General features: G+C 67.1%; 105 protein-coding genes, 2 tRNA genes, 3 rRNA genes and 5 pseudogenes (1 of these 115 running past the window's edge). 62 read left to right on the forward strand and 53 right to left on the reverse strand.

The annotated features are described in order from the left end of the window. The first annotated feature begins 205 nt into the window (after positions 1–205). The 6 genes and pseudogenes from BN118_RS03745 to BN118_RS03770 all read left to right on the forward strand — a co-directional run bounded on the left by BN118_RS03745 (position 206) and on the right by BN118_RS03770 (position 6,522). Positions 206–1,156: an IS481-like element IS481 family transposase gene (locus tag BN118_RS03745; protein WP_005013747.1), complete on the forward strand. Its 951-nt coding sequence runs from the start codon at positions 206–208 to the stop codon at positions 1,154–1,156. 82 nt (positions 1,157–1,238) lie between these two features. Further along, positions 1,239–3,197, forward strand: a complete 1,959-nt coding sequence (locus BN118_RS03750) for a BCCT family transporter (RefSeq protein WP_003813960.1) — start codon at positions 1,239–1,241, stop codon at positions 3,195–3,197. A 27-nt stretch (positions 3,198–3,224) separates the two neighbouring features. Next, positions 3,225–3,875, forward strand: a pseudogene (locus BN118_RS03755) (LysR family transcriptional regulator); the annotation flags it as partial. A gap of 55 nt (positions 3,876–3,930) precedes the next feature. Beyond that, a complete protein-coding gene (locus BN118_RS03760) occupies positions 3,931–4,890 on the forward strand; it encodes a diacylglycerol/lipid kinase family protein (protein ID WP_014905538.1) in 960 nt (319 codons plus the stop codon). After that, the gene (locus tag BN118_RS03765) at positions 4,887–5,702 is read left to right on the forward strand and encodes a metallophosphoesterase family protein (RefSeq protein WP_003813954.1); all 816 of its coding nucleotides are present in this window, start codon (positions 4,887–4,889) and stop codon (positions 5,700–5,702) included. The genes BN118_RS03760 and BN118_RS03765 overlap by 4 nt, the downstream gene beginning before the upstream one ends. A gap of 16 nt (positions 5,703–5,718) precedes the next feature. After that, positions 5,719–6,522 (forward strand): phosphatase PAP2 family protein, encoded by an 804-nt coding sequence (locus BN118_RS03770; protein WP_003813952.1) that lies wholly within the window; start codon positions 5,719–5,721, stop codon positions 6,520–6,522. Here BN118_RS03770 and BN118_RS03775 read toward each other — a convergent pair. From BN118_RS03775 to BN118_RS03790, 4 genes are read right to left on the reverse strand one after another with little or no spacing between them, the layout of a single operon-like run. Then, positions 6,506–6,940: an NAD(P)-binding domain-containing protein gene (locus BN118_RS03775; protein WP_003813951.1), complete on the reverse strand. Its 435-nt coding sequence runs from the start codon at positions 6,938–6,940 to the stop codon at positions 6,506–6,508. The two genes, BN118_RS03770 and BN118_RS03775, sit on opposite strands and share 17 nt — an antisense overlap. After that, positions 6,937–7,371: a PaaI family thioesterase gene (locus BN118_RS03780; RefSeq protein WP_003813949.1), complete on the reverse strand. Its 435-nt coding sequence runs from the start codon at positions 7,369–7,371 to the stop codon at positions 6,937–6,939. Before BN118_RS03780 ends, BN118_RS03775 begins: the two co-directional genes overlap by 4 nt. 1 nt (position 7,372) lies before the next feature. After that, positions 7,373–7,927: a TetR/AcrR family transcriptional regulator gene (locus BN118_RS03785; protein ID WP_080453630.1), complete on the reverse strand. Its 555-nt coding sequence runs from the start codon at positions 7,925–7,927 to the stop codon at positions 7,373–7,375. Between the two features lie 17 nt (positions 7,928–7,944). Continuing rightward, the gene (locus tag BN118_RS03790) at positions 7,945–8,895 is read right to left on the reverse strand and encodes an IS481-like element IS481 family transposase (protein WP_010929577.1); all 951 of its coding nucleotides are present in this window, start codon (positions 8,893–8,895) and stop codon (positions 7,945–7,947) included. Positions 8,896–8,912: 17 nt separating this feature from the next. Here BN118_RS03790 and BN118_RS19820 point away from each other — a divergent pair, with 17 nt between their 5' ends. Genes BN118_RS19820 through BN118_RS03800 form a run of 3 tightly spaced genes read left to right on the forward strand, consistent with a single transcriptional unit; the run spans position 8,913 to position 11,134 of the window. Next, positions 8,913–9,239, forward strand: coding sequence for a hypothetical protein (locus tag BN118_RS19820; RefSeq protein ID WP_135186269.1), 327 nt, complete (start codon positions 8,913–8,915; stop codon positions 9,237–9,239). A 40-nt stretch (positions 9,240–9,279) separates the two neighbouring features. Further along, positions 9,280–10,005 carry a polysaccharide deacetylase family protein gene (locus BN118_RS03795; protein ID WP_003813221.1) on the forward strand — a complete coding sequence of 242 codons (726 nt, stop codon included), beginning with the start codon at positions 9,280–9,282 and terminating at the stop codon, positions 10,003–10,005. A 7-nt stretch (positions 10,006–10,012) separates the two neighbouring features. After that, positions 10,013–11,134, forward strand: coding sequence for a glycosyltransferase family 4 protein (locus BN118_RS03800; protein WP_010930872.1), 1,122 nt, complete (start codon positions 10,013–10,015; stop codon positions 11,132–11,134). Positions 11,135–11,258: 124 nt separating this feature from the next. Here BN118_RS03800 and BN118_RS03805 read toward each other — a convergent pair whose 3' ends face one another. Genes BN118_RS03805 through BN118_RS03815 form a run of 3 tightly spaced genes read right to left on the reverse strand, consistent with a single transcriptional unit; the run spans position 11,259 to position 13,278 of the window. After that, entirely contained in the window at positions 11,259–11,531 is a 273-nt protein-coding gene (locus tag BN118_RS03805; RefSeq protein ID WP_014905539.1) for a YkgJ family cysteine cluster protein, read from the reverse strand. 4 nt (positions 11,532–11,535) lie between these two features. Continuing rightward, positions 11,536–12,300, reverse strand: coding sequence for a YdcF family protein (locus tag BN118_RS03810; protein ID WP_010930871.1), 765 nt, complete (start codon positions 12,298–12,300; stop codon positions 11,536–11,538). 12 nt (positions 12,301–12,312) lie between these two features. Continuing rightward, the gene (locus BN118_RS03815; RefSeq protein ID WP_010926806.1) at positions 12,313–13,278 is read right to left on the reverse strand and encodes a glycosyltransferase family 9 protein; all 966 of its coding nucleotides are present in this window, start codon (positions 13,276–13,278) and stop codon (positions 12,313–12,315) included. A gap of 15 nt (positions 13,279–13,293) precedes the next feature. Between BN118_RS03815 and msbA the strand changes: the two genes are divergently transcribed. Further along, the gene (gene msbA / locus BN118_RS03820; protein WP_010928167.1) at positions 13,294–15,165 is read left to right on the forward strand and encodes a lipid A export permease/ATP-binding protein MsbA; all 1,872 of its coding nucleotides are present in this window, start codon (positions 13,294–13,296) and stop codon (positions 15,163–15,165) included. Here msbA and BN118_RS03825 read toward each other — a convergent pair. After that, positions 15,138–16,637 carry an MFS transporter gene (locus BN118_RS03825; RefSeq protein WP_010930869.1) on the reverse strand — a complete coding sequence of 500 codons (1,500 nt, stop codon included), beginning with the start codon at positions 16,635–16,637 and terminating at the stop codon, positions 15,138–15,140. The two genes, msbA and BN118_RS03825, sit on opposite strands and share 28 nt — an antisense overlap. A gap of 83 nt (positions 16,638–16,720) precedes the next feature. On the opposite strand from BN118_RS03825, the gene BN118_RS03830 reads away from it, so the two are divergent. Next, positions 16,721–17,266: a TetR/AcrR family transcriptional regulator gene (locus tag BN118_RS03830; protein WP_003813206.1), complete on the forward strand. Its 546-nt coding sequence runs from the start codon at positions 16,721–16,723 to the stop codon at positions 17,264–17,266. Next, the gene (locus tag BN118_RS03835; RefSeq protein WP_014905540.1) at positions 17,263–18,165 is read left to right on the forward strand and encodes a prephenate dehydratase; all 903 of its coding nucleotides are present in this window, start codon (positions 17,263–17,265) and stop codon (positions 18,163–18,165) included. Before BN118_RS03830 ends, BN118_RS03835 begins: the two co-directional genes overlap by 4 nt. Before the next feature lie 33 nt (positions 18,166–18,198). On the opposite strand, the gene rng is transcribed toward BN118_RS03835, so the two are convergent. Together rng and BN118_RS03845 are read right to left on the reverse strand one after the other, a co-directional pair. Continuing rightward, complete coding sequence (gene rng, locus BN118_RS03840; RefSeq protein WP_010930867.1) at positions 18,199–19,662, reverse strand: ribonuclease G; 1,464 nt, start codon at positions 19,660–19,662, stop codon at positions 18,199–18,201. A gap of 43 nt (positions 19,663–19,705) precedes the next feature. After that, entirely contained in the window at positions 19,706–20,656 is a 951-nt protein-coding gene (locus BN118_RS03845) for an IS481-like element IS481 family transposase (protein ID WP_005012808.1), read from the reverse strand. 803 nt (positions 20,657–21,459) lie between these two features. Between BN118_RS03845 and BN118_RS03850 the strand changes: the two genes are divergently transcribed. From BN118_RS03850 to vag8, 6 genes are all read left to right on the forward strand, one after another. After that, positions 21,460–22,990 (forward strand): 16S ribosomal RNA (locus BN118_RS03850). 97 nt (positions 22,991–23,087) lie between these two features. After that, positions 23,088–23,164 (forward strand) — tRNA-Ile (locus tag BN118_RS03855). A 20-nt stretch (positions 23,165–23,184) separates the two neighbouring features. Next, positions 23,185–23,260: transfer RNA gene (locus BN118_RS03860), tRNA-Ala, on the forward strand. A 314-nt stretch (positions 23,261–23,574) separates the two neighbouring features. Beyond that, positions 23,575–26,456: ribosomal RNA gene (locus BN118_RS03865) — 23S ribosomal RNA — on the forward strand. A gap of 175 nt (positions 26,457–26,631) precedes the next feature. Continuing rightward, positions 26,632–26,744: ribosomal RNA gene (gene rrf / locus BN118_RS03870) — 5S ribosomal RNA — on the forward strand. Together the 16S, 23S and 5S rRNA genes with 2 tRNA genes alongside form the textbook arrangement of a ribosomal RNA operon. A gap of 390 nt (positions 26,745–27,134) precedes the next feature. Then, the gene (gene vag8, locus BN118_RS03875; protein ID WP_014905541.1) at positions 27,135–29,882 is read left to right on the forward strand and encodes an autotransporter Vag8; all 2,748 of its coding nucleotides are present in this window, start codon (positions 27,135–27,137) and stop codon (positions 29,880–29,882) included. A 20-nt stretch (positions 29,883–29,902) separates the two neighbouring features. On the opposite strand, the gene BN118_RS03880 is transcribed toward vag8, so the two are convergent. From BN118_RS03880 to BN118_RS03910, 7 genes are all read right to left on the reverse strand, one after another. After that, a complete protein-coding gene (locus tag BN118_RS03880; RefSeq protein ID WP_010930865.1) occupies positions 29,903–30,526 on the reverse strand; it encodes a Maf family protein in 624 nt (207 codons plus the stop codon). An 11-nt stretch (positions 30,527–30,537) separates the two neighbouring features. Continuing rightward, complete coding sequence (gene rlmH, locus BN118_RS03885; RefSeq protein ID WP_003813199.1) at positions 30,538–31,008, reverse strand: 23S rRNA (pseudouridine(1915)-N(3))-methyltransferase RlmH; 471 nt, start codon at positions 31,006–31,008, stop codon at positions 30,538–30,540. Between the two features lie 11 nt (positions 31,009–31,019). After that, the gene (gene rsfS, locus BN118_RS03890; protein ID WP_003813196.1) at positions 31,020–31,406 is read right to left on the reverse strand and encodes a ribosome silencing factor; all 387 of its coding nucleotides are present in this window, start codon (positions 31,404–31,406) and stop codon (positions 31,020–31,022) included. 61 nt (positions 31,407–31,467) lie between these two features. Further along, entirely contained in the window at positions 31,468–32,061 is a 594-nt protein-coding gene (gene nadD / locus BN118_RS03895) for a nicotinate (nicotinamide) nucleotide adenylyltransferase (RefSeq protein WP_010930864.1), read from the reverse strand. Next, the gene (gene hemF / locus BN118_RS03900; RefSeq protein ID WP_010930863.1) at positions 32,052–32,963 is read right to left on the reverse strand and encodes an oxygen-dependent coproporphyrinogen oxidase; all 912 of its coding nucleotides are present in this window, start codon (positions 32,961–32,963) and stop codon (positions 32,052–32,054) included. Before hemF ends, nadD begins: the two co-directional genes overlap by 10 nt. 15 nt (positions 32,964–32,978) lie before the next feature. Further along, the gene (gene purD, locus BN118_RS03905; protein ID WP_010930862.1) at positions 32,979–34,319 is read right to left on the reverse strand and encodes a phosphoribosylamine--glycine ligase; all 1,341 of its coding nucleotides are present in this window, start codon (positions 34,317–34,319) and stop codon (positions 32,979–32,981) included. Between the two features lie 67 nt (positions 34,320–34,386). Further along, on the reverse strand, positions 34,387–35,118 hold the full coding sequence (locus tag BN118_RS03910; protein ID WP_010930861.1) for a YebC/PmpR family DNA-binding transcriptional regulator: 732 nt from the start codon (positions 35,116–35,118) through the stop codon (positions 34,387–34,389). 154 nt (positions 35,119–35,272) lie between these two features. Between BN118_RS03910 and BN118_RS03915 the strand changes: the two genes are divergently transcribed. Together BN118_RS03915 and BN118_RS03920 are read left to right on the forward strand one after the other, a co-directional pair. Next, entirely contained in the window at positions 35,273–36,793 is a 1,521-nt protein-coding gene (locus tag BN118_RS03915; RefSeq protein WP_023853666.1) for a helicase HerA-like C-terminal domain-containing protein, read from the forward strand. Between the two features lie 72 nt (positions 36,794–36,865). Then, entirely contained in the window at positions 36,866–38,209 is a 1,344-nt protein-coding gene (locus BN118_RS03920; RefSeq protein ID WP_023853659.1) for an alanine/glycine:cation symporter family protein, read from the forward strand. 34 nt (positions 38,210–38,243) lie between these two features. Here BN118_RS03920 and BN118_RS03925 read toward each other — a convergent pair whose 3' ends face one another. Continuing rightward, a complete protein-coding gene (locus BN118_RS03925; protein WP_076879554.1) occupies positions 38,244–39,569 on the reverse strand; it encodes an aspartate aminotransferase family protein in 1,326 nt (441 codons plus the stop codon). A gap of 181 nt (positions 39,570–39,750) precedes the next feature. On the opposite strand from BN118_RS03925, the gene BN118_RS03930 reads away from it, so the two are divergent. Then, complete coding sequence (locus BN118_RS03930; protein ID WP_010930857.1) at positions 39,751–40,683, forward strand: 2-hydroxyacid dehydrogenase; 933 nt, start codon at positions 39,751–39,753, stop codon at positions 40,681–40,683. Positions 40,684–40,693: 10 nt separating this feature from the next. On the opposite strand, the gene BN118_RS03935 is transcribed toward BN118_RS03930, so the two are convergent. The 7 genes from BN118_RS03935 to BN118_RS20380 all read right to left on the reverse strand — a co-directional run bounded on the left by BN118_RS03935 (position 40,694) and on the right by BN118_RS20380 (position 47,197). Continuing rightward, on the reverse strand, positions 40,694–42,187 hold the full coding sequence (locus BN118_RS03935) for an aldehyde dehydrogenase (RefSeq protein WP_010930856.1): 1,494 nt from the start codon (positions 42,185–42,187) through the stop codon (positions 40,694–40,696). Beyond that, positions 42,184–43,107 carry a DMT family transporter gene (locus tag BN118_RS03940; protein WP_010930855.1) on the reverse strand — a complete coding sequence of 308 codons (924 nt, stop codon included), beginning with the start codon at positions 43,105–43,107 and terminating at the stop codon, positions 42,184–42,186. The genes BN118_RS03935 and BN118_RS03940 overlap by 4 nt, the downstream gene beginning before the upstream one ends. A gap of 2 nt (positions 43,108–43,109) precedes the next feature. Further along, the gene (locus BN118_RS03945; protein ID WP_010930854.1) at positions 43,110–44,372 is read right to left on the reverse strand and encodes a Zn-dependent hydrolase; all 1,263 of its coding nucleotides are present in this window, start codon (positions 44,370–44,372) and stop codon (positions 43,110–43,112) included. A gap of 19 nt (positions 44,373–44,391) precedes the next feature. Continuing rightward, positions 44,392–45,405 (reverse strand): histone deacetylase family protein, encoded by a 1,014-nt coding sequence (locus BN118_RS03950; protein WP_047122810.1) that lies wholly within the window; start codon positions 45,403–45,405, stop codon positions 44,392–44,394. Between the two features lie 72 nt (positions 45,406–45,477). Further along, complete coding sequence (locus BN118_RS03955; RefSeq protein ID WP_010930852.1) at positions 45,478–45,768, reverse strand: cupin domain-containing protein; 291 nt, start codon at positions 45,766–45,768, stop codon at positions 45,478–45,480. Positions 45,769–45,797: 29 nt separating this feature from the next. After that, positions 45,798–47,072 carry a 4-aminobutyrate--2-oxoglutarate transaminase gene (gabT, locus tag BN118_RS03960; RefSeq protein WP_014905542.1) on the reverse strand — a complete coding sequence of 425 codons (1,275 nt, stop codon included), beginning with the start codon at positions 47,070–47,072 and terminating at the stop codon, positions 45,798–45,800. Further along, complete coding sequence (locus BN118_RS20380) at positions 47,054–47,197, reverse strand: hypothetical protein (protein ID WP_162268683.1); 144 nt, start codon at positions 47,195–47,197, stop codon at positions 47,054–47,056. The genes gabT and BN118_RS20380 overlap by 19 nt, the downstream gene beginning before the upstream one ends. Before the next feature lie 17 nt (positions 47,198–47,214). On the opposite strand from BN118_RS20380, the gene BN118_RS03965 reads away from it, so the two are divergent. Then, on the forward strand, positions 47,215–48,165 hold the full coding sequence (locus BN118_RS03965) for an IS481-like element IS481 family transposase (protein ID WP_014905543.1): 951 nt from the start codon (positions 47,215–47,217) through the stop codon (positions 48,163–48,165). On the opposite strand, the gene BN118_RS03970 is transcribed toward BN118_RS03965, so the two are convergent. The 4 genes from BN118_RS03970 to BN118_RS03985 all read right to left on the reverse strand — a co-directional run bounded on the left by BN118_RS03970 (position 48,162) and on the right by BN118_RS03985 (position 53,338). Continuing rightward, positions 48,162–49,799 carry an ABC transporter ATP-binding protein gene (locus tag BN118_RS03970; protein ID WP_014905544.1) on the reverse strand — a complete coding sequence of 546 codons (1,638 nt, stop codon included), beginning with the start codon at positions 49,797–49,799 and terminating at the stop codon, positions 48,162–48,164. The two genes, BN118_RS03965 and BN118_RS03970, sit on opposite strands and share 4 nt — an antisense overlap. 4 nt (positions 49,800–49,803) lie before the next feature. Next, positions 49,804–50,643 (reverse strand): ABC transporter permease, encoded by an 840-nt coding sequence (locus BN118_RS03975; RefSeq protein WP_003813165.1) that lies wholly within the window; start codon positions 50,641–50,643, stop codon positions 49,804–49,806. Beyond that, positions 50,640–51,656, reverse strand: coding sequence for an ABC transporter permease (locus BN118_RS03980; RefSeq protein WP_003813162.1), 1,017 nt, complete (start codon positions 51,654–51,656; stop codon positions 50,640–50,642). Before BN118_RS03980 ends, BN118_RS03975 begins: the two co-directional genes overlap by 4 nt. A 107-nt stretch (positions 51,657–51,763) precedes the next feature. Beyond that, positions 51,764–53,338, reverse strand: coding sequence for an ABC transporter substrate-binding protein (locus BN118_RS03985; RefSeq protein WP_010930848.1), 1,575 nt, complete (start codon positions 53,336–53,338; stop codon positions 51,764–51,766). Between the two features lie 419 nt (positions 53,339–53,757). Here BN118_RS03985 and pdxR point away from each other — a divergent pair, with 419 nt between their 5' ends. Beyond that, a complete protein-coding gene (gene pdxR, locus BN118_RS03990; protein ID WP_010930847.1) occupies positions 53,758–55,302 on the forward strand; it encodes a MocR-like pyridoxine biosynthesis transcription factor PdxR in 1,545 nt (514 codons plus the stop codon). Positions 55,303–55,406: 104 nt separating this feature from the next. Next, on the forward strand, positions 55,407–56,474 hold the full coding sequence (locus BN118_RS03995) for a tartrate dehydrogenase (RefSeq protein ID WP_010930846.1): 1,068 nt from the start codon (positions 55,407–55,409) through the stop codon (positions 56,472–56,474). Between the two features lie 18 nt (positions 56,475–56,492). On the opposite strand, the gene BN118_RS04000 is transcribed toward BN118_RS03995, so the two are convergent. The 6 genes and pseudogenes from BN118_RS04000 to BN118_RS04025 all read right to left on the reverse strand — a co-directional run bounded on the left by BN118_RS04000 (position 56,493) and on the right by BN118_RS04025 (position 63,293). Then, the gene (locus tag BN118_RS04000; RefSeq protein ID WP_003813155.1) at positions 56,493–58,079 is read right to left on the reverse strand and encodes a DHA2 family efflux MFS transporter permease subunit; all 1,587 of its coding nucleotides are present in this window, start codon (positions 58,077–58,079) and stop codon (positions 56,493–56,495) included. Beyond that, positions 58,076–59,266, reverse strand: a complete 1,191-nt coding sequence (locus tag BN118_RS04005) for an HlyD family secretion protein (RefSeq protein ID WP_010930844.1) — start codon at positions 59,264–59,266, stop codon at positions 58,076–58,078. The genes BN118_RS04000 and BN118_RS04005 overlap by 4 nt, the downstream gene beginning before the upstream one ends. A gap of 20 nt (positions 59,267–59,286) precedes the next feature. Beyond that, a pseudogene (locus tag BN118_RS04010) lies at positions 59,287–60,715 on the reverse strand (efflux transporter outer membrane subunit). 123 nt (positions 60,716–60,838) lie between these two features. Next, the gene (locus tag BN118_RS04015) at positions 60,839–61,789 is read right to left on the reverse strand and encodes an IS481-like element IS481 family transposase (RefSeq protein ID WP_005012067.1); all 951 of its coding nucleotides are present in this window, start codon (positions 61,787–61,789) and stop codon (positions 60,839–60,841) included. Positions 61,790–61,887: 98 nt separating this feature from the next. After that, positions 61,888–62,376 carry a MarR family winged helix-turn-helix transcriptional regulator gene (locus BN118_RS04020; RefSeq protein ID WP_003813149.1) on the reverse strand — a complete coding sequence of 163 codons (489 nt, stop codon included), beginning with the start codon at positions 62,374–62,376 and terminating at the stop codon, positions 61,888–61,890. A 59-nt stretch (positions 62,377–62,435) separates the two neighbouring features. Continuing rightward, a complete protein-coding gene (locus tag BN118_RS04025) occupies positions 62,436–63,293 on the reverse strand; it encodes a DMT family transporter (RefSeq protein WP_003813147.1) in 858 nt (285 codons plus the stop codon). A 62-nt stretch (positions 63,294–63,355) separates the two neighbouring features. Here BN118_RS04025 and BN118_RS04030 point away from each other — a divergent pair, with 62 nt between their 5' ends. Beyond that, positions 63,356–64,306: a DMT family transporter gene (locus BN118_RS04030; protein WP_010930843.1), complete on the forward strand. Its 951-nt coding sequence runs from the start codon at positions 63,356–63,358 to the stop codon at positions 64,304–64,306. Between the two features lie 62 nt (positions 64,307–64,368). Next, a complete protein-coding gene (locus BN118_RS04035; protein WP_003813144.1) occupies positions 64,369–65,358 on the forward strand; it encodes a quinone oxidoreductase family protein in 990 nt (329 codons plus the stop codon). Between the two features lie 74 nt (positions 65,359–65,432). On the opposite strand, the gene htpX is transcribed toward BN118_RS04035, so the two are convergent. Further along, positions 65,433–66,314 carry a protease HtpX gene (htpX, locus tag BN118_RS04040; RefSeq protein ID WP_003813142.1) on the reverse strand — a complete coding sequence of 294 codons (882 nt, stop codon included), beginning with the start codon at positions 66,312–66,314 and terminating at the stop codon, positions 65,433–65,435. A 153-nt stretch (positions 66,315–66,467) separates the two neighbouring features. Between htpX and BN118_RS04045 the strand changes: the two are divergent. After that, a pseudogene (locus BN118_RS04045) lies at positions 66,468–67,319 on the forward strand (DMT family transporter). A gap of 52 nt (positions 67,320–67,371) precedes the next feature. Further along, positions 67,372–68,223, forward strand: a complete 852-nt coding sequence (locus BN118_RS04050; RefSeq protein WP_010930841.1) for a sulfurtransferase — start codon at positions 67,372–67,374, stop codon at positions 68,221–68,223. 16 nt (positions 68,224–68,239) lie between these two features. On the opposite strand, the gene BN118_RS04055 is transcribed toward BN118_RS04050, so the two are convergent. Together BN118_RS04055 and BN118_RS04060 are read right to left on the reverse strand one after the other, a co-directional pair. Then, positions 68,240–68,809, reverse strand: a complete 570-nt coding sequence (locus BN118_RS04055; RefSeq protein WP_010930840.1) for a phosphonate degradation HD-domain oxygenase — start codon at positions 68,807–68,809, stop codon at positions 68,240–68,242. A gap of 30 nt (positions 68,810–68,839) precedes the next feature. Beyond that, a complete protein-coding gene (locus BN118_RS04060; protein ID WP_010930839.1) occupies positions 68,840–69,703 on the reverse strand; it encodes a LysR family transcriptional regulator in 864 nt (287 codons plus the stop codon). A 159-nt stretch (positions 69,704–69,862) separates the two neighbouring features. Here BN118_RS04060 and BN118_RS04065 point away from each other — a divergent pair, with 159 nt between their 5' ends. The 6 genes and pseudogenes from BN118_RS04065 (at position 69,863) to BN118_RS04090 (ending at position 76,076) form a co-directional block, all read left to right on the forward strand. Next, on the forward strand, positions 69,863–70,939 hold the full coding sequence (locus BN118_RS04065) for a putative 2-aminoethylphosphonate ABC transporter ATP-binding protein (protein WP_010930838.1): 1,077 nt from the start codon (positions 69,863–69,865) through the stop codon (positions 70,937–70,939). A gap of 64 nt (positions 70,940–71,003) precedes the next feature. Beyond that, the gene (locus tag BN118_RS04070) at positions 71,004–72,698 is read left to right on the forward strand and encodes a putative 2-aminoethylphosphonate ABC transporter permease subunit (RefSeq protein WP_014905545.1); all 1,695 of its coding nucleotides are present in this window, start codon (positions 71,004–71,006) and stop codon (positions 72,696–72,698) included. A gap of 16 nt (positions 72,699–72,714) precedes the next feature. Beyond that, a complete protein-coding gene (gene phnX / locus BN118_RS04075; RefSeq protein ID WP_003820286.1) occupies positions 72,715–73,545 on the forward strand; it encodes a phosphonoacetaldehyde hydrolase in 831 nt (276 codons plus the stop codon). A 28-nt stretch (positions 73,546–73,573) separates the two neighbouring features. Then, positions 73,574–74,596: a putative 2-aminoethylphosphonate ABC transporter substrate-binding protein gene (locus tag BN118_RS04080; protein WP_010930836.1), complete on the forward strand. Its 1,023-nt coding sequence runs from the start codon at positions 73,574–73,576 to the stop codon at positions 74,594–74,596. Positions 74,597–74,660: 64 nt separating this feature from the next. Next, positions 74,661–75,029: pseudogene (locus BN118_RS04085) on the forward strand (FAD-dependent oxidoreductase); the annotation flags it as partial. A gap of 96 nt (positions 75,030–75,125) precedes the next feature. Then, on the forward strand, positions 75,126–76,076 hold the full coding sequence (locus tag BN118_RS04090) for an IS481-like element IS481 family transposase (protein ID WP_010930742.1): 951 nt from the start codon (positions 75,126–75,128) through the stop codon (positions 76,074–76,076). A 301-nt stretch (positions 76,077–76,377) separates the two neighbouring features. Here the strand turns inward: BN118_RS04090 and greA are convergent, their stop codons facing one another. Next, complete coding sequence (gene greA, locus BN118_RS04095) at positions 76,378–76,854, reverse strand: transcription elongation factor GreA (protein ID WP_003809615.1); 477 nt, start codon at positions 76,852–76,854, stop codon at positions 76,378–76,380. Between the two features lie 623 nt (positions 76,855–77,477). Here greA and BN118_RS04100 point away from each other — a divergent pair. After that, complete coding sequence (locus BN118_RS04100) at positions 77,478–79,115, forward strand: methyl-accepting chemotaxis protein (protein ID WP_019247142.1); 1,638 nt, start codon at positions 77,478–77,480, stop codon at positions 79,113–79,115. A gap of 30 nt (positions 79,116–79,145) precedes the next feature. Here BN118_RS04100 and BN118_RS04105 read toward each other — a convergent pair whose 3' ends face one another. Beyond that, the gene (locus BN118_RS04105; protein WP_003809610.1) at positions 79,146–80,459 is read right to left on the reverse strand and encodes a solute carrier family 23 protein; all 1,314 of its coding nucleotides are present in this window, start codon (positions 80,457–80,459) and stop codon (positions 79,146–79,148) included. A 133-nt stretch (positions 80,460–80,592) separates the two neighbouring features. Here BN118_RS04105 and BN118_RS04110 point away from each other — a divergent pair, with 133 nt between their 5' ends. After that, positions 80,593–80,910 carry a hypothetical protein gene (locus BN118_RS04110; RefSeq protein ID WP_004568205.1) on the forward strand — a complete coding sequence of 106 codons (318 nt, stop codon included), beginning with the start codon at positions 80,593–80,595 and terminating at the stop codon, positions 80,908–80,910. A 100-nt stretch (positions 80,911–81,010) separates the two neighbouring features. Then, the gene (locus BN118_RS04115; RefSeq protein ID WP_010930835.1) at positions 81,011–82,333 is read left to right on the forward strand and encodes an ABC transporter substrate-binding protein; all 1,323 of its coding nucleotides are present in this window, start codon (positions 81,011–81,013) and stop codon (positions 82,331–82,333) included. Here BN118_RS04115 and BN118_RS04120 read toward each other — a convergent pair. Next, positions 82,330–83,280 carry an IS481-like element IS481 family transposase gene (locus tag BN118_RS04120; RefSeq protein WP_005013747.1) on the reverse strand — a complete coding sequence of 317 codons (951 nt, stop codon included), beginning with the start codon at positions 83,278–83,280 and terminating at the stop codon, positions 82,330–82,332. The two genes, BN118_RS04115 and BN118_RS04120, sit on opposite strands and share 4 nt — an antisense overlap. A 17-nt stretch (positions 83,281–83,297) precedes the next feature. Between BN118_RS04120 and BN118_RS20095 the strand changes: the two genes are divergently transcribed. Together BN118_RS20095 and BN118_RS04125 are read left to right on the forward strand one after the other, a co-directional pair. Further along, complete coding sequence (locus tag BN118_RS20095; protein ID WP_157988137.1) at positions 83,298–83,441, forward strand: hypothetical protein; 144 nt, start codon at positions 83,298–83,300, stop codon at positions 83,439–83,441. Between the two features lie 182 nt (positions 83,442–83,623). Next, positions 83,624–84,079, forward strand: a complete 456-nt coding sequence (locus tag BN118_RS04125) for a CesT family type III secretion system chaperone (RefSeq protein ID WP_010930833.1) — start codon at positions 83,624–83,626, stop codon at positions 84,077–84,079. 35 nt (positions 84,080–84,114) lie between these two features. On the opposite strand, the gene bscF is transcribed toward BN118_RS04125, so the two are convergent. From bscF to bopN, 8 genes are read right to left on the reverse strand one after another with little or no spacing between them, the layout of a single operon-like run. After that, on the reverse strand, positions 84,115–84,381 hold the full coding sequence (bscF, locus tag BN118_RS04130; RefSeq protein ID WP_003809869.1) for a type III secretion system protein BscF: 267 nt from the start codon (positions 84,379–84,381) through the stop codon (positions 84,115–84,117). After that, positions 84,371–84,670 carry a type III secretion system protein BscE gene (gene bscE, locus BN118_RS04135; protein WP_003820040.1) on the reverse strand — a complete coding sequence of 100 codons (300 nt, stop codon included), beginning with the start codon at positions 84,668–84,670 and terminating at the stop codon, positions 84,371–84,373. The genes bscF and bscE overlap by 11 nt, the downstream gene beginning before the upstream one ends. Before the next feature lie 40 nt (positions 84,671–84,710). Then, a complete protein-coding gene (bscD, locus tag BN118_RS04140; protein ID WP_010930832.1) occupies positions 84,711–85,991 on the reverse strand; it encodes a SctD family type III secretion system inner membrane ring subunit BscD in 1,281 nt (426 codons plus the stop codon). Next, positions 85,988–88,087 (reverse strand): SctV family type III secretion system export apparatus subunit BcrD, encoded by a 2,100-nt coding sequence (gene bcrD / locus BN118_RS04145; RefSeq protein ID WP_014905547.1) that lies wholly within the window; start codon positions 88,085–88,087, stop codon positions 85,988–85,990. Before bcrD ends, bscD begins: the two co-directional genes overlap by 4 nt. After that, positions 88,084–88,452: a tetratricopeptide repeat protein gene (locus BN118_RS04150; RefSeq protein WP_010930830.1), complete on the reverse strand. Its 369-nt coding sequence runs from the start codon at positions 88,450–88,452 to the stop codon at positions 88,084–88,086. The genes bcrD and BN118_RS04150 overlap by 4 nt, the downstream gene beginning before the upstream one ends. Then, entirely contained in the window at positions 88,449–88,859 is a 411-nt protein-coding gene (sctX, locus tag BN118_RS04155) for a type III secretion apparatus assembly protein SctX (protein ID WP_010930829.1), read from the reverse strand. The genes BN118_RS04150 and sctX overlap by 4 nt, the downstream gene beginning before the upstream one ends. 4 nt (positions 88,860–88,863) lie before the next feature. Further along, the gene (gene sycN / locus BN118_RS04160; RefSeq protein WP_010930828.1) at positions 88,864–89,241 is read right to left on the reverse strand and encodes a type III secretion chaperone SycN; all 378 of its coding nucleotides are present in this window, start codon (positions 89,239–89,241) and stop codon (positions 88,864–88,866) included. After that, the gene (bopN, locus tag BN118_RS04165; RefSeq protein WP_014905548.1) at positions 89,238–90,335 is read right to left on the reverse strand and encodes a SctW family type III secretion system gatekeeper subunit BopN; all 1,098 of its coding nucleotides are present in this window, start codon (positions 90,333–90,335) and stop codon (positions 89,238–89,240) included. Before bopN ends, sycN begins: the two co-directional genes overlap by 4 nt. 163 nt (positions 90,336–90,498) lie before the next feature. Here bopN and bsp22 point away from each other — a divergent pair, with 163 nt between their 5' ends. From bsp22 to bscC, 21 genes are read left to right on the forward strand one after another with little or no spacing between them, the layout of a single operon-like run. Next, a complete protein-coding gene (gene bsp22 / locus BN118_RS04170) occupies positions 90,499–91,116 on the forward strand; it encodes a type III secretion system needle tip complex Bsp22 (protein WP_003820049.1) in 618 nt (205 codons plus the stop codon). A 21-nt stretch (positions 91,117–91,137) separates the two neighbouring features. Then, the gene (gene btc22 / locus BN118_RS04175) at positions 91,138–91,413 is read left to right on the forward strand and encodes a type III secretion system chaperone Btc22 (protein ID WP_010930826.1); all 276 of its coding nucleotides are present in this window, start codon (positions 91,138–91,140) and stop codon (positions 91,411–91,413) included. 15 nt (positions 91,414–91,428) lie between these two features. Continuing rightward, positions 91,429–91,914 (forward strand): SycD/LcrH family type III secretion system chaperone BcrH1, encoded by a 486-nt coding sequence (bcrH1, locus tag BN118_RS04180; RefSeq protein WP_004568102.1) that lies wholly within the window; start codon positions 91,429–91,431, stop codon positions 91,912–91,914. A gap of 47 nt (positions 91,915–91,961) precedes the next feature. Then, complete coding sequence (gene sctB, locus BN118_RS04185; protein WP_010930825.1) at positions 91,962–92,903, forward strand: type III secretion system translocon subunit SctB; 942 nt, start codon at positions 91,962–91,964, stop codon at positions 92,901–92,903. A 23-nt stretch (positions 92,904–92,926) separates the two neighbouring features. Then, positions 92,927–94,135, forward strand: coding sequence for a type III secretion system translocon subunit BopB (gene bopB, locus BN118_RS04190; protein ID WP_014905549.1), 1,209 nt, complete (start codon positions 92,927–92,929; stop codon positions 94,133–94,135). 23 nt (positions 94,136–94,158) lie between these two features. Beyond that, positions 94,159–94,620 carry a SycD/LcrH family type III secretion system chaperone BcrH2 gene (gene bcrH2 / locus BN118_RS04195; RefSeq protein ID WP_003809889.1) on the forward strand — a complete coding sequence of 154 codons (462 nt, stop codon included), beginning with the start codon at positions 94,159–94,161 and terminating at the stop codon, positions 94,618–94,620. Between the two features lie 4 nt (positions 94,621–94,624). Continuing rightward, positions 94,625–95,146, forward strand: coding sequence for a type III secretion system protein Bcr4 (gene bcr4 / locus BN118_RS04200; RefSeq protein WP_010930823.1), 522 nt, complete (start codon positions 94,625–94,627; stop codon positions 95,144–95,146). After that, positions 95,143–95,550, forward strand: coding sequence for a SctI family type III secretion system inner rod subunit BscI (gene bscI, locus BN118_RS04205; protein WP_010930822.1), 408 nt, complete (start codon positions 95,143–95,145; stop codon positions 95,548–95,550). Before bcr4 ends, bscI begins: the two co-directional genes overlap by 4 nt. Beyond that, the gene (gene bscJ, locus BN118_RS04210; RefSeq protein ID WP_010930821.1) at positions 95,547–96,371 is read left to right on the forward strand and encodes a SctJ family type III secretion inner membrane ring lipoprotein Bsc; all 825 of its coding nucleotides are present in this window, start codon (positions 95,547–95,549) and stop codon (positions 96,369–96,371) included. The genes bscI and bscJ overlap by 4 nt, the downstream gene beginning before the upstream one ends. Then, positions 96,364–97,026: a SctK family type III secretion system sorting platform protein BscK gene (gene bscK, locus BN118_RS04215; protein WP_003820059.1), complete on the forward strand. Its 663-nt coding sequence runs from the start codon at positions 96,364–96,366 to the stop codon at positions 97,024–97,026. The genes bscJ and bscK overlap by 8 nt, the downstream gene beginning before the upstream one ends. Continuing rightward, positions 96,996–97,634 carry a SctL family type III secretion system stator protein BscL gene (bscL, locus tag BN118_RS04220; RefSeq protein ID WP_010930820.1) on the forward strand — a complete coding sequence of 213 codons (639 nt, stop codon included), beginning with the start codon at positions 96,996–96,998 and terminating at the stop codon, positions 97,632–97,634. Before bscK ends, bscL begins: the two co-directional genes overlap by 31 nt. 4 nt (positions 97,635–97,638) lie before the next feature. Beyond that, positions 97,639–98,973 (forward strand): SctN family type III secretion system ATPase BscN, encoded by a 1,335-nt coding sequence (bscN, locus tag BN118_RS04225; protein ID WP_003820061.1) that lies wholly within the window; start codon positions 97,639–97,641, stop codon positions 98,971–98,973. Continuing rightward, the gene (bscO, locus tag BN118_RS04230) at positions 98,973–99,482 is read left to right on the forward strand and encodes a type III secretion system central stalk protein BscO (RefSeq protein WP_003820063.1); all 510 of its coding nucleotides are present in this window, start codon (positions 98,973–98,975) and stop codon (positions 99,480–99,482) included. Before bscN ends, bscO begins: the two co-directional genes overlap by 1 nt. After that, positions 99,479–100,027: a type III secretion system protein BscP gene (gene bscP, locus BN118_RS04235; RefSeq protein WP_010930819.1), complete on the forward strand. Its 549-nt coding sequence runs from the start codon at positions 99,479–99,481 to the stop codon at positions 100,025–100,027. Before bscO ends, bscP begins: the two co-directional genes overlap by 4 nt. Further along, complete coding sequence (gene bscQ / locus BN118_RS04240; RefSeq protein ID WP_010930818.1) at positions 100,024–101,103, forward strand: SctQ family type III secretion system cytoplasmic ring protein BscQ; 1,080 nt, start codon at positions 100,024–100,026, stop codon at positions 101,101–101,103. Before bscP ends, bscQ begins: the two co-directional genes overlap by 4 nt. Next, positions 101,100–101,771 (forward strand): SctR family type III secretion system export apparatus subunit BscR, encoded by a 672-nt coding sequence (bscR, locus tag BN118_RS04245; RefSeq protein ID WP_004568087.1) that lies wholly within the window; start codon positions 101,100–101,102, stop codon positions 101,769–101,771. The genes bscQ and bscR overlap by 4 nt, the downstream gene beginning before the upstream one ends. Positions 101,772–101,776: 5 nt before the next feature. Then, the gene (gene bscS / locus BN118_RS04250; protein ID WP_010930817.1) at positions 101,777–102,043 is read left to right on the forward strand and encodes a SctS family type III secretion system export apparatus subunit BscS; all 267 of its coding nucleotides are present in this window, start codon (positions 101,777–101,779) and stop codon (positions 102,041–102,043) included. A gap of 11 nt (positions 102,044–102,054) precedes the next feature. After that, complete coding sequence (bscT, locus tag BN118_RS04255) at positions 102,055–102,855, forward strand: SctT family type III secretion system export apparatus subunit BscT (RefSeq protein WP_010930816.1); 801 nt, start codon at positions 102,055–102,057, stop codon at positions 102,853–102,855. After that, a complete protein-coding gene (bscU, locus tag BN118_RS04260; RefSeq protein ID WP_014905550.1) occupies positions 102,852–103,901 on the forward strand; it encodes a SctU family type III secretion system export apparatus subunit BscU in 1,050 nt (349 codons plus the stop codon). The genes bscT and bscU overlap by 4 nt, the downstream gene beginning before the upstream one ends. Beyond that, a complete protein-coding gene (gene bscW / locus BN118_RS04265) occupies positions 103,898–104,296 on the forward strand; it encodes a type III secretion system protein BscW (RefSeq protein WP_014905551.1) in 399 nt (132 codons plus the stop codon). Before bscU ends, bscW begins: the two co-directional genes overlap by 4 nt. Next, a complete protein-coding gene (gene bscC, locus BN118_RS04270; RefSeq protein WP_014905552.1) occupies positions 104,287–106,089 on the forward strand; it encodes a SctC family type III secretion system outer membrane ring subunit BscC in 1,803 nt (600 codons plus the stop codon). Before bscW ends, bscC begins: the two co-directional genes overlap by 10 nt. A 20-nt stretch (positions 106,090–106,109) precedes the next feature. On the opposite strand, the gene BN118_RS04275 is transcribed toward bscC, so the two are convergent. Together BN118_RS04275 and bspR are read right to left on the reverse strand one after the other, a co-directional pair. After that, a complete protein-coding gene (locus tag BN118_RS04275; protein WP_003809919.1) occupies positions 106,110–106,712 on the reverse strand; it encodes an RNA polymerase sigma factor in 603 nt (200 codons plus the stop codon). 174 nt (positions 106,713–106,886) lie between these two features. Further along, entirely contained in the window at positions 106,887–107,585 is a 699-nt protein-coding gene (gene bspR / locus BN118_RS04280) for a type III secretion system regulator BspR (RefSeq protein ID WP_010930812.1), read from the reverse strand. 36 nt (positions 107,586–107,621) lie between these two features. Between bspR and BN118_RS04290 the strand changes: the two are divergent. Next, a pseudogene (locus BN118_RS04290) lies at positions 107,622–109,108 on the forward strand (glutamate-cysteine ligase family protein). Between the two features lie 41 nt (positions 109,109–109,149). On the opposite strand, the gene BN118_RS04295 reads toward BN118_RS04290, so the two are convergent. Then, on the reverse strand, positions 109,150–110,337 hold the full coding sequence (locus tag BN118_RS04295; RefSeq protein ID WP_014905553.1) for an ABC transporter substrate-binding protein: 1,188 nt from the start codon (positions 110,335–110,337) through the stop codon (positions 109,150–109,152). Continuing rightward, on the reverse strand, positions 110,334–112,355 hold the full coding sequence (locus BN118_RS04300) for a SpoIIE family protein phosphatase (RefSeq protein WP_010930809.1): 2,022 nt from the start codon (positions 112,353–112,355) through the stop codon (positions 110,334–110,336). Before BN118_RS04300 ends, BN118_RS04295 begins: the two co-directional genes overlap by 4 nt. An 84-nt stretch (positions 112,356–112,439) precedes the next feature. On the opposite strand from BN118_RS04300, the gene BN118_RS04305 reads away from it, so the two are divergent. After that, positions 112,440–112,649 carry the 5' end (the start) of an MFS transporter gene (locus BN118_RS04305; protein ID WP_041166136.1) on the forward strand. It continues 2,232 nt past the right edge of the window, so only the first 210 of its 2,442 coding nucleotides appear in the window; its start codon is at positions 112,440–112,442; its stop codon lies off the right edge, out of view.

Below are 112,649 nucleotides of genomic sequence, written 5' to 3' on the forward strand. Positions count from 1 at the left end.
CTTGCCTGCCCGCCAGTATGCGGTTCCAAAATAGGACCATTGACTCCGCTATCAGGAGTATTGCGCCGATATTACCAGTCCGGCGCGCGAGGCGGCGCCACACCTAGGTGTGAAGATTCAATAGGTTGTATGCATGGTTCATCCGAACCGGATTTGAGAAACTGGAAATCGCCGATCCCCCAGTTCACTCAAGGAGCCCGGCCGGATGAACACCCATAAGCATGCCCGATTGACCTTCCTACGTCGACTCGAAATGGTCCAGCAATTGATCGCCCATCAAGTTTGTGTGCCTGAAGCGGCCCGCGCCTATGGGGTCACCGCGCCGACTGTGCGCAAATGGCTGGGCCGCTTCCTGGCTCAGGGCCAGGCGGGCTTGGCCGATGCGTCCTCGCGCCCGACGGTCTCGCCCCGAGCGATTGCGCCGGCCAAGGCGCTGGCTATCGTGGAGCTGCGCCGCAAGCGGCTGACCCAAGCGCGCATCGCCCAGGCGCTGGGCGTGTCAGCCAGCACCGTCAGCCGCGTCCTGGCCCGCGCCGGTCTGTCGCACCTGGCCGACCTGGAGCCGGCCGAGCCGGTGGTGCGCTACGAGCATCAGGCCCCCGGCGATCTGCTGCACATCGACATCAAGAAGCTGGGACGTATCCAGCGCCCTGGCCACCGGGTCACGGGCAACCGACGCGATACCGTTGAGGGGGCCGGCTGGGACTTCGTCTTCGTGGCCATCGATGACCACGCCCGCGTGGCCTTCACCGACATCCACCCCGACGAGCGCTTCCCCAGCGCCGTCCAGTTCCTCAAGGACGCAGTGGCCTACTACCAGCGCCTGGGCGTGACCATCCAGCGCTTGCTCACCGACAATGGCTCGGCCTTTCGCAGCCGCGCCTTCGCCGCGCTGTGCCATGAGCTGGGCATCAAGCACCGCTTTACCCGACCTTACCGCCCACAGACCAATGGCAAGGCCGAACGCTTCATCCAGTCGGCCTTGCGTGAGTGGGCTTACGCTCACACCTACCAGAACTCCCAACACCGAGCCGATGCCATGAAATCCTGGCTACACCACTACAACTGGCATCGACCCCACCAAGGCATCGGGCGCGCTGTACCCATCTCCAGACTCAACCTGGACGAATACAACCTATTGACAGTTCACACCTAGGCAGGTCCGGTGCCGTGTGTTAGTAATAGGGCCGGTACGGGGCTGCGAGGGCAGCCGATGACCATCGACCAGAGGCGCGCGCATGCAAAACGAACTCAAGCCGACCATCAACAAGCCGGTGTTCCTGACCTCGGCGCTGTTCATCCTGCTGCTGGTCGTCTTCACGATCGCCGCTCCGGCCACCGCCCAGGACTTCTTCAACGTGATCCAGGCCTGGATCCTGGGCAACGCCAGCTGGTTCTACATCCTGACCGTGGCCATCATCCTGCTGGCGGTCATCTTCGTGGCGGTCAGCCGCTACGGCAATATCAAGCTGGGGCCGGACCACAGCGAGCCCGACTACCGCGATATCACCTGGTTCGCCATGCTGTTCTCGACCGGCATGGGGATCGGCCTGATGTTCTTCGGCGTGGCCGAGCCGGTCATGCACTTCATCGATCCTCCGGTGGGCGAGGGCGGCACCGCGCTGGCGGCGCGCGAGGCCATGAAGATCACTTTCTTCCACTGGGGCCTGCACGCCTGGGCCATCTATGCCAGCGTGGCGCTGGTCCTGGCCTTCTTCTGTTTTCGCCATGGCCTGCCGCTGACCCTGCGCTCGGCCCTCTATCCCCTGATCGGCGAGCGCATCTACGGCCCGATCGGCCATGCCGTCGACATCTTCGCCATCATCGGCACGGTGTTCGGCGTGGCGACGTCGCTGGGCCTGGGGGTGGCGCAGATCAACAGCGGCCTGAACCACCTGTTCGGCGTGCCGGTCGGCATACCGACGCAGATCATTCTCATCGTCATCAGCTGCGGGCTGGCCACGATTTCGGTGGCCAGCGGGCTGGACCGGGGCATCCGCATCCTGTCGGAGACCAATCTGCTGCTGGCGGTGGTGCTGCTGCTGTTCGTGCTGGTGCTGGGGCCCACGGTGTTCCTGCTGCAGACCTTCGTGCAGAATACCGGCGCGTACCTCTCGGATATCGTCAACAAGACCTTCAACCTCTATGCCTATGAGCCGACCGACTGGATCGGCGGCTGGACCTTGTTCTACTGGGGCTGGTGGATTGCGTGGTCGCCCTTCGTGGGCCTGTTCATCGCGCGGATCTCGCGCGGGCGCACCATCCGCCAGTTCGTGGGCGGGGTATTGCTGGTTCCCGCCGGTTTCACCCTGTTCTGGATGACGGTGTTCGGCGATGCCGCCATCCACGCCATCCTGGTCGAAGGCATGGGCAGCCTCGCCGAGACCGTCAAGGCCGACAGTTCGCTGGCCTTGTTCGCCTTCCTGGAGCACCTGCCCTGGGGAAGCGTGACGTCCGTCGTGGCGATCGTGATGGTGGTGGTGTTCTTCGTGACCTCGGCCGATTCGGGCGCGCTGGTGGTGGACCAGCTGGCGTCAGGCGGCGCCGAGAGCACGCCGGTCTGGCAGCGCATCTTCTGGTCCACCCTGATGGGCGTGGTCGCCATCGCGCTGCTGCTGGCCGACGGCCTGCAGGCGCTGCAGACGGCCACCATCGCCAGCGCGCTGCCGTTTTCGATCATTCTGCTGCTGGCCTTGTGGGGGTTGTTCAAGGCGCTCAGGCTGGACGCCACCAAGCGCAGCCTGCTTCATCGCACCATCACGCGCACCCAGCCGGTGCGCGGCCAGAACTGGGAGCACCGCCTGCGCAACATCGTGATGATGCCGCGCCGCGCGCATGTGCTGCGCTTCATTTCGGACGTGGTGCGTCCCGCCATGGACGACGTGGCCGAAGCCTTGCGCAAGGAGGCCTACGAGGCCCAGGTGGTCGATGGCGAGGAGGGCGAGGTCAGGCTGGAGGTGTCGCATGGCGTCTACCTGGACTTCTCCTATGCCGTCTACCCGCGCTCCGAGGTGCGCCCCAGCCTGACGCCCCAGGAGGCCAACGACGAAGAGGAGCGCCGCTACTTCCGCGCCGAAGTGCACTTGCGCGAGGGGGGACAGGACTACGACATCATGGGTTGGACGCGTGACGAGGTGATCGGCGACATCCTCGACCAGTACGAGCGCCACCGCCACTATCTGCACGTGGTGCATTGACGCCCGCGCGGCTCCTACAATCGCCGCATGACGCTCAAGCAACTCGAAGCCTTCTACTGGGCCGCCACCTGCGCCAGTTTCGCGGTGGCGGCCGATCGCCTGCACCTGTCGCTGTCGTCGCTGTCCAAGCGGATCGCCGAACTCGAGTCGGCGCTGGGCCTGGACCTGTTCGACCGCAGCGGCCATCGCGCGGTCCTGACGGCCGCCGGCGAACGGCTGCTGCCGCAGGCGCGCGACTTGCTCGCCAGCGCCGATCGCATCCGCGCCAGCCTGCGCGCCGAGCCCGAGCTGGGCGTGCGCTGCCGTTTCGGCGTGGGCGAACTCAGCGCGCTCACCTGGCTGCCCAGGCTGATCGGACGCGTGCGCGGCCGCTATCCGGGGCTGGCGCTCGAACCCTATGTGGATGTCGGCCAGGTGCTCAAGCGCAAGGTTGCCGAAGGCGAGCTCGATTTCGCCGTCGTGGCCGGCGCCTCCTCGCACAGCGCCATCGCGTCCGCGCCGGTGGGGCAGGCGCATTTCGCGTGGGTGGCCGCGCCGTCGGTGGCCGGGGCGGCCCAAAGCCTGACGCCGCAACTGCTGGCCGGCACCGCGCTGGTTTCGCTGCCCGACGGGGCGGGCACCACGCGCCTGCTCGATCCCTGGCTGGCCGGCGGCGCGCCGGCCGGTCCGCGCCTTGCCGGCTGCCCTGAGCGCGCCTTGCGGGGCACGCCGCGCCTGCGCTATCTTTGATCGCATGACCCAACCCCTACGCGGCGGCCTGAGCGGGCGCGAGCCCCTTTTCATCGTCTTGAACACCGGCTCCGGACGCGATGACGCGCCCGCCGCGCAGGCCGCCATCGTGCATGTGCTGCAAGCCGCCTCGCGCGCGCACACGCTGATGCCGGTCAGCGACGCCACGGCGCTGCCGGGCGTGGCGCGCCAGGCTGTCGAACGCGCGTGCGCCGAAGGGGGCATCGTCGTGGCCGCCGGCGGCGACGGTACGCTCAATGCCGTGGCGCGCGCCGTACTGGGCTCGGGCGTGCCGTTCGGCATCCTGCCGCAAGGCACCTTCAATTTCTTCGGGCGCGCGCACGGCATCCCGCAGGATGCGCACGCCGCGACCCGCTGCCTGTTCGACGCCCGCATCGAGCCCGTGCAGGTCGGCTTGCTCAACGACCGCCTGTTCCTGGTGAACGCCAGCCTCGGCCTGTACCCGCAATTGCTGGAAGACCGCGAGGCGTACAAGCAGCGCTATGGGCGCAGCCGCATGGTGGCGCTGTGGTCGGGCCTGGTGACCCTGCTGCGGGCGCCGCCGCAACTGACGCTGCAACTGGAGCATGGCGGCCAGGCGCGCACGCTGCGCACGCCCACGCTGGTGGTGGGCAACAACGCGCTGCAGCTCGAGCGCCTGGGCATCGCCGAGGCGGCGGCGCTGCAGCAGGGGCAATTGGTCGCGATGTCGGTGCGCCCGGTGGGCACCCTGGCGCTTTACGGCCTGCTGCTCAGCGGCTTGTTCAGCCGCCTGGGCGAGGCCGACAAGGTCGTCAGCTTCGGCTTTGATCGCCTGACCGTCCGCGTGCGCGGGCGGCGGCGCGTCAAGGTGGCCATGGATGGCGAAATCTCCTGGTTGCCGACGCCACTGCAATTCCAGGTCTCGCCCGAGCCGCTGCGCCTGCTGGTGCCGTCGCCTGGCCAGCGGCTGGAGGCGGCATGATGCGCGTGCTGCATATTTCGGATACCCACTTCGGCACCGAGCGCGAGCCGGTGGTGCATGCCTTGCATGCGCTGGCCGATACGCTGCGCCCCGACCTGGTGGTATTGGGCGGCGACATCACACAGCGGGCCCGGCGCGGCCAGTTCGCCGCGGCGCGGCGCTTCATCCAGGCCCTGCAGCGGCCGGTGCTGGCGGTGCCGGGCAACCACGACATTCCGCTGTTCAACCTGGCCGCGCGCCTGTTCGATCCCTATGGCAATTACCGGCGCGCCCTGGGCGCGGTGCTCGAGCCCGTCTACGAGGACGACCGCCTGCTGGCCATCGGCGTCAACAGCACGCGCGCGGCGCGTCGCAAGAACGGCGAGGTGTCGCGTACGCAGGCGCAGCGGGTGGCGCAGCGCCTGCGTGACGCGCGTCCCGGCCAGCTGCGGGTGGTGGCGCTGCATCACCCGGTGCACGCCATGGTCGAGAGCGACCAGCGCAATCTGCTCATCGGGCGCGAGTTCGCCGTGCCTGCCTGGGTCGACGCGGGTGTCGACCTGATACTGGGCGGGCATATACATTTGCCGTACGTGGCGCCGCTGCATGGCAAGGCCGGCGAAGCCGGCCGGCGCGCCTGGACGGTGCAGGCGGGCACGGCGGTTTCGCGGCGCGTGCGGGGCAGGGTGCCCAACTCCGTCAACCTGATCGATTACGCGGCGCAAGCCGACAGCCCGGCCTGTACGGTGCAGCGCTGGGATTTCCAGACGGACAGCGGCGCGTTCGTCCTCTTCGGGCAGCAGGTGCTGGCCCTGAATCGCGCGCGCGGATGACGCGCGCCGCGGCGCGATGCCGCTGTTCGTGAACCTTTTGGCCGACGTTTCGTCTATTGACCCCATGGAATCCTACGCAGTCTGGATTGCTGCCCACCCCATCATCATCTTCGTCGCCGCGCCGGTCCTGGCCGCGGCAGGCGCGCTGTTGCTGTGGCAACTGGTCGCCGGCCTGCCCGCGGGCCGCCGCCGCACCATGGTCTTCGCCGTGCTGGCGCTGGTGGCGGTGGGGGTGTTCGGCGCGCTGGCCGCCTCGGTCGAGCACCAGGGCGGCATGGTCGCGTTCGACCAGGCGCTGGCGCGCGCGCTGGGGCTGTCCATGCCGGCCGCGTTGCTGTGGGTGCTGTCCTGGTTCACGCATCTGGGCGATCGAACCTTGCTGACCCTGGTGGCGGTGGGCATGACGCTGACGCTGCTGTGGCGGCGGCGCTGGGTGCTGGCCGGCGCCTGCGTGGCCGCGACGGGGGGCGCGGGCGCGCTGAACTGGCTGCTCAAGCGCGCGTTCCAGCGGGTGCGCCCGGACCATCTCCACGGCTACACGCTGGCCGACGGCTGGAGCTTCCCGAGCGGGCATGCCTCCGCCTCCATGGCCGTCTATGGCATTGCCTGCTACCTGATGTTGCGCACCTTGCCGGCGCGCTGGCGTTCGTCCGCGTTGGCCGGCGTGGCGGCCCTGATCGTCGCGATCGGGGTCAGCCGCGTGCTGCTGCAGGTGCACTTCCTGAGCGATGTGGTGGCGGGGTTCGCCATTACCGCCGCCTGGCTGGCCCTGTGCGTGGCCGTCACCGAATGGGCGCTGCGCGTCAACGCGCGAGCATGAGCCGCAGCAGCGCTTGCGGTCCGGCGCGCTCGCCGGCCACCTCGCGCGGGTCGGCGTGGCGGTAGTCCGCGCCCGCTTCCGAGACCGCGGCGCCCAGCGCCCGGACCCAGTCCGGCGGGCTCGGGCACAGGTCCAGTACCCGCTTGCCCTGCAGGTCCACGCCCACCTTGCCGTCGCTGAACCGCTCCAGGGTGCGGTCGATTTCCCGTTCATCGGTAAGCGCCAGCACGATCACGGCCGACTCGCGCAATGCCTCGGCGGCGCTGGCGGCCAGCGTGGCCTGGCCGCGAAATGGTTCGCAGCGCAGCGGCTGGCGGTCATAGAGCGTCAACGAGACATCCGGGGCGGCGTGCAGCAGCGCATGGGCCGCCTGGCTGCCGGTGGCCCCCAACCCGATGATGGTGATCTCGCGCGTCATGGCGCCGGTACGGCCCAGGCGCTGACGACATGCGCGACCGGCTCGTCCGCGCCATCGCAGCGCAGGATGGCCTCGGCCATGGCCAGCCGGCCCGTCTTCAGGACCCGCGCATCGGCGATCACGGCGGCGCCGGACGTCTTGCGCAGGAAGTGGATCGTCAGGTTGGCGGTCACGGCGCCGGCCTGCCCGGTGGCGCCGACCACGGCCGCATACATCGTCAGGTCGGCCAGGCCCATCAGCATGGGGCCGGCCACGATGCCGCCCAGGCGCTGATGGGTATCGCGCGCCGGCAGCACGGCCCGCGCCGTGCCATGGCCGATATCGACCACGTCGATGCCCAGCACCTGGGCGAAGGGATGCTGGTCGGCCAGCAGCCGGTGGAACTCGGCCAGCGTCATGCGCGCGCGGGGTTCGGCGGCGGGGATATTCATGTCAGCGCTGCTCCAGGGCGGTGATGAAACTGTCCAGCAGCGATTCGGCCTGCTGGCCCAGCGACTTGAGCCGGCGCGTATGAAACAGCAGCAGCAGACCCATCAGATAGGTGAAGGTGTTCATTTCTTCCAGGGCGATGCGCTCGGCCGGCCAGCGGCGGGTGCGCGCCAGGCCCGTGCCCAGCAGCTCCACGCAGGTGCGCAGGCGCGCGTTCAGCCTGTCGTCCATTTCGCGCCCCAGGCCGCGCGGCCCCAGGCCGCGAAACAGATACAGGCCCAGCGAGAATTCGGTCTGGCGCGTCGTGTAGTAATTGAAGAAGGCAACGATCACGCTGCGCGCGGCCTGGGCGTCGACAGCGTCCCGCAGCGCGTCGGCCAGGCTTTGCCGCAGACGCTGCAGCGACGCCTCCAGCACGGCGCCATAGATGGCTTCCTTGCCGTCGAACCATGGATAGATCGCACCGGTCGTGCAGTCGGCCTCCTTGGCGATGGCGCGGATCGTGGTGTTTTCCAGGCCATCGCGCGCGAACACGCGCTCGGCGGCTTCCAGGATCAATTGCCGTCGCAGCGCGGCTAGCTGTGAACTGTCAATAGGTTGTATTTGTCCAGGTTGAGTCTGGAGATGGGTACAGCGCGCCCGATGCCTTGGTGGGGTCGATGCCAGTTGTAGTGATGTAGCCAGGATTTCATGGCATCGGCTCGGTGTTGGGAGTTCTGGTAGGTGTGAGCGTAAGCCCACTCACGCAAGGCCGACTGGATGAAGCGTTCGGCCTTGCCATTGGTCTGTGGGCGGTAAGGTCGGGTAAAGCGGTGCTTGATGCCCAGCTCATGGCACAGCGCGGCGAAGGCGCGGCTGCGAAAGGCCGAACCATTGTCGGTGAGCAAGCGCTGGATGGTCACGCCCAGGCGCTGGTAGTAGGCCACTGCGTCCTTGAGGAACTGGACGGCGCTGGGGAAGCGCTCGTCGGGGTGGATGTCGGTGAAGGCCACGCGGGCGTGGTCATCGATGGCCACGAAGACGAAGTCCCAGCCGGCCCCCTCAACGGTATCGCGTCGGTTGCCCGTGACCCGGTGGCCAGGGCGCTGGATACGTCCCAGCTTCTTGATGTCGATGTGCAGCAGATCGCCGGGGGCCTGATGCTCGTAGCGCACCACCGGCTCGGCCGGCTCCAGGTCGGCCAGGTGCGACAGACCGGCGCGGGCCAGGACGCGGCTGACGGTGCTGGCTGACACGCCCAGCGCCTGGGCGATGCGCGCTTGGGTCAGCCGCTTGCGGCGCAGCTCCACGATAGCCAGCGCCTTGGCCGGCGCAATCGCTCGGGGCGAGACCGTCGGGCGCGAGGACGCATCGGCCAAGCCCGCCTGGCCCTGAGCCAGGAAGCGGCCCAGCCATTTGCGCACAGTCGGCGCGGTGACCCCATAGGCGCGGGCCGCTTCAGGCACACAAACTTGATGGGCGATCAATTGCTGGACCATTTCGAGTCGACGTAGGAAGGTCAATCGGGCATGCTTATGGGTGTTCATCCGGCCGGGCTCCTTGAGTGAACTGGGGGATCGGCGATTTCCAGTTTCTCAAATCCGGTTCGGATGAACCATGCATACAACCTATTGAATCTTCACACCTAGCGATCGGGCAGGCGTTCGCGGCGCGGGGCGGGCTGGCGGGGACTCGAACGATGCGCGCGCCGATGGCGCGCCGGGACTGCTGGTCTCTGCATGGGGCGGCGCCGGTCGCGGCGTCGGTCTTTTTACAAGGTGCTTATTTTGTTATAATTATACGTTATTTGATTCAATTTGACATATTATGGCGCTCTCGCTCGCGTCTGTCATTTTTGATCGACTTAACGGCAGCATCGCGGGAATCTTGAGCCGGCCTCACTGGCATCGATCCCCATATAATCCGGCATCATGCCTATCCCCATTCTCATGTACCACCAGATCGGCGAGCCGGCGCCACGCGGCACGCCGTATCGCGGACTGACGGTCCATCCCGCCAGCTTCCGCCGCCAGATGACCTGGCTGCGGCGCTTTGGCTATCGGGGCCTGTCGATGCGCGACCTGATGCCCTATGTGCGCGGAGAGCGCAGCGGCAAGGTATTCGGCATCACGTTCGACGACGGCTACCGCAACGTGCATCGCAACGCCATGCCCGTGCTGGGCGAACTGGGCTTTACCGCCACCAACTATTTCGTGGCCCACCAGCTCGATGGCGGCAACGTGTGGGATCTCGAAAAAGGCATCCCGTTCTCGGCGCTCATGAACGCACAGGAAATGCGCGAGTGGCACCAGGCCGGCAACGAGGTCGGTTCCCACACGCTGGACCACGTGCACCTGCCGCGCATGGCCGCCGACGAAGCGCGGCGCCAGATCTGCCAGTCCAAGGACGAACTCGAACAGGTGCTGGGCGCGCCGGTGACGGCTTTCTGCTATCCCTATGGCGACCACACGGACGAGCATCGCGCCATGGCGCGCGAGGCCGGCTACGACAACGCGACCCTGACCGTGCGCGGGCTGGCCTCGGCCGCCGACGATCCCTACGGCCTGCCGCGCGTCACGGTTTCGCGCTCGACCCACTTGCTGCGCTTCCTGCAAAAAACCCTGACCGGCTATGAAGACAGGCGCCGCCGCGGATAAGCGACGTTTGCGTATTGCGCTGCTGGTCGACCGGTTCGGCAATCGCTTCGGCGGCGCCGAAGCCTATGGCGTCGAATTGATGCGGATCCTGGCGCGGCGGCACGACGTCACGGTGGTGGCGCGCGAATACGACAGCGACCTCGCCTTGCCCTTTCTGCCGGTGCGTGTCAGCTGCCGCCTGCCCAGCTGGCTGCGGGTGCTGTATTTCGCTTGGCGCGCCGCGCGCCTGACGCGCGCCGGCTTCGACATCGTCCATTCCCACATGAACGGGGGAGCGGGCGATGTGCAGGTCATGCACGTCACGCCCGTGCGCTACAACTGGCTGTGCCGGCCGGGCTTGCGCCGGCGCCTGACGGCCTGGACCAGTCCGCGGGTGGCCACCTACCTCGCGCTGGAAAAGGCCCGCGTGGCCCAACGGCCGGGCAAGCGCGTGGTGGCGGTGTCCGAGCTCATCGTCGAACAGATGCGCGACGCCTACGGCGTGGGCCTGCCCATGGAGACGATCCCGCCTGGCGTCCAGCTGCCCGCGCCGTCAGACCCGGCGCGCCGGGCCGCCACGCGCGCGGCGCTGGGCTGGGGCGAGGACGACCTGGTCTGCCTGCTGGTGGCGCGCAACCCGCTGCGCAAGGGGCTGCCGGCGCTGCTGGCCGCGCTGGCGCACTTGCCGGCCCGCTACCGCCTGCTGGTGGTCGGCGCCGATGGTCCGGCGCGCCAATGCGTCGGCGACAGCGGGCTGGCCGATGGCCGCGTCCGCCTCGTCGACCCCACGCCGGGTGTCGCGCCTTACTACGAGGCGGCCGACATCTACGTGCACCCGACGCTCAACGACAGCTACGGCATGGCGCCGCTGGAGGCCATGTCGCATGGCTTGCCCGTGGTGGTGAGCAGCGCCGATTATTGCGGTTTCGCGCAGTATCTGGCCGATGGCCGTGATGCGCTGATCCTGCGCGACCCGCGCGACGGCGCCGAGGTGGCGCGCGCGGTGGCCGCGATCGGCGATGGCGCGCCCCTGCGCGCCGCGCTGTCGGCCGCCGGCCTGGCGCTGGCGCGCGCGCAGAGCTGGGAGGCGGTCGCCGCCCGCTACGAGACCTTGTACGAAACCCTGTTGCGCGAACGCGCGGTCGGCTGACGTCTGCGGTATCGGCGCCCGTCAACACTGCGGTGTGCCTGTCCCAGTGGGGACAGGCACACCTCGCCGCGGATGTCAGCTCCCGTCCGGGGACACAGGCACCCTTGCCACAGGTGTCGCTCCCTCAGCGCGCCGGCAAGGTAAGTTCTTCCAGTTTCAGCAGCCAGGTCATGGCCTGCTCCCGGTCGTCGGCGCACAGTTCGGTGCTCGGTTGCAGCGAGGAGCAGACGTCGGGCCGGTCGGGATGGCCGAAAATCCGGCAGCGCATGTCGTCGTCGAGCTGCACGCATCTGGACCCGGCGGGCTTGCCCTGCGGCATCCCCGGGATGGGGCTCGAAATGGATGACGCGATGCAGCAGGCGCCGCAGCCGGGCCGGCACGATAGCGTGGCGGACATGCCGTTACACCCAGCCGCGCAGCCAGTAGACGAACAGGCCGGCGTATTCCTTGATGATGGAGCGGCTGGCGTCGAAGCTGCGCTGGTCGGGCAGCCAGGGCGACAGCGAGCCGTCGGCCGGCGCTACGATCTGCGGCGGCGCGGGGGCGGCGATGGCCTGCACGCCCTGCTTGGAGAACGCCGCCATGGCGCGCGGCATGTGCAGCGCCGAGGTCACCAGCAACACCTTCTGGATGCCGTGCTGGCGCAGCGTGTCTTCCGTCAGCGCCGCGTTCTCGTAGGTGGTGCGGCTGGCGTTCTCCAGGATCAGCGCGCTTTCCGGCACGCCATGCTGGCGCATCCGGTAGGCCATGCCGCGCGCTTCGCTGATGTCGCCCTCGAGCGCGCCGCCCGACAGCACCACCTTGGACGCGCGGCCGGCCTGGAACAGTTCGGTGGCGGTGTCCACGCGCACTACCGCGGTTTCCTTGTCATACGGCAGGAACCAGTTGGCGCGGCCATTGGCGGTATTGCCGCCCAGCACCACGATGGCGTCGGCGGTGGGCGACTGGTCCGGAGGCAGGTGCGGGTAGCGCGACTCCAGCGCCCCGCCCAGCCACAGCGAGGTGGCCGGCAGCGACCAGGCCAAGGCCCACAGCAGGCCGCCGGCGATCAGGGCCGCACCCGTCTTGCGCAGGCGGAACAGGCCCAGCACCAGGCCGAGGACGACCAGCGTCAGGCACAGATTCAGGGGAATGATCAGATTGGTGAGGAAACTCGATATGGCCATGTCGGGTTGGGTTTACGCGCCGCTCAGTAGTTCGAGCGATTTTTCCATTACTTGTTCTGGCCCTGGCCAGCGTGTTTCGGAGCCCAGGCAGACCGCCCGGGGCGACCACGGGCCGGTGCGCCCCGGGCGGGTCACGCCGAACAGCGTCAACTGGCGGGCATCGACCGCCGCCGCCACATGGGACACGCCTGAATCATTGCACACAACCAGGGCGGCGCGCTGCGCCAGGGCCGCGAAGGCGCCCAGCCCCAGCGGCGGCAGCAGCGTGGCGGAGGGCGCGTTGCGGCGGGCCTCGGCGACTTCGGCCGGTGGGGGGCACATTACCACGGTCTGGCCGCGTTCCTGCAGGGCGCGGGTCAAGGCGTCGAAGCCCGGCCATACCTTGACCTTGCCCTTGTGCAGGCCGGTGGCGGTGGGGGCGATCAGCACGAACGGCCGGCCGGCCAGCTGCTGCGCCTGCAGCAATTGCCCGGCCGCGTCGCGATGCGCCTGCGTCAGCGGCAGGTCCAGCAGCGCGCCCGGCTCGACGGGCCCGGCCGGCAGGCCCCAGCGCTGCAGGGCCGCGCGGGTCAGGTAGTGCCACGACTGCACCGCGTGCAGGCTGGCGCCGGGCTTGTCCACCGGCCAGCGCAGCAGCGGACTGCGGCCGTCGTCGCGGTAGCCCGCGCAGGGTATGCCGGCCAGCCGGAACACCGCGGCGCTCGACAGCGAGTCCGGCAGCAGCAGGCCGCGCGTGGCGGCGCCGCCGCCCAGGGCGCGCCGGTGCGCGGCCACCGTGGCCCGGTCGCGCAGCACCTTGCCGGTCATGGGCAGGAAATCCTGCTTCGGCACGCCGGCCAGCAGGTCGCGCGCCCAGGGGCGCGCGCAGACGACCAGCGGCGCGCCGCTGTCCTGCAGCGTGCGCAGGCTGGGCAGGCTCATACAAACATCGCCGATCCAGTTGGGCAGGCGGACATAAATGCACGAAATGGTGGTCATCGGAGTGTGCGTGGTATGCTGGCGTGGCGGCCGGGTCGGCCGGACGGTTGTCGGGCGGCGGGTGGCCGACGGTACAATCCCGGGCACGATTGTATTAAAGCGAGTGTTTCCTTGAATTCTGCCGCACGCAATGCGCCCGCCGGCTCCCAGCCGGTCAAGGCCGAACTCTGGAAGCGGGTCTACAGCCGCGTAGGCTCTTACTGGAAGGGGCTGGTGCTGGCCGTCCTGCTGATGGCCGGCGCCGCCGCGACCCAGCCCACGCTGGCAGTCATCATGAAGCCGCTGCTCGACGATGGCTTCTCGGGCGCCAAGCCGCATTATGTCTGGTTCCTGCCGCTGGCGGTGGTGGGGCTGATCCTGCTGCGCGGAATCTGCAATTTCTTCAGCGACTACCTGCTGGCCTGGGTGGCCAACAACGTGCTGCGCGGCATCCGGGGCGAGATGTTCGAGCGGCTGCTGGGCCTGCCCGATGCCGACTTCAAGCGCGGCGACACCGGCCGCCTGCTCAACCGCTTCACCATCGACGCGGGCAACGTCACCGGCTACGCCACCGACGTCATCACGGTGCTGGTGCGCGAAACCCTGGTCGTCATCGCCCTGATCGGCGTGCTGCTGTACATGTCGTGGGCGCTGACGCTGATCATCCTCGTCATGCTGCCGGTGTCGGTGGGCATCGCCCGCGCCTTCACGCGCCGGCTGCGCCGCATCAACCGCGAAACCGTCAACATGAACGCCGAGCTCACCCGCGTGGTCAGCGAGGGCATCGACGGGCAGCGTGTCATCAAGCTGTTTGACGGCTATGACGCCGAGCGCCGCCGTTTCGACTTCGTCAACTCGCGCCTGCGCCGCTTCGCGATGCGCAGCGCCACCGCCGACGCGGCGCTCACGCCGCTCACGCAGGTGTGCATCTCGGTCGCCGTGGGCGCGGTCATCGCCGTGGCCCTCAGCCAGGCCAACAGCGGCGCGCTCACCGTCGGCAGCTTCGCCTCGTTCATGGCCGCGCTGGCGCAGATCTTCGATCCGATCAAGCGCCTGACCAACCTGGCCGGCAAAATGCAGAAAATGCTGGTGGCCGCCGAAAGCGTGTTCACCCTGGTGGACCAGACGCCCGAGGCCGACGCCGGCACGCGCGCCTTGCCCGAACCGGTGCGCGGCAAGGTCGAATTCCGTGCGGTCAGCCATCGCTTCCCGGACGCCGATCGCGATACCGTCAGCGCCGTGTCGTTCCTGGTCGAGCCGGGCCAGACCGTGGCCCTGGTCGGACGCTCGGGCAGCGGCAAGACCACTCTGGTCAACATGCTGCCGCGCTTTGTCCTGCCCGATGGCGGCGACATCCTGTTCGACGATGTGCCCATCCAGGATCTCACCTTGCGCAGCCTGCGCTCGCATCTGTCGCTGGTCAGCCAGGACGTGGTGCTGTTCGACGACACCATTGCCGCCAACGTGGGTTATGGCGCCGGCGGCACCGTCGACGACGCGCGCGTTCGCGACGCGCTGGCCGCGGCCAACCTGCTGGAGTTCGTCGACGGCTTGCCGCTGGGCATCCACACGCCGGTGGGCCAGAATGCCGCCCGCCTGTCGGGCGGCCAGCGCCAGCGCCTGGCGATCGCCCGCGCCCTGATCAAGAACGCGCCGGTCCTGATCCTCGACGAGGCGACCTCGGCGCTGGACAACGAATCCGAGCGCCAGGTGCAGGCATCGCTGGAGCGGCTGATGCGCGGGCGCACCACGCTGGTCATCGCCCACCGGCTGTCCACCGTGCAGAACGCCGACCGCATCATCGTGCTGGACGCCGGCAAGATCGTCGAGCACGGGCCGCACAGCGAGCTGTTGGCCGCCAACGGCCTGTACGCCTCGCTCTACAACATGCAGTTCCGCGAGGACTGAGGCCCGCGCCGGCGGGCCTGCGTCAGCAGCGCCGCGCCTGCCAGCAGCGCCGCGGCGGTCGCTGCCACGACCGCGTACGCATGGTCGAACGCCTGGTAGGCCATCGGCAACACCTGTTGCGCCCATTGCGGCGCCATGGTTTCGGCGGCGGCCAGCGCCTGGTCCAGGCTGTCGCGCAACTGCGCGGCGGCCGGCGCATCGGCCGGCAATACCAGCGTGCGGGTGTAGACCGTGGTCATGATGCTGCCAAACAGCGTCACGCCCAGCACGCTGCCCAGTTCGTATGCCACTTCCTCGATCGAGGCGGCCATGCTGGCGCGGTCGGCGGGCGCGTGCAGCATGACAGCGGTCGAGGCGGCGGTCATGGCGCCGCCCAGGCCGGCGCCCAGCAGGGCCAGCACCGCCATCTGGCCGGCCAGCGGCCACTCGGTGCCGACGACCATGCCGGCCGCCCCGACGCCGGCCAGGGCCAGCGCGGTACCCATGACGCGGCGCTCGCCCGCGCGGCCCAGCCACAGGCCGGCCAGCGGTCCGGCCGCGGCCGCCGCCAGCGGCACGGGCAACAGCAGCAGCGCGGCCTGCAGCGGCGTCATGCCCTGCACCAGCTGCAGCCGCTGGCTGAGCACCAGCTCCACGCCCACCAGCGTCAGCATGGCGATCAGGGCGACCGCGACGCCGCGGCTGAATCCGGCGTCGCGGAACATTCCCACGTCGATCATCGGCTCGGCCTGGCCGCGCTGGCGGCGCGCGAACAGCGTCATCGCCACGGCGCCCACCGCTACCGCAAGCATGGCCACGCCATAGCCCGGTGCAGGCTTGCCCAGTTCCTTCAGCCCGAACACCAGTCCCAGCAGCGCGGTCATGATCAGCACGGCCGCGCCCAGGTCCCAGGGACGATGGGCCGCCGGCTGCCCCGCCGGCACCAGCCGCCACGCCGGCCAGAGCAGGGCCAGCACCACGGGGACGTTGATCAGGAACACCGAGCCCCACCAGAAATACTCCAGCAGCACGCCGCCGACCACCGGCCCCAGGGCCGCCCCGCCGGAGGCGATGGCGGCCCATACGCCGATGGCCAGGGCGCGTTCGCGCGCGTCCGTGAACACATGGCGCAGGATCGCCAGGGTGGCGGGCATCATCAGCGCCGCGCCGATCGCCAGCAGGCCGCGCGCGACGATCAGCAGGGTGGCCGAGGGCGCATAGGCCACGCACAACGAGGCCGCGCCGAATGCCGCCAGCCCGCTGGTGAACGTGGCGCGCGGCCCCCAGCGGTCGCTCAGGGCGCCCATGGCCGGCAACAGGCCGGTGACCACCAGCGGATAGGCGTTGATGATCCACAGCTTTTCCGCTGCCGAGGCATGCAGGTCGTGGGTCAGGCGGGGCAATGCCGCATACAGTACAGTCGTATCGACCGTGATCAGGAAGAGGGCGCTGGCGATGATGGCCAGCACCAGCCAACGGTTTTGAGGCCGCATGATGGAATGCCTTGAAAAAAGTCACGCCGGAACGGGCGTGCCTATAATATAAATCCATACGTATGTATTGAAAAGAGGCCCGCATGGGACGAAAACGCAGCATTGACCGCGACAAGGTGCTCGACGCGGCCGAAACCATCGTCGTGCGCGACGGCGCCAAGGGCCTGACCATCGACGCGGTCGCCAGGGAAATGGGGGTCACCAAGGGCGGCATCCAGTACTGCTACGGCAGCAAGGACGCCATGATCGAGGCGCTGTTCGAGCGTTGGGACAAGGCCTACGAAACACTGTTCCAGGCGGTGCTCGGCGAGGATGCCTCGCCGCGCGGGCGGGTGCGCGCCCACGCCGAGGCCACCCGTCGCGCCGACGCCACATCCAATGCCAAGGCGGCCAGCCTGCTTGCCGCGCTGATCCAGGCGCCCGAATTGCTGGGCAGCACCCGGTCCTGGTATCGCAGCCGGCTCGACGGCCTGGACGTCGATACCGAAGCGGGCCGGCGCGCGCGGCTGGCCGTGCTGGCCACGGAGGGCGCCTTCCTGCTGCGCTTTTTCGGCCTGATGGAGATGGACGAGTCCGAATGGCAGGCGATTTTCCGCGACATCCGCGCCGTGCTGGTGGATGCGCCGTGAACCGCCGTCCGGCAGGGGCCGCGAGGGGGAGCGATGCCATCGGCATTGCGCGCGCCGTGGCCGGCCCGGCCGCTCTGACCGCAACGCAGAGCCCGGCCATGGCCGCCCGCACCGCTTATCTCGGCCCGGCCGGGTCGTGGACCCACCAGGCCTGCCTGGACCTGTACGGCGCCGACGGCCTGGTGCCGTTGTCGCGCGAAGCCTTGTTCGCCGCCTACGCGGACGGCAAGGTCGAGCGGGCCTGCGTGCCGGTCGCCACCTCGGTGGTCGGGCTCACGCCCTATATGGAAGACGTGCTGGCGCTGCCCCGCGTGGTCGTGGTGGCCGAGTACCCGAAGATGCTGGGCTACAGCCTGCTGGCGCGTCCCGGCACGCGGCGCGAGGACATCAAGGAAGTGCATGCCCATCCCGTTGCTTTCGAAGAGGTCCGGCCCTGGCTGGAGCGCGAGATGCCCGGCGCCCGGCGCGTGCCGGCCGCCAGCGGCGGGGCCGCGGCCCAGGCCGTGGCCGCCAGTGCCACGCAGGACAAGGCATCGTTCGGCCCCAGGGTCGGGGCATCCGTCTATCAGTTGGTCTCGCTGGCCGATGGCATCGAAGAGGGGCCCCACAACGTGACGCGCTGGTGGGTGCTGGGCCGCGACATGCCGGCGCCGACCGGCAAGGACAAGACCTCGCTGCTGGCCTGCATCCCGGATGCCCGGCTGGCGCCGCTGCTGGCCGATTTCGCGCAGGCCGGGGTGCCGATCCTGACCATCTACGAGCGCCCCGCCAGGAAGACGCTCGATGCCCATCGCTATGTGGTCGAAGTGGCCGGCCACGTCCGCGATGACGCGCTGGCCGGCCTGCTGGCCCGGCAGGGCGAGCTGCGCGTGCTGGGTTCGTACCCGCGGCGCTATTGAAGAACCCGGCCGCTGCATGCCGGGCCCGATGCGCTAGATCAGAATGATGTCGTACTGCTCTTGCGAATACTGGCTCTCGACTTCCAGCGAGATCTGCTTGCCGACGAAGTCGCCCAGCATCGCCAGGTGCTGGCTTTCCTCTTCCAGGAACAGGTCCACCACGCCCTGCGCGGCCAGGATGCGGAACTCGCGCGGATTGAACTGGCGCGCCTCGCGCAGGATCTCGCGCAGGATCTCGTAGCACACGGTGCGCGCGGTGCGCACATTGCCGCGCGATTGGCACATCGGGCACGGCTCGCACAGCTGGTGCGCGAGCGAGTCGCGGGTACGCTTGCGCGTCATCTCGATCAGTCCCAGCTGGGTGAAGCCGTTGACCGTCATGCGCGTGCGGTCGCGCGAGAGCGCCTTTTTCAGTTCGGCCAGCACGGTTTCGCGGTGGTCCGGGTCTTCCATGTCGATGAAGTCCAGGATCACGATGCCGCCCAGGTTGCGCAGGCGCAATTGGCGCGCGATCGCCTGCGCGGCTTCCAGGTTGGTCTTGAAGATGGTGTCGTCGAAGTTGCGCCCGCCCACGAAGCCGCCGGTATTGACGTCCACCGTGGTCAATGCCTCGGTCTGGTCCACGATCAGGTAGCCGCCCGACTTGAGGTCGACCCGGCGCGACAGCGCGCGTGCGATTTCCTCGTCGACGTTGGCCGTGTCGAACAGCGGGCGCTCGCCGCTGTAGTGGCGGATGCGCTCGGCCACCGAAGGCGTATACACCCGCGCCCATTCCTGCAGGGCGCTGCTGGTGCTGCGCGAATCGACCAGGATGGTGCCGGTATGCGGGCCGACCATGTCGCGCAATACGCGCTGGCCGAGCGTGAGGTCCTGGTGCAGGGCCGTGGGGGCGGGCTGGCTGCGCGCGGCCGCTTGCACGCTGGCCCACAGCTTGCGCAGGTACTCGAGGTCGGCGGCGATTTCCTCGTCGGTGGCTCCTTCGGCCTGCGTGCGCACGATGAAGCCGCCTTTCTCCTCCGGCGGCATCAGCGCCTGCAGGCGCTCGCGCAACTGGGTGCGTTCGGACTCGGAATCGATCTTTTGCGAAATGCCGATGTGGGGATCGTGCGGCAGGTACACCAGCATGCGTCCGGCGATGCTGATCTGCGTGGACAGCCGCGCGCCCTTGGTGCCCAGCGGGTCCTTGATGACCTGCACCATCAGGGTCTGCCCCTCGAACAGCAGCTTCTCGATCGGCGTGGGCGTCTGGCCCTGGCTGCGTTCGCTGCGGTTCTCCCGCAGGTCGGCGATATGGATGAAGGCGGCGCGCTCCAGGCCGATATCGATGAAGGCGCTCTGCATGCCCGGCAGCACGCGCACGACGCGGCCCAGATAGATATTGCCCACGTGGCCGCGCTGGACGCTGCGCTCTACATGTAGTTCCTGCACGGCGCCTTGCTCCACCAGGGCGACGCGGGTCTCAAACGGGGTAACGTTGATCAGGATGTCTTCCGTCATTGTGGGCAGGTCAGCTTATAGATAGAAGGATGCGAGGGATTGGCTAGTTGTGAACTGTCAATAGGTTGTATTCGTCCAGGTTGAGTCTGGAGATGGGTACAGCGCGCCCGATGCCTTGGTGGGGTCGATGCCAGTTGTAGTGGTGTAGCCAGGATTTCATGGCATCGGCTCGGTGTTGGGAGTTCTGGTAGGTGTGAGCGTAAGCCCACTCACGCAAGGCCGACTGGATGAAGCGTTCGGCCTTGCCATTGGTCTGTGGGCGGTAAGGTCGGGTAAAGCGGTGCTTGATGCCCAGCTCATGGCACAGCGCGGCGAAGGCGCGGCTGCGAAAGGCCGAGCCATTGTCGGTGAGCAAGCGCTGGATGGTCACGCCCAGGCGCTGGTAGTAGGCCACTGCGTCCTTGAGGAACTGGACGGCGCTGGGGAAGCGCTCGTCGGGGTGGATGTCGGTGAAGGCCACGCGGGCGTGGTCATCGATGGCCACGAAGACGAAGTCCCAGCCGGCCCCCTCAACGGTATCGCGTCGGTTGCCCGTGACCCGGTGGCCAGGGCGCTGGATACGTCCCAGCTTCTTGATGTCGATGTGCAGCAGATCGCCGGGGGCCTGATGCTCGTAGCGCACCACCGGCTCGGCCGGCTCCAGGTCGGCCAGGTGCGACAGACCGGCGCGGGCCAGGACGCGGCTGACGGTGCTGGCTGACACGCCCAGCGCCTGGGCGATGCGCGCTTGGGTCAGCCGCTTGCGGCGCAGCTCCACGATAGCCAGCGCCTTGGCCGGCGCAATCGCTCGGGGCGAGACCGTCGGGCGCGAGGACGCATCGGCCAAGCCCGCCTGGCCCTGAGCCAGGAAGCGGCCCAGCCATTTGCGCACAGTCGGCGCGGTGACCCCATAGGCGCGGGCCGCTTCAGGCACACAAACTTGATGGGCGATCAATTGCTGGACCATTTCGAGTCGACGTAGGAAGGTCAATCGGGCATGCTTATGGGTGTTCATCCGGCCGGGCTCCTTGAGTGAACTGGGGGGTCGGCGATTTCCAGTTTCTCAAATCCGGTTCGGATGAACCATGCATACAACCTATTGAATCTTCACAGCTAGGGTACAGGAACTCCGCAAGCAGCGGGTTTATAGTTGTGCTATAGTTCGCCCCCTTCGCAGTTCGGGTTGTCCCGGATGCGAAGCCGGAACCGCGAATCATGCGGTTTGCAGGATCTCCGCCCAGGTGCGGGAGCCGGCAAGCCAGGGCAGGAGGCGCGGGCAGCACCGGGGCAGGGCGGGCGGGATTATGCCGATGTGGCGGTTCCCGGGGTTCTGGCAGGTGTTGTTGCACGACGGTTAACGAATCGCTGCCTTCGGGTTGCAAATTCTGCAAAAGTCGTGTTATAGTTTCGGGCTTGGCAGTTGCCGAAACCTAAGGGTTAACCCTGATGCCGATCGGCGCGGGTGCTGGGGTTTCGAGAAGTGCCAGGTGAGAGGCGCAGGCCTTGAGGAAGGGGGTGAGTCAGGTGCGGAGCAGGCGAGGCCGACTTGACAAGCTGAAAAAACTTCTTCATAATCTCGTTTCTCTGCTGCTGAAAACGCAGCGCCGGTCGGAAGGCCGGTTGGCAGGACCGCTCTTTAACAATTTAACAACCGATAAGTGTGGGCACTTGGTGCGAGCGCACGGTGGTGGCTACGGTCGTCATCGAAAGCAAAGCATTATCAAGTGCTCACTGAATGAAGTAAGGTTTTTTAAACCTCACTTCCTTTGAGCAAGCGATACGGATCCTGGTTTCGATCAGGGTCCACACACAGAGATTGAACTGAAGAGTTTGATCCTGGCTCAGATTGAACGCTGGCGGGATGCTTTACACATGCAAGTCGGACGGCAGCACGGGCTTCGGCCTGGTGGCGAGTGGCGAACGGGTGAGTAATGTATCGGAACGTGCCCAGTAGCGGGGGATAACTACGCGAAAGCGTGGCTAATACCGCATACGCCCTACGGGGGAAAGCGGGGGACCTTCGGGCCTCGCACTATTGGAGCGGCCGATATCGGATTAGCTAGTTGGTGGGGTAACGGCCTACCAAGGCGACGATCCGTAGCTGGTTTGAGAGGACGACCAGCCACACTGGGACTGAGACACGGCCCAGACTCCTACGGGAGGCAGCAGTGGGGAATTTTGGACAATGGGGGCAACCCTGATCCAGCCATCCCGCGTGTGCGATGAAGGCCTTCGGGTTGTAAAGCACTTTTGGCAGGAAAGAAACGGCACGGGCTAATATCCTGTGCAACTGACGGTACCTGCAGAATAAGCACCGGCTAACTACGTGCCAGCAGCCGCGGTAATACGTAGGGTGCAAGCGTTAATCGGAATTACTGGGCGTAAAGCGTGCGCAGGCGGTTCGGAAAGAAAGATGTGAAATCCCAGGGCTTAACCTTGGAACTGCATTTTTAACTACCGGGCTAGAGTGTGTCAGAGGGAGGTGGAATTCCGCGTGTAGCAGTGAAATGCGTAGATATGCGGAGGAACACCGATGGCGAAGGCAGCCTCCTGGGATAACACTGACGCTCATGCACGAAAGTGTGGGGAGCAAACAGGATTAGATACCCTGGTAGTCCACGCCCTAAACGATGTCAACTAGCTGTTGGGGCCTTCGGGCCTTGGTAGCGCAGCTAACGCGTGAAGTTGACCGCCTGGGGAGTACGGTCGCAAGATTAAAACTCAAAGGAATTGACGGGGACCCGCACAAGCGGTGGATGATGTGGATTAATTCGATGCAACGCGAAAAACCTTACCTACCCTTGACATGTCTGGAATCCCGAAGAGATTTGGGAGTGCTCGCAAGAGAACCGGAACACAGGTGCTGCATGGCTGTCGTCAGCTCGTGTCGTGAGATGTTGGGTTAAGTCCCGCAACGAGCGCAACCCTTGTCATTAGTTGCTACGAAAGGGCACTCTAATGAGACTGCCGGTGACAAACCGGAGGAAGGTGGGGATGACGTCAAGTCCTCATGGCCCTTATGGGTAGGGCTTCACACGTCATACAATGGTCGGGACAGAGGGTTGCCAACCCGCGAGGGGGAGCCAATCCCAGAAACCCGGTCGTAGTCCGGATCGCAGTCTGCAACTCGACTGCGTGAAGTCGGAATCGCTAGTAATCGCGGATCAGCATGTCGCGGTGAATACGTTCCCGGGTCTTGTACACACCGCCCGTCACACCATGGGAGTGGGTTTTACCAGAAGTAGTTAGCCTAACCGCAAGGGGGGCGATTACCACGGTAGGATTCATGACTGGGGTGAAGTCGTAACAAGGTAGCCGTATCGGAAGGTGCGGCTGGATCACCTCCTTTAAGAGCTTGAGTGCTCGTGTCAAGTGTCCACGCTTATCGGTTGTTGTTATATAGCTGCTGGATCGGTGGCTGCTGATCCGAGAGAGAAAGGTTTCGCGGGTCTGTAGCTCAGTCGGTTAGAGCACCGTCTTGATAAGGCGGGGGTCGTTGGTTCGAATCCAACCAGACCCACCAAGGTTTCCTGAGAGGGAAATGGGGGTGTAGCTCAGCTGGGAGAGCGCCTGCTTTGCAAGCAGGATGTCATCGGTTCGATCCCGTTCACCTCCACCAAAGCCTGTCCAGAGGATGGGTGTGGGGCGAGACCAGAAGGCGAGAGAGCAACGCTTAGTGCTGCGAGTCAGTGTTAAGCGTTGGGTTTTGGCCCGACAGCTATATATGTTCTTTAACAATTTGGAAGAAGCACAACGTAAAGTGTTCGTTTAGTAGTCGGCGCGAGTCGATGAAGACGGATACGGGTTGTGATTGCATGATTTTGTTCCAAGTCTCAAGAACTGGCTGGGCGCGCAAGCGTTTGGTCAGATGCTTTGAACTTATGAACGGCACAAGCGCGAATGAACAGCACCTATAAGACTTTAGTGTTATAGGATCAAGCGACTAAGTGCATATGGTGGATGCCTTGGCGATCACAGGCGATGAAGGACGTAGTAGCCTGCGAAAAGCTGCGGGGAGCTGGCAAACAAGCATTGATCCGCAGATATCCGAATGGGGAAACCCACCGCGCAAGCGGTATCCCTGGCTGAATACATAGGCCAGTGGAGGCGAACCGGGTGAACTGAAACATCTCAGTAGCTCGAGGAAAAGAAATCAACCGAGATTCCGAAAGTAGTGGCGAGCGAAATCGGAAGAGCCTTTACGATTTAGCATTTTGCATAGTCGAACGGAATGGAAAGTCCGGCCGTAGCAGGTGATAGCCCTGTAGACGAAATGCAGAGTGTGGAACTAGGCGTAAGAGAAGTAGGGCGGGACACGTGAAATCCTGTCTGAAGATGGGGGGACCATCCTCCAAGGCTAAATACTCGTGATCGACCGATAGTGAACCAGTACCGTGAGGGAAAGGCGAAAAGAACCCCGGAAGGGGAGTGAAATAGATCCTGAAACCGTATGCATACAAACAGTCGGAGCCTCTTTATGGGGTGACGGCGTACCTTTTGTATAATGGGTCAGCGACTTACATTCAGTGGCGAGCTTAACCGAATAGGGAAGGCGTAGCGAAAGCGAGTCCGAATAGGGCGTCCAGTCGCTGGGTGTAGACCCGAAACCAGATGATCTACCCATGGCCAGGTTGAAGGCACGGTAACACGTGCTGGAGGACCGAACCCACTAGTGTTGAAAAACTAGGGGATGAGCTGTGGATAGGGGTGAAAGGCTAAACAAATCTGGAAATAGCTGGTTCTCTCCGAAAACTATTTAGGTAGTGCCTCAAGTATTACTGCAGGGGGTAGAGCACTGTTATGGCTAGGGGGTCATGGCGACTTACCAAACCATGGCAAACTCCGAATACCTGCAAGTACAGCTTGGGAGACAGAGCACCGGGTGCTAACGTCCGGACTCAAGAGGGAAACAACCCAGACCGCCAGCTAAGGTCCCGAATTATCGCTAAGTGGGAAACGAAGTGGGAAGGCATAGACAGTCAGGAGGTTGGCTTAGAAGCAGCCACCCTTTAAAGAAAGCGTAATAGCTCACTGATCGAGTCGTCCTGCGCGGAAGATGTAACGGGGCTAAGCGATAAACCGAAGCTGCGGGTGTGCACTTTTAGTGCGCGCGGTAGGAGAGCGTTCTGTAAGCCTGCGAAGGTGGCTTGTAAAGGCTGCTGGAGGTATCAGAAGTGCGAATGCTGACATGAGTAGCGATAAAGGGGGTGAAAAGCCCCCTCGCCGTAAGTCCAAGGTTTCCTGCGCAACGTTCATCGGCGCAGGGTGAGTCGGCCCCTAAGGCGAGGCAGAGATGCGTAGCTGATGGGAAGCTGGTTAATATTCCAGCACCGTCGTACAGTGCGATGGGGGGACGGATCGCGGAAGGTCATCAGGGTGTTGGACGTCCCTGTTGCTGCATTGAAGATGGCGCTTAGGCAAATCCGGGCGCGAGAATCAAGGGTGTGGCACGAGCGAGCAAGTCTCGCGAAGTGATTGGAAGTGGTTCCAAGAAAAGCCTCTAAGCTTCAGCTGTACGAGACCGTACCGCAAACCGACACAGGTGGACGGGATGAATATTCCAAGGCGCTTGAGAGAACTCAGGAGAAGGAACTCGGCAAATTGATACCGTAACTTCGGGAGAAGGTATACCCTGGTAGTGTGAAGCGCCTGCGCGCTGAGCATGAAGGGGTCGCAGAGAATCGGTGGCTGCGACTGTTTATTAAAAACACAGCACTCTGCAAAGACGAAAGTCGACGTATAGGGTGTGACGCCTGCCCGGTGCCGGAAGGTTAAGTGATGGGGTGCAAGCTCTTGATCGAAGCCCCGGTAAACGGCGGCCGTAACTATAACGGTCCTAAGGTAGCGAAATTCCTTGTCGGGTAAGTTCCGACCTGCACGAATGGCGTAACGATGGCCACACTGTCTCCTCCTGAGACTCAGCGAAGTTGAAGTGTTTGTGATGATGCAATCTACCCGCGGCTAGACGGAAAGACCCCATGAACCTTTACTGTAGCTTTGCATTGGACTGTGAACCGGCCTGTGTAGGATAGGTGGGAGGCGCAGAACTCGAGTCGCCAGATTCGAGGGAGCCATCCTTGAAATACCACCCTGGTTTGTTTGCGGTTCTAACCTTGGTCCGTTATCCGGATCGGGGACAGTGCATGGTAGGCAGTTTGACTGGGGCGGTCTCCTCCCAAAGCGTAACGGAGGAGTTCGAAGGTACGCTAGGTACGGTCGGAAATCGTGCTGATAGTGCAATGGCATAAGCGTGCTTGACTGTGAGACTGACAAGTCGAACAGGTGCGAAAGCAGGACATAGTGATCCGGTGGTTCTGAATGGAAGGGCCATCGCTCAACGGATAAAAGGTACTCTGGGGATAACAGGCTGATACCGCCCAAGAGTTCATATCGACGGCGGTGTTTGGCACCTCGATGTCGGCTCATCTCATCCTGGGGCTGTAGCCGGTCCCAAGGGTATGGCTGTTCGCCATTTAAAGAGGTACGTGAGCTGGGTTTAAAACGTCGTGAGACAGTTTGGTCCCTATCTGCCGTGGGCGTTGGATACTTGACGGAGCCTGCTCCTAGTACGAGAGGACCGGAGTGGACGTACCTCTGGTGTACCGGTTGTCATGCCAATGGCATTGCCGGGTAGCTAAGTACGGAAGAGATAACCGCTGAAGGCATCTAAGCGGGAAACTCGTCTGAAGATTAGGTATCCCGGGGACTAGATCCCCCTGAAGGGTCGTTCGAGACCAGGACGTTGATAGGTCGGGTGTGGAAGCGCAGTAATGCGTTAAGCTAACCGATACTAATTGCCCGTGAGGCTTGATCCTATAACTCTCAAGTCTTAATTATTACCGCTGGACAGTAAGCGCCAGCGCCGTTCATACCAACACAACATACACACGCAACCCGCGTCGCTGCCAGTCCCAACCGACTGCCAGGCGCACGCTGTGCTTCTTCCAAATTCAAGCCGTTGACCCTGCGTCAACCGCTTAGCCGGTTACGCCTGACGACCATAGCAAGGTGGTCCCACTCCTTCCCATCCCGAACAGGACAGTGAAACGCCTTCGCGCCGATGATAGTGGATGTACATCTGTGAAAGTAGGTCATCGTCAGGCTTTTATTGCTCAAAACCCCGCAGCCTCACGGCTCGCGGGGTTTTGTTTTTGGGGGTACGCCCAGGCGGCTGGCCCCGCAACGGGCACGACAGCCGCGGCCGGGGGGCCTGTCCCTGCGGGGGGAAGGATACCTGCGGCCCGGGTGCCTGTCCCCGCAGGGGGACAGGCACCTGCAGACATCCCCATCTTCTGACGAACCGCCTGCAGCGTGTGTCAGTCCCCCTGCGGGGACAGACACACGCTGTGGAATCGCGCTTGGGGATTTTTCAGGTTTGAGTGGTCCGTTACCGCCGTGTTGCATCGATTGATATCGAGGCGGCCAAGGCGTTTTCTGTCAATCGTCTTTTTGTGCCTGGTTACTCAATTCCTTTCTAGCCAAGAGGTGTTGAGATGGCAGGACAAGCGAGGGGATGGTACGGCGCAGGCGGACGCCACCCAATACATTTTCAAATTTCGGCGGGCGCTGCGTTGATGCTGGGCCTGCTGGACGTCGCCGGCGCCGCCGCTGTCACGGCAGCGCAGCGAATAGATGGCGGCGCGGCGTTTCTGGGCGATGTCGCCATAGCGACGACCAAGGCGTCCGAGCACGGTATCAACGTGACTGGCCGCACGGCAGAGGTTCGGGTGACGGGCGGCACCATACGGACGAGCGGCAACCAGGCCCAGGGCTTGCGGGTCGGCACGGAGAATGCACCGGACAACACCGCGCTGGGCGCGTCGGTCTTTTTGCAGAACCTGATCATCGAGACTTCCGGGACCGGGGCATTGGGCGTCTCTGTCCACGAGCCACAGGGAGGAGGAGGCACGCGTTTGTCCATGTCCGGGACGACGGTGCGCACGCGCGGCGATGACAGTTTCGCCCTGCAGCTTTCAGGGCCTGCCAGCGCCACCTTGAATGACGTGGCGCTGGAGACGGCCGGCCAGCAGGCGCCCGCGGTGGTGCTGTGGCAAGGCGCACAGTTGAACGCACAGGGGCTGGTGGTTCAGGTCAACGGGGCAGGCGTTTCCGCGATACATGCGCAGGATGCCGGCAGCTTCACGTTGTCGGGCTCGGATATTACCGCCCGGGGCCTGGAAGTCGTCGGGATCTATGTGCAGGAAGGCATGCAGGGGACGTTGACGGGTACGCGGGTCACGACGCAGGGCGATACCGCGCCCGCCTTGCAGGTGGAGGACGCGGGTACGCACGTCAGCATGAACGGCGGCGCGTTGTCGACCTCCGGCGCGAATTCGCCCGCTGCATGGCTGCTGGCTGGCGGTTCCGCGCAGTTCCGCGATACGGTATTGAGGACCGTCGGCGAGGCCTCGCATGGCGTGGACGTCGCTGCGCACAGCGAGGTCGAACTGGCGCATGCGCAGGTGCGGGCCGACGGGCAAGGGGCTCATGGCCTGGTGGTGACGCGAAGCAGCGCGATGGTGCGGGCGGGTTCACTGGTAGAGAGCACCGGAGACGGCGCCGCGGCGCTGCTGGAAAGCGGGCATCTTACGGTGGACGGCAGCGTGGTCCATGGCCACGGCGCGGCCGGGTTGGAGGTCGACGGCGAGAGTAATGTGTCCCTGCTCAACGGCGCACGCCTGTCGTCGGACCAGCCGACGGCGATCAGGCTGATCGACCCTCGGTCGGTCCTGAACCTCGACATCAAGGACCGGGCGCAGCTATTGGGCGACATTGCGCCAGAGGCGCAGCAGCCGGACGGTTCGCCCGAGCAGGCCAGGGTTCGTGTGGCGCTCGCCGACGGGGGGACGTGGGCGGGCCGCACGGACGGCGCGGTCCATACGGTGCGATTGCTCGATCGTGGCGTCTGGACCGTGACGGGCGATTCCCGGGTGGCCGAGGTCAAGCTGGAGGGCGGCACGCTGGCGTTTGCGCCACCTGCGCAGCCCAAGGGCGCTTTCAAGACACTGGTCGCGACGCAGGGCATTTCCGGTACGGGCACGATAGTCATGAATGCACATTTGCCCAGCGGCACGGCCGATGTGCTGGTGGCGCCGCAGGGATTCGGCGACCGGCAGGTGCTGGTGGTCAACAACACGGATGATGGCACCGAGAGCGGCGCGACCAAGGTGCCGCTGATCGAAGACGAACAAGGCCATACGGCGTTCACGCTGGGCAACATGGGGGGACGGGTGGACGCGGGTGCGCGCCAGTACGAATTGACCGCGAGCGAGGCGCAGGCCGACAAGGCCCGCACCTGGCAGCTGACGCCGACCAACGAGTTGTCCACCACGGCGACCGCCGCCGTGAATGCGATGGCGATCGCGGCGTCGCAGCGCATCTGGCAGGCCGAAATGGACGTGTTGCTGCGCCATATGAGCGGCCTGCATTCGATCGGGTCGCCGGGCGGATTCTGGGCGCGCGGCCTGAGCCAGCGCCAGAGGCTCGATACCGGTTACGGACCCTGGCAGAAGCAGACCGTCAGCGGAATAGAGCTGGGCCTCGACAGGCGGGTGGCCGGCGGCGCAACGACGGCGTGGTCCGTCGGCATGCTGGCCGGCTACAGCGAGACCCGGCGCGATGGCGGCGCATACCGCGCCGGGCATGTGCACAGCGCGCACGTCGGCGCGTATGTCTCCTACCTGAATGATTCGGGCTCGTATGTGGATGGCGTGGTCAAGTACAACCGCTTTCGGCATGGTTTCGACATTCGCACGACCGACCTGAAGCGGGTCGATGCCAAGCACCGCAGCCACGGCCTGGGCGCGTTGCTGCGCGGCGGGCGCCGTATCGATATCGATGGCGGCTGGTATGTCGAGCCGCAGGCTTCGGTGGCGTGGTTCCACGCCGGCGGGAGCCGCTATGAGGCCAGCAATGGCCTGCGCGTGCGCGCCGACGGCGCGCATTCATGGGTGTTGCGCGCCGGGGCGGAGGCGGGCCGGCAGATGAGGTTGGCCAATGGCAATATCGTTGAACCCTATGCGCGCTTGGGCTGGGCCCAGGAGCTGGGGGCCGATAACGCGGTCTACACCAACGGCATCAGGCATGTCACGCGTTCGCGCGGCGGATTCGCCGAGGCCCGCGTGGGGGTGGGCGCCTTGCTGGGCAAGCGGCATGCCTTGTACGCCGACTACGAGTATGCCAAGGGCGCGCGGTTCGAGGCGCCCTGGACCTTGCAGCTGGGGTATCGCTACAGCTGGTGACCGCGCGCCGCCGGCGTCGCTCAGGGTACGGCGATGCCGGCGCTGCGCAGCAGGGCGGCGGTTTCGTAGATGGGCAGGCCCATGACGCCGGTGTAGCTGCCCGCGATATGCGAGACGAAGGCGCCGGCCAGGCCCTGTATGCCGTAGGCGCCGGCCTTGCCGTAGGGTTCGCCGCTGTCGCAGTAGCGTTGCAGTTCGGCTTGTTCGAGCGCGCGCATGCGCACGCGCGTGATGGAGACGTCTTCGTACAGCCTGCCCTGGTGGCAGAGGGCGACGGCGGCGTGGACTTCGTGTTCGCGGCCGGACAGGGCCGCGAGCATGCGCAGCGCGTCGGCGCGGTCGGCGGGTTTGCCCAGTACGATGCCGTCGAGAATGACGGTGGTGTCGGCGGCCAGCAGCGGCAGGTCGGGTAGCTGCTGACTGTGCAGCCACGCCTGGCCGCGCTCAGCCTTGTCGCGGGCAGTGCGCCGGACGTAGTCGCACGCGGCTTCGCCCGGATGTTGCGGTTCGTCTTCGCCGGGCGGCGCCGGAACGCGCAGCACGGTGTGTGTCAGGCCGATCTGCAGCAGCAGTTCGCGGCGTCGCGGGCTGGCCGAGGCCAGGTAGAGGCGGGGCGGATCGGCGGCAAGGGTGGCGTCGGACATCGGCGGGCCGTTCAGGCGCGGTGATAGGGGTGGTTGGTCATGATGGCCCAGGCGCGGTAGAGCTGTTCGGCCAGCAGCACACGCACCATGGGGTGCGGCAGCGTCAGCGAGGACAGGCGCAGCAGGCCTTCGCAGGAGGCCTTGAGGGCGGCGTCCAGGCCGTCGGGGCCGCCCACCAGGAAGGCGACGTCGCGCCCGCCGGCGCGCCATTTTTCGAGTTGCTGCGACAGCGCCACGGTGGTGAGGTCGCGGCCGCGCTCATCGAGCGCGATGCGCAGCACGCCGGGCGGCAGCGCCGTTTCGATGCGGCGCGCTTCGGCGGCCATCATTTGCGCCGGCGTCTTGCCGCTGGTGCGCGGTTCGGGCTTGATTTCGCGCAGTTCGAGCGCGCAGTCGGCGGGCAGGCGTTTGGCGTAGTCATCCCAGGCGGTTTCGACCCAGCCGGGCATGCGGGTGCCGACCGCGGCGACGATGAGTTTCATCGCCCCGCCGGTTACAGCGCGCCGGCGCCGGGCATGGCGGGCCGCGTCGATTCGGGCAGCAGTTTGACGCGTACCGGCTTGCCGCCCCAGATCTCTTCGAGGTTGTAGTACTGGCGGATGGCGGGCTGCATGACGTGCACGACGATGTAGCCCAGGTCGACCACGACCCATTCGCCGGTGTCTTCGCCTTCGACGGTGATGCCGGTCAGTTTGAGCGCACGGCCGCGATCGGCCACGCTGGAGGCCAGCGCCCGTGTCTGGCGGTTGGAGGTGGCGCTGGCGATGATGACGCGGTCGAACAGACTGGTCAGCTCGCTGGTGTTGAACACCTTGATGTCTTGCGCCTTGACGTCCTCGAGGGCGTCGATGATGGCGCGTTGCAGTTTTTGTATATCCATAACGATAAATATAACCCGCGGCGCGGGTGTCGATGTGGCGGACTGGGCCCGTTGGACGGGTTCAGCGGTACAGGTGATGCGTGGCGATATAAGCCGCGACCGGCTCGGGCAGCAGGCCGTCGGTGGCGGCGCCGGCGGCCAGGCGCTGGCGGATGTCGGAGGCCGATACGGCCATGGGTGCGAAGGGCAGTTCGTGCAGCTGGCGCCGGTGCGCGGCCAGCCATGCGGCCAGCTCGGCCGGCGGGGCGATCGAGGCGCCGGGCCGGGTGGCCACGGCCAGCTCGATGCGGGCGGCGATGTCCTGCCAGTCGCGCCAGGTGCAGAAATTCTGCAGCTGGTCGGTGCCCAGCAGCCAGAAGTACTGCGGGCCGCCGGGCAGGGCGCGCACGGTGTCGGCGGTGTAGGTGGCGCCGCCGCGCTCGATTTCGACCGGGTTGATGGCCAGGGCGGGGTGGCCGGCGATGGCCAGTTCCAGCATGCGCAGGCGGTGTGGCGCCGAGGCCTTCAGGGGTTGGCGTTGCCAGGGGTTGGCGGCCGGTATCAGTTGTACCTGGTCCAGCCCGAGGAACTGCCTGGCGGTGTCGGCCAGCGCGATATGCGCGACGTGCACCGGGTCGAAGCTGCCGCCGAGCAGGCCGATGCGTGTCACACCCATTCCCGGGGTCGCAGGAACTCGGCCAGGGCGGCTTCGGGCGTGCCGGCCTGCGGCTGCCAATCGTAGCGCCATTGCGCCAGCGGCGGCATGGACAGCAGGATGGATTCGGTGCGGCCGCCCGATTGCAGGCCGAACAGGGTGCCGCGGTCGAACACCAGGTTGAATTCGACGTAGCGGCCGCGCCGGTAGGCCTGGAAGTCGCGTTCGCGTTCGCCGTAGGGCATGTCGCGGCGGGCCTGGACGATGGGCAGGTAGGCGGGCAGGAAGCTGTCGCCGACCGAGCACGTGAGCGCGAACGAGGCGTCGAAGCCGGGTTCGTTCAGATCGTCGAAGAAGATGCCGCCGATGCCGCGGGTTTCGTTGCGGTGCTTGAGGAAGAAGTATTCGTCGCACCACTGCTTGTAGCGCGGGTAGTAATCGGCGCCGTGCGGGTCCAGCGCGTCGCGGCAGGCGCGGTGGAAATGGCGCGCGTCGTCCTCGAACGGGTAGTACGGGGTGAGGTCGAGCCCGCCGCCGAACCAGAACACGTCGGATTCGGCATGCCCGGGGCGCGCGGCGGCCACGAACATGCGCACGTTCATGTGCGTGGTGGGCACATAGGGGTTGCGCGGGTGCAGGACCATGGAGACGCCCATGGCTTCCCAGCCGCGGCCGGCCAGCTCGGGGCGGTGGGCGCTGGCCGATGGCGGCAGGCGCGTGCCCTTGACATGGCTGAACAGCACGCCGGCGCGTTCGAACAGTTGGCCGCCCTCGAGCAGGCGCGACACGCCGCCGCCGCCCTCGGCGCGTTGCCAGGCATCGGTGCGAAACGCCTCGCCGCCGGCCTGTTCGAGCGCGGCGACGATGCGGCCTTGCAGGTCGGTGAGGTAGTCGCGTACGGCGGGAATGGCTACGGCGGTCATAGCGCTAAACGGCGATCAGGCGGTGGGTTTGGGGGCTTTCTGCTGCGAGGGCTTGAGCGCGCGCCAGCCGATGTCGGTGCGGTACTGGCGGCCGTCGAAGTGGATGGCGTCCACGGCCTCGTAGGCGCGGTCGCGCGCGATGCGCACGGAGTCGCCCAGGGCGGTGACGCACAGCACGCGCCCTCCGGTGGTCTTGGTGGCATCGCCGTCCAGGGCGGTTGCCGCGTGGAATACCACGCAGTCTTCCGTTGCGGCGGGCAGGCCGGCGATCACGTCCCCGGTGCGCGGCGTGGCAGGGTAGTTGTGGGCGGCCAGCACCACGCCCAGGGCGGTGCGGCGGTCCCAGACGATGTCGGCCTGGTCGAGCGTGCCGTCGACGGCGTGCTCGAACGCATCAAGCAGGTCGCTCTTGACGCGCATCATGATGGGCTGCGTTTCCGGGTCGCCCATGCGGCAGTTGTACTCCAGCGTCTTGATGGGCCGGTCGGGGTCATCGCCGGCCGCGATCATCAGGCCGGCGTACAGGAAGCCGGTGTAGGGGATGCCGTCGCGCGCCATGCCCTGCACGGTCGGCAGGATGATTTCGCGCATGATGCGGTGGTGCAGCTCGGGCGTGACGACCGGGGCGGGCGAATAGGCGCCCATGCCGCCGGTGTTGGGACCGGCGTCGCCGTCCTTCAGGCGCTTGTGGTCCTGGCTGGTGGCCAGGGCGAGCACATGGCGGCCGTCGCACATGACGATGAAGCTGGCTTCTTCGCCGGTGAGGAATTCCTCGATCACCACGCGCGCGCCGGCCTCGCCCAGCGAGCCGTCGCCCAGCATGGCGTCGATCGCGCCATGCGCTTCGTCCAGCGTCATGGCGACCACCACGCCCTTGCCGGCAGCCAGGCCGTCGGCCTTGATCACGATGGGCGCGCCGTGCTGGTCGACATAGGCGTGCGCCTGGGCCGGATCGGTGAAGGTTTCGTAGCGCGCCGTGGGGATGGCATGGCGGACCATGAAGGCCTTGGCGTAATCCTTCGAGCTTTCCAGCTGCGCGGCCGCCTTGGTCGGACCGAAGATCTTCAGGCCGCGGGCGCGGAACACGTCGACCACGCCGGCGGCCAGGGGCGCCTCGGGGCCGACCACGGTCAGCGACACGCCCTCGCGCTGGACGAAGTCGGCCAGTTCCTCGGCGCTGGTCAGCGGTACGTTCTCGAGCTGCTCGCCCTGCGCGGTGCCGCCGTTGCCGGGCGCCACGTAGACCTTGTGGACGCGCGGGGAGCGGGCCAGACGCCATGCGAGGGCGTGTTCGCGGCCGCCCGAGCCGATTACCAGGAGTTTCATGTTGCGGGGTTTCTGAAGGTTGCCACTCATGCCCGTGGAGAAGGCGCGGCGCTTGCACGGCAAGGCCGGGAAACGGGCGGCATGGCCGCCCGGACGGTTATTGCGCTTCGTCGAACACGACGTTGGTGTAGACCTCCTGCACGTCGTCCAGGCTTTCCAGGACGTCGAGCAGCTTCTGCATCTTGACGGCGTCTTCGCCGGTGAGCTCGGTTTCGTTGAGCGCCTTCATGACCACGCCGTCGACTTCCGCCTTCAGGCCGGCGGCCTCGAAGGCCTGGCGCACGGCGGTGAAATCGGCCGGCGCACAGACGACTTCGATGACGCCTTCCTCGTCGGTGGCGACGTCCTCGGCGCCGGCCTCCAGGGCGGCTTCCATGACGGTTTCCTCGGAGGTGCCGGGCGCGAACACGAACTGGCCGCAGTGCTTGAACATGAAGGCCACCGAGCCTTCCTGGCCCAGGTTGCCGCCATGCTTGGCGAAGGCGTGGCGCACTTCGGCGACGGTGCGGGTGCGATTGTCGGTCATGCAGTCGACGATGACCGCCGCGCCGCCGATGCCGTAGCCTTCGTAGCGGACTTCCTCGTAGCTTTCGCCGTCGGCGCCGCCGGCGCCGCGCTGGATGGCCCGCTGGATGTTGTCCTTGGGCATGTTGGCGTCGGTCGCCTTGTCCCAGGCCATGCGCAGGCGCGGGTTGCTGTCCGGGTCGGCGCCGCCGGCACGCGCGGCGACGGTGATTTCACGAATGATCTTGGTCCAGAGCTTGCCCCGCTTGGCGTCCTGGCGGCCCTTGCGGTGCTGGATATTGGCCCATTTACTGTGTCCGGCCATGGCTTCTCGAAGAATTTGTCGGCAAAGATGCCTATTTTAGCCTGCCTGGGCCCCTGCCGCCCCGCAGGCGTGTGTCGTGCATGCCACGGCCCACAAGCGGCGGCCCAGGCTCTACACTTGGGCGTCCGATTTTGCCCCCTTCCGGAGAGCGGTTATGCCTGATCCCATTGTTATCGCCAAGAATGCCCAGACCGAGCTGGCGCTGCTGCCCGCGCTGGCCAATCGGCACGGCTGCATTACCGGCGCCACCGGCACGGGCAAAACGGTGACGCTTCAGGTGCTCGCCGAAGCGTTTTCCCGTATTGGCACGCCGGTTTTCATGGCTGATGTAAAGGGGGATCTGACCGGGATATCGCAGGCGGGTACGGCATCGCCGAAACTGCAGGAGCGTCTGAAGAACCTGGGCCTGCCCGAGCCGGCCTGGGGCGCCAGCCCGGTATCGCTATGGGATGTGTTCGGCGAACAGGGCGTGCCGATCCGCGCCACGGTGTCGGACATGGGGCCCTTGCTGCTGTCGCGCATGCTGGAGCTCAACGATACCCAGGAAGGGGTGCTGACGCTGGTGTTCCGCGTGGCCGACGACGAGGGGCAGTTGCTGCTGGACCTGAAGGACTTGCGCGCCATGCTGCAGAACGTGGCGGACCGCTCGGCCGAGCTGAAGACGCGCTATGGCAATGTGTCGGCCGCCACGGTGGGCGCCATCCAGCGCGGCCTGCTGCGGCTGGAGTCGCAGGGCGCCGAGCAATTCTTCGGCGAGCCCATGCTGGACGTGCACGATCTGCTGCGCACCGACGCGCAGGGGCGCGGGATGGTCAATATCCTGGCGGCCGACAAGCTGATGCAGGCGCCGCGCCTGTACGGGGTGTTCCTGCTCTGGCTGCTGGCCGACCTGTACGAGAAGCTGCCAGAGATCGGCGACCCGGAGCAACCCGGGCTGGTGTTCTTCTTCGACGAGGCGCACCTGCTGTTCAATGATGCGCCATCGGCGCTGCTGGACAAGATCGAGCAGGTGGTGCGGCTGGTGCGCTCCAAGGGCGTGGGGGTGTACTTCGTGACGCAGAATCCGCTGGACATCCCGGACACCGTGCTGGGCCAGCTGGGCAACCGCATCCAGCACGCCTTGCGCGCCTTCACGCCGCGCGACCAGAAGGCGGTCAAGACGGCGGCGCAGACGATGCGCCCGAATCCGGGGCTGGATATCGAGGCCGCCATCACGGAGCTCGGCGTGGGCGAGGCCCTGGTCTCGCTGCTGGATGCCAAGGGACGGCCGACCCCGACCGAACGCGCCTGGATCCTGCCGCCGGGCAGCCGCATCGGCCCGGCCACCGATGCCGAGCGCCAGGCCTTGAGGCAGGCCATGCCGCTGGCGCCCAAGTACGAGCAGACCGTCGACCGCGAGTCGGCCTACGAGGTGCTGACCGCGCGCGCCGCGGCCGATGCGCCGGCCACGGACGGCGCCCGCGCGCCCGCGGGCAAGAATGGCGCGCCGGCCGCGCCCGCCGAGGAAGGCGGGCTGATGCAAGGCATCAACGAGGTGCTGTTCGGTTCGACCGGTTCGCGCGGCGGCAAGCGCGACGGCGTGGTCCAGAGCGTGGCCAAGAGCACGGCGCGCCAGATGGCGCGCGAACTGGTGCGGGGCGTGCTGGGATCCCTGCTGGGGTCGCGGCGACGCTGAGCGGCAGGCGGCAGATTGTGACGGCCGCCGCGTTTTGCATACACTGGTAGCCATCATCCCATGGAGACCGTGATGCATTTCCTGGATTCGATCGTAGACAGCGTCAACGGCCTGGTCTGGGGGCCGTTGATGCTGGTGCTGATTCTTGGCACCGGCCTGTTTCTCATGCTGCGCCTGCGTTTCATGCCGCTGGCCAAGATCGCCGCGGGGTTCCGGCTCGCCTGGGGCAACCGCGCCAAGGGCGACGCCGACACCGGAGAGATCAGCCCGTTCCAGGCGCTGATGACCAGCCTGGCGGCGACCGTGGGCACCGGCAACATCGCCGGCGTGGCCACGGCCATTTTCCTGGGCGGGCCGGGCGCCCTGTTCTGGATGTGGGTGACCGCGCTGGTCGGCATGGCGACCAAGTACAGCGAGGTGCTGCTGGCGGTGCATTTCCGCGAAAGGGATGCGCGCGGCGAGTTCACCGGCGGGCCGATGTACGCCATCCGCAATGGACTGGGCCCCCGGTGGGCGTGGCTGGGCACGTTGTTCGCGCTGTTTGGCGGCCTGGCCGGCTTCGGCATCGGCAACATGGTGCAGGTCAACAGCATGGCCGACGCGCTGGGTACGTCCTTCGGCATTCCTGACTGGGCGACGGGCGTGGCGACCATGGTGTTGATCGGCATGGTGGTGCTGGGCGGGATCCGGCGCATCGGCGCGGTGGCGTCGGCGCTGGTGCCGTTCATGTGCGTGGCCTACATCGTGGCGGCCGTGATCTCGCTGATCCTGATGGCCGACGCCATTCCGGCCGCCCTGGCTCTGATTTTCACGCATGCCTTCTCGCCGGCGGCGGCCACTGGTGGCTTTGCCGGCGCGGCCGTGATGGCCGCCATGCGCTACGGCGTGGCGCGCGGTATTTTCTCCAACGAGGCCGGCCTGGGCACCGCCGGGATCGTGCAGGCGGCCGGCACCAGCAACAGCGCGGTGCAATCGGGCCTGATAGGCATGATAGGCACGTTCATCGACACCATCGTGATCTGTTCGATGACGGGGCTGGTTATCGTGTGCTCGGGCATGTGGACCGGCGGTGAAAGCGGTGCCGCGCTGTCGGCCGCGGCGTTCGATGCCGCTATGCCGGGCATCGGCCACTACGTGATCGCCGTGGCGCTGACGATTTTCGCCTTTACCACCATCCTGGGCTGGAGCTACCTGAGCGAGCGCTGTTGGGAATACCTGACGGGTGTGCGGGCGATCCTGCCGTTTCGCATCGTGTGGGTCGTGGCCGTGCCATTCGGCGCGGTCGCCAAGCTGGATTTCGCCTGGCTGCTGGCCGATACCCTGAACGGATTGATGGCGATTCCCAACCTGGTGGCGCTGGTGTTGCTGTCGCCGGTGGTGGTGAAGCTGACGCGCGCGCATTTTTCCCGCGGCTGAAGCCGCGGCGCCGGCATGCGCGCGCGCCCGCCGCTCAGCCTTGCGCGACGTGGGCGGCGACGTCGTCCAGGGTGCGGGCAAAGCGCGCGACCATGTCGCGCACCTGTTCGGCGGTGATGATCAGGGGCGGGCAGAAGGCCACGGTGTCCTGGATGCCGCGCACGATCAGGCCATGGTCGTGCGCGCGCTCGTAGGCATAGCCGCCGGCCTTGCCGAGCGGGTCGAAGGGCTGGCGCGTGGCCTTGTCGGCCACCAGCTCCACGCCGGCGATCAGGCCGACGCCGCGCACCTCGCCCACCAGCGGATGGCTGGACAGGGCCTGCAACTCCTGGTGCAGCAGCGCGCCCATTTCGGCGGCGTGCTCGATCAGGCCGCGTTCGTCGATCAGGCGCAGGTTCTCCAGCGCCACCGCGGTGGCGACCGGGTGGCCGCTGGCCGTATAGCCATGCCCGAAAGTGCCCAGGCGGCCGCTGTGTTCGGCCACCACGTCGGCCACGCGGGTATTGAGCAGCACCGCGCCCAGCGGCTGGTACGAGGAGGTGATCTGCTTGGACAGCACCATGATGTCCGGCTCGATGTCGAAGACCTGCGAGCCGAAGCGCTGGCCCAGGCGCCCGAAGCCGGTGATGACTTCGTCGGCGATGACCAGGATGTCGTACTTGCGGCACACCGCCTGGATTTTCTGCCAGTACGTGCGCGGGGGCACGATGACGCCGCCGGCGCCCATGACAGGTTCGCCGATGAAGGCTGCCACCGTGTCCGGGCCTTCGCGCAGGATCATGGCCTCGAGTTCGCCGGCCATGCGGGTGGCGAAATCTTCTTCGGTTTCGCCCGGCAGGCCGTAGCGGTAGTAGTGCGGGCAGGCGGTGTGGCGGATCTGCGGCAGCGGCAGGTCGAAGTCCTTGTGGTTGCCGGGCAGGCCGGTGAGGCTGGCCGAGGCGACCGTGACGCCGTGGTAGCCGCGCTGGCGCGCGATGATCTTTTTCTTGTCGCGGCGGCCCAGCGCATTGTTGTAGTACCACACCAGCTTGACGACCGTGTCGTTGGCCTCGGAGCCGGAGTTGGTGAAGAACGCCTGGGCCATGCGCCCGTCCGTGTAGCCGATCAGGCGCTCGGCCAGCGCGATGACGCTGGGGTGCGACTTGTGCGTGAACGTATGGTAGTAGGGCAGTTCCTGGAACTGGCGCGCCGCGGCTTCGACCAGGCGCTGCTCGCCGAAACCCACCGCGACGCTCCACAGGCCGGCCATTCCTTCGAGGTAGCGGTTGCCCTGGTCGTCGAACACGTATACGCCTTCACCGTGGGTGATGATGCGCGGGCCCACGTCGCGGTGCTTGACCGCGTTGGTGTAGGAGTGCAGCTGGTACTAGATGTCCTGCTGCTGGGCGGAGCTGAGAGTGGTCATGGTTGCGTTTCCGTTGCGGTGATGCCGGATTCCTGGACGAGGCTGTTATATCATCGTCATTATCCGCCAAGACGGCGCCGCGCAGGCGTGGCGCCGGCTATGGTCCCTACCGTCTGCCTGCCGCCATGGAACCGCCGTGAAAATCATCTACGCCTCCTGCAATGCCATCGATCCGCGCGAATGGACGGAGCCCTTGCAGGCGGCCTTGCCCGAGGCCGAGGTGGTCGCATGGCAGGCGAGCCAGCCGGTCCAGCATGCCGAACTGGCGGTGGTCTGGAACCCGCCGGCCGAATTGTTCGAGCGCGAGCTCGGCCTGCGCGCGGCGTTCAACCTGGGCGCCGGCGTGGACGCGCTGTTCAGGCTGGAGACGCTGCCGCCGGATTTTCCCGTGGTGCGACTGGAGGACGCGGGCATGGCGGTGCAGATGGCCGAGTACGCGGCGCATGCGCTGGTGCGCGCCAGCCGCCAGTTCGACGCGTATGACGCGCAGCAGCGCGCCGGGCAATGGCATCCGCTGCCCGAGCTCGATCGCACGCAATGGCCGGTGGGCGTGCTGGGCATGGGCGTGATGGGTACGCGCGTGGCGCAGACCCTGGCCGGCATGGATTATCCGGTGGCGGGCTGGTCGCGCAGCGGCAATGCGCCGCAGGGCGTGCAGGCCTTTGGCGGCGCCGATGCGCTGCCGGCCTTCCTGGCGCGCACCCGGGTGCTGGTCAACACGCTGCCGCTGACCGACGAGACGCGCGACCTGTTGCGCCGCGATACCCTGTCGCAATTGCTGCCGGGCGCCCACCTGATCAACATGGGGCGCGGCGAGCACCTGGTGGAAGAGGACCTGCTGGCGCTGCTCGACAGCGGGCATATGGCAGGCGCGGCGCTCGACGTGTTTCGCGAAGAGCCCTTGCCGGCCGGCCACCCGTTCTGGTCGCATCCGCGCGTGGCGATCACCCCGCACATCGCGGCCATCAGCCTGCGCCGCGAAACGGTGGCGCAGCTGGCGGCCAAGATCCGCGCCTTCCTGCGCGGCGAGCCGGTCACCGGCATGGTGACGCGCCGCCGCGGCTACTGAGCGGCCCCGGCTACAGGCGGATCCAGGTCGTCTTCAGCGAGGTGTACTTGTCCAGCGCGTGCAGCGACTTGTCGCGCCCGAAGCCGGATTGCTTGACGCCGCCGAACGGCACCGTCACGTCGCCGTCGAAGTAGCAGTTCACCCATACCAGGCCGGCGCGCAGCCTGCGCGAGACGCGATGGGCGCGCGACAGGTCGGCCGTCCACAGGCCCGATCCCAGGCCATAGGCGGAGGCATTGGCCTGCGCCACCACCTCGTCTTCGCCGTCGAACCGGGTGACCGCCAGCACGGGGCCGAAGATCTCCTCGCGCACGATGGTCAGGTCGGGCCGCGCGCATTCGAAGATGGTGGGTTCTATGTAGTAGCCTCCGCTGTCGGCGCGCACGCGCTCGCCGCCCATGCGCAGCCGCGCGCCTTCGCGCCGGCCGCTTTCGACATATTCCAGCACGCGCGCCATCTGCCTCTCATCGACCATGGCGCCCATCGGCGAGGCCGGGTCGAGCGGATTGCCCGGCTGCATCGCGCGCGCACACGCCTCCACCTTGCTGACGAAGGTGTCGTAGATGCCGGCCTGCACATACAGGCGCGAGCCCGCGATGCAGACCTCGCCCTGGTTGTTGAAGATGCCGATGGCCGCCGCCAGGGCGGCGCGGTCCAGGTCGGGGCAGTCGTCGAAAATGATGTGCGGCGACTTGCCGCCGCATTCCAGCCAGACCTGCTTGAGGTTGGATTGCCCGGAATACTCCATGAAGCGCTTGCCGGTGGCGGTCGAGCCGGTGAAGGCCAGGCAATCCACGTCCATGTGCAGTCCGAGCGCGCGCCCGGCCACCGGGCCGGCGCCCGGCACCACGTTGAGCACGCCGGCGGGGATGCCGGCCTGGAGCGCCAGTTCGGCCAGCCGCAGGGCCGACAGCGAGGACTGCTCGGCCGGCTTGAGGATCACGCTGTTGCCGGCGGCCAGCGCCGGCGCCACCTTCCACGAGGCCATCAGCAGCGGGTAGTTCCATGGCACCACGGCGGCCACCACGCCCAGCGGTTCGCGCGTGATGGTGGCCAGCGCGTCGGCGTCGGTGGGGGCGATTTCGTCGTACTGCTTGTCGATGGTCTCGGCATACCACGCGTAGGTATGCGCGGTTTCCGGGATGTCGAAGGCCATGGTGTCGCCGATAGGCTTGCCCATGTTCAGCGTTTCGATCAGGGCCAGTTCTTCGGCGTGCTCGCGGATCAGCGCGGCCAGGCGCAGCATGCATTGCTTGCGCTCGCGGCGCGGCATGCGCGACCACACGCCGGACTCGAAGGCGCGCCGCGCGGCCGCGACGGCCTGGTCGATATCGGCTTGCGAGCAGGCCGTCACTTCGGCGAGCAACTGGCCGGTGGCCGGGTTGATGGCGGCCAGCGGCCCGGCCTGGCCATCGTGCCAGCGGCCGTCGATGAAGGCCTGGTTGCGCAGCGTCAGGCCGGCGGCGAGGGATTCCCAATGGGACAGCGGGGGCAGGGTGCTCATGCGGCGGACTCCTTGTCGCGGACGGGCAGGCGCGGCGTGCCGGGGGCGCGCCGCGTGACGAGGAAAATGCCGGCGGCCACGATCAGCGCCATGCCGGCTGTGGCCGGCGCGTCGGGTGGCATGCCGAACCAGAAGGTGCTGAAGGCGACGGCCATCAGCAGGTGGCAGTAGTTCAGCGGCGCCAGCGTCGAGGCTTCGACGCGCTGGAAGGCGCCGATCAACAGGATCTGCGCCAGGCCGTTGCACAGGCCCAGGGCGATGATCACCAGGCTGTCGGCCAGGCCGGGCCAGGGCTGCGGCAGGAAAAACGGCGCCGGCAGGGCCGTCATCAGCAGGCAGATGAAGGCGGTGTAGGCGTACTGCACGTGGCCCGGCACCTGGCCGGCCAGCTTGCGCGTGAGCAGCTGGAAAATGGCGTAGCTGACGGCGGCCACCGCCATCAGCACGGTGCCCAGCGCGGGCAGGTCGGCGCCCGGCCGCACGATCAGCAGCATGCCGCCGAACCCGACCGCCACCGCCAGCCACTGGGCGCGTCCGACCGATTCGCCCAGCAACCAGGGCGACAACGCCACCATGATCATCGGCGAGGTGAAGTAGATGGCGGTCGTCTCGGACAGCGGCATCCAGATCAGCGCCGTCATGAAGCAGGTGCCCACCGTGCCCAGCATCAGGCCGCGCACCACCAGCAGGCCGCGGCGCGGCGTGGCCGACAGGCGCGGCAGGCCGTGGCGCAGCAGCATGAACGCGGCGATGGTGGCCACCGCCGTGTAGCGCATCACATTCAGGAACGGCGCCGGATAGAACTGCAGCATGTACTTGCAGGCCGCGTCGAAGGTGGCGAAGGCCACCAGCGCGCCGAAGAACAGCGCTATGCCGAGGCGTCGCTGGCGGGCGGCGGCCGGCGCCGGGGCGGGGGCCATGTTCAGCGCTCCACCATGCCCGCGTGCTGCAGCATGGCGCCCAGCAGGACGTTGGCGCCGGCCTCCAGGTGGGCCGGGTCGGCGTCTTCCACTTCGTTGTGGCTGATGCCGTCCTTGCAGGGCACGAAGATCATCGCCGTCGGGCTGACGGTGGCGACGTAGACGGCGTCGTGGCCGGCGCCGGTGACGATATCCATATGGCTGTAGCCGCGAGCCTCGGCCTGCTGGCGCACCGCGCCGATCAGGGCGGGCTCGAAGGGCGTGGGGGGAAAGTGCTGGACGTCGCGCAGATCGACGCCGACCGGATAGCCGGTGGTGTCGCCCGCGCCCAGCGCCTGGCAGGCCTGGCGCAGGCGGGCGTCCATCTCGGCCAGGCGCGCGGCGTCCGGGTGGCGCAGGTCGACCGTGAACGACACCTTGCCGGGAATGACGTTGCGCGAGGACGGATAGACGTTGGCCACGCCCACGGTGCCGCGCCCCTGGGGGGCGTAGTCCAGCGCGATGCGCACGACTTCCTGCATCAGGTGCGTGGCGGCGTACAGGGCGTCGCGGCGCATGGGCATGGGCGTGGGGCCGGCGTGCGCCTCCATGCCGGTCACGGTGACGTCGTACCAGCGCAAGCCGAGCGAGCCGGTGACCACGCCGATGACCTTGTCCTCGGCTTCCAGGATGGGGCCTTGCTCGATATGCGCCTCGAAGTACTTGCCCAGCTTGCGCTGGCCCACCGGCGCGTCGCCGGCGTAGCCGATGCGCGCCAGCTCGTCGCGCACCGATTTGCCGTCCACGTCGGTGGCCGCCAGCGCCGTTTCGAGCGGGAAGATATTGCAGAACACGCCGGACCCCATCATGACGGGCACGAAGCGCGTGCCTTCCTCGTTGGTCCAGATCGCCAGTTCCAGCGGCGCCTCGGTGCGCACGTCGTGGTCCTGCAGCGTGCGCATGACCTCCAGTCCGGCCAGGACGCCGAAGCATCCGTCGAACTTGCCGCCGGTGGGCTGGGTGTCGATGTGGCTGCCGGTGGCCACGCTGGGCAGTTCCGGACGCGCGCCGGGCCGGCGGCCGAAGATGTTGCCGACCTGGTCGACGGTGATTTCCAGGCCCGCTTCGCGCATCCAGCGCACCAGCAGGTCGCGGCCCTGGCCGTCCAGTTCGGTCAGCGCCAGGCGGCAATTGCCGCCCTTGGGCGTGGCGCCGATTTTCGCCAGCTCCATGAGCGAGTCCCACAGGCGTTGGCCGTTGATCGAAAGTGCGGTGGCAGTAGTCATGATGAGGCTCCGTTGCGGGTCAGACTGTGGCGGGCGCCATGCCCTGCAGGAAGGCTTCCAGCGCCGGGCCGATGGCCGGCACCATATAGCCGCCTTCCTGGACGACCACGGTGGGCAGGCCCAGGCCGTTGATGCGTTCGCCGATCTGGCGATAGGCGTCCATGTCCAGCTTGAGCACGCTGATGGGGTCGTCCTTGTAGGTGTCGAAACCCAGCGCCAGCACCAGCGCGCGCGGCCGGTAGTCGCGCAGCGCGGTCAGGGCGCTGTCCAGGGTTTCCAGGAAAATGGCGTTGCGCGCGCCGTGCGGCAGGGGGAAGTTCAGGTTGTAGCCGTGGCCGCTGCCGTAGCCGCGCTCGTGCGCATAGCCAGTGTAGAACGGGTAGTACCCGGACGGGTCGGCGTGCAGCGAGATGGTCATCACGTCCGAACGCTGGTAGAAGATGTTCTGCGTGCCATCGCCATGATGCGCGTCGACGTCCAGCACCACGACGCGCTCGCAGCGTTGCGCCAGGCGCTGCGCGGCCGCCGCGCTGCTGTTGAGGTAGCAGAAGCCGCCGGCGCGGTCGCGGTGCGCATGGTGTCTGGAAGGCCGGCACAGCGCGTAGGCGAGGGCCTGGTTCTGCAGCGCCCAGTCGGCGGCGGCCACGGCGCAATGGGTCGAGCGCAGGGCCGAGCGCCAGGTATGCGGTCCGACCGGGCACGACAGGTCGCTCAGGTAGTAGCCGGTTTCGGCCACGATGGAGGTGGAGGGGCACGGGCCGCGGGCGGCATGCTCGACCCGGCCGTTGTAGTACGGCGACAGGTTGGGCAGCACTTCGGGGCCGGGGTCGGCGCCGTTGGCGCGCATCGCCTGCCAGCGGGTGTACGCGTGTTCGAGATAGTCGAGGTACTCGTGGCTGTGTATGCCCTCGAGCGGCTCGCGGCCGTAGTCGGGCGGGCTGTCCACCGTCACGCCGCGCGAGGCCAGCATGGCGCGCAGCGTCTCGGCGCGGGCCGGCACGTCGGTGGGCGCGCTGATGCGGCCCAGCCGCATGAATTGCTCGGGCACATGCAACAGCTGTTCTTCGGAAAAAACGCCTTCATGGCTGTCCTCGCTGATTGGGGGCTACGCTGCTTTGATCTCGATTTCCACGAAGACGAATTCCGTGTCGCTGGGGTTGATCACGTTGTGCTCCACGCCCTCCGGGCGGGTATAGGAAACGCCGCGGGTGAGCTGGCTGGTGACCGACCCTTCGGGGGTTTCCAGCAGCAGCGGGCCGGTGGTCATGGGCACGACGACATAGTCCATGCTATGGCGATGCCAGCCGGTTTCGCCGCCGGGCGGAAAGCGCCACTCGGTCACCTTGACCCGCTCGTTGTCGATCTGCACCGTGGGGATGGCGCCTGGGCGTTTCATGGTCAATCTCCTTGGTCGTGTGTGGGCATTCAAGCGTTCTGGCCGCGCAACGTCCGGGCCAGGATGTCCAGCGCTTCGCGCATGACCGCCTCCGGGATCGTCAGCGGGAAAAGAAAGCGGATGACGTTGCCGTCGCTGCCGCAGGTCAACAGCAGCAACCCTTGTTCGAGCGCGCGGGCCTGGACCTGGCGCGCGAATTCGGGGCTGGGCGCATCGCTGCCGGGCTGGCGGAACTCCACCGCCACCATGGCGCCCAGCGCCCGCACCTCGGCTATCTCGGGGGCGTCGTGGCGCTGCGCCTCCAGGTGGTCGCGTAACTGGTGGCCCAGGCGCGTGCCGCGCGCCAGCAGGTCCTCGGTCTCGATGATGCGGATCACCTCCAGCGCGGCGGCCACCGCCAGCGGATTGCCGGCATAGGTGCCGCCCAGGCCGCCCGGCGGCGGCGCGTCCATGACCTCGGCGCGGCCGCACACCGCCGACAGCGGCATGCCGCCGGCCAGGCTCTTGGCCATGGCGGTCAGGTCGGCCGCCACGCCGTAGTGTTCCATCGCGAACAGCTTGCCGGTGCGGCCGAAGCCGGTCTGGACTTCGTCGGCGATCAGCAGGATGCCGTGGTCGTCGCACAGGGCGCGCAGCGCCTGCATGAAGGCCGGCGGGCAGATATTGAAACCGCCCTCGCCCTGTACCGGCTCGATGATGATGGCCGCCACGCGGCGCGGGTCCACGTCGGTCTTGAACAGGGTGCCCAGGGCCGCCAGCGCGTCATCGGTGGATACCCCGTGCAGCGCGTTCGGATACGGCACATGGTAGATGTCGGCCGGAAACGGACCGAAGCCCACTTTGTACGGCACGACCTTGCCGGTCAGGGCCATGCCCAGCAGCGTGCGGCCGTGGAACGCCGCGCCGAAGGCGACGACGGCGGGCCGGCCGGTGGCCGCGCGGGCGATCTTGACGGCGTTCTCGACCGCCTCGGCTCCCGTGGTGAAGAGGGCGGTCTTCTTGGCGAAATCGCCCGGCGCGAGCTGGTTGATCCGTTCGGCCAGCTGGATATAGCTGGCGTACGGGACGATCTGGTAGGCCGTGTGGGTGAAGCGGCTCATCTGCGCCTGCAGCGCCTGCATCAGCTGCGGATGGCGATGGCCGGTGTTGAGCACGGCGATGCCGCCGGCGAAGTCGATGTAGCGGCGGCCTTCGGTATCCCACAGTTCGGCGTTCTCGGCGCGGTCCGCGTAGAAGTTGCACATCACGCCCACGCCGCGCGGCGTGGCGGCCTCCTTGCGGCGGGTCAGTTCTGCGTTGTCCATGTCGGCTCTCCTGTGCGGCGCGATCGAGGGCGTTGCGGCCCTAGGTGTGAAGATTCAATAGGTTGTATGCATGGTTCATCCGAACCGGATTTGAGAAACTGGAAATCGCCACCCCCCCAGTTCACTCAAGGAGCCCGGCCGGATGAACACCCATAAGCATGCCCGATTGACCTTCCTACGTCGACTCGAAATGGTCCAGCAATTGATCGCCCATCAAGTTTGTGTGCCTGAAGCGGCCCGCGCCCATGGGGTCACCGCGCCGACTGTGCGCAAATGGCTGGGCCGCTTCCTGGCTCAGGGCCAGGCGGGCTTGGCCGATGCGTCCTCGCGCCCGACGGTCTCGCCCCGAGCGATTGCGCCGGCCAAGGCGCTGGCTATCGTGGAGCTGCGCCGCAAGCGGCTGACCCAAGCGCGCATCGCCCAGGCGCTGGGCGTGTCAGCCAGCACCGTCAGCCGCGTCCTGGCCCGCGCCGGTCTGTCGCACCTGGCCGACCTGGAGCCGGCCGAGCCGGTGGTGCGCTACGAGCATCAGGCCCCCGGCGATCTGCTGCACATCGACATCAAGAAGCTGGGACGTATCCAGCGCCCTGGCCACCGGGTCACGGGCAACCGACGCGATACCGTTGAGGGGGCCGGCTGGGACTTCGTCTTCGTGGCCATCGATGACCACGCCCGCGTGGCCTTCACCGACATCCACCCCGACGAGCGCTTCCCCAGCGCCGTCCAGTTCCTCAAGGACGCAGTGGCCTACTACCAGCGCCTGGGCGTGACCATCCAGCGCTTGCTCACCGACAATGGCTCGGCCTTTCGCAGCCGCGCCTTCGCCGCGCTGTGCCATGAGCTGGGCATCAAGCACCGCTTTACCCGACCTTACCGCCCACAGACCAATGGCAAGGCCGAACGCTTCATCCAGTCGGCCTTGCGTGAGTGGGCTTACGCTCACACCTACCAGAACTCCCAACACCGAGCCGATGCCATGAAATCCTGGCTACACCACTACAACTGGCATCGACCCCACCAAGGCATCGGGCGCGCTGTACCCATCTCCAGACTCAACCTGGACGAATACAACCTATTGACAGTTCACACCTAGGCGGTCTGCGCCTTGGTCGGGTCCCAGTGCTGGCCGGGAACGGCGGCGATCAACTGCTGCGTATAAGGGTTCTGCGGCTGGTCGAAAATCTGCGCGGGGGTGCCGTACTCCACCACCTTGCCGCGGTGCATGACCAGCACGGCATTGCAGATCTGCGCCGCCACGCGCAGATCGTGGGTGATGAAGATCAGCGCGATGCGCAGGCGCTGCTGCAATTCGTGCAGCAGCTGCAGCACCTGCGCCTGCACCGACACGTCCAGCGCCGAAACCGACTCGTCGGCCACCAGCACCTGCGGCTCCAGCGCCAGGGCGCGCGCGATGCCGATGCGCTGGCGCTGGCCGCCGGAGAACTGGTTGGGATAGCGGTCGAAGGCCGAGGGATCGAGCCCCACCAGGGTCAGCAGTTCGCGCGCGCGGGCTTCGGCCTGGGCGCGCGTCTTGCCGTTGGCGACCGGGCCGTCGCTGATGATGCGGCCCAGGGTCTGGCGCGGGTTGAGCGAGGCGAACGGATCTTGGAAAATCATCTGGATGTCCTTGCGCAGCGGCCGGAACTGGCTTTCGGACAATCCGGCGATATCGCGCCCGTTGAACACCAGCTTGCCGCCGTCGATGCCGATCAGCTTGAGCAGGCATTTGCCGATGGTGGACTTGCCCGAACCGGATTCGCCGACGATGCCCAGCGTTTCGCCGCGGCGCACCTCGAAGCTGACCTCGTCGACCGCGCGCACCACCCGCTTCTTGCCGAACCAGCCATGGCCGGTGACATAGGTCTTGCACAGCTTGTCGACCGCCAGTACCGGCGCGTCCTGCGCCACCGGGGGGCGGGCGTCGGCGCGCCGGTGCGGGACGGCGGCGATCAGGCGGCGCGTATACGGGTGTTGCGGGCGGTTGAGGACTTCCTCGGCCGGACCTTGCTCGACCAGGATGCCTTGTTCCATCACCGCCACCCGATGGGCGATCTCGGCCACCACGCCGAAGTCGTGCGTGACGAACATCACGCCCATGCCCTTTTCCTTCTGGATCCGGGCGATCAGGGCGAGGATCTGCGCCTGGGTGGTGACATCCAGGGCGGTGGTCGGCTCATCGGCGATCAGCAGGGCCGGCTCGAGCGCCAGGGCCATGGCGATCATCACGCGCTGGCGCTGGCCGCCGGACAGGCGGAATGGGTACACGTCGCACAGGACGGCCGGGTCGGGCAGGCCGACGAACGCCAGCAGCTCGAGCACGCGGCGCTGGCGTTGCGGACCGGGGTAGGCGTCGTGCACGCGCATGACTTCGCCGATCTGCTCGCCCACGGTCATCAGCGGATTGAGGGCCGACAGCGGCTCCTGGAAGATCATGGCCATGTCCTTGCCGCGCATCGACAGCAGGGTGGCCTCGTCCTGCCGCAGCAGGTCCTTGCCGCGGAACAGGATCTGGCCGCCCTGCGGCTGGAGGTAGTCGGGCAGCAGGCCCATGATGGCGTTGGCGCTCATCGACTTGCCCGAGCCGGACTCGCCGACGATGCACAGGATCTCCCCGACGCGGATGTCGTAGGACACATCGCGCACGGCGTATTCGCGGTCGCCGCCGCGCGGCAGCGCAATGGTCAGGTCGCGTACCGAAAGCAGGGTCTCTTGGTCGTTCATGGTCATTCCCCTATTCGCCGCGCTTGCGCAGTTGAGGATTGAGGGCGTCGTTCAGACCTTCGCCGATCAGGTTGATGGCCAGCACGGTCAGCAGGATGGCCACCCCGGGCCACACGCTCATCCACCAGGCCTCGCGGATCATGGTGCGCGCCGCGCCGATCATGAAGCCCCAGCTCATCAGGTTGCGGTCGCCCAGGCCCAGGAACGACAGCGACGATTCGGTCAGGATCGCGGTGGCGACCATGAACGAGGCCGACACGATGATGGGCGACATGGCGTTGGGCAGGATCTGGGTGCAGACGATGCGCCCGGGCGTCTGCCCGATCACGATGGCGGCCTGCACGAACTCGCGCTGTTTGAGCGTCATGAACTCGGAGCGGACCAGGCGCGCGGCCGGCGGCCACGACACCAGGGCGATGGCGCCCATGATCGAATACACCGACGGGCCCACCACGGCCACCAGCACGACCGCCATGGCCAGTTGCGGAATGGTCTGGAAGAACTCGGTAAAGCGCATCAGGGCATCGTCGATGCGCCCGCCGCAATAGCCGGCGATGGCGCCGATGGCGATGCCGAACAGCAGCGCCACGCCCGCCGACAGCAGCCCCACCATGAGCGAGACGCGCGCGCCCCATACCAGGCCCGCGGTGATGTCGCGGCCGAGCATGTCGGTGCCGAATGGGTAGGCCGAGTCGGTGAAGGGCGGGATCAGCGGGCTGGCCACCATCATCCACGGCGATTCTTCATACAGCAGGGGCGCGCACAGGGCCACCAGCACCACCAGCGCCACGATCACCAGCCCGGCGACCGCGCCGTAGTTGCGCATATAGCGTTTCATGAATCCATTCATGCGGCGGCTCCTTGCGTGCCGCCGGCGGCGATGCGCGGATCGATCAGGCGGTAGATCACGTCGGTGATCAGGTTGAAAACCACGACCATGATGGAGGTCACCAGGAAGATGCCCAGCAGCAGCTGGTAGTCGCGCTGCAGGAGCGCGTCGAACATGAGCCGGCCGATTCCGGGCCAGGCGAACACGGTCTCGGTCAGGACCGCGCCGCCGGCCATCTGGCCGAGCTGGATGCCGGCGAAGGTGATGACCGGCAGCAGGGCGTTGCGCAGCACGTGGGCGCGGATGACGCGGTTGGCGCTGACGCCCTTGGCGCGCGCGGTCTTGACGAAGTCCATGCCGATCACTTCCAGCATCGAGGCGCGCGTCAGGCGCACGTAGACCGCCATGAAGAAGCAGCCCAGCGTCACGGTGGGCAGGATCAGGTGCAAGGCGATGTCCTGCACGCGGGCCCAGCCGGTCAGGTTGCTGCCCACGGTCTCCATGCCGAAGGCCGGCAGCCAGCCCAGCATCACGGAAAACAGCAGGATGCCCATCAGCGACAGCCAGAACAGCGGCGTGGCGTACAGCAGCAGCGCGCCGGTCATGACGCTGCTGTCGATCCAGCGGCGCTTGTTGGCGTAGCGCGCGCGCGCGGCGACCACGCCCAGCAGCACGCCCAGGATGACCGAGAACAGGAACGCCGCGGACATCAGCAGGAAGGTGGCAGGCAGGCGCTCGACGATCAGGTCCAGCACCGGCACGTGATTGCGGTAGGAAAACCCCAGGTCGAACTGCAGCACGCCTTTCAGGTAGATGCCCAGCTGCGTCAGCACGGGCTTGTCCAGGCCGAACTGGGTGCGCAGTTGCTCGACATAGGCCGCGTCGCCGGCGCCGGCCTGGCCGGCCAGCACGGCGGCGGGGTCGCCCGGCGCCATGCGGATGAGGAAGAAGTTGATGATCACCACGCCCAGCACGACCACCAGGGCCTTGCCCAGGCGCGAGGCGAAGAAAGACAGGAATTTCATGCGATGCATCCCCCGGAGGGCGCGATGCGCGCCGCTCCTGCTAGTTCACCGCCCGCGGCGGCGGGCGGCCGCGCGGGCCGGGCGGCGGGCCGTCCCTCGGCCCGCCGCATGCCGCGTCATTTCTCGATGTACACGTCGTCGAAGGTCTCGTTCATGCCGATGGCGGTCTTGACCATATTCTTGACCTTGCTGCGATACAGCGTCGGGAACTCCATGTCGACCAGGAAGCCGTTGGCCACCTCGGCGACCAGGATGGCCTGGATCTTGTTGTAGAGTTCCTGCCGCTTGGCCGGATCGACCTCGGCCGCGGCCTGTTCCCACAGCTTGTCGGACTCGGGGTTGCTGTAGCCCTGCACGTTGGCGAAGGGCGAGCCCTTGACGATGTTGGACGTCACGTACAGACGCTGCACGCCCAGCGCCGGATCGCCGTACTGGTAGCTGTAGGTGGTGGTCAGGTCGAAGTCCCAGTTGCCGGTGCGGCTGGCCCAGCCGCCGGCGTCGGTCGATTCGACATTGACCTTGAAGCCCAGCTGTTCCAGCGCCTGCTTGGTGTATTCGCCCAGGCGGTCCCAGGTCGCGCCGTAGGGGAAGCTGAGCTGGCGGATGGTGTAGTCTCCCGGGTTGATCCCGGACTCCTTGATCAGCGCGCGCGCCTTCTTCATGTCGAACGGGATGGCCGGGATGTTCTTGTCGAAGAACATCTCGGTGGGCACGAACGGGCTGGTCGAGATCTTGCCCAGGCCGAAGAAGATGTTGTCGACCACCAGCTTGCGGTTGAACGCGTGCATCACTGCCTGCCGCACCTTGATGTTGTCGAAGGGCGGCTTGCGCATGTTGAAGATGAGGTAGGCCTGCGGCGAGAACATCTCCCAGCCCTGGGTGGTGTATTGCACGTCGGGCAGCCCGCGCAGGCGCTTGACGTCGACGTTGTCCACGTCGCCGCCGCGCAGGGCGTCGATGCTGCCGCGCTCGAACGCCACCGCGCGCGAGGCCGAGTCCGGGATCACGTTGAAGACCAGCTCGTCCAGGTAGGGCTTGCCTTCCTTCCAGTAGTCGGGATTGCGCTCCAGCTTGACGTATTCGCCGCGCTTCCATTCCTTGAACTTGAAGGGGCCGGTGCCGATGGGTTTCTGGTTGGCCGGGTTGGTGGCGTAGTCGGTGCCCGCGTAGATGTGCTTGGGCATCATGGGCGCGAAGCCCGGCTCGAACATCAGCATGAAGGCGGGAAAGGCCGACTTCAGGCGCACCACGACCGTGTGGTCGTCGACCTTTTCGACCTTGTCGAGGAATTTGCCCAGGATCACGCGCGCCCGGGCGTGGGTCTTGGGCAGCAGGTCGGACAGCGAGAAGACGACGTCGTCGGCCGTGAACGGCTTGCCATCGTGCCACTTGACGCCTTCCTGCAGATGGAAGGTGTAGCTCAGGCCGTCGGGCGCGGCTTCCCAGGACTTGGCCAGGCCGGGTTGCGGCTTGAGATAGAACGAATAGGTCAGCAGGCTTTCATAGATCTTGCCGGTGATGAACTGGGTCGGCCCTTGCTGGTTGAGCGCGGGGATCAGGATCGGCGGCTCGGGCTGCACGATCAGGTTGAGCGTGCCGTCCCGGGTCTGGGCATGCGCGTTCGTCAGCGGAAGGGCCGCCGCCAGGGTAAAGGCGGCTGCGGACAGTTTGAAGAGTTGTGTGAGTTTCACTGCTGGCCTCCGGGCTAGTTCAAGAACGGCGGCGGGGATCGGCTCCTGTGCCAAAGTCAATCGCCTGCCGCCTGGTACGTTCGGGTTACCGCAAGGTGATGAAACAAACGTGCTGCTGCGCGGTGCGCGCACCGCTTGCCGCGCCGGGGCGCGGCGTACTGCGCCGGCCTCAGCCGGGAGCCTTGACGACGACAGCGTCGAATCGGGGGGATGGGGGGAAGCGGCGGCCGGGGGCCGCGCGGCCGGTCACGGCGCGGGCCGTGGCGGGTGCCGTGATGGCGGGAACAACGCAGTCAGTGTCCGATTGCAAGATTTTCCCCTTTGCATTCTGTTGGACCAGCTTGAGTACGTGAAAGGCAGCGTATCGAATATTTGGTACTCTCAATAGGTCCAAATCGTTTTTTGTTTGTGGTGCCACTTTGAGAGAGCTCATTCTGTCGGAGTGCCTGCTGCAGCGGCTGGAACGCCGCGGCGCCACGCCGCTGTCCAGGCAGATCTACGATTTGCTGCGCGACCTGATCCTGGCCGGCGACCTGCCCGCGGGCACCAAGCTGCCCGCGACCCGGGCGCTGGCGGTCGACACAGGGTTATCCCGCAATACCGTGCTGCACGCCTACGACCAGTTGCTGGCCGAGGGGTACCTCGTGTCGGCCTTCGGAAGTGGTACCTTCGTCTCCGATACCGTGCCGGCCACGCCGGAGCCGCCGGCGCCGCCCGAGGTCGAGGCCGCGGCGCAGCACTTCGCGCTGTCGCGCCGCGGCACCAAGCTGGTGCGCGAAGCCTCGGCGTCCGACCGGCAATGGGGCGCCTTCGTGGCCGGCGTGCCCGACGTTTCGCTGTTTCCGCGCGCGGTGTGGCAGCGCCTGCAGAGCCGGCGCTGGCGCCAGGCCCCGCCCGAACTGCTGACCTATGCGTACGGGGCCGGCTATATGCCCCTGCGCCGCGCGCTGGCCGAGCATCTGCGCCTGTCGCGCTCGGTCAAGTGCGATGCCGACCAGATCGTCGTGACCAGCGGCATCCACCAGGCCGTCAGCGTGCTGGCGCGCCTGCTGGGCGACAACGGCAACACCGCCTGGATGGAGAACCCCGGCTATTGGGGCGCGCGTTCGACGCTGATGGCCTGCGGCATCACGCCGGTGGCGGTCGCGGTGGACGACGAGGGCATGGCGCCCAGCGCGCAGCAATTGCAGGATCCGCCGCGCTTCATCTTCGTGACGCCGTCGCACCAGTATCCGCTGGGCATGGTGATGAGCCTGGCGCGGCGCCGCATGCTGCTGGACTACGCGCACAAGCGCGGCGCCTGGATCGTCGAGGACGACTACGACAGCGAGTTCCGCTTCGACGGACGCCCCATCGCCTCGCTGCAGGGGCTGGACCAGCACGACCGGGTGCTGTACCTGGGCACCTTCTCCAAGACGCTGTTTCCCGGCATCCGCCTGGCCTACATGGTGCTGCCCAAGCCGCTGGCCGGCCACGTCGCGACCGGGCTGTCGGAGCTGTATCGCGAAGGGCGCCTGATGGACCAGGCCGTGCTGGCCGATTTCATCGAAGGCGGCCATTACGCCACCCATATCCGCCGCGTCAAGCAACGCTATGCGGCGCGCCAGGCGCTGTTGCGCGAGGCGGTCACGCGGGCCTTCGGCGCCGACTGGCCGATTTCCACCCACGAGGCGGGCCTGCACCTGGTGATGCGCCTGCCCGACGGCACCGACGACCTGGGCATTTCCATCGCCGCGCGCACGCTGGGGCTGCACGCGCGGCCGCTGTCGCGCTACTACGCCAGCGAGCAGGACGCCCGTCCGGGGCTGCTGCTCGGCTATGCCTGCGTGCCCGAGGAAGAGATCGAACCGGCCTTCGAGCGCCTGGTGCAGGTCATCACGCCGGCATTGGAGCACGTCGAGCGCCAGCAGCGCCGGCCGGTCTACAGCGACAAACTGAACGCCGAGGCCTGGAGCGGCGCCTGACGCCGGCTGGGCCCGCGCTTGGCCGCGCGCGCCGTTTGGATCGATAATGCGGGCCGGCTTCGCGCCGGCGCGGCGCGCGCACGATCGCATACAAGGAGACTGAGGTGGCAGCAAAACACAGGATCGCCGTCATCGCCGGCGACGGCATCGGCAAGGAAGTCATGCCCGAGGGGCTGCGCGTGCTGGAGGCGGCCGCCACGCGTTTCGGCATCGATTTCCAGTGGGACCATTTCGACTGGAGCTGCGATTACTACGCGCGCCACGGCAAGATGATGCCCGATGACTGGGCCGCGCAGATCGGCGGCCACGAGGCGATCTTCTTCGGCGCCATCGGCTGGCCCGACGCCGTGCCCGACCACGAGGCGCTGTGGGGGTCGCTGTTTCGCTTTCGCCGCGATTTCGACCAGTACATCAACCTGCGTCCGGTCAGGCTGATGCCGGGCGTGCCCACGCCGCTGGCCAACCGCAAGCCGGGCGACATCGATTTCTTCATCGTGCGCGAGAATACCGAGGGCGAGTATTCCAACAGCGGCGGGCGGCTGTTCGCCGGCACCGAGCGCGAAGTCGTGATCCAGGAAAGCGTGTTCACGCGCGTGGGCGCCGACCGCGTGCTGAAGTTCGCGTTCGAACTGGCGCGCAAGCGCGGCAAGCACCTGACCGCGGCCACCAAGTCCAACGGCATTTCGATCTCCATGCCGTGGTGGGACGAACGGGTGGCCGAGATGGCCGCATCCTATCCGGACGTGCGCTGGGACAAGTACCACATCGACATCCTGTGCGCGCACTTCGTGCAGCACCCGGATTGGTTCGATGTGGTGGTGGCGTCCAACCTGTTCGGCGACATTCTTTCCGACCTGGGGCCGGCCTGCACCGGCACCATCGGCATCGCGCCGTCGGCCAACCTCAACCCGGAACGCAAGTTTCCCTCGCTGTTCGAGCCGGTGCACGGGTCGGCGCCCGACATCTACGGCAAGGGCATCGCCAACCCGATCGGGCAGATCTGGAGCGGCGCGCTGATGCTGGATTTCCTCGGCTATCCGCAAGCCGCGGCGGCGGTGGTCGCGGCCATCGAGCAGGTGCTGGTCGACGGGCCGCGCACGCCGGACATGCAGGGCAAGGCCACCACGACCGAAGTGGGTTCGGCCATCGCCGCGCTGGTGGCCGCCGGCTGAGGCCGCGCGGCCTGGCGCTCAGTGCGCGCCGGCCGCCGCCTCGGCCGCGCCGCCGCCCGCGCTCTTGGCGGACTTGGGCCGGGCCAGCCATACCAGGCCGGTCAGCAGCAGGAAGATCGCCGCCGACGCATAGAAGACGTCCAGCGCCGACAGCGTGTAGGCCTGCGTGTCGATCATGCCGTTGATCACGGTCAGCGCCTGCTGGTGCGACATGCCGGCGCCGTTCTGCAGCGTGCCCAGCGTGTGGTCGAAGGCCTGCTGGCCCGGCGTGGCGATCTCGGTCAGCTGGGCGTGATGCAGGTTGGCGCGGTTGTCCCACATGGTGGTGGCGATGGAGGTGCCGAACGCGCCCGCGGTCAGGCGCGCGAAGTTCGACAGGCCCGAGGCCGCCGGAATGCGCGAGGCGTCGAGGCTGGACAGCGTGATCGACGTCAACGGCACGAAGAACATCGCCATGGCGGCGCCCTGGATGATGGTCGGGACCATCAGTGTGCGCACGTCGGTCTGCGTATTGAAGCCCGCGCGCATGAAGCACACCAGCGCGAACACCATGAAGGCCACGGTGACGATCTGGCGCGGGTCGCGGGTGGCGAGCATCTTGCCCACGATGGGGGTGAGCAGGATGGCCAGCAGCCCGACCGGCGCGGTCACCATGCCGGCGTAGGTCGCGGTGTAGCCCATATTGCTCTGCAGCCACAGCGGCAGCAGCACCACGTTGCCGAAGAAGACGCCGTACGCCACGGCCAGCGTTAGCGCGCCCACCGTGAAATTGCGCTCCTTGAACAGGCGCAGGTCGACCACGGGATGGGCGTCGGTGAGCTCCCAGATCAGGAAGAACACGAAGGCCACGAAGGCGGTGGCGGCCAGCGCGATGATCACGGGGCTGGCGAACCAGTCCAGCTCCTTGCCCTTGTCCAGCATGATCTGCAGCGCGCCCACCCACACCACCAGCAACAGCAGGCCTACCTTGTCGATGGGCAGCTTGCGGGTCTGCGATTCGCGGTCGCGGTAGACGCGCCAGCTGATCCAGGCCGCCAGCAGGCCCACCGGCACGTTGATGTAGAAGATCCACGGCCAGGTGTAGTTGTCCGAGATCCAGCCGCCCAGCAGCGGTCCGGCCACCGGCGCGACCAGCGTGGTCATGGACCAGACCGCCAGCGCCATGCCGGCCTTGTGCTTGGGAAAGCTGGCCAGCATCAGCGCCTGCGACAGCGGAATCATCGGGCCCGCCACGGCGCCCTGCAGCACGCGAAAGCCGATCAGGGCTTCCAGCGTGGGCGAGAAGCCGCACAGCCACGAGGCCAGCACGAACAGCAGGGTGGAGGTGAGGAACAGCCGGACCTGGCCGAAGCGCTGCGTCAGCCAGCCGGTCAGCGGCACCGTGATGGCATTGGCCACCGCGAACGAAGTGATGACCCAGGTGCCCTGGCTGGTGCTTACGCCCAGGTCGCCCGAGATGGTCGGGATCGACACGTTGGCGATCGAGGTGTCCAGCACGTTCATGAACACCGCGGTCGACAGCGCGATCGAGCCGATGATGCGGGTGGCGCCCTCCAGCGGCGGATAGGGCGCGCCGCCGGCGGACGACTTGGGCTTGTCGCTCATGATGCGAGGTTGGCCTGGATGATGCGCGCGATCAGCGCGTCGGCTTCATCGTGCGCCGGCTCGAACACCTGGGTCGAGAGGGCCGGTTCGGCGCGCGGCGCGGCGGTCACGGGCTGGCCTTCCTCGGCCCCGACATCGACCTCGACGTCCATGGACAGGCCCACGCGCAGCGGATGGGTCTTGAGCTGCTCCGGGTCCAGCGCGATGCGCACCGGCACCCGCTGCACCACCTTGATCCAGTTGCCCGAGGCGTTCTGCGCCGGCAGCAGCGCGAAGGCGCTGCCGGTGCCGGCGTCCAGGCCGATGACCTTGCCGTCGTAGACCACCGAACCGCCGTACAGGTCGGCCGTGATCCTGGCGGGCTGGCCGATGCGCATGTGGCGCAGCTGCCCTTCCTTGAAATTGGCCTCGACCCAGATCTGGTCCAGCGGCACCACGTTCATCAGCATGGCGCCGGGGGCGACGCGCTGGCCGACCTGCGCGGCGCGGCGCGCCACGATGCCGTCGACTGGCGCCGGCAGCACGGTGCGCGAACGGTTCAGCCAGGCATTGCGCACCTGGGCGGCGGCATTGCGCACGTCCGGATGTTCGGCCACCGTCGTGCCCTCGGTCAGCGCCTGGTTGGTCGCCAGCTTGGCCTGGGCGGCGGCCAGGTTGGCGCGCGCCTGCGCCAGGGCCGACTGGGCGGACTTGAGCGCGGTCTCGGCGTGCAGGATTTCCTCGCCGCTGACGCCGCCCGACTTGGCCAGCGTCTGGCGCCGCTGCAGGTCGCTCTGGGCGCGCTTCAGGTCGGCCTGGGCGCGCGCGATCTCGGCCTGCCGCACGTCGATGTCGGCGGCCAGGGCGTCGTTCTGGACGTAGAGCGTGCGGACCTGGCGCACCGTCTGGGCCAGGCGCGCCTCGGCCTGCTGCAGCGCCACGTCGGTGTCGGCCGGATCCAGCCGCACCAGCGCCTGGCCCGCCGTCACGGCCTCGGTGTCGTCGGCCTCGATGGCGACGACGGTGCCGGGCACCTGCGGCGTGATCTGCACCAGGTTGCCGTGGACATAGGCGTCGTCGGTGCTCTCGAAGTGCGAGCCGAACAGCGCCCACCAGACGGCATAGGCGATGGCCAGCACGGCGAACACACCGGTTGCCAGCCACAGCAGGCGTTTGCGGGCGGGGTGGGTGGTCGGGGAGGGGCTCATGAGGTGTGAATCCAGTTCATTCAATGAGAGGGGGAGGCCGCCGTGGTGGCCGGGGGCGCATAGCCGCCGCCCAGGGCGTAGGCCAGGTCGGCGTCGAGCTGGTAGGCGCGGATGCGCAGATCGGTATCCAGCCGCGCCTGGGTCAGCACGCCCGTCTGCGCGATCAGCACCGACAGATAGTTGCCCAGCCCAGCCCTGCCCGGTAGCGCCTGACCGCCAGGTCATAGGCCGCGTCGATGGCTTCGCGGGCCTGGCGCTGTTCGGCCTGCTCGCGGCCGAGCAGGCGCAGCGCATCGATGGCATCGGCGGTCTGCTGCACGGCGTCGAGCACCGTCTGGTTGTAGTCCGAGACCGCCAGGTCGGCGTCGGCGCGGCGGCCCGCCAGGTTGGCGTTGAGTTCGCCGCCATGGAAGATAGGCAGCGTGATGGCCGGGCCGATGCCGGCGGCGCGGCTGCCGGCGTCGAGCAGCCGGCCGGTGCCCAGCGCCTCGAAGCCGGCGAAGGCCACCAGGTTGATGTTGGGATAGAACTCGGCCTTGGCGGCCTCGATGCCGTGGCGCGCGGCGATGGCCCGCCAGCGCGCCGCCGTGACATCGGGCCGATGGCCCAGCAACTCGAGCGGCACGCTGGCCGGAATCACCCCGCCGGGGGCGGTCAGCGCGGCCGGGGCCAGCGCCTGGCCGCGCACGGGGCCGGCGCCGGCCAGGGCCGCGACCTGGTTGCGCAGCTGGGCGATGGTGGTTTCGTTCCGGGTCAGCTCGACCCGGCCGGCCGCCAGCGACGATTCGGCCTGCTTGACCTCCACCTCGGTGTCCAGCCCGGCGGCCTTGCGGCCGCGCGTCAGGTCCACCACTTCGGCGCGCTGGCTCAGCACGCACTGCAGCACCTCGCGCTGCGCGAAGGCGTTCTGCAGGTTGAGGTAGCTGCGCACGATGGCGCGCGCCAGCAGGTTGCGGGCGGCCTGCGCGTCGGCGTCGGCCGCGTCGCGCTGCGAAACGGCGGCCTGCAGGCGGGCGCGGTTCTTGCCCCAGAAGTCCAGCTCGTAGCTGAAGTCCAGCGCCAGCCGGTTGTCGCTGACCACCGAGCCGCCGGTGGGCGGGGGATAGATGTAGTTCTTCGGCAGGTGTTCGCGGGTGAGCGTGTAGTTGGCGTCCACGCGCGGCAGCAGCGGCGCGCGCGCGCGCCGGCGACGGCGGCGTTGGCTTGCGCCAGCCGGGCCTGCGCGGCGGCCAGCGACGGATGGCTGGCCAGCGCCTCGGACACCAGGGCGTCGAGCTGCGGATCGGCATAGCGTTGCCACCATTGCTGGGCCGGCCATTGCACGCCCGCGGCGCTCAGTCCCAGGCGGGCGGCGTCCAGTTCGGCCACCGGCGGCGGCGCCGGATCCATCAGGGCGCAACCGCCCAGGGCCAGCGCCAGGGCTGCGGAAAGGAGGCGGAACCGTTTCATCCTGACTGTTTGCTTAAAGTCATTGATTAATCTGTATCTGACTAGGCAGCTATTATGACGCAATTTCGTACATAAGCCATGGCAAGATGACTGACTGGGACTGGGTTTTCGGGGGCCTGGCGGCTAGCTGTGAACTGTCAATAGGTTGTATTCGTCCAGGTTGAGTCTGGAGATGGGTACAGCGCGCCCGATGCCTTGGTGGGGTCGATGCCAGTTGTAGTGGTGTAGCCAGGATTTCATGGCATCGGCTCGGTGTTGGGAGTTCTGGTAGGTGTGAGCGTAAGCCCACTCACGCAAGGCCGACTGGATGAAGCGTTCGGCCTTGCCATTGGTCTGTGGGCGGTAAGGTCGGGTAAAGCGGTGCTTGATGCCCAGCTCATGGCACAGCGCGGCGAAGGCGCGGCTGCGAAAGGCCGAGCCATTGTCGGTGAGCAAGCGCTGGATGGTCACGCCCAGGCGCTGGTAGTAGGCCACTGCGTCCTTGAGGAACTGGACGGCGCTGGGGAAGCGCTCGTCGGGGTGGATGTCGGTGAAGGCCACGCGGGCGTGGTCATCGATGGCCACGAAGACGAAGTCCCAGCCGGCCCCCTCAACGGTATCGCGTCGGTTGCCCGTGACCCGGTGGCCAGGGCGCTGGATACGTCCCAGCTTCTTGATGTCGATGTGCAGCAGATCGCCGGGGGCCTGATGCTCGTAGCGCACCACCGGCTCGGCCGGCTCCAGGTCGGCCAGGTGCGACAGACCGGCGCGGGCCAGGACGCGGCTGACGGTGCTGGCTGACACGCCCAGCGCCTGGGCGATGCGCGCTTGGGTCAGCCGCTTGCGGCGCAGCTCCACGATAGCCAGCGCCTTGGCCGGCGCAATCGCTCGGGGCGAGACCGTCGGGCGCGAGGACGCATCGGCCAAGCCCGCCTGGCCCTGAGCCAGGAAGCGGCCCAGCCATTTGCGCACAGTCGGCGCGGTGACCCCATAGGCGCGGGCCGCTTCAGGCACACAAACTTGATGGGCGATCAATTGCTGGACCATTTCGAGTCGACGTAGGAAGGTCAATCGGGCATGCTTATGGGTGTTCATCCGGCCGGGCTCCTTGAGTGAACTGGGGGGTTGGCGATTTCCAGTTTCTCAAATCCGGTTCGGATGAACCATGCATACAACCTATTGAATCTTCACAGCTAGCCGCCGACCGAGCCGTTGGCGATCATCCGGCGCAGCATGTGCTGCAGCTGCGCCACTTCCTCGGTGGAGAATCCACGCAGGTGGTGGTTGAGCACCTTGGCGATATAGGCCGGTATTTCGCGCGCCTTGGTCTGGCCCTCGGGCGTCAGTTCGATCTTGATGACGCGCCGGTCTTCCTGGCTGCGCACGCGGCGCAGCAGGCCCTTGGCCTCCAGGCGGTCCAGCGTGCGCGTCATGGCGCCGGTGTCGACGTTGATCAGGCGGGCCAGCTCGGCCGGGGTGTCGGCCCGTCCGCTGGCGATCATGGCCAGCGGGCGCCATTGCATGGCGGTCAAGCCCAGCGGCGCCATTTCCAGGTCCAGCATCCGGTTGAGCGAATTGGACACCAGCTTGATGAGAAAGCCGGCGTTGTCGTCGCGGGTACAGATGCTGTCGGCGCGGTAGTGCGCAAACGGTTCGGACGAAGCGGAGCGGGGCGGATTCATGCCGGAATTTTACTGCCTAGGCAACTATTGTCAAGGCAGTTCATGGCCGGGCAGGGCGGTCAGTGCGTGCTCTTGCGCAGCCCCGACCAGACGATGGCGGCGACGATCAGCGCCGCGCCGGCCAGCATGCGCAGGGTCGGCACCTGGGTGAACAGGATCCAGGCAAAACCGATGGCGTAGACGGGTTCCAGCGCGATGACCAGGCCGGCGCTGCGCGCGTTCAGGCGGGTCAGGCTGGAGACGAACAGGTAGTGCGACAGCCCGGTGCAGAAGATGCCCAGCAGCGCCACCCAGAGCCAGTCCAGCGCGTGCAGGGCAGGCAGGTGGACCACCGCGAAGGGCAGCATGACCAGCGCCACCACGGCGTTTTGCCAGCAGGCGACCTGCATGGGGTCCATGCCCGCCGCCGCGCGCCGGTTGGTCAGCGCCAGCATGGCGAACGAAAAACCGGATACCAGCCCCCAGACCAGCCCCACGGTGCCCTGGTCGGCCAGGTCGAACGACGGCGTCACCAGCACCAGCCCCGCGGTGACCAGGCCCAGCAGCAGCCACTCGGCCAGGCGCACCCGCTCGCGGAACACCAGGCCCTCGAACAAGGTGATGAAGGCGGGAAAGCTGGCAAAGCCCAGGGTGGCGATGGCGATGCCGCCCACCTTGACCGAGATGAAGAAGGTCACCCAGTGCGCGGCCAGCAGGCAGCCGGCGATGACCAGCACGAACAGCTGGGCCGGCGTCAGCACCCCCAGCAGCGAGCGGCGCTGCATGCGCGCGAACACGGCCAGCGCGCCGACGGCGAACAGCGCCCGCCCCAGGGTGATCACGGCCGCCCCGGCCTGGATCAGTTCGCCGAAGACCCCGGTCAGGCCGAACAGGACGGCGGCGATATGGATATAGACGAGGGCGCGTTGGCGTGTCATGAATGCGGACTGCGGAAAGGGGCGGGTGCGCGGTGGCCGCGCGACGAAACTAAAATGATCGCATGAATCGCAACAGGCAGCTTTCCGACCCCTCCCGCTTTTCCGGCATGGCAGCGGGCTTTTTTATGGCCACGCTGGGGGCGGTGTTGTTTTCCGGCAAGGCCATCGTGGTCAAGTTCACCTACCGCTACGGCATCGACGCGGTGACGCTGATCGCGTTTCGCATGCTGTTTGCCATGCCGTTCTTTGCCGCGGTGGCCTGGTGGCAGGCGCGCCGCGCGGCGCGCGGCGAATTGCCGGTGCTGAGCTGGCGCGAGCGCGGCCAGCTGTGCGCGCTGGGCCTGCTGGGATATTACCTGTCCAGCTTCCTGGATTTCCTCGGGCTGCGCCACATCACGGCCGGGCTGGAGCGCCTGATCCTGTTCCTGTCGCCGTCGCTGGTGGTGCTGCTGTCGGCGTGGTGGCTGAAGCGGCCGGTGACGCGCCGCCAGTGGGGCGCCATGCTGCTGTCCTACGTGGGCGTGGCGCTGGTCCTGTCGCACGACCTGAGCCAGAGCGGCGCGGGCGCCGACGTGCTGACAGGGTCTTTCTTCGTTTTTTGCTCCGCGCTCAGCTATTCTGTGTACCTGATCTGTTCGGGAGAGCTGGTCGAGCGGGTCGGGGCAACCCGGCTGGTGACCTATGCCATGCTGGTCTCGTGCGTGGCCAGCCTGATCCAGTTCTTCCTGATCCACCCGGCATCGGTGCTGGTCCAGCCCGCCGCCGTCTATGGCTATTCGGTGATCCACGCCACCGTCAACACGGTGCTGCCGGTGTTCATGCTGATGTGGGCGGTTGCCCTGGTCGGCGCGCCCACTGCGTCGCTGCTTGGCATGGTGGGGCCGGTGTCGGTCCTGTTCCTGGCGGCGTGGTTCCTCGACGAGCCCATTACGGTGTGGCAGCTGGCCGGTACCGCGCTGGTGCTGGCGGGCGTGTTCGTCCTGGCCGGGCGCCGCCGCCCGGCCAGGCCATAGCGCCGGCCGCGATCCGATTCGCATGATCCCTCATTACCTGATTCGCTCTCAAGGAGGCCCGCATGGCCAGCAACATCGTCAAGGCAGTCCGCATCGAACAGCACGGCGGCCCGGAAGTCCTGCAAGTCGTCGACGTCGAGGTGCCGCCGCCGGCGGCCAATGAAGTCACCATCCGCCAGCATGCCGCCGGCCTGAACTTCATCGACATCTACTTCCGCACCGGCCTGTATCCGCATCCGCTGCCGCATGGCCTGGGTTTCGAAGGCGCCGGGGTGGTCGAGGCCGTGGGCGCCGACGTGCGTCACCTCAAGAAGGGCGACCGCGTCGCCTATGGCCAGAGCCCGCTGGGCGCGTACGCCCAGGCGCGCAACGTGCCGGCCGCGCAGGTCGTCAAGCTGCCCAAGGGCATCGGCTTCGACGAGGCCGCCGCGCTGATGCTCAAGGGGCTGACGGTGCAATACCTGTTCCGCCAGACCTACCGCCTGCAGGGCAACGAGACCATCCTGTTCCATGCCGCCGCCGGCGGCGTGGGGCTGATCGCCTGCCAATGGGCCAAGGCGCTGGGCGTCAAGCTGATCGGCACGGTCTCCAGCCCCGAGAAGGCCGAACTGGCCCGCGCCCATGGCGCCTGGGCGACCATCGACTATTCGCGCGAGAACGTGGTCGAACGCCTGCTGGAGCTGACCGGCGGCAAGAAGGTGCCGGTGGTCTATGACGGCGTGGGCAAGGACACCTGGGAAACCTCGCTGGACTGCATCGAGCCGCGCGGCCTGATGGTCAGCTTCGGCAACGCCTCGGGGCCGGTGGCCGGCGTCAACCTGGGCATCCTGAACCAGAAGGGCAGCCTGTACGTGACGCGGCCGTCGCTGGGCGTGCACGTCAATACCCACGAGAAGCTGGCTGCCGCCGCCGACGAACTGTTCGGCCTGGTGCTGAAGAAGAAGATCAAGGTACGCATCGACCAGCGCTACAGCCTGGCCCAGGCCGGCGACGCGCAGACGGCGCTGGCCGGCCGCAAGACCACCGGCGCGACCGTCCTGACCCTGGACTGATCCGCCGCGCGGGTTGGCTCATGCAAAACGCGCCCCTTGCGGGGCGCGTTTTCGCTGGCGGACCGAACGGCCGGTCAGCCCAGGCGGGCGTGCTGCAGGGCTGCGATGCGGGCCTGGATCGGGGGGTGCGAGGCGAACATGGCCGAGATGCCGTTCTTGCCCGAGATGCCCGACGCTTCGAACGACTTGGGCAGTTCGCCCGGCTCCAGGCCGCCCAGCCGCGCCAGGGCGCGGATCATGGGCTCGCGCGAGCCCATCAGGTGGGCCGAGCCCGCGTCGGCGCGGTATTCGCGCTGGCGCGAGAACCAGGCCACGATGATGGAGGCCAGGATCCCGAAGACGATCTCACAGACGATCACGGTGGCGTAGTAGCCCAGGCCCACGCCGCGTTCGTTCTTGAGAATGGCGCGGTCGACGAAATAGCCGACCACCCGCGCCAGGAACACGACGAAGGTGTTGACCACGCCCTGGATCAGGGTGAGGGTGACCATGTCGCCGTTGGCCACGTGCGCCACCTCGTGGCCCAGCACGGCGGCCACTTCTTCTTCGGTCATGCTGTCGAGCAGGCCGGTCGAGACCGCCACCAGCGAGTCGTTGCGGAACGCGCCGGTGGCGAATGCGTTGGGTTCGCCCTGGTAGATGGCCACCTCGGGCCGGCCGATGCCGGCGCGGTCGGCCAGCTGGTGCACGGTGTCGAGCAGCCAGGCTTCGCGCTGGTTGGCCGGCGCGTTGGGGTCGATGACGCGCGCGCCGGTGCTCCATTTGGCCATGGGCTTGCTCATCAGCAGCGAAATGATCGCGCCGGTGAAGCCGATCACGGCCGAGAAGATCAGCAGGCCGGTGAGGTTCAGCCCCTGCGCGGTCAGGAAGCGGTCCACGCCGAGGATGCGCATCGTGGCCGACAGCACAACCATGACGGCCAGGTTGGTGATCAGGAACAGGAAAATGCGTTTCATGCTTGTTATGGTCCTTTGCGAGCGAAAGTCGTACCCCGCTTGGACTGGCGGGCGGGGCGCGGGTTCCCGGCGCCGGCGGGGCCGGCAGCGATGGGGAGTATAGTATCGCTTTCCCTGATTCCCCCCGGCCCTTTTTTCGTAGCGGTAAGCCCCATGCAGGCTCTTTGGATGTTGTTGGCGTCAGCCATGTTCGCCATCATGGGGTCGTTCGTGAAGCTGGCGAGCGAGCACGGGGCTTCGCTGCCGCAGGTGGTGTTTTCCGCGGCCTGCCCTCGGTGGTGCTGCTGCTGATCTGGGCCCGCGCCGGGCGCCAGTCCATCATCCCGACCAGCTGGCGCCTGCATGTCTGGCGCAGCCTGTCCGGCGTGACCTCGATGTGGCTGGGCTTTTTCGCCCTGGCGCACCTGCCGCTGGCCACCGCCACCAGCCTGAACTACACCGCGCCGCTGTTCATCGCCTGCTGGATGCTGGGGTGGGGCGGCGCGCAGCGCGACCCGGTGCGCATCGCCGCCGTGGCGCTGGGCTTTCTGGGCGTGCGCGGTGTTGCGCCCCAGCGTCAACGACGACCAGTGGCTGGCCGCGCTGCTGGGCCTGACCGCCGGCGCCATGTCGGCCATCGCCATGCTGCAGATCCGCCAGCTGGGCCGCGTCGGCGAGCCCGAGTGGCGCACGGTGCTGTTCTTCTCGGTGGCGGTGTGCGCCAGCAGCGGGGTCGGCCTGCTGCTGGGAGGGTGGGGGCGGGCGGACCTGTACGGCTACCTGGCGCTGTTCGGCGTGGGCACCTCGGGCCTGGTGGGGCAGCTGACCATGACGCGCGCCTTCGGACACGGCTCGGCCCTGTTGACCGCGGCGCTGCAGTACACGACCATCATTTTTGCCGCCTTCATAGGCATGGGGCTCTGGGGCGACGCCCTGGACAACCTGGCCTGGATGGGCATGGGCCTGATCATTTTCGCGGGATTGCTGTCGGTCTGGCGCACCATGCGCCGGCCCGGCGGCGCCTGATCATCCGCGTCCGGCCGGCTGCGGCCGCCGGCGCCTACAGGGGAGCAAACCGATGACCATGACGCTGATTTCCGCCGCCGACCTGACCGCCCGACTCGATGCCGGCGGCGTGCGGGTGTTCGACGTGCGCCATGACCTGGCCGACCATGCGGCCGGCCGCCGCGCCTACGAGCAAGGCCATATCGCGGGCGCGCGCTACCTGGACCACGAGGCCGAACTGGCCGCGCCGCGTTCCGGCAGCAACGGCCGCCACCCCCTGCCCGAGCGCGATGCCTTCGCCGGCCTGATGGCCGCCCACGGCGTGACGCCCGAGACGCTGGTGGTGGCCTATGACGCCAGCGGCGGCATGTTCGCCGCGCACCTGTGGTGGATGCTGCGCTGGATGGGGCACGAGCGGGTCGCGGTGCTCGACGGCGGCTGGCAGGCCTGGACCGCCGCCGGCCTGCCGACCGAAGCCGGCGCCACGCCGGCCGTCTCGGCGCAGCCCGGGGCGCGGGCAGGCCAGAGCCTGGCCGGCACCGTCGATGCCGCCGCGGTGCTGGCCAACATCGGCCAGCCTGCCTTTACCGTGATCGATGCCCGCGCGGCCAATCGCTACCGCGGCGAAGTCGAGCCCATGGACCCGGTGGCCGGCCACATCCCGGGCGCGCTGAACCGGCCCAATACCGAGAACCTGCAGGCCGATGGGCGCTTCAAGGCGCCGGCCCAGCTGCGCCAGGAGTTCGAGGCCTTGCTGGGCGGGCGCGCGGCCGACGGCATCGTGCACCAATGCGGCTCGGGCATCACCGCCTGCCACAACCTGCTGGCCATGGAGATCGCCGGCCTGGCCGGTTCGCGCCTGTACCCCGGCTCGTGGAGCGAATGGTGCAGCGACGCGGCGCGGCCGGTCGCCAAGGGCGCCTGAGCCGATCCGGCCGCCGTCACCAGATGGCGGCCAGCTTGGCGCGGCCGGCCACGCCCTCGGCGATCTCCAGGAAGTGCGTCAGCGAGCCGGTCTGCATGCCGGGCTGCTTGGCCTGGTCGTCCCAGCGGCGCAGCCGGATCGCGTCCGGCGCGCCCGGCATGCTGGCGAAATCCACCGCCTGGCCGGCATCGAAGCTGCCGCCTTGCAGCGTCAGGCTGCGGCGCGAGTCGGCCGACAGGCGCGTCGCGTAGGCGGGTTCGACGAAGCACAGGTAGCGCTTGGCCTCGACGTGCAGGCGGATCGGGTCCAGCACGGCATTGCCGAACAAGCCGCGCAGGAAGGGCAGCACGAAGTACTGGTGCTTGTCGTCCAGGCCGCGCAGGCTGGGGGTGCCCGGGTGCGCGGCGATCAGGTGGCCCAGGTCGTGCAGCAGGCTGGCGGTAATCAGGTGCGGGCCGGCGCCGCCCTGTTCGGCCAGCGTCGCGGTCTGCAGGGCGTGCTTGAGGTGGCTGACGGGTTCGCCGTCATAGGCGCGGTGGCCGCGCTCGAGGAATATCTGTTCGATGTCTTGCAGGGTCAGGGCCATGGTTGTCTCCCGGCATCGCCGGCGGCGCGCTCATGCCGCGCTCGGCGCCAGTTCCAGAAATCGTGCAATCAGCTGCACGGGCTGCCGCTCTCGCAGGCAGTACAGGTACTCATGCATCAGGACCTCGGTATCGGCGATCGCCACCGTGGCCAGTTCGGCTTGGGCGGGCACTTCGCGCGACGGAATCAGGCTGACCCCCAGGTTGCACAGGATCGCCTGGCGGATCGATTCGCGGCTGCCGATCTCCAGCACCCGGGCCGGCGCCACGCCGGCCTTCTGCAGCGCTTCTTCGGTCAGCTGGCGTGTCATCGAACCGGGCTCGCGCAGCAGCAGCGCGTACGGCGCCAGATCGGCCAGGCCGGCCGAGGCGCGCGCGGCCAGCGGGTGGTCGCGGTGGACCACGATGCGCAGCGGGTCGGCGGCGATGGCGCGCCGGTACAGGTTCGGGTTGTTCATCGCCACCGAGGACGTCGCCACGTCGATCCGGTAGTCGTGCAGGGCCTGCAGCATGCTCTGCGAGTTGCCGATGGCGACGCTGAGCTCGATGGCCGGGTAGCGCTGGTTGTAGCGCCGCACCGTGTCCATGATGTAGAAGGGGCCGGTGGCGCCGACGCGCAGGCAGCCCTCGCGCAGGTCGCTGGCGTCGCGCAGGCGGAATTCGATCTCGGATTCCTGCTGCACCAGTTTCTCGACCAGCGGCATCAGGCGGTGGCCGGCGTCCGATAGCCGCAGGCCGCGTCCCTGGCGATGGAACAGTTCCACGCCGTAGCGCGATTCGAGCTGGCGCAGCTGGCCCGTTACCGTGGGCTGGCTGACCCCCAGCTGGGCGGCCGCCTTGGTGACGGTGCCGCAGCGCGCTACGGCGTGGAAAGATTTGAGTTCGGCGACCAGCACAGGAAATCACGCGCGCGGCGTGCCAGATAGAGCAGGATCGCCAGTACACCAAAATTATTTGATGTTTTTATTACTGCATTTGCGCGAACTGTCATAAACGCACAATAAGCCCTGCCCATACTCCCCGGACATTGGTTACCGAGTCATTCTGGAGGGCATATGTCCCGGGGCAGCGACGCATTCCTGTCGATACGCAATCTGGTCAAGCACTATGGCGCCCATCGGGCGCTGGCCGACGTGTCGCTGGACATCGGGGCGGGCGAGCTGGTGTGCCTGCTCGGCCCCTCGGGCTGCGGCAAGACCACCCTGCTGCGCGCCATCGCCGGCCTGGAGCGCCAGGACGGCGGCGCCATCGTGCTGGGCGGCCGCGATATCTCGAACGAGCCGCCGCAGGCGCGCGACTACGGCATCCTGTTCCAGTCGTATGCGCTGTTTCCCAACCTGACGGTGGCGCAGAACGTGGCCTACGGGCTGAGCGGCCGGCGCGGCGACCGCGAGCGCGTGGCCGCCCGCGTCGATGAAATGCTGGCCCTGGTCGGGCTGAGCGGCGCGGCCCGCAAGTATCCGGGGCAGATTTCCGGCGGCCAGCAGCAGCGCGTGGCGCTGGCGCGCGCCCTGGCGCCGGCGCCGTCGCTGCTGCTGCTCGACGAGCCCATGTCGGCGCTGGATGCGCGCGTGCGCGACCGCCTGCGCGGCGAACTGCGCGCCTTGCAGCGGCGCCTTTCCATCACCACGCTGATGGTGACCCACGACCAGGAAGAGGCCATGGTCATGGCCGACCGGATCGCGGTGATGAACGGCGGCGTCATCGAGCAGTACGGCACGCCGCGCGAACTCTATCGCGATCCCCGTTCGGCATTCATCGCCGACTTCGTGGGCGAGGCCAACTGGCTGCGGTACCAGCGCATCGACGCCCACCGCGCGCGCGTCGGCCAGCTCGAACTGGACGTCGAGCAGCCGCTGGAGGCCGACAGCGGCCGCCTGTTCGTGCGGCCGGAGGCGGTGCGGCTGAGCGCATCGGGTACGCCGGCCTCGGCCAACACCGTGCTGGCCGATGTGCTCGATGGCGTTTTCCTGGGGCGCGGCTATCGCATCTCGCTGCGGCTGGAAGGAATACCGGGCGCCACCGTGCAGTCCGTGGTTTCCGCTGAAACCGGTGACGCCCTGCTGGGCGCCCATGCTGCCGGCCGTTGCTGGGTGGAGCTGCCGCGCCATGCGCTAAGTGCCTACGCTTGAATCCGCCGTCGCCAAGGCGCCGCGGCGCGCCGCCATCGCGCGGCCGGCCGCCGCTGCCGCGCCCGTGCGCCGGGCGCTGCCGGCCTGGACCGGAACCCTGGGCCGCTGGGGCGGGCAGGGCCTGTTCGTCGCCGCGCTGGTGCTGTTCCTGGCATTGCCGCTGCTTGCCATCCTGGTCAAGGCGGTGGCGCCGGGCGCCGATGGCGCCGCCGGCGTGGGCGTGCTGGCCGGCATCGTCGACGACAGCGCGTTCCTGGGGCTGGTATGGCGCAGCCTGGCGGTGGGGGCGGCCACGGTGGCGCTGGTGGTGCCCTGCGCCTATGCCTACGCATATTGCCTGACCCGCACCCGCGCGCCGGGCAAGGGCGCGCTGCGGCTGGTGGCCTTGCTGCCGCTGCTGGCGCCCTCGCTGTTGCCGGGCATCGCGCTGATCTACCTGCTGGGCAACCAGGGCCTGCTCAAGGCGCTGGCCGGCGGCGCCACCATCTATGGCTTCTGGGGCATTGTGATCGGCGAGGCCTTCTACACCTTCCCGCACGCGCTGATGATCCTGCTGACCGGCCTGGCGCTGGCCGACGGCCGCCTGTACGACGCGGCGCGCGCCATGGGCGCCGGCCCCTGGCGCACCTTCGCCACCGTGACGCTGCCGGGCACCCGCTATGCCGTGTTCTCGGCCTGCTGCCTGGTGTTCACGTTGACGGTCACCGATTTCGGCGTGCCCAAGGTCGTGGGCGGGGACTACAACGTGCTGGCCATGGAGGCCTACAAGGCCGTGGTGGGGCAGCAGAATTTCTCCAAGGGCGCGGCCATCGGCCTGCTGCTGCTGGTGCCGGCCATGCTGACCTTCCTGCTCGACCGGCACCTGCGGGCGCGCCATGGCGCCGGCCTGAGCGGGCGCGCGCTGGTCTACGCGCCGGGCACGCACCGGTTGCGCGACGCCTGCTTCCTGGCCATCGCCGCGCTGATCGGCCTGGCGCTGCTGACAATCGTCGGCGTGGCGGTGTGGGCGTCGTTCGTCAAGATGTGGCCGTACAACCTGTCGCTGTCGCTGCGTTCGTACGACTTCGACAACATGGACGGCGGCGGCTGGCTGGCGTGGCGCAACAGCATCCAGCTGGCCGCGTGGACGGCCCTGGCCGGCACCGCGCTGGTGTACGGCGGCGCCTGGATGATGGAAAAACTGCCGACGCGCGGCGTGCCGGCGGCGGCGCTGCGCGGCACCGCGCGGATGCTGGCGCTTACCCCCATGGCCGTGCCCGGGCTGGTGCTGGGGCTGGGGTACATCTTCTTCTTCAACAGCCCCGGCAACCCGCTGGGCGCCCTGTACGGCACCATGACGCTGCTGGTGGTGTGCACCGTGGTGCACTTCTACACCAGCGCGCACCTGACCGCGGTCACCGCGCTGGGCGCGCTCGACACGGAGTTCGAGGCGGCCTCGGCCTCGCTCAAGGTGCCGGCCGCGCTGACCTTCCTGCGCGTCACGCTGCCGATGTGCCTGCCGGCGGTGCTGGATACCGCGCGCTACCTGTTCGTCTCGGCGATGACGACCGTCTCCGCCGTGGTGTTTCTCTACAGCCCGCAGACCGTGCTGGCTGCCGTGGCGGTGCTGAACATGGACGACGCCGGCTTCATCGGCCCGGCGGCCGCCATGTGCACCGTGATCATGGCGACCTCGGCGCTGGCTTCGCTGCTACTTCACCTGGCCAGCCGCGCGCTGGTGGCGCGCACCCAGGCGTGGCGCCGCGCGCCGGCGGCCTGACCGACTCTCCACTGGAATGAATGCCATGACGCTTGCAACACTCCCCGTGCGCCTGGAGGCGCTGGTCTTCGACTGGGCCGGCACGCTGGTCGATTTCGGCTCCTTCGCGCCGACCAAGGTCTTCGTCGATGCCTTCGCCCGCTTCGGCGTGCAGATCTCGCTGGAACAGGCGCGCGGCCCCATGGGCATGGGCAAGTGGGATCACATCCGTGCGCTGTGCAATGACGCGGCGATCGCGCGGCAGTACCAGGAACAGTTCGGCCGGCTGCCCACCGACGAGGACGTCACCGCCATCTACGAACGCTTCCTGCCCATGCAGCTGGAGAAGGTGGCCGAATATTCGCAGCCGATACCCGGCGCGATCGAACTGCTGCACGGCCTGCGCCAGCGCGGCCTGAAGCTGGGCTCGTGCTCCGGCTACCCGGCCGCCGTCATGCAGCGCGTGCTCGAACGCGCCGAGCGCGAAGGGCTGGCGCTGGACTACGTGGTCGCCAGCGACGATGTGCCGCGTTCGCGGCCGGCGCCGGCCATGGCATTGCGCAACGTGGTCGAGCTGGGCATCGCCGACGTGGCGGGCTGCGTCAAGGTCGACGACACCGCGCCCGGCGTGGAAGAGGGCCGCCGCGCCGGCATGTGGACAGTCGGGCTGCTGCTGTCGGGCAACGCCGCCGGCCTGTCCCTGGAGCAGTTCCTCAGCCTGGACGAGGCCGGCCGCGAGGCCGCGCGCGATCGCGCCCGCGCCGAACTGCAGGCCGGCGCTCCCCATTACCTCATCGATACCGTGGCGGACCTGCCGCCGGTATTGGCCGACATCGAAACGCGCCTGGCCGCCGGCCAGCGTCCCTGAACCCAGCTTTCCCTACCGGAGTTTCCGCATGAAGCGCATTCCCTCGATCCTGTTGGCCACCGTCCTGGCCGCCGCGACCGGCGTCGCCGCCGCCAACACCACGCTGACGGTCTACACCGCCCTGGAGGCCGACCAGATCAAGGCCTACCAGGCCGCCTTCGAAAAAGCCCATCCCGACATCAGGATCCAATGGGTTCGCGATTCGACCGGCATCGTGGCCGCCAAGCTGCTGGCCGAGAAGAACAACCCCAAGGCCGATGTGATCTGGGGCCTGGCCGGCACGGCGCTGGGCCTGATGGACAAGGAAGGCATGCTGCTGCCGTACGCGCCCAAGGGCCTGGACCAGATCGCGGCCAACATGCGCGACGGCAAGGACGTGCCGGCCTGGGTCGGCATGGACGCCTACGCCGCCGCGGTGTGCGTCAACACCATCGAGGCCAGCAAGCAGAACCTGCCCATGCCCACCTCGTGGCAGGACCTCACCAAGCCGGAATATGCCGGCAAGATCGTGATGCCCAATCCGGCATCCTCGGGCACGGGCTTCTTGGACGTGAGCGCCTGGCTGCAGATGTTCGGCGAGGAAAAGGGCTGGGCGTTCATGGACGCCTTGCACAAGAACATGGGCTCGTACACGCACTCGGGCTCCAAGCCCTGCAACATGGCCGCCGCCGGCGAATACCCGATCGGCATCTCGTTCGACTACCGCGCCGCCAAGCTGAAGGCCGACGGCGCGCCGGTCGAAGCCGTGTTCCCGTCCGAAGGACTGGGCTGGGAAGTGGAAGCCACCGCCATCGTCAAGGGCACCAAGCATCTCGAGGCGGCCCGCAAGCTGGCCGACTTCTCGGCCAGCCGGCAAGCCAACGAGCTGTACAAGAGCAACTTCGCCGTGCTGGCGATCCCGTCGGTGGCCACGGTCAACCCCCATCTGCCGGCCAATCTGTCCGAGCGCATGATCAAGAACGACTTCGTGTGGGCCGCGACCAACCGCGATCGCATCATCGCCGAATGGTCCAAGCGCTACGACGGCAAGTCCGAGCCGAAGAAGAAGTAATCCCGCATCGGCGGCGGGCTCCGCACGGCGGCGGCCCGCCCATTTTCCCGGAAGCAGCAAAATCATGAAGACGTATGACGTGGTCGTCGTGGGCGCCGGCATGCTGGGCATCGCCCACGCCTGGGCGGCCGCCCGGCGCGGCCTGTCGGTGGCGGTGGTCGAGCGCAGCCAGCGCGCGCACGGCGCCACCATCCGCAATTTCGGCCAGGTGCTGGTCACCGGCCAGGCCCCGGGCGTGATGGCCCGCCACGCCCGCCAGTCCCGCGAACTGTGGCTGGAGCTGGCGGCCGGCGCCGGGTTCCATGTGCGCGCCAACGGCAGCCTGGTGCTGGCGCGCAGCGCCCTGGAGCAGGACGTGCTGGAGGAGTTCGCCGCCGCGCGCCTGCAGGCCGAAGGGTACCGCGCCGAACTGTTGTCGGGCCGCGAGCTAGCTGTGAAGATTCAATAGGTTGTATGCATGGTTCATCCGAACCGGATTTGAGAAACTGGAAATCGCCGATCCCCCAGTTCACTCAAGGAGCCCGGCCGGATGAACACCCATAAGCATGCCCGATTGACCTTCCTACGTCGACTCGAAATGGTCCAGCAATTGATCGCCCATCAAGTTTGTGTGTCTGAAGCGGCCCGCGCCTATGGGGTCACCGCGCCGACTGTGCGCAAATGGCTGGGCCGCTTCCTGGCTCAGGGCCAGGCGGGCTTGGCCGATGCGTCCTCGCGCCCGACGGTCTCGCCCCGAGCGATTGCGCCGGCCAAGGCGCTGGCTATCGTGGAGCTGCGCCGCAAGCGGCTGACCCAAGCGCGCATCGCCCAGGCGCTGGGCGTGTCAGCCAGCACCGTCAGCCGCGTCCTGGCCCGCGCCGGTCTGTCGCACCTGGCCGACCTGGAGCCGGCCGAGCCGGTGGTGCGCTACGAGCATCAGGCCCCCGGCGATCTGCTGCACATCGACATCAAGAAGCTGGGACGTATCCAGCGCCCTGGCCACCGGGTCACGGGCAACCGACGCGATACCGTTGAGGGGGCCGGCTGGGACTTCGTCTTCGTGGCCATCGATGACCACGCCCGCGTGGCCTTCACCGACATCCACCCCGACGAGCGCTTCCCCAGCGCCGTCCAGTTCCTCAAGGACGCAGTGGCCTACTACCAGCGCCTGGGCGTGACCATCCAGCGCTTGCTCACCGACAATGGCTCGGCCTTTCGCAGCCGCGCCTTCGCCGCGCTGTGCCATGAGCTGGGCATCAAGCACCGCTTTACCCGACCTTACCGCCCACAGACCAATGGCAAGGCCGAACGCTTCATCCAGTCGGCCTTGCGTGAGTGGGCTTACGCTCACACCTACCAGAACTCCCAACACCGAGCCGATGCCATGAAATCCTGGCTACACCACTACAACTGGCATCGACCCCACCAAGGCATCGGGCGCGCTGTACCCATCTCCAGACTCAACCTGGACGAATACAACCTATTGACAGTTCACACCTAGGCGGCGCGGCCCGGCGTTGCGGCGCCCGACGGCACGTTCCGTGCATCGCGGCGCGACAACGATACAGACGCCCGGCGCACGGCCCGGCGTTCAGGAATTCGGATGAATACCGCGCCCCCCAAGCCGTTGACGGCCGAGAAGGGGAATACGCTGGCCACGACCGGAGCCCGGGATATCGCATCCGGGACGCCTGCAGCGCGACGGCTGCGGCTGTGCCACCCCGCCTGGCCGCAAGCGGCTGGCTGATGGTGGAAACGGCGTCGGTCATTGGCCATGGGTATGCAGGGGGGCGGAATCGGCGTCAGAGATAACGCACACCGATGACTTCGTACTCGCGCACGCCAGCCGGCACCTTCACTTCGACCACATCGCCCTCGGATTTGCCGATCAGGGCGCGGGCCACCGGGCTGGAGACCGAAATCAGGTTGGACTTGATGTCGGCTTCGACGTCGCCCACGATCTGGTAGGTCAGGCGGTCGCCCGAGTCGAGGTCTTCGATTTCCACGGTCGCGCCGAACACGGCACGGCCTTCGGCGTCGAGCGCCGTCGGATCGATGAGGTGCGCGTTCGAAAGCGTGCCCTCGAGTTCGGAGATCCGGCCTTCGATGAAGCCCTGGCGTTCGCGGGCGGCGTCGTACTCGGCATTTTCCGACAAATCACCCTGCGCACGCGCCTCCGCAATGGCGCTGATCACCGCAGGACGCTCAACGGTCTTAAGCCGATGCAGTTCTTGCTGCAAGCGCTCGGCCCCGCGCACGGTCAAAGGAATGGCAGACATGTCGTTTCCCAAACAAAAGTAGAAAACGCCCCCGACGGAGCGTTTCGGTGAAGGTCTCGGCTTGGTGTATGGCCTCGCCATGAAACAGGCGGGCCGCTGCGGAAGACAGGCGAACAAAAGACGAGACAAGGTCGAACCCGACCGAGGCTCCCCTTTGCTGTCTCCTCTTTGATCGGCCTGCCGCATCCGGCGGCCAAGCGTCGACCAAAACAAAACCCCGGCTCGGGTCGGAACCGGGGCAATCAGATGACATTGTCGGCAAAGTCCACCGGAATTGCAAGCCTGTAAGCCCGGCGTAGGTTTCGGCGCATGTTGGCTGCGGAAAAGCCACAAAACCTGCGTGTTGGCCGCCGATCGCAGCGCGGGCCCGGCGTTGCCGCGCATTCCTTCATGCGCCGCAGGCCCCGGGCAATCGAAAGCACCCGTCGAGAACGCACCAACTTAGGGCAAATCCGGGTATGAATATTCGTATATATAACTACAAATAACAAATTAATACCGAATACCGATCATTTAAGTCGAATTCCACATCAACAACGGATTCCACGTCACGGCCTGACACTTCCCGCGCGGGTACGCCGCGCACGTCGTCGACGTTTATTGCGCAAGACCCTACCCAGGAGATGCCCATGCTTGAAAGGATCAAGGTCCGCACCGCGATGGTGGCGGTATTCGCGTGCTTCCTGGCGGTGCTGATGCTGTCGGGCGCCCTGACGTGGCGCAACGCGGGCAGGAGCGCCGCCGAGATCGAGGGGCTGAACCAGGTCGCCGTCAACCAGGTCGACCCGCTGTTCGAGGCCAGCGGCGCGGCGCTGCGCGCCCGCGTCGCCCTGCTGGAGGCCCTGGCAAACCTGCAGGCCAATCACCTGGACCCGGTGGCGACGCTGCACCAGCAGGCCGGCGCGGCGCAGCGCCAGGCGGCCACGCAATTCCAGCGCTACGTGGACGTGCCCAAGGAGCCGGCCGCGGCCGAGCTGGCCGCGACCCTGCAGACGCGCTGGCGCGCCTACCAGTCGGTGCTGGACGAGCTGGCCGCCGCCGTCGACGCCGGCCAGGCCGAGCCCGCCCTGGCCGCCATGCATCGCGCGCAGCAGGCCGAACATGCATTCCAGCGCGACATGGAAGCCTTTCTGGCCAGGGTACAGGCGCACAGCGACGAAGTGCGCAGCGGCGCCGAGGACACCCATGTCGTGGCCCGCTGGAGCGCCATCGCGCTGACCACGCTGGGCGTGCTGCTGACCCTGGCCGGCTGGCTGTTCGTGCGCCGCGCGGTGCTGCGCCCCTTGCTGGAGGCCGGCCATCATTTCGACCGCATCGCCGACGGCGACCTCACCGCGCGCATCGAGGTGCGCTCGGCCAATGAAATCGGCGCGCTGTTCGCGGCGCTCAAGCGCATGCAGGAAGGCCTGACGCGCACCATCGCCGTCATGCGGCGCGGCGTCGACGAAATCAACGTCGGCGCGGCCGAGATCTCGGCCGGCAACGCCAACCTGTCCAGCCGCACGGAGGAGCAGGCCGCCGCCCTGGAAGAGACCGCGGCCACCATGGAGGAACTGGCCACCACGGTCAAGCAGAACGCCGACAATGCCGCGCAGGCCAATCAGCTGGCCGCCGTCAGCATGCAGGTGGCGCAGCGCGGCGGCGAGTCGGTCGCGCAGGTGGTGCAGACCATGCACGGCATCTCCGCGAGCTCGCGCCAGATCGCCGACATCGTCACCGTGATCGACGGCATCGCCTTCCAGACCAATATCCTGGCGCTGAACGCCGCGGTCGAGGCGGCGCGCGCCGGCGAACAGGGCAAGGGCTTCGCGGTGGTGGCGGGCGAGGTGCGCAGCCTGGCCCAGCGCGCCGCGCAGGCGGCCAAGGAGATCAAGGCCCTGATCGAGAGCTCGGTGGCGACGGTGCGCGCCGGCTCGCAACAGGTCGCCAGCGCCGGCGGCACCATGGACGAGGTGGTGGCCTCGGTACAGCGCGTGGCCGACATCATGGGGGAGATCTCGGCCGCCTCGGCCCAGCAGGCCAGCGGCATCGACCAGGTCAGCCTGGCGATTTCGCAAATGGACGAAACCACCCAGCAGAATGCCGCGCTGGTCGAACAGGCCGCGGCGGCGGCCACGGCCATGGAAGAACAGGCCCGCCACCTGGCGGCCGCGGCGGCGGTCTTCAGGACGCAGGGCGGCGCCATCATCGACGTCGCCGCCGCGCCGCTGGCCGGGCCGGCGGGCGGCCATGCCGCCCTGCCGCCGGCCGCGGCCCACTGAGCGCGGCCCCGGTGCCGGGTTGGCGCGCCGTCAGCGGCGACGCGCCAGGCCCAGCAGGGCGTACAGGATGATGGCGCCGAACGTGGCGGTGCCGATGCCGTTCATCGAGAAATCGCCCAGCTTGACGCTGAAGTCGCCCGCCCCCAGCACCAGGGTCACGGCGGCCACGATCAGATTGCGGTTGTCGCTGAAATCGACCTGGTTGACCACCCAGATGCGCGCGCCGGCGATGGCGATCAGGCCGAACACCACGACCGACATGCCCCCCAGCACGGGGCCGGGGATGGTCTGGATCAGCGCGCCGAACTTGGGCGAGAACCCCAGCACCAGCGCGATCACGGCCGCCACCACGAACACCAGCGTGGAATAGATGCGCGTCACGGCCATCACGCCGATATTCTCGGCGTAGGTGGTCACCCCGGTGCCGCCGACGGCGCCGGAAACCATGGTCGCCACGCCGTCGCCCACGAAGGCGCGGCCCACGTAGCGGTCCAGGTCCTGTCCGGTCATGGCGGCGACCGCCTTCACGTGGCCCAGGTTCTCGGCCACCAGGATGATGGCCACCGGCACGATCAGGCCCATGGCCTGCGGCTCGAACACCGGCGCGGCGAAGCTGGGCAGGCCGAACCACGGCGCGGCGGCCACCTTGGCGAAGTCCATGGGCGCGCCCAGCCCCAGGCCGTTGGCGCAGACCGCGTAGATGACGCAGGCCAGCACCAGGCCGACCAGGATCAGCAGCCGCTGCACCATGCCGCGCGTGTAGACGGCGATGCCGCCCACGCACAGGATGGTCATCAACGCCATGCTGGCCTCGAAGCCGGACGAACCCATGGCGCCCTTGGCGGCGATCGGGGCCAGGTTCAGGCCGATCACCGCCACCACCGCGCCCGTGACGACCGGCGGCATCATGGCCTCGATCCAGCGCGCCCCGTTGCCGCGCGCGCTGGCCGCCCATACGACCAGGCCGATCAGCGCGTACACCAGGCCACAGGCGATGATCGCGCCGAGCGCCACGCCGATATTGGCGTTGGCGCCGGGCGCCACATAGCCGGTGACCGCCACCACCCCGCCGATGAAGGCGAAGCTGGAGCCCAGGTAGCTGGGCACCCGGCCGCCGACGAACAGGAAGAAGATCAGCGTGCCGATGCCGGACATGAGGATCGCCACATTGGGGTCGAAACCCATCAGCAGCGGCGCCAGCACGGTGGAACCGAACATGGCGACCACGTGCTGGGCCCCCATGGCGATGTTCTTGGGCCAGGACAGGCGTTCGTCGGGCGCGATGACCGCGCCCGGCACGGTGTCGTCGGCCAGCCGCCAGCGCGGGAAATAGGTATTGGACATAGGTATGCGTGGAAGTTGAAGGGATGGGCGGCGCAAGTGTAAGGGGGGTCGGAAGCGCGCAGCAATATGTTTAAGTTCGTCCGCGCGCCTGCCGTATTAAGGACTAACCCTAATCCACGCGGACGCCGCCACCATGACCGTCAGTTCCGTTTCATCGCGCATCTCCGCCGGCGCGTTCGACCAGTACGCCAGGCAGTTGCGCGACCGGGCCGCCGCCAGCGGCGCAAAGGACGAGGCCGGCAGCCCCGCGGCCGAGGCCTTGCAGGCCCTGCAGCGCCAGCTGGCGGCCATCATGCGCCAGATGCGCCAGGTGCGCGAAAGCAACGCCACCGCCGAGCAGCAGGCCCGGCAGCTGCAGGACCTGAACCGCCAGGCCTTCGCCATCCAGGGGCAGATCCAGAAGCTGCTGGAAGAGCAATTGCGCCTGGCGCAGCGGCTGGCGGCGCGCTGAAGCCGGCCGCGCCGTTGATGGCGCGCATCAAAATTTCTGATTGGACTCGGGGGAACACGGGCATTAAGGTCTTGCCACAACTCAAAAAAGGAGGAGACCCATGCAAGCGTTGCGCCCAGTCCTCGCAGCGGCCATCATGGCTGCCTGCGCGCCGGCCCTGGCCGGCACGGTAACGGTCATCACGTCTTTCCCCAAGGACCTGACCCAGGCCTACAAGGCGGCCTTCGAGAAGGCCCATCCGGACATCAAGCTGGAGATCCTCAACAAGAACACCGTGTCGGGCATCGCCTTCGTGCGCGAAACCCCGGCCGGCCAGCGTCCGGAAGTCTTCTGGGCCAGCGCCCCCGACGCCTTCGAGGTGCTGGGCCGCGACAAGCTGCTGGCCAAGGCGCCGGACGTGGCCAACCCGGCCGTGCCCGACAAGATCGGCAGCTACCCGATCAACGACCCCTCGGGCATGTACATGGGCCAGGCGCTGGCCGGCTACGGCATCATCTACAACACGCGCTACATCAAGGCCAACAAGCTGCCCGCGCCGGTCGAATGGAAGGACCTGCTGGCGCCGCACTGGTTCGGCCACGTCGGCATCACCGCGCCGTCGCGCTCGGGCACCATGCACCTGACGGTGGAAACGATCCTGCAAGGCGAAGGCTGGAATGACGGCTGGGGCACCCTGCTGCGCATGTCGGGCAACGCCAGCGCGGTCACCGAGCGTTCCTTCGGCGTGCCCGACAGCGTGAACAACGGCCAGTTCGGCGCCGGTCCGGTGATCGACTTCTTCGGCCTGTCGAGCAAGTACTCCAAGTTCCCGGTCGATTTCGTCTATCCGTCCGAGACCGCCATCGTGCCGGCCAACATCGCGCTCATCGAAGGCGCGAAGAACACCGAGGAAGGCAAGCAGTTCATCGCCTTCACGCTCAGCCAGGCCGGCCAGGAACTGCTGCTCGAACCGAAGATCTCGCGCCTGCCGGTGCTGCCGTACGCGGCGCTGGCCGGCAAGATCCCGCCGGGCTATCCCGACCCGGCCGAGATCGCCAAGCGCAGCAAGGTGCACTTCGACGCCGACCTGTCGCAGGCGCGCTACTACGTGGTCCAGAGCCTGTTCGACCAGACCATCACCTTCCGGCTCAAGGACCTGCAAGCCGCCACCAAGGCCATCTACGACGCCGAAGCCAAGCTGGGCGAACGCGCCGGGCAAGGCAAGGCGGCCGAGCTGCTGGCGCAGGCGCGCCAGCTGGCCTGGACGCCGCTGGTCGACGCCGAGCGCGCCGCCGACCCGGCGTTCCTCAAGCTGTTCGCCGGCAACAAGAAGGACGCCGCGGTCAACCAGCAGATCACGCAGCTCGAAGGCGAGTGGAACGGCAAGGCCCGCGCCAACTACGAGCAAGCGCAAAAGCTGGCGCGCGAGGCGGCCGCGCTCTAGGTGTGAACTGTCAATAGGTTGTATTCGTCCAGGTTGAGTCTGGAGATGGGTACAGCGCGCCCGATGCCTTGGTGGGGTCGATGCCAGTTGTAGTGGTGTAGCCAGGATTTCATGGCATCGGCTCGGTGTTGGGAGTTCTGGTAGGTGTGAGCGTAAGCCCACTCACGCAAGGCCGACTGGATGAAGCGTTCGGCCTTGCCATTGGTCTGTGGGCGGTAAGGTCGGGTAAAGCGGTGCTTGATGCCCAGCTCATGGCACAGCGCGGCGAAGGCGCGGCTGCGAAAGGCCGAGCCATTGTCGGTGAGCAAGCGCTGGATGGTCACGCCCAGGCGCTGGTAGTAGGCCACTGCGTCCTTGAGGAACTGGACGGCGCTGGGGAAGCGCTCGTCGGGGTGGATGTCGGTGAAGGCCACGCGGGCGTGGTCATCGATGGCCACGAAGACGAAGTCCCAGCCGGCCCCCTCAACGGTATCGCGTCGGTTGCCCGTGACCCGGTGGCCAGGGCGCTGGATACGTCCCAGCTTCTTGATGTCGATGTGCAGCAGATCGCCGGGGGCCTGATGCTCGTAGCGCACCACCGGCTCGGCCGGCTCCAGGTCGGCCAGGTGCGACAGACCGGCGCGGGCCAGGACGCGGCTGACGGTGCTGGCTGACACGCCCAGCGCCTGGGCGATGCGCGCTTGGGTCAGCCGCTTGCGGCGCAGCTCCACGATAGCCAGCGCCTTGGCCGGCGCAATCGCTCGGGGCGAGACCGTCGGGCGCGAGGACGCATCGGCCAAGCCCGCCTGGCCCTGAGCCAGGAAGCGGCCCAGCCATTTGCGCACAGTCGGCGCGGTGACCCCATAGGCGCGGGCCGCTTCAGGCACACAAACTTGATGGGCGATCAATTGCTGGACCATTTCGAGTCGACGTAGGAAGGTCAATCGGGCATGCTTATGGGTGTTCATCCGGCCGGGCTCCTTGAGTGAACTGGGGGGTTGGCGATTTCCAGTTTCTCAAATCCGGTTCGGATGAACCATGCATACAACCTATTGAATCTTCACAACTAGCGCGCGTGGCGCGGAAAGACCAGCAGGTCGGCCGTCACCGGTTCCCTGTTGTCGAATAACAGGTAATGCGTGGCGTCCGGATATTCGCCATGGCGCGCGCCGGATCCGCATGCCCTTGGCGGGGTCCTGCGGCCGGACGTCCGAAAACCGGGATATTCCGAGAAGCAATCGGCTGGCGCCTTCCAGACTGTGCGCATACCATTGCCCTCTTTTGCCACGCATTTCGAGCGTATGGTTTCCCTTGCGCCCGACGCAGGCTCGCCTCGCCATGACCGACACGGCATACCACCAACTCATCGCCGATTTCGGCCGCCTCATCGGCATCGACTCGCTCAACCCCGGTGCCGGCGGCCTGTGTCAGTTGATTTTCGAACCGTGCGCACCGGTCTTCATCGCACCGGTGCACGCCCGGACGGAAATCATGATTTCCTGCGTGCTGGGCACGGCGGACGCGGCCAACCCGGCAAGCATGGCCCGAGCCAACTTCATGCAGGCCGGCAGCGGCGTCGTGGCCTGCATCGGCGGCGATGGGTTGTTCTATCTGCAGCAGGCCATACCCCTGTCGCGCGCCACGCCCGCAATCCTGCTCGATCACTGTGAGCGTCTGCTGCAGGAAGCCTCGCGCTGGCGCGTCGGCGACCACGACGGCTGCGCCACCTCGGCCCCGAATATCGCCGCGCTGACGCGCGGCGTCTAGGTCGGCGGCGACTGCCGGGCGCCGCCGCGGCAGGCTCAACTCGCCTTCTGTATGACGCCCTTGAGCGAATCCGCGACCTGCTTGACCACCGTGCTCTGTAGATCGATCATCACGACCCACGATTGCATTTCCTGTTGCACGATCAGCAGGTCGGACGTGCTGACCGCGCCGTCTCCGCGCGCGCTGAGCGCCTCCAGGCGGCTGCGCAGGTCGCGTTCGTGAGCGTTCAGCCGCGTATTGACCGCCTGGTTGACGCTCTGCATGGTCACTCGGCCTGCGTCGCCTCCCAGGTTAATGGCCATGCTTGTCTCCTTCGGCGCATTGTTCATTGCTCAGGCGCGTCAAGACTGACGCCGGAGGGTTGTCCGGCCCGGTCGGGCGCTGCAGCAATACCTGCCGGGCCGCGGTGGCGGCCGCCAGCGCGTCGCGCCATACGGGATAGGTGTCGCGCCCCACGCCATCGTGCAGGCGGACGCGCAAACGTGTCTCCAGTTCGCCAAGCTGCGACAGCAAGGTGTCGCGCAAGGCGGAACCGCCCGGCGATGCCAGGCGCACTTCCAGTTCGGTCAGGGCTAGAACAGATGTACTCATATGATGTTGCAGACGAGGGTTGACGGCTACCGAGGCGATTTCATCGCGTCACGATGACCGGTTCGGGACCATCGAAGACCAGGCGGCCGGATTCGATGGCGGTAAGGCGATACTGGTCCCGCAGTCCGCCCACCAGGAGGCGGCTGCCATCGGCCAGCATCAGGTACGGTTGCGGGCCGCTCACGACACTGCGTATCTCGAACGGCACGTGATCCCGCGTCGCGCGCGCGGCGGTGGCCGGCAGCCGGACGACGTCGTAGTTGCGCTGGTTGAACGCGGCCACCAGCTCGCGCAGGCGCGCCATGCGGCCTGCCGCCAATCCGCCGGGATCTGCGTCCAGGCGGTCGGCGTGCCAGCTGAGCTTGACGCCGTCGAGGCGTTCGTCGGCCAGCTGGGCCGCGAACTGGGCCGAGACCTCGTCGGCCAGGCGTACATCGCGACCGAGGATCGTCATGCCCGGCAGGCGCATGCGCACCGCATGCAGCGCCGCGGCGCGTTCGTGCGCATCGCTGGCGATGCCCGAGATCGCCAGGCGGCCATTGCCGTACGGGCGCGCCATGTAGCGCACCCCGAATGTCGCCAGGACATCGCAGGCCAGGGCCCTGGCCTCGTCCTGCCTGCTTACCTGCATGGCAGGCCGTGGCGCAAGTTGCGCCAACGCCCTGGCGACCCGAGCGAATTCCGTCTCGTCGTGCACCCATCCGGTCACGGTGAGCACGCCGCCACGGCCGTAGGCCGCTTGTAATTGCTCGGTAAGGCCCAGGCTGTCGATGAGCGCCGCGGCGCGGACCAGCGGCGCGGTGGGCGTTGGGGGCGGCGCGGCCGGCGGCGTGGCGGGTGTGGTCACGGAAACCAGCGCCGTGGCCAGGCCGACCAGCAGGACGGCCGCGGCCGCGCCCAGCGCCAGCCAGGGCCGTCCTGCACGTCGGCGCGGCATGAGGGCAGCGACGGACGGCGGGCTTGTCGAGCCAGGGACGTCGTGCAAGGCTGTGTCGCTGCCGTCCGGGCCGCACGGCTCCGGCGGCGCGGGCCACGGCGCGGAAGGGGCGGCCACGGTGATCCAGGCGGCTCCCAGCTCTACGGGTTCGTTGAAGGCCGCGGGCGGACACGGCGCCTGGGCGTCCAGGCCGGGCGTCACGGCGCCGGCCAACCGCCAGCCGGACTGGTCGATCTCCAGCCATCCCGCCACTTCGGGCATGTCCTCGCCGGTCAGGACGATATCGCAATGCGGATTGGCGCCCACGCGCGCGCCATGCACGGCCGGGCAGCGCGCCATGCACTGTGCGCCTGAAAGCACGCGGAATTCCAGCGCCGTCGTCATAGATCCACCCTGCCCAGGGGCTGTACATTGATCTCCGGCGTCAGTTCCTGGTAGGACAGCACCGGCAGGGCGTAGAGATCGGCTTCTATCATCTTGCGCGTGTAGCGCCGGATGTCCATCGACGTCAGCAAGACGGGACGGCTCGCGCCGGCGGCCAGATCGCCGACACATTGACGGATGTGCTCGACCAGCCGGCGTGTCGTGTCCGGATCGAGGGCGAGATAACTGCCGGCGGCGGTCTGCCGGATGGCGGCGCGCACGGTTTCCTCGACCTTGGGGGCCAGCAGGTAGGCGGGCAGGATATTGTGGCCGCTGGTGTACTTGTGGCTGATATAGCGCTTGAGTGCGATTCGGACATACTCCGTAAGCAGGACGGTATCCTTTTCCTTCTGGCCCCATTCGACCAGCGCTTCCAGGACGGCGCGCAGGTTGCGTATCGACACTTCTTCGGAAACAAGGCGCTGCAGGATTTCGGCAATCTTCTGCACCGGCATGACGCGCAGGCACTCCTTGACCAGATCGGGAAATCGTTCTTCCATGGCCGAAAGCAGAAACCGGGTTTCCTGGATGCCGATGAAATCGGTTGAATATTTTTTCAATACATATGCCAAGTGCCAAGTCAGGATCTGGCTGATACCCAGGTAAGGAATACCTGCATCGCGCAAGGCGCCGGTCAGACTGGCCGCAACCCAGATCGTGGGCGTATCGGGCAGAAAGGCCGCGCCCGTTTCGTATGCGATCCGCAGGGCCTGCAGGTTCTGCTCGGTGTCCCGCACCAGCACGGCATCGTCGCGCAACATTCCTTGCGCCACCGGGATCTCCGACAGCACGATGGTGTAGGTATTGGCGGCCAGCGCTTCGGTGAAGCGCAACTGGATGCCGGGAAACGGCACGCCCAGGTCGAAATAGAGCGCCCGCCGGATCTGCAGCAGATCGTCGGTGAGGGTGGCCGGCTCGAACCGGGGCTGCAGCCGCGCGGCTACGTCGATGATCAGCGGGACGGTGGGGGCGAATTCCGCCTGCCCATCCGCCGGCGCGCGGGTGCGGGGCTGGCCGTCGGCAGCCATGCCGGCGAGCGCGGGCTCGGCGCCTTCGGGCGGACGCTGGGATGCGCGCAGCAGTACGAAACCGATGGTGCCCACCGCGGCGGCCAGGGCGAAGAAGACCAGCGTGGGCATGCCGGGAATGAGGCCCAGGCCTGCCGAGATCGCGCCGGCAATGACCAGGGCGCGAGGCTGCGCCAGCACTTGTGCGCCGATGTCGGTGCCTACGTTGGAGGGGCCATCCCCGGTCTGCACCCGCGTCACGATGATTCCGGCGCAGATGGCGATGAACAGCGCCGGGATCTGCGCGATGAGCCCGTCGCCTATGGTCAGGATGGCATATGTCTGCACGGCCTCGCCGGCGCTCAGGCCGCGCTGCAGCACGCCGACCAGCATGCCGCCAAGCAGGTTGACGGCAACGATGATCAGGCCGGCGATGGCATCGCCCTTGACGAACTTCATCGCGCCGTCCATGGCGCCATACAGTTGGCTTTCCTTCTCGACCGTACGGCGTCGGCGTCGGGCTTCGTCCATGTCTATGGTGCCCGCGCGCAAGTCCGCGTCGATGGACATCTGCTTGCCGGGCATGGCGTCCAGCGAGAAGCGCGCGGCGACTTCGGCCACCCGCTCCGCGCCTTTGGTGATGACCACGAACTGCACGATCGTGAGGATGAGGAAAACCACCAGGCCGACGATCAGGTTGCCGCCCACCACGAAGTTGCCGAAGGTCTCGATGATGTGGCCGGCATCGCCTTGCAGCAGGATCAGCCGCGTGGTCGCGATGGAGATGCCCAGCCGGAACAGCGTGGTGACCAGCAGGACCGAAGGGAACGAGGAAAACGCCAGGGGCGAAGGCAGGTACATCGCGACCATCAGCAGGACTGCCGACAGCGTCATGTTCGCACCGATCAGCACGTCGACCAGCGTTGTGGGCAACGGCAGGATCATCATGAAGACGATCGCCACGATGAGCACGGCCAGTACGATGTCGTTGCGGCTGGTGGCCAGCGCCACCGCGCGTTGCAGGCGGCGAATGGATTTCTTGCTCGTCATGGCGGGGTCGCGCTCGCGCAAGACGCCGCCCGTAGCGCCATATAGTCACGCATGGCCTGGCGGGCGTCGTCGGGTCGGTTCAGCGCCTGCATGGCCTGCGCCCGGACCAGATGGCCGGCGGCATCGGGTGTGGCGCGCAGTGCGCGCTTGTCCAGCGTGACCAAGGCCATGCGCGGTTCGCCCTGGTGCAGATAGCCCAGCGCCAGGGCCAGCAGGGACTGGCTGTCGATCGCGTCCAGGGCATCCAGGGCCGCCAGCAGGGCAACCGTCTTGCTCCATTGGCGCTGCAACTGGTAGTGGTGCGCAAGCAATTGCAGAAGTTCGCGTACCTGAAGGCTGGGCGAGGGTAGGGTATGCGGCATCATCCCTGGTAGAGCGCGCTGCGATACATGGCAGCCAGGTCGCGCAGCTTTCCGGCCTCGTTGAGTACGTGCAAGGCGCGGCTTAAGGCTGGCGCGGTGTTGCCGGCATGCAGTTCCATGGCCCGGGACAGTTCGTCGCGCGCCTGGGCCAGGGCGCGCTCGAACTGCGCGGGCTGGAATAATGCGCCATCCGTCAGGCGAGGCCGCGCCGACTCGTCGAGCATCGCGCTCAGGTCCGGGCGTACGAGCAGGGCTTTCAGATGATCGACCGCGCCGGTGGCGGGCGGTTCGAGCCAGCGCTCGGGTGGCAGGGTGGGGGCGGGCTCGCAGCGGGGACCGCGCACGATGTGGTCGACGCCGCGCTCCAGGCCGAGGTGCATGGCATGCATGCCGGGTACGGCGCTGGACATGGCGTCACGCCTCCAGGCGGTCGAGCCAGTTCGTCAGGCCCAGCACCGCCAGGCGCAACGCCGCTGCGTCGAGCGAGCGTTCGGGCAGTCGTGTCTGCGCGACGATCCAGTCCTCGCTGCCCTCCGACCAGAGTGACGTCTGGATGGATGCGGCGCTTCCGCGCTGCCCATGGGCCCGTTTCCATGCCGCCAGCAACACGGAGGCGGCGTCGCGCTCGACCCGCTGGGCCAGGTGGACCAGGGCCGCGCCGGCGACGCATTCGACGCCCAGGCGGCGCCCGTTGGACAGCGCCAGCGACGCCGATCCGGACGGCCCGAATGCCAGGCCCTCGATGCCGATATCCTGGCCGAACTGATGCAGCGCCCTATCGGCAGTATTCATGCGTTCTCCATTGCTATCGCGTTGTCCAGCGTGTCCTGCGCGGCCGCCAGGACGGTGGCGCGCACGTCCATGTCGGCGTAGATCTGCGTGGGCAGGTCTTTGAGAATCTGGCGTACGCCACCGAGGAATGCGATGCGCTCGGAGAGGGCATTCGCGCCGTGGCGCTCGGCCAGCTTCTCGAAGCGCGCGGGCGCAATCCATTTGTCCTCGCTGATTCCCACAAGATCGCGCATCAGGCCCTGGGCGTCCGCACACTCCTGCGAGCCTGCGTTGCCCAACCGTTGTTTCAGGGCATTGCATTCCTCCAGTACCGTGGCGGCCACCTCGACTTGATAGAGATCGCTCGCCAACACTTGCAGCCTGACGCCGTCCGTCGACGGTGTCGCCGCGGCCAGGTCGTGTCCCAGCGCCTGAATCAGCGCGCCCAGCGCGCCGTGGATGTCGTCGTTCCCATAGCGTTCCAGCACCAGGTCCAGCGTGCGCGCCAACGACAGCTGGCCCAGGGCGATGTCGCGGTACGCGTGCTGGAAGCCGGCCAGCTCGTCAGCGGAACGCGCGAATGCGCCGGCCGTGGGCAGGGTGTTGATGCCGGCGCGGATTTCGGGGCCATGGGCGAGCTCCAGGTCGGCCAATGCATCGCGCAGGGCTTCGAGCGCGTGCGGCGCGGCGTCCTCGTGCTCGCCGCGCTGCAGCGCGTGCTGCAGCGCGAGGTATTGCTGCGTGACACCGGGAAACGCTTGCGCGGCCAGCTGCATGGGGGCGCCCCGGCCGCGCAGCAGCTCGGCGGTCAGGGCTTCCAGTTTTGCCTGCGCGTCGGGGTCGTGGGTGTGGGAAAACAGTTCCGCAAGCTGCGCCGCGTCCAGCCAGAGCATCGGACGTTCGGCCGTGACCTTGCGTTCGGAGTGATGCTTTTCCTCGGCAGCCTGCGCCATGTGCAGGCTGAGCTCCTCGGCCGCGTCCGCCAGCGATATGCCGGTGGGCGCCGGTGCGATGCGCTGGCCTTGCAGCCAGCCGGAGGAGGTGTTGGCCGAGGCGTCGTGGCGCCCCTGCATGGCGGCGTGGAAGGGATTGGGGGCGGCATCGATACGAGTCATGGGGAGTCCTCGGAGAAGGAACCATTTGCCTACTGGTGCAGTGAGTGTCGCGCGCGCGGTCATGGTTCCCGGAAACGGGCGCGATATTGGGCAATTCGCAGCCTGGAACTTGCCGCGGGCGCAGGGTTACTCAGCATGCGTCTTTCAACTCGAAGGAGCTCTCATGAGCATTGATCTCGGAGTTTCACTCACGTCGCAGGCCGGCGGCCTGCAAGGCATCGACCTCAAGAGCATGGATATCCAGACTCTCATGGTGTATGTGCAGGGTCGTCGCGCCGAACTCCTCACGGCTCAAATGCAGACCCAGGCCGAAGTGGTGCAGAAGGCCAATGAACGCATGGCGCAGCTCAACGAGGTCCTGTCCGCGCTGTCCCGGGCCAAGGCCGAGTTTCCGCCCAATCCGAAGCCGGGCGACACCATCCCGGGCTGGGACAGCCAGAAGATCAGCCGGATCGAGGTTCCTCTCAATGATGCGCTGCGTGCCGCCGGCCTGACGGGCATGTTCGAAGCGCGCGATGGCCGGGTGACCGGCCCCGACGGCCGGGGTACGCAGGTCGTGAACGGCACGGGCGTCATGGCCGGTTCCACGACCTATAAGGAACTCGAAAGTGCCTACACCACCGTAAAGGGGATGCTGGATACGGCGTCCAATACGCAACAGATGGACATGATCAGGCTGCAGGCCGCCAGCAACAAGCGCAACGAGGCTTTCGAGGTCATGACCAACACCGAGAAGCGGCGCAGCGACTTGAACAGCTCCATCACCAGCAACATGCGCTAAGCGCTGCACAAGGAGTATTCCATGCAGGAGCAAGGCATCCAATCCATCATGCGCGCCGCGGAAGAGCTGGTCGAGCAGACCCGCCAGGCGTTGTACAGCGTCGACGAGATCTACGCCCACGTTGGCGTCGACCCCGCCCGCCTGCGCAATCTGGCGGTCGAGCAGGCCAGGATAGAGGCCGAGGCCCAGGCGGCGTTCCGTGATGACCTCGCGGACATCGAGCGCGAGGCGGCGCGCGTCAAGGCGGCCTGCACCGATGCGCCGCAGGCCCGCAGGGTGCTTCACAACCACGTCTGAGCGCGGAGGCCTTCCATGCCAAAGTCAGCCGACCAGGGCGGCTCCCCGGCGTCAGCTTCGCATGAGGCGTTGCGCCATATTCTCGACGCAGGCGCTTCGATGGGGGGCTTGCAGGGGTTGGACGAGGCGCAGCAGCAGGCGTTGTACGCGATCGGTCATGGCGCCTACGAACAGGGGCGCTATGCCGACGCGTTGAAAATGTTCTGCCTGCTGGTCGCGTGCGATCCGCTGGAAGCCCGTTATCTGCTGGCCCTGGGCGCCGCGGCCCAGGAGCTGGGGCTGTACGAGCATGCCTTGCAGCAATACGCGGCCGCGGCGGCTTTGCAGTTGGACTCCCCCAGGCCCCTGTTGCATGGCGCCGAGTGCCTGTATGCGTTGGGTCGTCGCCGCGACGCCCTGGATACGCTCGACATGGTGCTTGAGTTGTGCGGCTCGCCGGAGCGTGCGGCCCTGCGCGAACGGGCCGAGTTGCTGCGCAGGAGCTATGCACGTGCCGACTGAAACGGCGCCATGTCCGCCGTCAAGATTTCAATTCGAGGAGGTTCGATATGTCTGTTTCTCCGACTTCGCCCGGCTCTTTCGGGGCCGGCCCTGTCTTTGACTCCGAATTGCAGGCCCCGGCCCCGTCGGCGCAGCGTCGCGGCGGTGCGGCGCCTGTGCCGCCGCCCGTCGATCGGCGCGGCGTCGAGCCGGGAGATCCCACGCTGGGCATGCTGCCCGCGCCAGATTTGCTCGCGGGGGGCGCCGTCAGCCGCACCCGCGCGGCGCTCGACGATCTGGACGCCGCACGGCTCGGTGAAGACATCTACGCCTTGATGGCGGTGTTGCAACAGGCCAGTCAGCAGATGCGGGACGCCGCCCGTATCGCTCGTGATGCCGAGGCTACGCGGCAAACGCAGGCTCTCGGCGATGCGGCCAGCCAGATGCGCCAGGCGGCGAGCGAGCGCATGGCCGGAGCGATCGTGGCGGGCGCCATGCAGATAGCGGGTGGTTTCGTGCAGCTGGGGGCGGGCCTGGCAGCGGGTTTGCAGGCCATGGGTGGCGCTGCTGCGCAAGCCAAGGGCGCCGCATTCTCCGAGCAGGCCTCGACAAGCCGCAAGGTGGCGGCCGGCTTGCACGATGCCCCCGAGCTGCAGGCAACGGTGCAGGCCCGCGCAACCCAGCTCGAAGCGCAAGCGGCCTCGTTTGGTGCGGACGCGGCTCGTTCGTCGGCAAAGTCGCAGCGCGTATCGAGCGTTGCCCAGGCCGGCGCCGCAGCGGCCGGCGGTATCGGCGGCCTGACCAGCGCCGCCCAGGAACGCCGCGCCGCCGAGCACGAGGCCAGGCGCGCGGAGCTGGACGTCGAAGCGAAGGTGCATGAAACGGCCTCGCGGCGGGCCGACGAAGCCATGCAGCAGATGCTCGACATCATCCGCGGCATCAGGGAAAAGCTGGCCGGGATGGAGCAGTCCCGCAGCGAGACCGCCCGTAGCGTGGCCCGCAATATCTGAGTGTCCGGCTCCAACCTTCAATCTTGAGGATGACCGTCATGAGTACGACCATATCCACAGCCCCGAGCGGCGCCGCGCTTGCGCCGTCTCGCATAGATATGCGGGCGCCGGAGCCCGGGAGTGCCGGCGAAGGCGCCGGTATCCTGGCGTCGGTGACGACGCTGGCTCTGGCGGCGGGCCGGCCGGCTTTGCCAGCGTCACCGTCGCTGCGCACCGCGCCCGTCCTGGATCCGCCAGTGCGCGATCTCAGCCCCGCCGACTTGGCCGACCTGCTGCGCGTCTTGCGATCCAGGGCGGTGGACGGGCAGTTGGCCACGGCGCGCGAGAACCTGCAGGATGCGCAAGTCAAGACGAAGCAGAACACCCAGGCCCAGCTCGACAAGCTGGACGCATGGTTTCGGAAGGCTGAGGACGCCGAGAGCAAGGGCTGGCTGAGCAAGGTGTTCGGCTGGATCGGGAAGGTGCTGGCGGTCGTGGCATCGGCCCTGGCTGTGGGCTTTGCTGCCGTCGCCAGCGTGGCCACCGGCGCGGCGGCCACGCCCATGCTGGTGCTCAGCGGCATGGCATTGGTCAGCGCCGTGACATCGCTGGCCGACCAGATATCGCGAGAGGCGGGAGGGCCGCCTATCAGCCTGGGCGGGTTTCTCTCCGGGCTGGCCGGACGTCTGCTGACAGCGTTGGGGGTGGATCAGTCGCAGGCCGACCAAATTGCCAAGATCGTCGCCGGCCTGGCCGTGCCCGCCGTCTTGCTGATCGAACCCCAGATGCTGGGCGAAATGGCCGAAGGCGTGGCCAGGCTGGCGGGCGCCGGCGATGCCACCGCGGGATACATAGCCATGGCGATGTCCATCGTGGCGGCGATCGCGGTCGCCGCGATCAATGCCGCCGGTACGGCCGGCGCGGGCAGCGCCTCGGCGATCAGGGGTGCCTGGGATCGGGCCGCCGCGGTAGCCACCCAGGTCCTTCAGGGGGGTACGGCAGTGGCGCAAGGCGGCGTCGGCGTGTCGATGGCAGTCGATCGCAAACAGGCCGATCTCCTGGTCGCCGACAAGGCGGATCTGGCGGCGAGCCTGACAAAACTGCGGGCGGCCATGGAGCGTGAGGCGGACGATATCAAGAAGATCCTGGCTCAATTCGACGCGGCCTATCACATGATCGCGCAGATGATCAGCGACATGGCGAGCACGCACAGCCAGGTCAGCGCCAACCTCGGACGGCGCCAGGCGGTGTAGCGCCGGGCGCTCAAGGAATTTTCATGACTGTTCATGACGACGCGGCCGCGGCGCTGCGCGCCCGGCTGGATGCGTTGCCGGGCAGCCGGCGCCTGACAGCCGAGCAATTGGAAGTGATTTACGCGATGGCGTATGCGCACGTCGCCAGGTGCGAGTACGGCAAGGCGCTGCCCATTTTCGCCTTCCTCGCGCAGTACGGCCCCACGCGCAAGCACTACTGGGCCGGCCTGGCGCTATGCCTGCAGAAGACCGACCGTCCCGACGAGGCGCGCAATATCTATGCGTTGATCCTCACGCTCTATCCAGATTCCGCGGATGCCGTGTTGCGCACGGCCGAGTGCGAGCTGGCGTTGGGTGAGAACGAACGGGCGCAGGCGGCCCTGTTCGGCGCAATCGCCATCGATGCAGAAAGTGGGCAGCCAGGTCCGGTCTCGCACCGTGCGCGCGCTTTGCTCGATCTTATTTCAGTTTCACATCCGGAGTAACTCCATGCACTCAGACTCAGGTTCAGATTCAGGCTCAGACTCAGGCTCAGGCTCACCCATGGTCTCGTCGATACATCCATCGGAACCGATACAGCCGATGGAGCATGTGCTCGAGGAGGCCGACGCCCGCCTGCTTACCGAAGTGGGTTTTCTGGCGGCGGCCGTCAGCGATCTGACGCGCGCGGACGCCATTTTCAATGCATTGCAACGTGTACGGCCGGGCCGGACGCATCCCTGCATCGGCCTGGCGGTCGCCCGCATGAACGCCGGGCTGCCCGACGAAGCCGCCGAGATCCTGGCGAATTTCCAGCCGGCACAGCCGGAGGACCGCTCGGAACTGGACGCCTGGTGCGGGTTCGCTCTGTTGCTGGCTGGCCGCTCGGACGAGGCGCGCCGCATGCTGCAGCGAGCCATCGATGCGGGTGGCGAGGCGGCAAGGCTGGCGCAGGTCGTGTTGGACAGCGGACCCGCCATGATGCGGCCCGCGCCGTTGCAGTCCGAGCCATTACCTGGAGCTCCTGGATGAATTTGGATCTGACGGCGATCAACGCCGTGCAGGAACGGCTGCTCGCTGGATCATTCGACATGCCGCGATCTCCCGCGATGGCGGATCAGGCGCGCTTTGAATTGGCGCTGGGCGAGATGCCCGGCGCATCGGCCCCGAACGGGGCGATCGCCCTGGCGCCGGTCGCGCTCGACGAGCCGCTGGGCCGTCGCATTCTTGGACAGTTGCGCGGCGGCCTGGCCGATGTGGCAGGAAAATGGCGGGCGGTGCAGACGGGCTTGGCCGAGGTGAGCCAGGCGCCTACCGTGGTGGGTATGCTCGATCTGCAGGCCAGGTTGCTACAGGCATCCGTGGAGTACGAGTTGGTGGGCAAGGCAATAGGGCGCGCCACCCAAAACGTCGATACGCTGGCGAGAATGTCATGAACGCCATCGGGGCGATCCAACGGTATCGGCGCGGCGCGGGATGGGCGGCCCTGGTGCTCGCCCTGGCGCTGCTGGCCGGCTGCGGTGCCCGCGTCGAGCTGTTGGGCGCGGCGCCCGAGAACGAAGCCAACGAAGTATTGGCGGCGCTGCTCGAGGCAGGCATCGCTGCGCAGAAGCAGTCCGGCAAGGCCGGCTACGCGGTTTCGGTGCCGGCCGAGGCGGTGGCCCGGTCGCTGGAGATCCTGCGCGCAAGCGGCCTGCCCCGCGAGCAGTTCGACGGAATGGGACGCATATTCCGCAAGGAAGGCCTGGTTTCATCGCCGCTCGAAGAGCGCGCCCGCTACATTTATGCGCTGTCTCAGGAATTGGCCGACACCCTGTCGCAGATCGACGGCGTGCTCAGCGCCCGTGTGCACGTGGTGCTTCCCGAGCGCGGCGCGGTCGGCGAGCCGGCCACCCCTTCGACGGCAGGGGTGTTTCTCAAGTACCGCGACGGACAGAGCCTCGACGCGCTCGTGCCCGAGATCCGCAAGCTGGTCACGCATGCCATCCCGGGCCTGGCCGAGGACCGTGTATCGGTTGCCCTGGTGGTGGCCCAGCCCGTTCAGGCCGCACCCGCGCCGGTCGCGTGGCGCCGCGTGCTTGGCGTACAGGTCGCGGACGGATCGGTCCTGAGATTTTCGCTGTTGCTGCTGTTGTTGCCGGTGCTGTGCCTGATAGTGGCGGGGGCCGCGCTCTACGTCTGGCGCACGCGCTGGTCCCGCGGCGAAGGGCGCGGCGGCGCTGGCGCCGGCGCCACGGAAGGAGCCGGGCATGACTGAGGCGAGCGTGCTGCTTTCCGAGCGGCTCATGATATTCAATCTCCTGCCCAGCCTGACCCTGCATGCCAGTCGCCACGACGAGATGTTTCCAGCCGATTGGGTGCGCGCGTTGTGCAATGCCGACGCGGCGTTGGCCAACGCGTGGCATCGCCATTGGTCGCGCTGGATCTTGTGCGAATTGGGCCTGCTGAACCAGCCGGTCCTGAGCCTCGATCCGCCGCAGTTGAAGGTCGCGCTATTGTCCACGGACGCCTTGCGGACCTGCGCCGCCCATGCGGGAGCGCTGCTGTGCGCGCCGCGCCTGCGACGCGCGATAGACGGCGCCGAGGTCCGTACCTTGCATGCCGCGCTCGGGCGCGATGTGATGAATTTCGCCGTGTCTTCCGCGGCGCGGGCCCTGCATGACGGGCTCGCCGCCAGTTCGGACTGGACCCTGGCCGCCACGGTCCAGGCGGCGCAGAAACTGGGCTGGGCCCTGCTGCGCGACGCCGTGCAGGGCGCCGCCGACGAGATAGCGCTGCGTTGCGCGCTGAAGTTGCCGCGCGACCTTGATCCCGCGCCCGTCCTGCCGCCCGAGGCGGCGCTTGCGCTGGTGCTGTCCATGCTCGAAATCCTGGATGCAGAATGGCTTTCCTCGTTCCCCGCCCAAGCCTGATCCAGGCGGTACGGCCCGGCCGTGCGGATCCCGCGACCGACGTCTTGCGCGCTGAAGACTACGCCGAGCTGCTCAGCGCCGCGCAGATCGTTGCCCAGGCACACCGGCGGGCCGGCGAAATCGTGGCCGAGGCGCGAGAGGAGTTCGAGCGCGAGCGCAGGCGAGGCTATGAGGAGGGGCGCCGCGAAGCGCTTACGGATCAGGCGGAGAAGATGATAGAAACCGTAAGCCGCACGATCGACTACTTCGCGGGTATCGAGAACGAGATGATCGAACTGGTCATGAGTGCGGTCCGCAAGATCGTCGACGGTTACGACGACCGCGAGCGCACCGTGATCGCCGTGCGCAACGCATTGGCGGTCGTGCGCAATCAGCGCCAGATGACCTTGCGCCTGCACCCAGACGAGGTGGATGTGCTCCGGGAAGGCATGAACCAGCTTCTGGCGGCCTATCCGGGCGTGGGCTACCTGGACCTGCTGCCCGACGCCAGGCTGGCGCCGGGAGCCTGCATACTGGAGAGCGAGATAGGCATGGTCGAGGCCAGCCTCGAGGACCAGCTGTGCGCCTTGCGGGCGGCCTTCGAACGTACATTCGGCCGGCGCGGATAGGGGCATGCGTCAGTACCACTACATCACGGAGATGATGCGGGTGGCCCTGCAGGATCTGTCCACGCTGCGGATAAAGGGCCGGGTGGTGCAAGTGGTGGGAACGATCATCAAGGCCGTCGTTCCGATGGTCAAGATCGGCGAAGTGTGCCTGCTGCGCAATCCCGGCGAGGACTTCGAGATGCACGGCGAAGTGGTGGGCTTTGTCCGCGACGCCGCCTTGCTCACGCCTATCGGCGACATGTACGGGATTTCCTCGGCGACCGAGGTGATACCGACCGGACGCACGCATATGGTCCCCGTCGGTCCGGGCTTGCTGGGACGCGTGCTGGACGGGCTGGGACGTCCGCTGGACGCCGCCGAGTCAGGGCCGCTGCATGCCCACAAGTTCTATCCGGTCTTCGCCGATGCGCCAGACCCGCTGACGCGTCGCATCATCCATGCTCCGCTGGAGCTGGGGGTGCGCGTACTGGACGGTTTGCTTACATGCGGGGAAGGCCAGCGTCTGGGAATTTTCGCAGCCGCCGGCGGCGGCAAGTCGACCCTGCTGGGCATGCTGGTCAAGGGCGCCGCGGTCGACGTGACGGTGGTGGCGCTGATCGGCGAGCGTGGGCGGGAAGTTCGCGAGTTCCTTGAGCACGAACTCGGTCCGGAGGGCAGACGCAAGAGCGTGATCGTCTGCGCGACCAGCGACAAGTCCTCGATGGAGCGTGCCAAGGCGGCGTACGTCGCCACCGCCATCGCCGAATACTTCCGCGATCAAGGGCAGCGTGTACTTTTTCTGATGGACTCGGTCACCCGCTTTGCGCGAGCCCAGCGTGAAATCGGCTTGGCGGCAGGCGAGCCGCCGACGCGGCGCGGCTATCCACCGTCGGTGTTCGCCACCTTGCCCAAACTGATGGAGCGCGCCGGCATGAACCAGACGGGTTCGATCACGGCGCTGTATACGGTGCTGGTCGAGGGGGACGACATGAACGAACCGGTGGCCGACGAGACGCGTTCGATACTGGACGGCCACATCGTGCTCTCGCGCAAGCTGGGAGCGGCGAATCACTATCCTGCCGTCGACGTGCTGGCCTCGGCCAGCCGGGTCATGAATGCCGTGGTGTCGCCGCGTCACAAGTACCTGGCCGGACGTATGCGCGAACTGATGGCCAAGTACCAGGATGTCGAGCTGTTGGTGAAAATCGGCGAGTACAAGCAGGGCGCCGATGCGTCGACCGATGAGGCGATACAGAAGATCGGACAGATCAATGCGTTTCTCAGACAACTAACCGACGAACGCGAAGCATTCGAGGATACCGTACTGCGCATGGCTGAAATCATCGGACCCGAATCCTAATGGACCTGGAAAGCCTGCTTGCCATCAAGCATTTTCGCGCCGACCAAGCCCAGCTTGCGCTGAAACGCCAACAGCAGGCCTGCGCGGTTGCTGCCGCGGCGCAGCGTCAGGCGCAAGGCCGCCTCGACGATTGTCGCCTGTGGGCCGGACAGCTCGAAAACCGTCTATATGCCGAGCTGTGCCGGCGCATCGTCAAGACACGCGACATCGACGAGGTGCTGCAACGAGTGGGCCACGCCCGCGACCGCCAGGCCAGCCTGGCGCTGCAGCTCGACGACGCCGTGCGCCGTCACGAACATGAAATCCAGCTGCTCGCGCAGCAGCGCGAGCAGCACCGGGAGTGCTTCCAGGCGCAGCAACGGATCGCCGAGTTGGTGCGCCTGCAGCAGGTCGAGGCGGCGGCCTTGCGCGAGAGCCAGGAAGATCGCGAAATTCAGGAAGCCATCGAATTGTCGGCGCGTGGGCGCGACGATGCATCGCGAGCCGGCGACGGCCTGGCGCGGCTATGAACCAGCCAGACGGGCTGGGTTCGCCCATGGCCGGCGGCGGGCAGCGCATGGGCGTGGCGCGCACGCCGTATGCGCGTCAGCCGGATCGGGATGCGCAGCGTGCCTTCGAGCGGGAAATGGAACAGGAGAAAGCGAAGGAAGAACTGCCCGGGCCGCAACGCCTGGCGCCGGGTCCGGCCTGCGTCGGCTGGCTGGCGTCGATGGAACCTGCCGCCGGCCGTCCACCGGCCAGTCTGGCCCAGGCGCTGGCAAGCGTGGCTGCGGGGCTGGCGGTAGGCGACGTGCTGGAGGGGTATCGCGAAGCCCGTATCGTTGTGGACGATACGCTGCTACCCGACACCACCTTGTCGGTACGGGAGGACGGCGGCTGGATCGTGGTGGCTTTCGCATGCCGACAACGGGACGCTTGCGAGCGCCTGCACGCGTGCGCCGACCGGTTGGCCATGGAGCTCGCGCTGGAGCTGGCGCGCGACGTCGAGGTTGCGGTGGCATGCGACGGCGAGCCGCACGAGCGGGTGGCGCGCGCGCAGCGGCCGTGGCGATGAATCGAGTGGCCGGCGGGGCGGCGGCGCAGGCCGCTGGCATGGTGGATCTCGCGGTTCCGCGGTTGAGCGCCGGCGAGGCCCATGCCCTGTCGAGGATTGCATGCCATGGCGCGCGATTCGACGTTCGGCTTGGCGAGCCGGCCGTGCGCTGGCACTGCGCCCTGACGCCTTGCGTGCACGGCGACCTTGCCGATGGCGAGATGGAAAGCCTGCAACTGCAATGGGCCGGGACGTACATCGGCCTGACGGTTCCGCGCGCGGCCGCGGCGGGATGGCTGGCGGCGCGCCTGCCCCGGTTTTCCGGCGTGGAGTTGCCGGAACCCATTGCGGCGGCGGCCCTGGAGGCAATGCTGGAGGAGGTCTGTCGAGGCGTGGCCGGACTCGACCAGCAAGGCCCGGTCCGCGTGGCGCGGCAAGGCGGGACGCCACCGGTCCAGCCGCATCGCTGGACCCTGACGGTACGGGCGCCTGACGGTGGCGTCTGGCGCGCGGTACTGGCGTGCGACGCATGGGCCTTGCAAGCGGTCGCGGCGGCGCTGGATTCCGTTGCGCCTGCCGATGGTCGGGTCAATCCGGAGCGCGTGCCGGTCAGGTTGCGTGCCGATGTCGGCGCGGCGTCCGTGACCGCAGGCCAGCTGCGGACGCTGCGAGCGGGCGACGTCGTGTTGCTCGCGCAGTACCGGGTGAGCGATGCCGCAGAACTATGGTTGTCGGCCGGACCCAGCGCGATCCGGGTACGGGCCGAGCATGCGTCTTTTCGTGTAACTCAAGGTTGGACTCCCATCATGACGGAACCCGCGACACCTGACCCTGGCGAAACCCCGGCACAGGCCGACGCGACGCTCGATACCGATCAGATACCCGTGCGCCTGACGTTCGACCTGGGCGAGCGCGAGTTCACGCTTGCGCAGCTGCGCAGCCTGCATCCGGGCTGCACGTTCGACCTCGAGCGGCCCATCGCCGACGGGCCGGTCATGGTGCGGGCCAATGGCCTGTTGCTGGGCAGCGGCCGGCTGGTCGACATCGACGGCCGCATCGGCGTGGTATTGCAGTCGGTCAGGCCTGGACTCGCATGAGCGATACCGACCCCTTCAGCCTGGCCCTGTTTCTGGCGCTGCTGGCGCTGGTACCGCTCATCGTCGTCATGACCACGTCGTTCCTGAAGATCGCCGTCGTGCTTGCCTTGGTGCGCAACGCCCTGGGAGTGCAACAGGTACCGCCCAACATGGCCCTGTACGGGCTGGCGCTTATTCTTTCCGCGTATGTGATGGCGCCGGTCGTTCACAGGATAGGCACCGAGGTCCAGGCCTTGACCGCGCAAGCCGGGGAGTCCGGCACCGCCGCGCCGATGGCGCTGGACGCCGTGCTTGGCGTGGCCGAGCGAGGCGTGGGGCCGCTGCGGGCCTTCATGTTGCGCAACAGCCAGCCGGCCCAGCGTGATTTCTTCCTGCGCACAGCGCGTCATCTCTGGGGCGAGGAGGCATCGCGGGACCTGTCGGAAGACAACCTGCTGGTATTGACGCCCGCATTTCTGGTTTCGGAGCTGACCGCCGCATTCCAGCTTGGCTTTCTGCTGTACCTGCCGTTCATCATCATCGACCTCATCGTATCGAACATTCTTCTTGCCATGGGAATGATGATGGTTTCTCCCGTGACGATCTCCATGCCGTTGAAGCTGTTCCTGTTCGTCATGGTGGACGGCTGGACGCGCCTGATCCAGGGCCTGGTGCTTTCCTATCGGTGACCAGCATGCAAACCCAAGACCTGGTTTCGTTCATGACACAGGCGTTGTACCTGGTGCTCTGGCTGTCGCTGCCGCCCATCGCCGTGGTGGCGATCGTGGGAACGCTGTTTTCCCTGTTGCAGGCCTTGACGCAGGTGCAGGAGCAGACCCTGTCCTTCGCCGTGAAGCTGATAGCCGTGTTCGCCACGCTGATGCTGGCGGCCCGGTGGATAAGCGCGGAAATCTATAACTTCACGATTGCGGTGTTCGATGCCTTTCATCGGATCCACTGAGCGGCCAATCGATGCACACGGAGTTCAATTTCGTCGAGGCGAAGGTTTTCCTGGGAACGCTGGCCATGACGCAACCGCGGATACTCACGGCCATGCTCTTTCTGCCGATGTTCAACCGTCAGTTTCTGCCTGGTCCGCTGCGTTACGCCGTCGGCGCCTGTCTCGGGCTGATCGTGGTTCCCCAGCTGGCGCCGCAGTATGCCGCGCTGGATATCGACTGGCCCCGGCTGCTGGCGCTGCTGGCCAAGGAGGCGATGGTGGGCATGTTCCTGGGTTGGCTGGCTGCCTTGCCATTCTGGATCTTCGAGGCCATCGGCTTCGTCATAGACAACCAACGGGGCGCCAGCCTGGGCGCTATCCTCAACCCCGCCACGGGCAACGATTCGTCGCCCATGGGCATTCTCTTCAATCTGGGATTCATGGTGTTCTTCCTGACGGCGGGCGGATTCGGGTTGTTCGCCACGATGCTGTATGACAGCTTCGGGTTGTGGAACATCTGGGCGTGGTGGCCGTCCATGCCCGCACAGGGCGCCGTGCGGATGCTGGACCAGTTCAGTGGCTTTGCCGCGCGTGTCCTGCTGCTGGCCTCGCCGGCCATCGTGGCCATGTTCCTGGCCGAGCTGGGCCTGGCCCTGATCAGCCGCTTCGCGCCTCAACTGCAGGTGTTCTTCCTGGCTCTGCCGGTAAAGAGCGCGCTGGTGCTGTTCGTGCTGGTGCTGTACATGGCAACGTTGTTCCAGTATGCAGGCGAAATCCTGGGTTCTGTGGGCCGGATCGTGCCGTTCCTGCATTCAGCGTGGCCCGGCCCATGAGCGGCGAGAAAACCGAGCAGCCCACCCCGAAGCGCCTGCGCGATTCCCGCGAGAAAGGCGAGGTCGCACACAGCCGGGACTTTACCCAGACGGCGCTGATATGCGCCTTGTTCGGGCACTTTCTGATCAATGCCCCGTCCATTCTCGCGTCGCTGCGAGCGCTGATACTGGCGCCGGCGGCCTTTGCCGACCAGGGGTTCGCCGTCGCATTGGGGCCCGTGCTGACGGAAATCCTCGATCAGGCCGTCCGCGTGCTCGCTCCGCTGATTCTCATCGTGCTTGGGGTGGGGATGTTCGCCGAATTCCTGCAGGTAGGCGTCGTGCTGGCGTTTCGAAAGCTCAAGCCTTCGGCGGAGAAACTGAATCCCGCCGGCAATTTGAAGAATATCTTCTCGGCGCGCAACCTGATGGAGTTCATCAAGTCGGTATGCAAGATCCTGTTTCTGGCGGTGTTGGTCACGTTGGTGATACGGGATTCCTTGCAGCCGCTGATGGCCGTTCCCCATAGCGGGCTGGACGGGTTGCGAACGGGCGTAGGCCGCATTCTGCAGGTCATGGTCTGGAACATCGGACTGGCGTACGGGGCGATTTCGCTGGCGGACCTGGCCTGGCAGCGTTACCAGTATCGCAAAGGCTTGCGGATGAGCAAGGACGAAGTGAAGCAGGAGTACAAGGAGATGGAAGGCGATCCCCATATCAAGCAGCAACGCAAGCACCTGCACCAGGAGCTGATCATGCATGGCGCGGCGGCCCAGGTTCGCCGGGCGACGGTGCTGGTGACCAATCCGACACACCTGGCCGTGGCCCTGTACTACGCGGCGGGCGAGACGCCCTTGCCGCGCGTGCTGGCCATGGGGCAGGGAGCCGTGGCCGCTCTCATGGTCGAGGCCGCGCGCGATGCCGGCGTGCCGGTCATGCAGAACGTCGCGCTGGCCCGCGCCTTGCACGACCAGGCGGAGGTGGACCAATACATTCCCGGCGAGTTGGTGGAGCCGGTGGCCGCGGTGTTGCGGGCGGTGCGCCAGGCACTCAAGGAGCAGACATGACAGCAACCATTCATCCCGATATTGCCGATTATGCGCGACGCCATGGCCTCGAACCCTCGGTCGACGCCGATGGCGGGCTTGCCGTCCGGATCGACGGACGGCATCGCGTCAGGTTGATCCCCGCCGAAGACGGCATGCTGGTGTTGCGGGCGCGGCTGGCCGAGCTGCCCGATGGGTGGCAGGCGCGCGCGGCGCAGTTGCGCCGGGCGGGCCTGCTGGCCAGCGCCATGGCCCCTGCGACCGATGCGTACTGCGGCATAGACCAGGGCGAAACCGCGTTGTATCTGCACCAGCGCGTCACACCGGCCGGCAGTGCGCTGGCGGTGGACGAGGCGGTGGGCGAGTTCGTCAATGCCTTGGCCACTTGGAAAAGGGCGATGGCGCAATGGCAATAGGTCGGCTTGGGTATCTTGTCCGCGGCGCATGGGCCGGGGGTGTCATGCTGTTGGCGGCCGGTAGCGCCTGGGCGGCGCCGAACTGGCCTTTGGCGCCGTATAGCTACTACGCGCAGCAGCAGAGCCTGTCCGATGTGCTGCGCGAGTTCGCCGCAGGCTTCAGCCTGGCGTTGCAACAGGGCAAAGGGGTGCAAGGCGTGGTCAATGGGCGTTTCAATGCGCGCACACCCACGGAGTTCATCGAGCGTCTCAGCGGCATCTATGGGTTCAACTGGTTCGTGCATGCCGGCACGCTGTATGTCAGCCGCACCAGCGACGTGGTTACCCGCGCGGTGGATGCAGCCGGCGCTTCGCCGTCGGCGTTGCGCCAGGCCTTGCTGCAACTGGGCATCCTGGACGAACGCTTCGGATGGGGAGAGCTGCCGGCGCAAGGCGTGGCCATGGTGTCAGGGCCGCCGGCCTATGTCGCGCTGGTCGAGCAGGCGGTAGCGGCGTTGCCCAAGGGGGCCGGCAATCAGCAGGTGGCGGTGTTTCGCCTCAAGCATGCTTCCGTGAGCGACCGGGTGATCCGTTATCGAGACCAGCAGGTAGTTACGCCGGGGATGGCCACCATGCTGCGCCAATTGATCCTGGGGGCGGGGCCGGGCAACGACGCGGCGCTGGCCGCGGTGGCGGCGCCGCTGCGGGAAAATCTGCCGGTGTTCGGCGATGCGGCAGCTGACGGGAACGCGCCGCTCGCTGGCGCAGCCCAGGCAGCCGGCCGGCGCCTGAGCGAGCCCAGCGTGCAGGCCGACACGCGCCTCAATGCCTTGATCGTGCAGGATATTCCCGAACGGATGCCAATCTACCGTGCCCTGATCGAGCAGTTGGATGTGCCCAGCACCCTGATCGAAATAGAGGCCATGATCGTGGACGTCAATACCGATCTGGTCAACGAGCTGGGTGTCACCTGGGGGGCGCAGATCGGAACCACCAGCCTGGGCTATGGCGATCTGGGGCTGCGTCCCGGCAACGGCCTGCCCGTGGACGGCGCGGCGGCCGACCTGGCGCCCGGAACCTTGGGGATCAGTGTCAGTACCCGGCTGGCGGCGCGCTTGCGTGCGTTGGAGTCGGACGGGCAGGCCAATATCCTGTCTCAGCCGTCCATCCTGACCGCCGACAACCTCGGCGCCATGATAGACCTGTCGGATACCTTCTACATTCGCACCCTGGGCGAGCGCGTAGCGACGGTCACGCCTGTCACGGTGGGTACGTCGTTGCGTGTGACGCCGCGCTATATCGCCGCCAAGGGAGGACGCCAGGTGGAATTGGCGATCGATATCGAGGACGGACGGGTCTTGCAGGAGTATCCCATCGATGGTCTGCCCCGGGTTCGGAAAAGCAGCATCAGCACGCTGGCGGTGGTGGGGGACGAGCAGACGCTGCTGATCGGCGGCTACAACAATCGCCGTGACGAAGAGCAGGTCGAGAAAGTGCCGCTGCTGGGAGATATCCCCGGCCTGGGGTTCTTGTTCTCGAGCAAGTCCCGGGCGGTACAGCGCCGCGAGCGGCTGTTCCTGATCCGGCCGCGTGTCGTGGCTATCGAGGGCAAGCCGGTCTTCAGCCCCGTTGCGGGCACGTCGCAGGTGTTCATGAGCACGGGTTGGGGCGGGCATGGCAGCAGCCTGAGCATTGCACCCGGCGAGGGCGGGCATACACAAGTGCGTCATGATGCCCGGGCGGGCAGGCCGGTCCGGCTGGTGCCGGATTCATTGCATGTGGAGTATGGCGAGGCGGGGGAGGCGTCGCCCTGAGCGTGGCCCGGGCAGGGGGGCTACGGCACGCTGTCGTAGCCTCGTTCGCGCAGCGCTTCGCGCAAGGCACAGCGGGCGCGGGAAAGTCGGCTGCGAATGGTTCCTACAGGAACCGAAAGCAGTGCGGCAGCCTCTTCATAGGAGAGTTCTTCCACGCCGACCATGAGGATCACGTCGCGCATGCTTTCGGGGAGCTGCTCCAGCGCTTCGCGTAGCAAGCGCATGCGTTGACGCTGCTCGGTCACGGCTTCGGGGTTGGGCGCACTGCATGGCATGACACCCAGGCTGGCGTCGGAGGTGAATTCATAACGGCGCTCTGGCGCACGCGACAAGTGATTGCGGACCAGATTGAGCGCGATGCCGTACAGCCAGGTGGAAAGCTGGGAGTCGCCACGGAACGATTGATACGCGCGCGCCGCCTCGGCGAAAGCCTGCTGCGCAAGGTCCTCGACGTCGCTGCTGTGGCCGATGTGCTTGGCGATGAATCTCTGTAATCGGCCGGCATGTTCGGCTACCAGGCTGCTCAGCAACTGCTGGTCCGATCGCTCGGTGGCGATATCGGGATATGCGTTGTCCGGTTTTTCGAGAGAAGCGGGAAGACCGGATGACGGGGGAGAAACCATGCAAAGCGATACCAAGTGAAAGGGTGATAATTCACGTCACCAAGATACTGACTGCCGGTTTTATCCGGCAGTTGTTAACTTCCGAAACTAATGTCGGATCGCGGTCGCTACCGGAGCATTCAGATACAACGCGCTGAACGTCTTCCGTAAAACTTACGACGCGACGTATGGGGACTACACCAGGTGGTGCGCAAGGACCTCGCGCAACCATTCTTGCGCCGTATGGGCGGATACCGGCGCCTTACCTGATTGTGCGGCGGATGCGAAGCGCTGCTGCATGCTTTCGTCGATCGTGGCGCGCAACGTTCCGGATATCTGATCGGGAGAGACACCGGTGTCGTGACAGACCTGTCGGAAGCCGGCGGCGTCGGCGCGGGCCGACCAGGACAGGAAGGTAAGGAAATCCACGCCCTGCAGGGCGTGGCGTGAGGTTTCCGCCATGTCGACCGCTCGCGTGACGACGCGCGCCGACAGCGATGTCGTCGGGACCGCGTGCAGATCGAGCTCCTTGGCGACGGCGCGGGCGATTCCCGTGCCGTAGGCCAGCGCCAGCGCGCTGGAAAACATGACAAGCGTGTCCTCGTCGGTGGCGACCCAGGATACGTTGCGCCCTGACGGCGTCGTGCCGGATGCGATGACCTGGAACTGCTCGCCTGCTTTGGTGACATATAGGGTCTCTCCTTGGCTGGCGGCGCGCGCAAAGACATCAAGCTCCAAAGCAGGTAAAGCGGGTGGGATCTGGAAGTTCATGCGGTGGGCCGTTGTCTCGAATCCTTGGGTGTATCGCGTTCTACGGAGCGGGAACATGGAATATGCACTGTGTGACGCTTTCGGCTCTTCGGTTCCATGCCGGCATGACAAACCCGACGGCATGCAGGCCTCGCTCCCGTCCGGCCACCGAGGCTCGCCTTGAACGCTGCGCAAAGTGTCGGCCATACGCTGGGCCTCGAGCTGGAAATGGTGGTGGCCTGTCGTGCGACCGGGGCCAGCCATCCGGTGGCGCGCCATTTCGAAGCGCTGCGCAACTTGCGCCGTCAACGCGGAGAGTCCGTGCAGGAGTACCGTCTGGACGCGCGCCTGTGCGGGGGGTGGGCGGTCCCCATGGCCTGAGCGGGCTTGATAACGGCTATAACCTGCTCGAAACCGCATTCGCGCCTGTGAACGGCGGCGCGGGAGGGCTGCGCCGACTGGCCGAAGCGGTGCGCCGCGAGCTGCGTGACACGCAGCTCGCCCTGGCCGCGGAGGGGGCGATGCTGATCAACGCGGCCGAGCACCCCGCCGCCAGCCTGGATGCCGACTGGTACCGGCGAGTGCGGGTGCCGCGGCCCATCTACGAGGAACTCGTCGGCCAGCGAGGCTGGCTGCACCGGATCGGGATAGACGCCAAGGCACAGAACAGCCCCTGCACGTCGGTTCCCGTGGCCATCGCCGCGCGCTGCCTGAACGTCGTGCTGGCGCTGGCTCCCGCGCAGATCGCCATGTTCGCCAACAGCCCGCTGGAGGCAGGGCGGGTGACCGGTCTCAAGGAAAACCGCCTGACCCTGTGGCCGCGCATGTTCCGAGGCGCGCGCTACCTGGGCGACGACCTGCTGCATCGCCTGCCTGCAAGGCCGTTTCGCGATCTCGGCGATTATTTCCGCTGGATGTTCGGCGGATTGACCGCCAGCCGGGCGCTACCGCCGGGCGACGCTTGCGACTACAAGAACGCCGATGTGGCCTGCCTGGTGGGAGCCCCTTCGCTGGCAGAGTTCCTGTATGCGGGCGCGTGGTCCGCGCGAAACCTGAATGATGGCGGTTCCGTGCGTCTGGCCGCGCGCAGCGAACATTTCGTCTATTCGCAGTTCGCGCAGTTCCTGGACGCGCGTTGGCGCTACAGGATGCCGATTGTCCCCGCCTTGCCGGCGCTGTTGCGAGCCTGGGACAGGCAGGGCGGCCTGGAAGCGCTGTTCGAGCAGGCCGGCGCGCAAGGCTACATCGAGGGGCGCGCGCCGGGCGCGGTATTTGCCGATGCCGACTTGCTGAGCTCAGCCGGCGATGCAGTCGCGGCCAGTGCGCCGATGGCGGCGTCGGCGCTGCAATTGGGGCTGTTGCGCAATCTGCACGACGCCGAGGCCCTGGTGAGGCGATGGGGCTGGCTGCGCTTGCGTGCGTTGCGCGATCGGGCCATCGCTTTGGCGTTGGACGATGCGCAGGTGCGCTGCCTTTGCCAACAGGTCGTGGCGGTAGCCGAAGGCGGGCTGGCCGGCGACGAGCAGCAATGGCTCGATTATGTGCGTTACGTGGTGGAAACCGGCGAGACCGCCGCGGACCGCATGCTGCGCTTGTGGCGCCAGGCGCGCGGCACGCCTGAGATGCGCCGCGCACAGGCGTGCCGGCAGCGCGCGGTGCTGTCCTAGGATCCGGCACATTCCTTGCCAGGTCTCGTTGGCCAGGCCTGTCAGTGCTCCGCTTCGTACACCTCGTCGGCCGCCAGCAGAATATCCACCGGTGGGTCGAAGCCGATGCGCCGCGCCGTTTCCAGATTGATGGCTATCTTGGCGGGGGCATTCCAGACCTGGCTGATGCTGCGCGGCTTTTCCCCATTGAAAATGCGGGCAATGGTCTGGGCGTGGAACATGCCTACGCTGGAGTAGTCCGCCTTGGCCAGGCTCATCAACAGGCCGGCCTTGACCTCGTCGGAGCCTTGCATCGAGAAACTCGGCACGCGGGCGGCGCGCAGCAGCGCGGCGAGCTGCTTGACGGACGTCGAGGTGATGCCCCGGTGCTCGGTGACGTAAAAGGCGTCGACTTCGCTCGACAGCTTCTGGTAGCAAGCCAGAACGTTCTGGGTTGCCGTGGCGATGGGGATGCCGGTCGCGCGTGCGTCGCAACGCTTGACGGAGAAATCCAATGCCGGCATTAGTGCGGCGACCTTATCGATGGCTGCGTAGGTGCGACCTGCTTCGGTGTCTTCGTAGACCAGTCCAAGCGTCTTGAACGGCACGATGTCATGGAGCAGCTGGATCTGCCGCTGGTAGTGGTCGGGCTGTACCCGGGCATGCAGGTTGTCCTGGCCGCTGTCGGCCGCACTGGGTATGATCCGGGCGCTTATCGGGTCGGTCGACGAGACGACCACGGTGGGTACCGGCGTGCCCAGTTCGACCATGTCCTGTCCAGCCCAGGTACCCATGGCGATGATCAGGTCGATGTCCTTGGCGCCACGCAGGCGTGCCGCAACGGCTTCGCGCACGGCAGGCCGCAAGGCGGTGTCGAAGTTGCCGGGCTGCCACCACGCATCGGGCACGAACTCGATGTAGTTGCTGCGGGCATGCGTGGCCAGGTAAAGCCAGGCCTTTCGCATATCGGTTATCTCGGGCATGTCGTCGATACGCAGCCATCCGAGTTGTTGCAATGCGCGCGCGATCGCGTAGAGCGTGCGCGGATACTCCTCGTACTCGCCGCTACCCACATAACCGATGCGCCATTTCCGGCCGGATGTATGGGAGGGAGGCGGAAGGCGGGGCGAGGTAAGGGCGACGCCGGAGCTCAGGGCCGCGACAGGAGGAGGGCTGGATGCCGCCGCGATGGGCCACGCGAGGCCAAGAAGCAGGGCGAGCGGGGCGAGTATTCCGGGGCGAAGGGTCATGGGCGATGAATGGCGATGATGGTGAGATCGTCGGATTGTTCGGAATCGGCGGCGAATTCGCGTAGGTCGTGCAGAATGTGCTCGATGAGTTCGGCCGCTGCGTGCGGCGCGCCCTGCATCAGGGCGACCAGCCGCGGCAGACCATACTGGGCGCAGCCGCCGTGGATGGCTTCGGTGACGCCGTCGGTAAACGCGACCAGCGAGGTGCCGTTCGGCAAGGTGGTGCTCAGGGTGGAATACGCCTCGTTGTCCAGCACGCCGCAGGCCGCGCCGCTGCTTCCTTGAAGCAGGCGGACCTCGCCACGTTCGTCGATGAGCAGCGGCGGCGGGTGGCCGGCGTTGACCCAGGCCAGGGCGCCTGTTTCCGGGGTGAAGACGCCTATCAGCAAGGTGACAAACATCAGCTTGGGGTTGTTCTCGGCCAGACGGTGGTTCACCTTGGTGGCGATGGCGCCCGGGTCGTGCTCTTCTTCCGCCACGCTGCGTATCAAGGTCCTGACGATGGCCATGAACAGGGCCGCGGGCACGCCTTTTCCGGATACGTCGCCGATGGCAAAGCACAGACGCCCGTCTGCCAGCACGAAGTAGTCGTAGAAATCCCCACCGACCTCCCGGGCCGGGTACATGACGGCACGCAACTGGCTGCCGCGCGTGGCCGCATCGGGCAACGGCTGGGGAAGCAGGCCAAGTTGGATGGAGCGGGCGATGCTCAATTCGCTTTCGAGGCGTTCGCGGTTCGATATCTGCGCCATCAGGGCCCGCACATTGTGGTGCAGCTGTTCGTTCATGAACAGGAACGATTCGGCGAGCTGTCCGACTTCGTCGCGCCGCCGGCGCGGCAGGCATGCCACCGACGGCGGAACCCGGATCGGCTCGGTGAGGTCCTGGGTGGGAAGCTGGCGAGCGTAGTTGCTCAGTTGCGCCAACGGCCGGGCGATGCGCACCGCCACCACCCATGCCAGCATCAGCCCGGCCAGCAAGGTGGCGGCGAAGATCAGTGCCTGCCGGCGCACCAGATTCTGTGCCGGGTCGGTCAGGTCCGGCTCGGGAACGACACCGATGATGGTCCAATGCAGCGGCTTGTATCGCAGGGCGTCGATCTGCCAGGCGCTTTCGCCGTTGGTAAAGCGCAACGTCAGGCCGCGGGTAGACGAGATTTCGGCAAGCATCGAATGCAATACCCGTCCCGATTCGACGTCTGTCGAGTCCAGCAGCCGGGCGGCCGATGGGGGTGGCGGCACGATCACCGTGCCATCGTCCGCAACCACGAACACGAAACCATGGCGGCTGAGCCGCAGCTCCGACAGGTTCCGGTCTATCGCGGCAATCATGTTGGCTTTCTGGGCGGCAACCTTGTCGATGATGGCTTGTGAGCTATCGGAGATGGCGAGAACCCACTTCCACGCGGGGAAGTACACGAAATAGGCGTGTCGCATCTGGGCGGACTCGTCCAGGGGAGACGGGTAGATGGCGAAGCCGCGACCGTCGTTGCGGCTTTCCTCGTACATGGCGGCGGCGAGCGGCCGGCCCTTGAAGTCGCGGATCCCGGAGAGGTCCCGGTCGATCATCCGGGGGTTGGTGCTGGCCAGCACGGTGCCTTCCGCGTCATAGGCGAAGGCGACGCGGCGCGGTCCCAGGTCGAGATGGTTCAGCCAGACACGCGCCATGCCCTTGGCGGCGCCGGTAGTGACGTGTCCGCGCTCGGCCTGCGCGGCATAGGCGTTCAGCACCGATGTCACGACCGCGCTGAGTTGGATCAGTTGCCTGCGGCTTTCCCGGATGGTGCGGATCTTGTCGTCGAGCAGCGTGGACCAGCGCGTGTCGGTGTCACGAACTACCAAGTCCATGATGTTACTGACGGCATGCAGTTCGTTCTTGATGATGTTGTTCGTGACATCGCGCTGGGTCACGAGCATCACGACGATGCCTACGAGTAGCAGCGTGGATGCAATGAGCAGGAGGAACTTCCCACGCAATGAAAGCGGCAACTCTAGCCGGGGAGTACGGCGCATGAACATGAAAGGGTTTCGTACTACGTGCGGGCAGCGCGCGTTGGATTGCGTGACATGCCGTCACGGGCTGCCGCATGGTTGGGTTCAGCCATGAGTACGTGGTTCGATCGCGGAAAAGGGGCGCTGCGCAAGCTGAACTCGCGCCCATTGCTGGGCGTGACGCTGGCGTGCGTGGCGTTGCTGTGCTTGGCGCAGGGCCTGACCGGATTGTTGACGCTGAGCGCCCTGCAGCGGCAGATCGTGGACGCGACCGCCGCGCGGGTCGAGGCGAGCGCGCGGCAATCGGCGATAGTCATCGAG

It is taken from the genome of Bordetella pertussis 18323 (assembly GCF_000306945.1).
GTDB classification, from domain to species: domain Bacteria; phylum Pseudomonadota; class Gammaproteobacteria; order Burkholderiales; family Burkholderiaceae_B; genus Bordetella; species Bordetella pertussis.

Coding starts and splice junctions, on each gene's coding strand:
- BN118_RS03745 (WP_005013747.1), top strand. CDS start 206: ATGAACACCCATAAGCATGCCCGATTGACCTTCCTACGTCGACTCGAA.
- BN118_RS03750 (WP_003813960.1), top strand. CDS start 1,239: ATGCAAAACGAACTCAAGCCGACCATCAACAAGCCGGTGTTCCTGACC.
- BN118_RS03760 (WP_014905538.1), top strand. CDS start 3,931: ATGACCCAACCCCTACGCGGCGGCCTGAGCGGGCGCGAGCCCCTTTTC.
- BN118_RS03765 (WP_003813954.1), top strand. CDS start 4,887: ATGATGCGCGTGCTGCATATTTCGGATACCCACTTCGGCACCGAGCGC.
- BN118_RS03770 (WP_003813952.1), top strand. CDS start 5,719: ATGCCGCTGTTCGTGAACCTTTTGGCCGACGTTTCGTCTATTGACCCC.
- BN118_RS03775 (WP_003813951.1), bottom strand. CDS start 6,940: ATGACGCGCGAGATCACCATCATCGGGTTGGGGGCCACCGGCAGCCAG.
- BN118_RS03780 (WP_003813949.1), bottom strand. CDS start 7,371: ATGAATATCCCCGCCGCCGAACCCCGCGCGCGCATGACGCTGGCCGAG.
- BN118_RS03790 (WP_010929577.1), bottom strand. CDS start 8,895: ATGAACACCCATAAGCATGCCCGATTGACCTTCCTACGTCGACTCGAA.
- BN118_RS03795 (WP_003813221.1), top strand. CDS start 9,280: ATGCCTATCCCCATTCTCATGTACCACCAGATCGGCGAGCCGGCGCCA.
- BN118_RS03805 (WP_014905539.1), bottom strand. CDS start 11,531: ATGTCCGCCACGCTATCGTGCCGGCCCGGCTGCGGCGCCTGCTGCATC.
- BN118_RS03810 (WP_010930871.1), bottom strand. CDS start 12,300: ATGGCCATATCGAGTTTCCTCACCAATCTGATCATTCCCCTGAATCTG.
- BN118_RS03815 (WP_010926806.1), bottom strand. CDS start 13,278: ATGACCACCATTTCGTGCATTTATGTCCGCCTGCCCAACTGGATCGGC.
- msbA (WP_010928167.1), top strand. CDS start 13,294: ATGCTGGCGTGGCGGCCGGGTCGGCCGGACGGTTGTCGGGCGGCGGGT.
- BN118_RS03825 (WP_010930869.1), bottom strand. CDS start 16,637: ATGCGGCCTCAAAACCGTTGGCTGGTGCTGGCCATCATCGCCAGCGCC.
- BN118_RS03830 (WP_003813206.1), top strand. CDS start 16,721: ATGGGACGAAAACGCAGCATTGACCGCGACAAGGTGCTCGACGCGGCC.
- rng (WP_010930867.1), bottom strand. CDS start 19,662: ATGACGGAAGACATCCTGATCAACGTTACCCCGTTTGAGACCCGCGTC.
- BN118_RS03845 (WP_005012808.1), bottom strand. CDS start 20,656: ATGAACACCCATAAGCATGCCCGATTGACCTTCCTACGTCGACTCGAA.
- vag8 (WP_014905541.1), top strand. CDS start 27,135: ATGGCAGGACAAGCGAGGGGATGGTACGGCGCAGGCGGACGCCACCCA.
- BN118_RS03880 (WP_010930865.1), bottom strand. CDS start 30,526: ATGTCCGACGCCACCCTTGCCGCCGATCCGCCCCGCCTCTACCTGGCC.
- rlmH (WP_003813199.1), bottom strand. CDS start 31,008: ATGAAACTCATCGTCGCCGCGGTCGGCACCCGCATGCCCGGCTGGGTC.
- rsfS (WP_003813196.1), bottom strand. CDS start 31,406: ATGGATATACAAAAACTGCAACGCGCCATCATCGACGCCCTCGAGGAC.
- nadD (WP_010930864.1), bottom strand. CDS start 32,061: ATGGGTGTGACACGCATCGGCCTGCTCGGCGGCAGCTTCGACCCGGTG.
- hemF (WP_010930863.1), bottom strand. CDS start 32,963: ATGACCGCCGTAGCCATTCCCGCCGTACGCGACTACCTCACCGACCTG.
- purD (WP_010930862.1), bottom strand. CDS start 34,319: ATGAGTGGCAACCTTCAGAAACCCCGCAACATGAAACTCCTGGTAATC.
- BN118_RS03910 (WP_010930861.1), bottom strand. CDS start 35,118: ATGGCCGGACACAGTAAATGGGCCAATATCCAGCACCGCAAGGGCCGC.
- BN118_RS03915 (WP_023853666.1), top strand. CDS start 35,273: ATGCCTGATCCCATTGTTATCGCCAAGAATGCCCAGACCGAGCTGGCG.
- BN118_RS03920 (WP_023853659.1), top strand. CDS start 36,866: ATGCATTTCCTGGATTCGATCGTAGACAGCGTCAACGGCCTGGTCTGG.
- BN118_RS03935 (WP_010930856.1), bottom strand. CDS start 42,187: ATGAGCACCCTGCCCCCGCTGTCCCATTGGGAATCCCTCGCCGCCGGC.
- BN118_RS03940 (WP_010930855.1), bottom strand. CDS start 43,107: ATGGCCCCCGCCCCGGCGCCGGCCGCCGCCCGCCAGCGACGCCTCGGC.
- BN118_RS03945 (WP_010930854.1), bottom strand. CDS start 44,372: ATGACTACTGCCACCGCACTTTCGATCAACGGCCAACGCCTGTGGGAC.
- BN118_RS03950 (WP_047122810.1), bottom strand. CDS start 45,405: ATGCGGCTGGGCCGCATCAGCGCGCCCACCGACGTGCCGGCCCGCGCC.
- BN118_RS03955 (WP_010930852.1), bottom strand. CDS start 45,768: ATGAAACGCCCAGGCGCCATCCCCACGGTGCAGATCGACAACGAGCGG.
- gabT (WP_014905542.1), bottom strand. CDS start 47,072: ATGGACAACGCAGAACTGACCCGCCGCAAGGAGGCCGCCACGCCGCGC.
- BN118_RS03965 (WP_014905543.1), top strand. CDS start 47,215: ATGAACACCCATAAGCATGCCCGATTGACCTTCCTACGTCGACTCGAA.
- BN118_RS03970 (WP_014905544.1), bottom strand. CDS start 49,799: ATGACCATGAACGACCAAGAGACCCTGCTTTCGGTACGCGACCTGACC.
- BN118_RS03975 (WP_003813165.1), bottom strand. CDS start 50,643: ATGAATGGATTCATGAAACGCTATATGCGCAACTACGGCGCGGTCGCC.
- BN118_RS03980 (WP_003813162.1), bottom strand. CDS start 51,656: ATGCATCGCATGAAATTCCTGTCTTTCTTCGCCTCGCGCCTGGGCAAG.
- BN118_RS04000 (WP_003813155.1), bottom strand. CDS start 58,079: ATGAGCGACAAGCCCAAGTCGTCCGCCGGCGGCGCGCCCTATCCGCCG.
- BN118_RS04005 (WP_010930844.1), bottom strand. CDS start 59,266: ATGAGCCCCTCCCCGACCACCCACCCCGCCCGCAAACGCCTGCTGTGG.
- BN118_RS04015 (WP_005012067.1), bottom strand. CDS start 61,789: ATGAACACCCATAAGCATGCCCGATTGACCTTCCTACGTCGACTCGAA.
- BN118_RS04020 (WP_003813149.1), bottom strand. CDS start 62,376: ATGAATCCGCCCCGCTCCGCTTCGTCCGAACCGTTTGCGCACTACCGC.
- BN118_RS04025 (WP_003813147.1), bottom strand. CDS start 63,293: ATGACACGCCAACGCGCCCTCGTCTATATCCATATCGCCGCCGTCCTG.
- BN118_RS04030 (WP_010930843.1), top strand. CDS start 63,356: ATGAATCGCAACAGGCAGCTTTCCGACCCCTCCCGCTTTTCCGGCATG.
- BN118_RS04035 (WP_003813144.1), top strand. CDS start 64,369: ATGGCCAGCAACATCGTCAAGGCAGTCCGCATCGAACAGCACGGCGGC.
- htpX (WP_003813142.1), bottom strand. CDS start 66,314: ATGAAACGCATTTTCCTGTTCCTGATCACCAACCTGGCCGTCATGGTT.
- BN118_RS04050 (WP_010930841.1), top strand. CDS start 67,372: ATGACCATGACGCTGATTTCCGCCGCCGACCTGACCGCCCGACTCGAT.
- BN118_RS04055 (WP_010930840.1), bottom strand. CDS start 68,809: ATGGCCCTGACCCTGCAAGACATCGAACAGATATTCCTCGAGCGCGGC.
- BN118_RS04065 (WP_010930838.1), top strand. CDS start 69,863: ATGTCCCGGGGCAGCGACGCATTCCTGTCGATACGCAATCTGGTCAAG.
- phnX (WP_003820286.1), top strand. CDS start 72,715: ATGAATGCCATGACGCTTGCAACACTCCCCGTGCGCCTGGAGGCGCTG.
- BN118_RS04080 (WP_010930836.1), top strand. CDS start 73,574: ATGAAGCGCATTCCCTCGATCCTGTTGGCCACCGTCCTGGCCGCCGCG.
- BN118_RS04090 (WP_010930742.1), top strand. CDS start 75,126: ATGAACACCCATAAGCATGCCCGATTGACCTTCCTACGTCGACTCGAA.
- greA (WP_003809615.1), bottom strand. CDS start 76,854: ATGTCTGCCATTCCTTTGACCGTGCGCGGGGCCGAGCGCTTGCAGCAA.
- BN118_RS04100 (WP_019247142.1), top strand. CDS start 77,478: ATGCCCATGCTTGAAAGGATCAAGGTCCGCACCGCGATGGTGGCGGTA.
- BN118_RS04105 (WP_003809610.1), bottom strand. CDS start 80,459: ATGTCCAATACCTATTTCCCGCGCTGGCGGCTGGCCGACGACACCGTG.
- BN118_RS04110 (WP_004568205.1), top strand. CDS start 80,593: ATGACCGTCAGTTCCGTTTCATCGCGCATCTCCGCCGGCGCGTTCGAC.
- BN118_RS04115 (WP_010930835.1), top strand. CDS start 81,011: ATGCAAGCGTTGCGCCCAGTCCTCGCAGCGGCCATCATGGCTGCCTGC.
- BN118_RS04120 (WP_005013747.1), bottom strand. CDS start 83,280: ATGAACACCCATAAGCATGCCCGATTGACCTTCCTACGTCGACTCGAA.
- bscF (WP_003809869.1), bottom strand. CDS start 84,381: ATGGCCATTAACCTGGGAGGCGACGCAGGCCGAGTGACCATGCAGAGC.
- bscE (WP_003820040.1), bottom strand. CDS start 84,670: ATGAGTACATCTGTTCTAGCCCTGACCGAACTGGAAGTGCGCCTGGCA.
- bscD (WP_010930832.1), bottom strand. CDS start 85,991: ATGACGACGGCGCTGGAATTCCGCGTGCTTTCAGGCGCACAGTGCATG.
- bcrD (WP_014905547.1), bottom strand. CDS start 88,087: ATGACGAGCAAGAAATCCATTCGCCGCCTGCAACGCGCGGTGGCGCTG.
- BN118_RS04150 (WP_010930830.1), bottom strand. CDS start 88,452: ATGATGCCGCATACCCTACCCTCGCCCAGCCTTCAGGTACGCGAACTT.
- sctX (WP_010930829.1), bottom strand. CDS start 88,859: ATGTCCAGCGCCGTACCCGGCATGCATGCCATGCACCTCGGCCTGGAG.
- sycN (WP_010930828.1), bottom strand. CDS start 89,241: ATGAATACTGCCGATAGGGCGCTGCATCAGTTCGGCCAGGATATCGGC.
- bopN (WP_014905548.1), bottom strand. CDS start 90,335: ATGACTCGTATCGATGCCGCCCCCAATCCCTTCCACGCCGCCATGCAG.
- bsp22 (WP_003820049.1), top strand. CDS start 90,499: ATGAGCATTGATCTCGGAGTTTCACTCACGTCGCAGGCCGGCGGCCTG.
- btc22 (WP_010930826.1), top strand. CDS start 91,138: ATGCAGGAGCAAGGCATCCAATCCATCATGCGCGCCGCGGAAGAGCTG.
- bcrH1 (WP_004568102.1), top strand. CDS start 91,429: ATGCCAAAGTCAGCCGACCAGGGCGGCTCCCCGGCGTCAGCTTCGCAT.
- sctB (WP_010930825.1), top strand. CDS start 91,962: ATGTCTGTTTCTCCGACTTCGCCCGGCTCTTTCGGGGCCGGCCCTGTC.
- bcrH2 (WP_003809889.1), top strand. CDS start 94,159: ATGACTGTTCATGACGACGCGGCCGCGGCGCTGCGCGCCCGGCTGGAT.
- bcr4 (WP_010930823.1), top strand. CDS start 94,625: ATGCACTCAGACTCAGGTTCAGATTCAGGCTCAGACTCAGGCTCAGGC.
- bscI (WP_010930822.1), top strand. CDS start 95,143: ATGAATTTGGATCTGACGGCGATCAACGCCGTGCAGGAACGGCTGCTC.
- bscJ (WP_010930821.1), top strand. CDS start 95,547: ATGAACGCCATCGGGGCGATCCAACGGTATCGGCGCGGCGCGGGATGG.
- bscK (WP_003820059.1), top strand. CDS start 96,364: ATGACTGAGGCGAGCGTGCTGCTTTCCGAGCGGCTCATGATATTCAAT.
- bscL (WP_010930820.1), top strand. CDS start 96,996: ATGGCTTTCCTCGTTCCCCGCCCAAGCCTGATCCAGGCGGTACGGCCC.
- bscN (WP_003820061.1), top strand. CDS start 97,639: ATGCGTCAGTACCACTACATCACGGAGATGATGCGGGTGGCCCTGCAG.
- bscO (WP_003820063.1), top strand. CDS start 98,973: ATGGACCTGGAAAGCCTGCTTGCCATCAAGCATTTTCGCGCCGACCAA.
- bscP (WP_010930819.1), top strand. CDS start 99,479: ATGAACCAGCCAGACGGGCTGGGTTCGCCCATGGCCGGCGGCGGGCAG.
- bscQ (WP_010930818.1), top strand. CDS start 100,024: ATGAATCGAGTGGCCGGCGGGGCGGCGGCGCAGGCCGCTGGCATGGTG.
- bscR (WP_004568087.1), top strand. CDS start 101,100: ATGAGCGATACCGACCCCTTCAGCCTGGCCCTGTTTCTGGCGCTGCTG.
- bscS (WP_010930817.1), top strand. CDS start 101,777: ATGCAAACCCAAGACCTGGTTTCGTTCATGACACAGGCGTTGTACCTG.
- bscT (WP_010930816.1), top strand. CDS start 102,055: ATGCACACGGAGTTCAATTTCGTCGAGGCGAAGGTTTTCCTGGGAACG.
- bscU (WP_014905550.1), top strand. CDS start 102,852: ATGAGCGGCGAGAAAACCGAGCAGCCCACCCCGAAGCGCCTGCGCGAT.
- bscW (WP_014905551.1), top strand. CDS start 103,898: ATGACAGCAACCATTCATCCCGATATTGCCGATTATGCGCGACGCCAT.
- bscC (WP_014905552.1), top strand. CDS start 104,287: ATGGCAATAGGTCGGCTTGGGTATCTTGTCCGCGGCGCATGGGCCGGG.
- BN118_RS04275 (WP_003809919.1), bottom strand. CDS start 106,712: ATGGTTTCTCCCCCGTCATCCGGTCTTCCCGCTTCTCTCGAAAAACCG.
- bspR (WP_010930812.1), bottom strand. CDS start 107,585: ATGCCGTCGGGTTTGTCATGCCGGCATGGAACCGAAGAGCCGAAAGCG.
- BN118_RS04295 (WP_014905553.1), bottom strand. CDS start 110,337: ATGACCCTTCGCCCCGGAATACTCGCCCCGCTCGCCCTGCTTCTTGGC.
- BN118_RS04300 (WP_010930809.1), bottom strand. CDS start 112,355: ATGTTCATGCGCCGTACTCCCCGGCTAGAGTTGCCGCTTTCATTGCGT.